Source organism: Micromonospora sp. SL4-19 (genome assembly GCF_047921475.1).
GTDB lineage: Bacteria > Actinomycetota > Actinomycetes > Mycobacteriales > Micromonosporaceae > Micromonospora.
This window is the reverse complement of the sequence record NZ_JBLROB010000001.1, coordinates 736,250-818,843: the sequence shown is the minus strand read 5'-3', so window position 1 is coordinate 818,843 and position 82,594 is coordinate 736,250. Positions and strand designations below refer to the sequence as shown.

80 protein-coding genes, 1 tRNA gene and 3 pseudogenes (1 of these 84 only partly in view) are annotated in these 82,594 nt (G+C 70.1%); 48 read left to right on the top strand and 36 right to left on the bottom strand.

The genetic code is table 11. From position 1 onward, the window contains the following. Positions 1-213: 213 nt before the first annotated feature. Positions 214-534, bottom strand: a complete 321-nt coding sequence (locus tag ACNAVT_RS03825) for a hypothetical protein (protein ID WP_416292794.1) — start codon at positions 532-534, stop codon at positions 214-216. A gap of 153 nt (positions 535-687) precedes the next feature. Here ACNAVT_RS03825 and ACNAVT_RS03820 point away from each other — a divergent pair, with 153 nt between their 5' ends. The 3 genes from ACNAVT_RS03820 to ACNAVT_RS03810 all read left to right on the top strand — a co-directional run bounded on the left by ACNAVT_RS03820 (position 688) and on the right by ACNAVT_RS03810 (position 2,894). Beyond that, positions 688-1,479, top strand: coding sequence for a GntR family transcriptional regulator (locus tag ACNAVT_RS03820; protein ID WP_416292792.1), 792 nt, complete (start codon positions 688-690; stop codon positions 1,477-1,479). After that, on the top strand, positions 1,476-2,231 hold the full coding sequence (locus ACNAVT_RS03815) for a glycosyltransferase family 2 protein (protein WP_416292790.1): 756 nt from the start codon (positions 1,476-1,478) through the stop codon (positions 2,229-2,231). Before ACNAVT_RS03820 ends, ACNAVT_RS03815 begins: the two co-directional genes overlap by 4 nt. A gap of 321 nt (positions 2,232-2,552) precedes the next feature. Next, on the top strand, positions 2,553-2,894 hold the full coding sequence (locus tag ACNAVT_RS03810) for a hypothetical protein (RefSeq protein ID WP_416292788.1): 342 nt from the start codon (positions 2,553-2,555) through the stop codon (positions 2,892-2,894). Positions 2,895-2,913: 19 nt separating this feature from the next. Here ACNAVT_RS03810 and ACNAVT_RS03805 read toward each other — a convergent pair whose 3' ends face one another. Next, a complete protein-coding gene (locus tag ACNAVT_RS03805; RefSeq protein WP_416292786.1) occupies positions 2,914-3,171 on the bottom strand; it encodes a hypothetical protein in 258 nt (85 codons plus the stop codon). 1,139 nt (positions 3,172-4,310) lie between these two features. Between ACNAVT_RS03805 and ACNAVT_RS03800 the strand changes: the two genes are divergently transcribed. Both ACNAVT_RS03800 and ACNAVT_RS03795 read left to right on the top strand, forming a co-directional pair. Then, entirely contained in the window at positions 4,311-4,853 is a 543-nt protein-coding gene (locus ACNAVT_RS03800; RefSeq protein ID WP_416292784.1) for a hypothetical protein, read from the top strand. Between the two features lie 340 nt (positions 4,854-5,193). Further along, positions 5,194-6,108: an Eco29kI family restriction endonuclease gene (locus ACNAVT_RS03795; protein ID WP_416292782.1), complete on the top strand. Its 915-nt coding sequence runs from the start codon at positions 5,194-5,196 to the stop codon at positions 6,106-6,108. A gap of 338 nt (positions 6,109-6,446) precedes the next feature. On the opposite strand, the gene ACNAVT_RS03790 is transcribed toward ACNAVT_RS03795, so the two are convergent. Further along, the gene (locus tag ACNAVT_RS03790; RefSeq protein ID WP_416292781.1) at positions 6,447-6,845 is read right to left on the bottom strand and encodes a very short patch repair endonuclease; all 399 of its coding nucleotides are present in this window, start codon (positions 6,843-6,845) and stop codon (positions 6,447-6,449) included. Positions 6,846-7,231: 386 nt separating this feature from the next. Continuing rightward, positions 7,232-8,485 (bottom strand): DNA cytosine methyltransferase, encoded by a 1,254-nt coding sequence (locus tag ACNAVT_RS03785; protein WP_416292779.1) that lies wholly within the window; start codon positions 8,483-8,485, stop codon positions 7,232-7,234. A 174-nt stretch (positions 8,486-8,659) separates the two neighbouring features. On the opposite strand from ACNAVT_RS03785, the gene ACNAVT_RS03780 reads away from it, so the two are divergent. The 10 genes and pseudogenes from ACNAVT_RS03780 to ACNAVT_RS03735 all read left to right on the top strand — a co-directional run bounded on the left by ACNAVT_RS03780 (position 8,660) and on the right by ACNAVT_RS03735 (position 19,211). Continuing rightward, positions 8,660-9,859: an MrcB family domain-containing protein gene (locus ACNAVT_RS03780; protein WP_416292777.1), complete on the top strand. Its 1,200-nt coding sequence runs from the start codon at positions 8,660-8,662 to the stop codon at positions 9,857-9,859. A gap of 104 nt (positions 9,860-9,963) precedes the next feature. Further along, positions 9,964-11,298, top strand: coding sequence for a hypothetical protein (locus tag ACNAVT_RS03775; protein WP_416292775.1), 1,335 nt, complete (start codon positions 9,964-9,966; stop codon positions 11,296-11,298). Positions 11,299-13,014: 1,716 nt separating this feature from the next. Beyond that, positions 13,015-13,704 (top strand): hypothetical protein, encoded by a 690-nt coding sequence (locus ACNAVT_RS03770; RefSeq protein WP_416292773.1) that lies wholly within the window; start codon positions 13,015-13,017, stop codon positions 13,702-13,704. Between the two features lie 163 nt (positions 13,705-13,867). Continuing rightward, positions 13,868-14,968, top strand: a complete 1,101-nt coding sequence (ssd, locus tag ACNAVT_RS03765; protein WP_416292771.1) for a septum site-determining protein Ssd — start codon at positions 13,868-13,870, stop codon at positions 14,966-14,968. Continuing rightward, positions 14,965-16,174: pseudogene (locus tag ACNAVT_RS03760) on the top strand (TadA family conjugal transfer-associated ATPase). The gene ssd and the pseudogene ACNAVT_RS03760 overlap by 4 nt, the downstream one beginning before the upstream one ends. Next, positions 16,171-17,355: a type II secretion system F family protein gene (locus tag ACNAVT_RS03755; RefSeq protein WP_416292769.1), complete on the top strand. Its 1,185-nt coding sequence runs from the start codon at positions 16,171-16,173 to the stop codon at positions 17,353-17,355. The pseudogene ACNAVT_RS03760 and the gene ACNAVT_RS03755 overlap by 4 nt, the downstream one beginning before the upstream one ends. After that, complete coding sequence (locus ACNAVT_RS03750; RefSeq protein ID WP_416292768.1) at positions 17,355-18,092, top strand: type II secretion system F family protein; 738 nt, start codon at positions 17,355-17,357, stop codon at positions 18,090-18,092. Before ACNAVT_RS03755 ends, ACNAVT_RS03750 begins: the two co-directional genes overlap by 1 nt. 23 nt (positions 18,093-18,115) lie before the next feature. Then, positions 18,116-18,283 carry a DUF4244 domain-containing protein gene (locus ACNAVT_RS03745; protein WP_076470820.1) on the top strand — a complete coding sequence of 56 codons (168 nt, stop codon included), beginning with the start codon at positions 18,116-18,118 and terminating at the stop codon, positions 18,281-18,283. A 68-nt stretch (positions 18,284-18,351) separates the two neighbouring features. After that, the gene (locus tag ACNAVT_RS03740) at positions 18,352-18,795 is read left to right on the top strand and encodes a TadE family type IV pilus minor pilin (RefSeq protein WP_416292765.1); all 444 of its coding nucleotides are present in this window, start codon (positions 18,352-18,354) and stop codon (positions 18,793-18,795) included. Continuing rightward, positions 18,792-19,211 carry an Rv3654c family TadE-like protein gene (locus ACNAVT_RS03735; RefSeq protein WP_416292763.1) on the top strand — a complete coding sequence of 140 codons (420 nt, stop codon included), beginning with the start codon at positions 18,792-18,794 and terminating at the stop codon, positions 19,209-19,211. Before ACNAVT_RS03740 ends, ACNAVT_RS03735 begins: the two co-directional genes overlap by 4 nt. A gap of 90 nt (positions 19,212-19,301) precedes the next feature. Here the strand turns inward: ACNAVT_RS03735 and ACNAVT_RS03730 are convergent, their stop codons facing one another. After that, complete coding sequence (locus ACNAVT_RS03730) at positions 19,302-19,880, bottom strand: hypothetical protein (protein WP_416292761.1); 579 nt, start codon at positions 19,878-19,880, stop codon at positions 19,302-19,304. 136 nt (positions 19,881-20,016) lie between these two features. Then, complete coding sequence (locus ACNAVT_RS03725; RefSeq protein WP_416292869.1) at positions 20,017-22,434, bottom strand: DEAD/DEAH box helicase; 2,418 nt, start codon at positions 22,432-22,434, stop codon at positions 20,017-20,019. A 208-nt stretch (positions 22,435-22,642) separates the two neighbouring features. Here ACNAVT_RS03725 and ACNAVT_RS03720 point away from each other — a divergent pair, with 208 nt between their 5' ends. From ACNAVT_RS03720 to topA, 6 genes are all read left to right on the top strand, one after another. Further along, positions 22,643-22,999, top strand: coding sequence for an STAS domain-containing protein (locus ACNAVT_RS03720; protein ID WP_089011584.1), 357 nt, complete (start codon positions 22,643-22,645; stop codon positions 22,997-22,999). Then, the gene (locus tag ACNAVT_RS03715; RefSeq protein ID WP_416292759.1) at positions 22,999-23,433 is read left to right on the top strand and encodes an ATP-binding protein; all 435 of its coding nucleotides are present in this window, start codon (positions 22,999-23,001) and stop codon (positions 23,431-23,433) included. The genes ACNAVT_RS03720 and ACNAVT_RS03715 overlap by 1 nt, the downstream gene beginning before the upstream one ends. A gap of 320 nt (positions 23,434-23,753) precedes the next feature. After that, positions 23,754-26,114 carry a sodium-translocating pyrophosphatase gene (locus ACNAVT_RS03710; RefSeq protein WP_416292757.1) on the top strand — a complete coding sequence of 787 codons (2,361 nt, stop codon included), beginning with the start codon at positions 23,754-23,756 and terminating at the stop codon, positions 26,112-26,114. 123 nt (positions 26,115-26,237) lie between these two features. Beyond that, a complete protein-coding gene (locus tag ACNAVT_RS03705; RefSeq protein WP_416292755.1) occupies positions 26,238-26,777 on the top strand; it encodes a hypothetical protein in 540 nt (179 codons plus the stop codon). After that, on the top strand, positions 26,768-27,376 hold the full coding sequence (locus ACNAVT_RS03700; protein ID WP_416292753.1) for a hypothetical protein: 609 nt from the start codon (positions 26,768-26,770) through the stop codon (positions 27,374-27,376). Before ACNAVT_RS03705 ends, ACNAVT_RS03700 begins: the two co-directional genes overlap by 10 nt. 321 nt (positions 27,377-27,697) lie before the next feature. Beyond that, positions 27,698-30,502: a type I DNA topoisomerase gene (gene topA / locus ACNAVT_RS03695; RefSeq protein WP_416292751.1), complete on the top strand. Its 2,805-nt coding sequence runs from the start codon at positions 27,698-27,700 to the stop codon at positions 30,500-30,502. A 79-nt stretch (positions 30,503-30,581) separates the two neighbouring features. Here the strand turns inward: topA and ACNAVT_RS03690 are convergent, their stop codons facing one another. Then, positions 30,582-31,889 carry a D-arabinono-1,4-lactone oxidase gene (locus ACNAVT_RS03690; protein WP_416292749.1) on the bottom strand — a complete coding sequence of 436 codons (1,308 nt, stop codon included), beginning with the start codon at positions 31,887-31,889 and terminating at the stop codon, positions 30,582-30,584. A gap of 225 nt (positions 31,890-32,114) precedes the next feature. On the opposite strand from ACNAVT_RS03690, the gene ACNAVT_RS03685 reads away from it, so the two are divergent. After that, complete coding sequence (locus ACNAVT_RS03685; RefSeq protein ID WP_416292867.1) at positions 32,115-32,690, top strand: TetR family transcriptional regulator; 576 nt, start codon at positions 32,115-32,117, stop codon at positions 32,688-32,690. A gap of 122 nt (positions 32,691-32,812) precedes the next feature. Here the strand turns inward: ACNAVT_RS03685 and ACNAVT_RS03680 are convergent, their stop codons facing one another. Next, positions 32,813-34,021 carry an amino acid deaminase/aldolase gene (locus tag ACNAVT_RS03680; RefSeq protein WP_416292747.1) on the bottom strand — a complete coding sequence of 403 codons (1,209 nt, stop codon included), beginning with the start codon at positions 34,019-34,021 and terminating at the stop codon, positions 32,813-32,815. A 312-nt stretch (positions 34,022-34,333) separates the two neighbouring features. On the opposite strand from ACNAVT_RS03680, the gene tmk reads away from it, so the two are divergent. From tmk to ACNAVT_RS03650, 6 genes are all read left to right on the top strand, one after another. Further along, on the top strand, positions 34,334-36,397 hold the full coding sequence (tmk, locus tag ACNAVT_RS03675; RefSeq protein ID WP_416292866.1) for a dTMP kinase: 2,064 nt from the start codon (positions 34,334-34,336) through the stop codon (positions 36,395-36,397). Continuing rightward, positions 36,397-37,779: a DNA polymerase III subunit delta' gene (locus tag ACNAVT_RS03670; RefSeq protein ID WP_416292745.1), complete on the top strand. Its 1,383-nt coding sequence runs from the start codon at positions 36,397-36,399 to the stop codon at positions 37,777-37,779. The genes tmk and ACNAVT_RS03670 overlap by 1 nt, the downstream gene beginning before the upstream one ends. A 144-nt stretch (positions 37,780-37,923) precedes the next feature. Further along, positions 37,924-38,253 (top strand): YbaB/EbfC family nucleoid-associated protein, encoded by a 330-nt coding sequence (locus ACNAVT_RS03665; protein WP_416292743.1) that lies wholly within the window; start codon positions 37,924-37,926, stop codon positions 38,251-38,253. 1 nt (position 38,254) lies between these two features. Continuing rightward, positions 38,255-38,560, top strand: a complete 306-nt coding sequence (locus ACNAVT_RS03660; RefSeq protein ID WP_416292741.1) for a hypothetical protein — start codon at positions 38,255-38,257, stop codon at positions 38,558-38,560. Further along, positions 38,560-39,225: a hypothetical protein gene (locus ACNAVT_RS03655; RefSeq protein ID WP_416292739.1), complete on the top strand. Its 666-nt coding sequence runs from the start codon at positions 38,560-38,562 to the stop codon at positions 39,223-39,225. The genes ACNAVT_RS03660 and ACNAVT_RS03655 overlap by 1 nt, the downstream gene beginning before the upstream one ends. A 290-nt stretch (positions 39,226-39,515) precedes the next feature. After that, on the top strand, positions 39,516-40,355 hold the full coding sequence (locus tag ACNAVT_RS03650; protein WP_416292738.1) for a PSP1 domain-containing protein: 840 nt from the start codon (positions 39,516-39,518) through the stop codon (positions 40,353-40,355). 43 nt (positions 40,356-40,398) lie between these two features. Here ACNAVT_RS03650 and ACNAVT_RS03645 read toward each other — a convergent pair whose 3' ends face one another. Next, positions 40,399-42,231 (bottom strand): metallophosphoesterase family protein, encoded by a 1,833-nt coding sequence (locus tag ACNAVT_RS03645; RefSeq protein ID WP_416292736.1) that lies wholly within the window; start codon positions 42,229-42,231, stop codon positions 40,399-40,401. 40 nt (positions 42,232-42,271) lie between these two features. On the opposite strand from ACNAVT_RS03645, the gene ACNAVT_RS03640 reads away from it, so the two are divergent. After that, a tRNA-Thr gene (locus tag ACNAVT_RS03640) sits at positions 42,272-42,345 on the top strand. A 17-nt stretch (positions 42,346-42,362) separates the two neighbouring features. Here the strand turns inward: ACNAVT_RS03640 and ACNAVT_RS03635 are convergent. Beyond that, positions 42,363-42,557: a hypothetical protein gene (locus tag ACNAVT_RS03635; protein ID WP_416292873.1), complete on the bottom strand. Its 195-nt coding sequence runs from the start codon at positions 42,555-42,557 to the stop codon at positions 42,363-42,365. Positions 42,558-42,560: 3 nt separating this feature from the next. Beyond that, a pseudogene (locus tag ACNAVT_RS03630) lies at positions 42,561-42,641 on the bottom strand (hypothetical protein); the annotation flags it as partial. 22 nt (positions 42,642-42,663) lie between these two features. Here ACNAVT_RS03630 and ACNAVT_RS03625 point away from each other — a divergent pair. Further along, complete coding sequence (locus ACNAVT_RS03625; protein WP_416292734.1) at positions 42,664-43,161, top strand: NUDIX hydrolase; 498 nt, start codon at positions 42,664-42,666, stop codon at positions 43,159-43,161. A gap of 908 nt (positions 43,162-44,069) precedes the next feature. Here ACNAVT_RS03625 and ACNAVT_RS03620 read toward each other — a convergent pair. The 7 genes and pseudogenes from ACNAVT_RS03620 to ACNAVT_RS03590 form a co-directional block, all read right to left on the bottom strand. Continuing rightward, complete coding sequence (locus tag ACNAVT_RS03620) at positions 44,070-44,327, bottom strand: hypothetical protein (protein ID WP_416292732.1); 258 nt, start codon at positions 44,325-44,327, stop codon at positions 44,070-44,072. A gap of 493 nt (positions 44,328-44,820) precedes the next feature. Continuing rightward, positions 44,821-45,249 (bottom strand): hypothetical protein, encoded by a 429-nt coding sequence (locus ACNAVT_RS03615; protein ID WP_416292731.1) that lies wholly within the window; start codon positions 45,247-45,249, stop codon positions 44,821-44,823. Between the two features lie 58 nt (positions 45,250-45,307). After that, entirely contained in the window at positions 45,308-45,898 is a 591-nt protein-coding gene (locus ACNAVT_RS03610) for a hypothetical protein (RefSeq protein WP_416292729.1), read from the bottom strand. A gap of 1,172 nt (positions 45,899-47,070) precedes the next feature. After that, entirely contained in the window at positions 47,071-48,138 is a 1,068-nt protein-coding gene (locus ACNAVT_RS03605) for a hypothetical protein (protein ID WP_416292727.1), read from the bottom strand. Beyond that, entirely contained in the window at positions 48,135-48,701 is a 567-nt protein-coding gene (locus ACNAVT_RS03600; RefSeq protein ID WP_416292725.1) for an RNA polymerase sigma factor, read from the bottom strand. Before ACNAVT_RS03600 ends, ACNAVT_RS03605 begins: the two co-directional genes overlap by 4 nt. A gap of 418 nt (positions 48,702-49,119) precedes the next feature. Continuing rightward, complete coding sequence (locus tag ACNAVT_RS03595) at positions 49,120-49,908, bottom strand: maleylpyruvate isomerase N-terminal domain-containing protein (protein ID WP_416292723.1); 789 nt, start codon at positions 49,906-49,908, stop codon at positions 49,120-49,122. A 783-nt stretch (positions 49,909-50,691) separates the two neighbouring features. Beyond that, a pseudogene (locus ACNAVT_RS03590) lies at positions 50,692-50,970 on the bottom strand (hypothetical protein). Between the two features lie 221 nt (positions 50,971-51,191). Between ACNAVT_RS03590 and ACNAVT_RS03585 the strand changes: the two are divergent. Further along, entirely contained in the window at positions 51,192-51,611 is a 420-nt protein-coding gene (locus tag ACNAVT_RS03585) for an ASCH domain-containing protein (RefSeq protein ID WP_416292722.1), read from the top strand. 428 nt (positions 51,612-52,039) lie between these two features. Here ACNAVT_RS03585 and ACNAVT_RS03580 read toward each other — a convergent pair whose 3' ends face one another. Both ACNAVT_RS03580 and ACNAVT_RS03575 read right to left on the bottom strand, forming a co-directional pair. Next, positions 52,040-53,167, bottom strand: a complete 1,128-nt coding sequence (locus ACNAVT_RS03580) for a hypothetical protein (RefSeq protein ID WP_416292721.1) — start codon at positions 53,165-53,167, stop codon at positions 52,040-52,042. Continuing rightward, positions 53,164-53,676 carry a SigE family RNA polymerase sigma factor gene (locus ACNAVT_RS03575; protein ID WP_416292720.1) on the bottom strand — a complete coding sequence of 171 codons (513 nt, stop codon included), beginning with the start codon at positions 53,674-53,676 and terminating at the stop codon, positions 53,164-53,166. Before ACNAVT_RS03575 ends, ACNAVT_RS03580 begins: the two co-directional genes overlap by 4 nt. A 387-nt stretch (positions 53,677-54,063) precedes the next feature. Here ACNAVT_RS03575 and ACNAVT_RS03570 point away from each other — a divergent pair, with 387 nt between their 5' ends. Continuing rightward, entirely contained in the window at positions 54,064-54,495 is a 432-nt protein-coding gene (locus tag ACNAVT_RS03570; protein WP_416292718.1) for a hypothetical protein, read from the top strand. Positions 54,496-54,504: 9 nt separating this feature from the next. Here the strand turns inward: ACNAVT_RS03570 and ACNAVT_RS03565 are convergent, their stop codons facing one another. The 3 genes from ACNAVT_RS03565 to ACNAVT_RS03555 form a co-directional block, all read right to left on the bottom strand. Beyond that, positions 54,505-55,080, bottom strand: a complete 576-nt coding sequence (locus tag ACNAVT_RS03565; RefSeq protein WP_416292716.1) for a hypothetical protein — start codon at positions 55,078-55,080, stop codon at positions 54,505-54,507. Between the two features lie 217 nt (positions 55,081-55,297). After that, positions 55,298-56,239, bottom strand: coding sequence for an inositol-3-phosphate synthase (locus ACNAVT_RS03560; protein WP_416292715.1), 942 nt, complete (start codon positions 56,237-56,239; stop codon positions 55,298-55,300). A 19-nt stretch (positions 56,240-56,258) separates the two neighbouring features. After that, positions 56,259-56,801 (bottom strand): hypothetical protein, encoded by a 543-nt coding sequence (locus ACNAVT_RS03555; protein ID WP_416292713.1) that lies wholly within the window; start codon positions 56,799-56,801, stop codon positions 56,259-56,261. 168 nt (positions 56,802-56,969) lie between these two features. Here ACNAVT_RS03555 and ACNAVT_RS03550 point away from each other — a divergent pair, with 168 nt between their 5' ends. Continuing rightward, positions 56,970-57,221 (top strand): hypothetical protein, encoded by a 252-nt coding sequence (locus ACNAVT_RS03550; protein ID WP_416292711.1) that lies wholly within the window; start codon positions 56,970-56,972, stop codon positions 57,219-57,221. Between the two features lie 28 nt (positions 57,222-57,249). Here the strand turns inward: ACNAVT_RS03550 and ACNAVT_RS03545 are convergent, their stop codons facing one another. After that, positions 57,250-57,867: a pyridoxamine 5'-phosphate oxidase family protein gene (locus ACNAVT_RS03545; protein WP_416292709.1), complete on the bottom strand. Its 618-nt coding sequence runs from the start codon at positions 57,865-57,867 to the stop codon at positions 57,250-57,252. A 165-nt stretch (positions 57,868-58,032) separates the two neighbouring features. Here ACNAVT_RS03545 and ACNAVT_RS03540 point away from each other — a divergent pair, with 165 nt between their 5' ends. Genes ACNAVT_RS03540 through ACNAVT_RS03530 form a run of 3 tightly spaced genes read left to right on the top strand, consistent with a single transcriptional unit; the run spans position 58,033 to position 60,261 of the window. Then, positions 58,033-58,539, top strand: a complete 507-nt coding sequence (locus ACNAVT_RS03540; RefSeq protein WP_416292707.1) for a DUF2231 domain-containing protein — start codon at positions 58,033-58,035, stop codon at positions 58,537-58,539. After that, complete coding sequence (locus ACNAVT_RS03535; RefSeq protein WP_416292705.1) at positions 58,536-59,084, top strand: Hsp20/alpha crystallin family protein; 549 nt, start codon at positions 58,536-58,538, stop codon at positions 59,082-59,084. The genes ACNAVT_RS03540 and ACNAVT_RS03535 overlap by 4 nt, the downstream gene beginning before the upstream one ends. 7 nt (positions 59,085-59,091) lie before the next feature. Beyond that, entirely contained in the window at positions 59,092-60,261 is a 1,170-nt protein-coding gene (locus ACNAVT_RS03530) for a glycosyltransferase family 9 protein (RefSeq protein ID WP_416292704.1), read from the top strand. Here ACNAVT_RS03530 and ACNAVT_RS03525 read toward each other — a convergent pair. Together ACNAVT_RS03525 and rfaE2 are read right to left on the bottom strand one after the other, a co-directional pair. Continuing rightward, entirely contained in the window at positions 60,224-61,108 is an 885-nt protein-coding gene (locus tag ACNAVT_RS03525; RefSeq protein WP_416292702.1) for a glycosyltransferase, read from the bottom strand. The two genes, ACNAVT_RS03530 and ACNAVT_RS03525, sit on opposite strands and share 38 nt — an antisense overlap. Next, entirely contained in the window at positions 61,105-62,958 is a 1,854-nt protein-coding gene (gene rfaE2 / locus ACNAVT_RS03520; RefSeq protein WP_416292700.1) for a D-glycero-beta-D-manno-heptose 1-phosphate adenylyltransferase, read from the bottom strand. The genes ACNAVT_RS03525 and rfaE2 overlap by 4 nt, the downstream gene beginning before the upstream one ends. A gap of 132 nt (positions 62,959-63,090) precedes the next feature. Between rfaE2 and ACNAVT_RS03515 the strand changes: the two genes are divergently transcribed. Further along, positions 63,091-64,764, top strand: coding sequence for an MDR family MFS transporter (locus ACNAVT_RS03515; protein WP_416292698.1), 1,674 nt, complete (start codon positions 63,091-63,093; stop codon positions 64,762-64,764). Positions 64,765-64,766: 2 nt separating this feature from the next. Here ACNAVT_RS03515 and ACNAVT_RS03510 read toward each other — a convergent pair whose 3' ends face one another. Next, entirely contained in the window at positions 64,767-65,258 is a 492-nt protein-coding gene (locus tag ACNAVT_RS03510) for an NUDIX domain-containing protein (protein WP_416292697.1), read from the bottom strand. An 83-nt stretch (positions 65,259-65,341) separates the two neighbouring features. On the opposite strand from ACNAVT_RS03510, the gene ACNAVT_RS03505 reads away from it, so the two are divergent. Continuing rightward, entirely contained in the window at positions 65,342-66,991 is a 1,650-nt protein-coding gene (locus tag ACNAVT_RS03505; RefSeq protein ID WP_416292695.1) for a fatty acid--CoA ligase, read from the top strand. Positions 66,992-67,178: 187 nt separating this feature from the next. On the opposite strand, the gene ACNAVT_RS03500 is transcribed toward ACNAVT_RS03505, so the two are convergent. From ACNAVT_RS03500 to ACNAVT_RS03485, 4 genes are all read right to left on the bottom strand, one after another. After that, positions 67,179-68,192, bottom strand: coding sequence for an NADPH:quinone reductase (locus tag ACNAVT_RS03500; protein ID WP_416292693.1), 1,014 nt, complete (start codon positions 68,190-68,192; stop codon positions 67,179-67,181). Positions 68,193-68,358: 166 nt separating this feature from the next. Next, the gene (locus ACNAVT_RS03495) at positions 68,359-69,012 is read right to left on the bottom strand and encodes an HAD family hydrolase (RefSeq protein WP_416292691.1); all 654 of its coding nucleotides are present in this window, start codon (positions 69,010-69,012) and stop codon (positions 68,359-68,361) included. Positions 69,013-69,057: 45 nt separating this feature from the next. Further along, complete coding sequence (locus ACNAVT_RS03490; protein WP_416292864.1) at positions 69,058-69,915, bottom strand: SCO6745 family protein; 858 nt, start codon at positions 69,913-69,915, stop codon at positions 69,058-69,060. Positions 69,916-70,054: 139 nt separating this feature from the next. Then, the gene (locus ACNAVT_RS03485; RefSeq protein ID WP_416292690.1) at positions 70,055-70,711 is read right to left on the bottom strand and encodes an FKBP-type peptidyl-prolyl cis-trans isomerase; all 657 of its coding nucleotides are present in this window, start codon (positions 70,709-70,711) and stop codon (positions 70,055-70,057) included. Between the two features lie 192 nt (positions 70,712-70,903). Between ACNAVT_RS03485 and ACNAVT_RS03480 the strand changes: the two genes are divergently transcribed. Together ACNAVT_RS03480 and ACNAVT_RS03475 are read left to right on the top strand one after the other, a co-directional pair. Then, positions 70,904-71,296: a PPOX class F420-dependent oxidoreductase gene (locus tag ACNAVT_RS03480; RefSeq protein ID WP_416292689.1), complete on the top strand. Its 393-nt coding sequence runs from the start codon at positions 70,904-70,906 to the stop codon at positions 71,294-71,296. A 167-nt stretch (positions 71,297-71,463) separates the two neighbouring features. Then, the gene (locus ACNAVT_RS03475) at positions 71,464-72,429 is read left to right on the top strand and encodes a zinc metalloprotease (protein WP_416292687.1); all 966 of its coding nucleotides are present in this window, start codon (positions 71,464-71,466) and stop codon (positions 72,427-72,429) included. Positions 72,430-72,489: 60 nt separating this feature from the next. On the opposite strand, the gene ACNAVT_RS03470 is transcribed toward ACNAVT_RS03475, so the two are convergent. Beyond that, a complete protein-coding gene (locus ACNAVT_RS03470; protein WP_416292685.1) occupies positions 72,490-73,512 on the bottom strand; it encodes a Ku protein in 1,023 nt (340 codons plus the stop codon). Between the two features lie 86 nt (positions 73,513-73,598). Here ACNAVT_RS03470 and ligD (ACNAVT_RS03465) point away from each other — a divergent pair, with 86 nt between their 5' ends. The 3 genes from ligD (ACNAVT_RS03465) (at position 73,599) to ACNAVT_RS03455 (ending at position 76,350) form a co-directional block, all read left to right on the top strand. Further along, complete coding sequence (gene ligD, locus ACNAVT_RS03465) at positions 73,599-74,540, top strand: non-homologous end-joining DNA ligase (RefSeq protein WP_416292683.1); 942 nt, start codon at positions 73,599-73,601, stop codon at positions 74,538-74,540. Beyond that, the gene (ligD, locus tag ACNAVT_RS03460; RefSeq protein WP_416292681.1) at positions 74,530-75,444 is read left to right on the top strand and encodes a non-homologous end-joining DNA ligase; all 915 of its coding nucleotides are present in this window, start codon (positions 74,530-74,532) and stop codon (positions 75,442-75,444) included. Before ligD (ACNAVT_RS03465) ends, ligD (ACNAVT_RS03460) begins: the two co-directional genes overlap by 11 nt. A 150-nt stretch (positions 75,445-75,594) precedes the next feature. Then, positions 75,595-76,350, top strand: coding sequence for a TIGR03089 family protein (locus ACNAVT_RS03455; RefSeq protein WP_416292679.1), 756 nt, complete (start codon positions 75,595-75,597; stop codon positions 76,348-76,350). A gap of 29 nt (positions 76,351-76,379) precedes the next feature. Here the strand turns inward: ACNAVT_RS03455 and ACNAVT_RS03450 are convergent, their stop codons facing one another. Next, positions 76,380-76,826 (bottom strand): DUF1801 domain-containing protein, encoded by a 447-nt coding sequence (locus ACNAVT_RS03450; RefSeq protein ID WP_416292678.1) that lies wholly within the window; start codon positions 76,824-76,826, stop codon positions 76,380-76,382. 178 nt (positions 76,827-77,004) lie between these two features. On the opposite strand from ACNAVT_RS03450, the gene ACNAVT_RS03445 reads away from it, so the two are divergent. The 3 genes from ACNAVT_RS03445 to ACNAVT_RS03435 all read left to right on the top strand — a co-directional run bounded on the left by ACNAVT_RS03445 (position 77,005) and on the right by ACNAVT_RS03435 (position 78,723). Continuing rightward, the gene (locus ACNAVT_RS03445; protein ID WP_416292676.1) at positions 77,005-77,202 is read left to right on the top strand and encodes a hypothetical protein; all 198 of its coding nucleotides are present in this window, start codon (positions 77,005-77,007) and stop codon (positions 77,200-77,202) included. After that, the gene (locus ACNAVT_RS03440) at positions 77,199-77,603 is read left to right on the top strand and encodes a type II toxin-antitoxin system VapC family toxin (protein ID WP_416292674.1); all 405 of its coding nucleotides are present in this window, start codon (positions 77,199-77,201) and stop codon (positions 77,601-77,603) included. Before ACNAVT_RS03445 ends, ACNAVT_RS03440 begins: the two co-directional genes overlap by 4 nt. 244 nt (positions 77,604-77,847) lie before the next feature. After that, positions 77,848-78,723 (top strand): GNAT family N-acetyltransferase, encoded by an 876-nt coding sequence (locus ACNAVT_RS03435; protein WP_416292672.1) that lies wholly within the window; start codon positions 77,848-77,850, stop codon positions 78,721-78,723. A 22-nt stretch (positions 78,724-78,745) separates the two neighbouring features. On the opposite strand, the gene ACNAVT_RS03430 is transcribed toward ACNAVT_RS03435, so the two are convergent. Beyond that, the gene (locus ACNAVT_RS03430) at positions 78,746-79,009 is read right to left on the bottom strand and encodes a hypothetical protein (RefSeq protein ID WP_416292671.1); all 264 of its coding nucleotides are present in this window, start codon (positions 79,007-79,009) and stop codon (positions 78,746-78,748) included. Beyond that, positions 79,006-79,284: a DivIVA domain-containing protein gene (locus ACNAVT_RS03425; protein WP_416292863.1), complete on the bottom strand. Its 279-nt coding sequence runs from the start codon at positions 79,282-79,284 to the stop codon at positions 79,006-79,008. The genes ACNAVT_RS03430 and ACNAVT_RS03425 overlap by 4 nt, the downstream gene beginning before the upstream one ends. Positions 79,285-79,669: 385 nt before the next feature. Here ACNAVT_RS03425 and ACNAVT_RS03420 point away from each other — a divergent pair, with 385 nt between their 5' ends. Both ACNAVT_RS03420 and ACNAVT_RS03415 read left to right on the top strand, forming a co-directional pair. Continuing rightward, positions 79,670-79,879 (top strand): winged helix-turn-helix domain-containing protein, encoded by a 210-nt coding sequence (locus tag ACNAVT_RS03420; RefSeq protein ID WP_416292861.1) that lies wholly within the window; start codon positions 79,670-79,672, stop codon positions 79,877-79,879. Positions 79,880-80,506: 627 nt separating this feature from the next. After that, positions 80,507-82,207: a hypothetical protein gene (locus ACNAVT_RS03415; RefSeq protein ID WP_416292669.1), complete on the top strand. Its 1,701-nt coding sequence runs from the start codon at positions 80,507-80,509 to the stop codon at positions 82,205-82,207. Positions 82,208-82,356: 149 nt separating this feature from the next. On the opposite strand, the gene ACNAVT_RS03410 is transcribed toward ACNAVT_RS03415, so the two are convergent. Next, positions 82,357-82,594, bottom strand: partial view of a carboxymuconolactone decarboxylase family protein gene (locus tag ACNAVT_RS03410; protein WP_416292668.1) — the 3' end only. The gene runs 248 nt beyond the window's last position; only the last 238 of its 486 coding nucleotides appear in the window; the start codon falls outside the window, past its right edge; the stop codon is at positions 82,357-82,359.

Genomic DNA, 82,594 nt, shown 5'->3' with positions numbered 1-82,594 from the left:
TGGATGAGTTGGAGGGCACGGGGTCGGCGATGTAGGAGTCGGACCGACCCCGCGCCAGCTCTACGGGGCGTGACCACCGGTCGTGGTCACCAGGCCGGGAGCGTAGGAGTCGGAACCACTCCCGGACTGCGTGTTCAGTTGGATGGGTCAGCGGACTTCAGCCGCTTCGGATGCTGTCGACACCAGTGACAGGCACAGCACTGCGAGCGGGACCTACTTGGCCGCCGACGTACCCGTCTTCGGCTTCAGCGAACTGGCACGGAACGCGACGCCGTTGCGCCCGTTGGTCGCCCACGGAATGGCCTCCAACTGCTCGACAGCGACGAGCTGACCCACCGTCACGTCCGGCTTCTCACCCGCCGTAGTGATGGTGATGATCTCGCCACCGGTGTTGTCGAGAACGAAGACCTGGGTTGACCACATGGGCCGGCCCGTTCCCTTCTCCGTCTTCTGATTGCCGTTCGGGTCGTTCTTCGGCGCCGGGTCCTTCGTCGCCTGGAGCTGCTTGCCCTCGGTGATCACGTACAGCTTCACGCCTGTCTCCTGTCATGTGGGGCACCGGACATCGGTGCACTCCGGTGTCTTCATGTCTTCATGAAGACATGCACACCGTAAGGTGACGCCGCGCGCTGCGTCAAGACTTCATGAAGACCTAAACTGGTGAGTGATGTGAGGGAGGGTTGAGACGTGGCCAAGTGGGAGCGGATCGCCGCAGACTGGCGAGGAAAGATCCACTCCGGGGAACTTCAGCCGGGCACCAAGCTGCCGAACGAGCAGGCGCTGAAGGCTGAGTACAACGTGAGCCTGCCGGTTGTCCGCCAAGCCCTGGACACCTTGGAAGCCGAAGGGTTGGTTGACCGCCTGCACGGGCGAGGCACGTTCGTTCGAGCGCCACGTCAGCCCGTACGACGCTCGCCCGATCGGTACCAGTGGGAGAAGGACCGCGCGCAGCTGCCAGAGTCCCAGCGGCGCCGAACCGGTGCGACGGAGCGCGACACCGGCCTGACCATGCAGGACTTGGAGTTCGAGGCGGAGTATCACACAGTGCCCGCGAGCGCCGAGCTGGCGCGGACCTTCGGTGTCCCGGTGGGCGCGAAGATGCTTCAGCGCATCTACCGGACCGGGTCGCGCCGGGAGAACGCCCCGCTCAGCCTCAACACCTCATACATGGTTTACGACGTGGTTGCGGAAAATCCCGCGTTGCTCGACGCCCACAACGAGCCCTGGCCGGGCGGAACTCAGCACCAACTATTCACCATCGGCATCGAACTGGACCGGATCGTCGACGAGATCACCGCCCGCCCTCCAGGACCAGAGGAAGCGGAGGCATTGAGCCTGCCACCCGGCGTGTCAGTGCTCATCCTTCGAAAGATCTCCATCGACACAAACGACCGCGTGGTCGAAGTATCGAACGTCGTGCTTCCCGGTGACCGAACCGAGTTCGTCTACACAACCAAGCTGGCTCGGTGGTCTGAGTGAGCGGCCTCATCTCAGTCATCACACCGGTGCACGCTCCCAGCATCCCGTACCTCGCGGACTCATACGAATCCCTGCGGTTGCAGGAGTTGCCGGACGGGTGGGACTGGCAATGGCTGGTCCAGGAAGACGGCCGCAGCGGTGCGGTGGAAGCTGCGCTACCCCGTGACCCGCGCGTGCTCGTCGGAACAGGAAAGCCGGGTGGTCCAGCCGTCGCCCGGAACATGGCTATGGCGCGTAGCAGCGGTTCACTACTACGCGTTCTCGACGCCGACGACCAGCTCACCCCCGGCGCGTTGGCCCGCGAGATCGAGGCGTTGACCAGCCAACCTGACATCGGATGGACGACGTCGAGCGTTCTCGACCTGATGCCCGACGGAACGACCGTCGGATGGCAGCACGCGGACCCGCCCGGCGGGACGCTGCGGCGAGACGATGTGCTGGGCTATTTCCAGCAGAACGGCTACCGGCTGTCCGTACATCCGGCGACCCTGTGTATTCGGCGTGAGCTGGCGCTTGCCCTCGGCGGCTGGATGGCGTTGCCCGGGGGCGAAGACACCGGGCTGTTGCTTGCGGCTTCAGTGATCACTGAGGGGTCCTTCATCGCCGAAGCGGGACTGCTGTACCGGAAGCACTCCGGCCAGATCACGGCACAAGCCGACTGGACAGCCACCGAGGAATGGCAGCTTCGCATGCACCTCATCGAATCCCGAGCGGTCGCGCTGCGGAATCTGTTCCACAAGCCAACCGTCTGAACGTGCGGGCTCATGCCCTCAGCAAGTCGGATAGGCCGCAGTCACATGTACCACCCGCCCGGATAGCCAAAGATCGACACAGGCCCTAAGTTGCGGGGCATGGGACCGGCGCAGGAGCTAGCTCTACCAGGACGCAGAACCGCGCCCGGAAGATCGCTGGTTCGGTCACCGCGCCACTGGCCGTGGGTCGTGCTCTCGGTTGTCGCTGTGCTGTGCGCCGGGATCGTGGCTGTGCCCGTGTCCTGGGCCGTCCGGAAGCAAGCTGAGGCAGAGCGAGGCGAGGCGACCCCAGACGCGGCCGTCACCGTCTACGTGCTCCAGATGAGCAGCGGTGTGGAGATCGGCCTGTCGCGGGTGCTGGCGGCCAGGCATCATGACGAGCTGCTGCGGCAGTGGCGCCAGTACCGCGGCGAGATGCAACGTGGCAAGGTTCCGTCGAAGCTGGAGACGGTCGGGCCGATTGACGTCGAGGACCAGGGCGACGACCGCGCTACGGTGACCGCCCAGGTGCACCCGATCTGGTGGAACGAACAGATCAACCTCAGTGGCACAGCCCACCCGTGGCGGTTCGAGACTCGGCGAGACGCCGGCGGCTGGCGGGTGTGGGCAGCCGACCTGCCGCCGTGGTGCGGTGTGCACGTCCGGCCGGACACCTGCGGTTGAACGCTACCCGCCTAGCTAGCTACTGAGTCTGCCGACGGTTGGACTCCTGCCGGACCGCCTCCGTGAGATCCCGCCAGGCACCGGCCGAGGTCTTCATCATGCGGTCGACCATCGATCGGGCGGATGCTTCGTCCGGGAAGTCGTACGACACCTCCTGCCCTTCATCGCCACCGATGCGGCCACGGACTCGCCAGAGCTGGCGGTCGGACAGCAGCCAGACGTCCCGCCGGGCCATGCGACCCCACGACCCGTTCCAGTAGCGACCGAGTACCTCCACCGACAGGAGCCTACTCGTACACGTGTTCGACCAGGCCGGCTGTCGGCGAAGTTGTTCAAAGTTTCTGTACGTCTTCAAGGCGGCCCTTGACGGGCCGCACGCGCCGCCGCCTGGGCGCGCGCCGGCCGCTGCCGCTGTCGCTCTGCGGCCGTCACGCCTGATGCCCGGCGGCTGGCGCGGAAAGCGGGAAAGCCCGGAGGGCCGCCGCAGTACGACAGACCGTTGGTCGATGGGGTGGTGGGCCGGCAGCAGGCCGGGCCTCGCGGCCACGAGCCCGCGCGGCGTAGGGGAACGCACGGCGGCCGCGTCGGCGACCTGGCGGCAGCCGCGGGGTTGCGGTTAGGGCGCCTCCGGCGGGGGCGCTCCGGCTCCAGGATGGCCGGGCTACGCCGGCGGGTCACGGTCCGTGGGTGGTTGCGGTGGGCCATCCCGCCTGCCATCGACCCGGGCGAGCCGAGCAGACCACAGCCCGACCCGCCAGCGTCCGTACGAGCCGTCAAGGTCCGCTTGACGTGGCGGGCCGGGCGGCGGCCCGCTCCCCAGGAGGGCGGGTCGATGGCAGACGGGATGACATGGAGCGACGTCGCGCTCGCCGGCAACCGATTTGTCATATATGGGATTTGGGCGATGATGGATATAGTGACCGCGACTCCGTAGTCGGTGAGGAGCGCCATGTCGAGTAGTTCAGTAGGGCTGCAGCTGACTGGAGACAACATCGTCGTACCACGCTCTGCCGTGCCGGAAGGTTCTGGAGTCGTTATCCCCGTCCGGGTCCTTTTGGACGGAGCGTATCCGCCCGCTCAAGCCGCCTTAGCAAAGGCCATCCAATCGTATGCCGAGAAATTGGCAATCGAGAGCGCCAATCAGGAAGCGTCAGAGCGTGCCCCCGGGGCTGCTAACACGGAAATCACCGAGTCTGCAGTCATACGCGCTCAAGAGGCCCTAGACAAGAAGGTAGCGCTACAGGTCAGAAGACGAAGCCCTTGGGAGCCGTACGCTCTGGCAGGTAGTTCGATCTTCTCGGGTGCAACCGGTGTAATGGGCGGCTATCTGCACAGCGTGATCCAGGTAGCTTCCTTTAGTGTAGTCGCCGCCCTGGCCGTCGCTTGCATCTTGTTTCTCGCGATGAGGAGGGTCAAGTGAGCAGTAGAGTCGTCCGCCTCACGGTCGTTGCCGCCGCAGTACTTTCTGTTGTGGCAGTTCCCTTGGTGGCGAATCTGGTGACGGATTCATGGAAGCTAAGCGGAACAGCATCTGCGCTTATCGGGGCTAGTATCGCGGCGGCAACCGTGACTCTGGCAGGCGCGATAATCAATCTCCTAAAGCACCCGGAATCGATCGCGTCAAGCGACAACAAAGAGCGAACGGCGTTCCGACTTATCCGCACTTTCGCATCTATGGAGCGAGCTGCGGAGGCAATCGAGGTGCGAGATTCGGTAGGCAAGCCGTATAAGATGCATCTATCTCTCCGTGATGTGTGGACTCTCATGTCGACCCTAGGAGTTTGGGATCGCGAGGAGCAAATTGGGTTCGACCTGGCCCTACGCGCAAGGAATGCCATCGTCCACGGTGATCTCGACGAGCTCGATGTTCTCGACCTGACCTATGCCACCGAAAAGGCCGAACGGCTTCTCGAGAAAATGTACTCCAATATCGATTCGAAAAAATCAGCGGAAATTTAGCTGCTCTCGACGCGAGCCCGCCTAACCAGCCGCTTAGTGTCTGGTCGTTAGCGACCACGCGCAGGAGGCCAGGACCAGCGGCAGCGGACGGCCCGGTCCGGCATCGCTGCCCGGGTGGCCCGGAGACCTGCTCCCAATCGAAGCGCCGCCACGGAAGCAGCGACCGATCGCCCACAGGGGACGCGTCACGACAGCAGGCAGTGCGGTTGCCGTGCTAGCGACACGGGGTAGCAACCGCTGGCAGCAGGCAACGCCGTGGCACCCTCAGCCTCATTGGGCAGTCGCCAGATTGCCGTTGCCGGGGAAGCGCCGATTGATCACCTGCCACTATCCTCCCCTCATGACGCGTAGGCGCCCGACGAGGCGTGATCAGGCTCGACAGGTCGAGGTGTTCGACCCGTTGGCGCTCAGGAACCTCCAGGAGGTGTTGCGCCTGCGCTTGGAGTGGACCACCGACCTGGACGACTTCCCTCCCCATGACTTCGTAGGCGCCGGCGTCTACGCCGTCTACTACTTCGGAGACTTCGATCTCTACGCGCCTCTCAAGACGACCGAGCGCAAGGTCCCGATCTACGTCGGTAAGGCCGAGGCCGGAAACTCCAGCTATGGAGAGCCCGCCAGTCCGGATGGCTTCCAACTCGTCAACCGGATCAAGAAGCATGCCGACTCCGTCGCGGAGGCAAGCCAAACACTGAACGTCACCGACTTCAAGGTCCGCTACCTACCGCTCGACGATGCTTGGATTGTCCTCGCCGAACGGGCGCTTCTCCGCGAGTACCGGCCGGTTCTCTGGAACACCGTAATGCCCGGGTTTGGTGCGAATGCCCCAGGCTCTGACCGCCAGAACGCCCGGTCCATCTGGGACACCATCCACCCAGGTCGACCTCGTGCCGGACGACTTTGCAATCGCCGGTTCACGCTAGAGGAGATGCGTGAGCGGGTCCGTCTAGCCGTCGCCGCATCGATCCTCGAAGAGGGAGAGGAGCGGACTGCGGCTATCGAAGCGCTGGAGGCATACCAGAGACGACCGATCTGGCGCCCCAAGAAGAGCCGCGAGCGTGGACCCAGGGTTGTGGTGCAGGACCAAGCTCGATTCCTCTCCGAGATGGCGCGGCTCGGCCTTGAGATCCCTGAGCACCGGGTAGTGGACAACGAACTCGATCCTGCGGAGGATCCAGAGGCGACTGCCGAGCGGAACACGCTGGTCGCTGAGCAGCTCGCTATGGAGTTGGATACCGATGGCCGGCTCATGTGACGGTGAACGGGACCGGCGCCTACTGATCTTCCCTGTTGTCTCACCCGTCTAGATCCTTGGTCGTCAGATTCTCGACGTTTGTGTCAAGTTTTTGAGCGGGCGTAACGTTGTGTTGCCCGCTCCACATTTTGCAGACATGGGTTCTGACCAGCCACTTTGGGTGGCACAACCGGTCGCCACGGCGGCCGGACATCGGCGCAGCGGGTGGCGGCGGCCGGCCAAGATCGGGCTGCGGGTCCCTGCGTGAGCTTGGCCCGGGGTTGGGCCACAAGCTGTTTGTCCACCTCAACTGGCCTGCTCGGCGGTCCGAGGCGGAGCCTCTCTGGTGCCCCGGCCCGCTATGCCGGGCCGGCGCGCACAGCCAGCACGGCTTGGGCGATGCGGCTGGCCGCTTGCTGCGTGTCATCGTGTTCCCATACCCGGATTACGGTCCAACCTGCGGCGGCGAGCTTCTCGTCCGTCTGCGCGTCTCGGTCGCGGTTGCCCTCGATCTTGCTCGACCAAAAGTCACTGTTGCGCCTGGATGGCCGGTAGTGCTGAGGGCAGCCGTGCCAGAAGCAGCCGTCGACGAAGACGGCGACGCGCGGGCCGGCGAAGACTAGATCGGCTTTTCGCCGCAGTCCGGCCAGCGGTTGGCGGTCGACCCGGTAGCGCAGCCCGAGCGCGTGCACGGCCGAGCGGAGGGCCATCTCGGGACGGGTATCCCGGGAGCGGTTCGCCCGCATGACGCTCCGCACAGCCGGGGACGAGGCCCAGGACTCCGCCGACTTCTTTGGTCGCTGTAGCGAAGCCAGTCCGACGCTGAGGGCTTGGCGCCATGCCTCTCGGAGATTGGCCTCCCGAGTATCGCAGCTGACCTGGCACACGTACCGCTCGCGCGTCTTCCGCCCTTCAGGCCAGCGCAGGTACGCGTACACGCGCCGAGACTTAGGCGGCAGCCGCAGATAGATGGAGGCTAAGACTGTTCGGCCGGACGTACCTGGCAGGAACCTGTTCGTTCGCCCGCCTGCTGCCTGGTCCTGCTCCTCGGCCCGTTCACTGGCTGACATGCCCTTGACCGGCTTCCACGCCGAGTCCGTCGGCGGGGCGTCCCGCCACTGAGTGGCCATAGAATGATTGTCGCCTATGCCTGCTCGTTGCTGACCCGCTGCAACGCCCTTGCCACCGAATCAGCCATCACCCGTCCGAGCTGCACCGGAACGGCGTTGCCGAGCTGGCGCATCTGCTCGCCGCGTGGGCCGTCAAGCCGCCAGTCGTCCCGGAAGGTCATCACCCGGGCGGTCTCCCGGACCGTCATGTAGCGGATCGACCCGTCATCGAGACGCATGACGCTCTCACCACCCGGCACGCCATGAACACCCGCCTTGACCGTCTTGGCCGGGCGGTCCAAGTCATTGGGAGTGTGGCCCGGGTACTGGCGAGCGCCCGGCCAGCCGACGTGGTGCAGCCAATCGGGGTGCTCCAGGTAGTCACCTACAGGCTCCGGAAGGCGCAGGGCGCGCGATTCAGGCGACGCCGGCCAGATCGCGTCTCGCAAGGTCCGCCAGCGCGGCTTGCCATCAGGCAGCGGCAGAACCTCCGGCAACAAATCCTCCCGCACCGAGACGCCGTGTTCCTCCCAGTAGTCGCCATTGTCCTGGGCGTGCTTCAGCGCAAGCTCTGAGTGCGTCGGCTCGGGGAACTCCCAATCAGCGAGCCCGAGATCCTTGCGGAAGGCCACGACAAACACTCGCCACCGCACTTGCGGAACGCCGTAGTCCGCCGCGTTGACCAGCTTGTACTTGACGTCGTACCGCTCGGTCAGGTCGGCGTCGTGAGCTCGGAGCGCTTTGACGAGGCGCTTGTCGTGGTCGCGCCAGTCCTCACCCTCGATTCGTTGCTCGAAGGGGGCCGACAGTTCCCGGATGATGTGGTCGTAGTACGGCTTGAACGACGGCCGCAGCAGACCCTTGACGTTCTCCGCCACAATCGCCCGCGGCCGGGTCTCCCGCACACACCGGAACAGCTCGGGCCACAGGTTGCGGGGATCATCGAAGCCCTTGTGAGCACCCCCGAGGCTCCACGGCTGACAGGGCACTCCACCGGCCACCACGTCGACCTCTCCGAGCCATCGGTCGAACTTCACTTCCCGCACATCGACCGGCCGCAGCGGCCAACGGTCACCCACCGACTTCGGGAGGGGGGATCCCTCTTCGTAGTCCACCGCGCCGTTCAGCCGTAGCGTGCCGCACGCCCGGCGCTCCAGCTCAACCGCTAGGAGGTGACGGAATCCAGCCTCATGCATCGCCAGGGCCAAGCCGCCACCGCCGGTGAACAGTTCGATGCTGGTACCCACACCCGGGTCGGCCTTGGCGGTGGGCTTCTTGCGGCTCGTCATGCGAGAACAATACCGCGGACTCTGATCAAGTACTCGATCGTATGTGCGTGTCATCGAAGAACGCCCCCGTCATGAGTCTGGCGGTCCCAGGCTGGGGACAGTGCCAGGCAGCCGGCGTGGTGCGCGAGGATCGTGGGATCCTGACCGCTGCGAAGGATCTCTATGCTCTCGGCCATGCCTCTCCCGCACGAACCTCTCGCCGGCTTGGAGCTGCGTGAGCATGAGCACCGCCTACGGCAGCTGCTCCTTGAGGTCTTGGATCTGGCCGACCGATACTCGCGCGACAGCTCGCCTGCGATGCGTGCCAGAGACGTCGCGACCAGGGAGATCGTTGATTGCCTCAAGGTCCTGGTCTCCTTGGCTACCGCTTCGCTTGATCTTGAGCATCTAGACCTGGACGTCGACGGCGGAGGCCGCCGCGGCAGTTACGGTCCCGTCCCCTGGGTGCGCATCTTCTCCAGGCGCTGGGCTCCAACTGCCCAGGAGGGCTTCTACCTGGTGTATCTGTTCGCGACTGACGGCTCGCGGGTCTACCTGTCTCTAATGCAGGGAACGAGTGAGTTTCGCGCCGGGAAGCGTCGGCCGGCTATGGATCGCCACTTGATCGCCTCACGTTCAGCGGAGGCGCGTACCTCACTGCGAAGCATGGCAGGTGCGTCAGTCGACGCGGCGAACATCGACATGGTTGATCTGGCCGCCGGCGAGTTGACGTCTGTCGGTTCGGAGAGTCGCAGACGAATCCACAATTACGAAGCAGGTACTGTCCTGGCTCGCTGCTACAACAGCCGGCAATTGCCGTCGGGTGAAGGCCTGTTCCAGGATCTCATCGAGATGCTGCCGCTGCTTGCCCACCTCTACCGCGAACCGGTCGCCCTGGACCTCTCGCGATTGGCGGACCCGGCTGAACGTGCTCCGCAAGATGTGGTCAACAGAGCGGGCCAAGGCGTTGCCCGCCTGCGGCAAGGCCGCCTACTCGACCCCGTGATCCGCAAGGCGATTGAGGTCCGCGCTGAGGACCTGGCCGAAGCCGACCTGCGCAAGTGGGGCTGGGAGGTCAACCGGGTCGGAGCCTACAACCGCGGCTACGACCTGGACTGCCGGCATCCAGATGGGCGGACGTTGCACGTCGAGGTAAAGGGCACCCAGTCACGCGGCGAGGAGGTGGTGCTCACCCCTAACGAGGTTCGTCACACGCAAGGTGTAACAAGGTGTCACGCAGAACACGCCCTGTACATCGCATCCGAGATCCGGATCAGGCACGACAACGGTGTGATCGCCTCGGAGGGCGTAGGCCGGTGGCTCAGGCCCTGGGTCATCCGGCCAGACGACCTAGTCCCCACCGAGTACGCCTACCGCCCCTCCGGGCCGAGCTAGCCGCAGGAGCTCGGTACCCAAACCAGCATCACCGACCTCGCGATGGATCGAGGTTGCGCGCACGGCAAGTCCGGTCAATGCTTCAATCTGACTGCGGGGAGACGATGCGGAAGACACTCCTAGACCGCGCTGCCGGACATGAGATCGACCTGATCCTCACGCATCCGAAGCATGAGTGGGCACGCCGAACACTGACCGACCTTATCGGGGACCTGCGCTCATGCCGGCACGACGATCTCTACGACTTTCAGCAGCGACTCTTCGAGATAGTCCTTGGAGTCGAGGAGCATCGTGCCCAAGTACGTCGGGTGATCACACGGCTGCGACGTGGACAGAAGATCCCGGCCGGCGCCCCAGAGCTAGGCATAGCTTCCGAGCCCCTCAACCCGGAATCATGGCTGCTGGAAGAGGAGGTGCTCGAGCGGGTCTGGCGGCAGCTCAAGTCAGTCGGCGACGCCCTCGCCTGGAGGGCCTTCTCGTTCGACCGGCGCATCATCGTCGCACTGTCCCGAGGCGAGCCGGCAGGCCCGATGTTCGGGAAGACCGGCCTCGACACGGAGCGCAGGTTTGTCGATGAGGCGTGGCGCGACCGGGGAGAGTTCGTGCTGCACCACGACCTGACCTCCGCACTTCGTATTGCCGACGTCAGCATCTTCCAGCGAGACGGCAGCGTTCTCCTCCAAGAGATCAAGACGAACCAACGCTACCGTGTCAGGAAGCAGGACAAACTGGTGATCGACACATCGCGAGCGCTGGCTGACGGAGGAGCGCTTCCTGGCGGCTACTTCCCCGTCTGCACCGAGGTCCCGTACAAGACAAATTTGACGGCCCTGCGTGAGGTCCTGTGGCTTGCTCACGAGCGCCAAGGCATTCAAGGCGCGCGGCTGCCGTACGGGAGGGCGCTCTTGGCCTGCAGCCTGTACACAGCACCGAACCGCTACAGCCCGGACAGCTTTAACCAAACGCTGGCACGACAGGTCGAGCGGTATCGGCGAAAAACCGGCATCCGTTCGGCGGATCACTCGCTTACGTTCTGTAGCCTGGACAGGGTTGCGCGAGCTCCGGCTTACCCGCCCTGGGCTATCTACCCAGTCACGCCCGACGTAGCGGCGAGCCTTACCGCCGACGCCATGTTCTTCTACGTGCTTCTGTCGCCGGACGCGATCCTCGGAGCGCTGTCGGACGTTGGAGTCGACGCGCAATGGCTGCAGCGCCTCGACGGCAGCGAAGACTTCTCGAAGCCGCTACTTCGGGTAGCGCGAAACGCAGGGCGTCAGATCAACTTCACAACGCTCAACCCCGATGCCTTCCTGCATTTGGCACTGGAGCTGATAGATATACCCTCCTGGGTCAGGCAGGTTGCGCTAACTCTGGACGGCGGCATAAGGGATGTGCGGCCTTGGCCTTGCTTCAAGGAAGAGCATCGGACCTGGGCGTGATACCGGTCCACCGGATCCTGATCTGATGCTCGAGAAGCGGCGCGGAGGCAGCGAGAGAATCAGCGCAGGGCGGTAGTGGACAATGCAAGGCGGTAGAAAGCCTTGCTCTCCGGCGCAGGCCGGCATCGATTGGCATCCAACGACGCCCCCTGCCCGCGTTCGGGACAAAGCGCTCTAGCTCGCCGAAACGCCGTCAGGCGCTGCCGGCTGATCCGCCCGCTCCTTCGCTAGGTCGTCAATGATCCATCGCAGCGCCGACACGGCGTTGGAGTACCGGAGGTACCGAGGATTCTGGTTGGATTTGGGTTCGCACTGCTCCCGCATCCGTCGGAGCTCCTCGATCATCCGCTGCAACCGGTCCTCGTGCGTCATGGCCGAGAGCCTGCCCGGTAACGATCTGGGCGGCAATAGCCAGGATGGCCTCGGCAAGACCATCTGGCACAAGGCGGGCACAAATGACTACGAGAAGGGCTGTCAACCGCTGTAAGGCAACGAGAGACGCCGCCCAGGTCAGCAGGCCGATCCGACCATTTGGACATGATCCACGGCCTACCAAGGGGGTACAGGGTTCAAGTCCCGATTCACCGCCTGGCGCTACGGCCGCTGGCTTGACGGCGGGTGGTGGGGACGCCGACCAGGGCCACAGGCTGCGGCACGATCCACGTCTGAGGCTGCTGCGGTGGGGGCGCGTCCGGTACTGGCGCAAGAACCGACGCGCCCACCAGGCCGCGCTGGAGCGGCTCGCCGTCCGGCAACGCGAGCGGGGATAGTTGGGCTAAGCAGAACCCTCATATCTGATTGATTTGTAGTATTGGCGTTTTTTTTGAAGGCGCAGTTTCTACAACCATTGTGATCCCCGCAGTCAGAACTGCAACGACGGCGGCAAGGACGAGTTGCATAGGTGTAGGCGGAGCGGTCAGGCCGGCAGCGAGTTTGGTCACCTCATTGGCCACGTTTGCCGCCACGCGTGAGGCCAAGGCCCGACGGGACGAGACAAATCTCGATGTACGTGTCGCGCTCGACTTCCGTCTCGTGTTCGTCCTCGGCATGGGAAACATCGTAAAAGAAGGGCGGCGAATCTGTCTACGGAACTGTTCGCCAGGCCTAGCAGGCTCTAATTCAATTGATTTATAACCGCAGCGGAAGAGGTGCACCGGGTACGTGCCGAGACAGTGCGGCTCGCTCCGGCACCAATCGACAGCGTAGATCTGCCACCCGGCGGGGTTGGCTTGGGTCGCCGGCGGAACGGCTGCCGACAGCGCATTAGCAACCGCGCCGAACGGCGACACACAGATGACGACTGGCATGGACGAGACTCGGAGCGTGCGGCCGTTCCCGGACGTGTGCGGACGCTGTGCACAGAGCTTGTAAGCGAGGCGCCAGGTGCGAGGCAGCAAGAAGGCAGCGCGAGCCTTGATGCGGGCCGGACCCGAACGTCAAGCGACGACGCCCGACACCTGCTCCTCGACGCGGGTCGACACCGGCTGGCAGTACCCGACAGATTGAAACCGCATCCCCCCGACGGGGGTCGTCCCCTTTGTGGGAGCGTGCCCCACCGCAAGCCACAGGTCCTCCTCGTCCTCAGCAAGAGCACCGCCCGCCGCGCTGGCGCGTCCTGACGCGGCTGAGCTATCGAGGGGAAGCTATCCTTGCGCGGTTCGAGGAGGCGGTGTGGCGACGGACAACCCCAGACGGCGGGTCGGAGCAGGGGTTGTGGTGCTCGGAGCGTTGCTCCTGGCGATCGTCGGCGCCACCGTCGGCTCGTGGATCGGCGGTCGCAACCCGGCCCCGCTGCCGAGCAACGCCGAGGCACTGGTCCTGGCGCAGGAGATCGTCCCTGGGGTCACTCCCGCCGGCGAAATGGACCGGCGCGACTATGAATACGGATCCCCCCTCGGCGACGAGAGCTACGGCCCCGGCTACGTGGAACTCCACTACGAGCCGTACCGTGACGACCCGATCGATCCGGTCTGGGACTGCGGGCCGGACCGACGCGCCAGCGCGGCGGCGCACGGTTGGCGGCAGTTTCGCGGCCTCACGGGACACCCGTGCGCCAGCTGGAGTGCCGAGCGCGCGAACCTGGTGGCGGACTACACCCACGACGGGACGGGTCCGGTGGTGACCTTCTACCGGGCCACGCCCGCCGGGGTCGCTGCCGGCACGCTGAGCGGTGCCCTCCTCGGCGCGCTGGTCGGCGCAGTCGCGTTCCACGCACTGAGCGGCCGGCACCGTCCGATGCTGCTGCACGTGGGGGCGCCGGCCGCGGTTGTCCTGTTTCCGGGCGCCGTGCTCGTCGTGTCATCGCTTGTGCTCGGCGGGTACGAGGGCCCGACCCCGCCGTTCTGGACCGTCTGGCCCAGCCTCGCCAGGCTCATTTTCCCGCTGTTCTTCCCGCCGCCCTCGTAGACCGGCAAGCTGCCCGTACGCCCATAGCAGATCACCTCGCTCGCGGTGGCCCATCCACAGTGCCCTTCGTCGTCCACAGGGGTGCGCCGGATGAGGGCCGTGACTCGGTCCACCCCGGCAGGCTTCCCGGCGGCACGTCCGAGTCCGACCGCTGGAGGTCGCCATGCCGCCCCGTACCCCGCTTCCGCCGCACCGCCGCCTTCCCCTGCTCGTCACCGCCGACGGCGAGCTCCTCGACGAGCTGCTCCGGCTCGCCGCGGCGGGCGGCACCGAGGTCGAGCTGGCCGCCGATCCGGCCGCCGCCCGCGCCCGCTGGGCGCCGGCCCCGCTGGTGCTCGTCGGCGCCGACCAGGCCCAGGCCTGCCTGCGGGCCCGGCTGCCGCGCCGACCCCGGACGGTGCTGGTCGGCCGTTCCGGAGACCTCGATCCGGGTACGGAGATCGCCGAGTTGATCGGCGCCGAGCACGTCGCGGCCCTGCCCGCCGCCGAGCCGTGGCTCGTCGACCGGTTCGGCGAATGCTCGGGTGACCAGTCCGGCGGCACGGCACGCGTCGTGGCGGTGCTCGGCGGGCGGGGCGGCGCGGGGGCGAGCGTGCTGGCCGGCGGGCTCGCCGTCACCGCGGCCCGGGCGCGGCTGCGTACCCTCCTGGTGGACGCCGATCCGCTCGGCGGCGGCCTCGACCTCGTGCTCGGCTGGGAGCAGCTGGAAGGGCTGCGCTGGCCGGGCCTGACCGACACCGACGGGCGGGTCGACCCGCCGTCGCTCGTCCGCGCCCTGCCCAGCCGGGGCGACCTGGTGGTCCTCTCCTGGGACCGGGGCGACCTGCAGCACCTGCCGGCCGCGGCGATGGCCGCCACCGTCGACGCCGCCCGCCGGGGCCGGGACGTGGTGGTCCTCGACCTGCCCCGATACCTGGACGACGCGGCCGTCGTCGCGTTGCAGGCCGCGGACCGGGCGCTGCTCGTCGTACCGGCCGAGCTGCGGGCCACCGCCGCCGCGGCTCGGGTCGTGGCGGTCGTCGCCCCGCACTGCGCCGACCTGGCGGTGATCGTGCGCGGGCCGGCCCCGGGTCGGCTCAAGGCCAGCGAGGTGGCCCGGGCGCTCGGGTTGCCGCTCGCCGGCACACTGCGCCCCGAGCCGGGGCTCTGCCGGGGCCTGGAGCGGGGCGAGGCGCCCGCCGCCGACGGCAAGGGCCCGCTCGCCGCGCTCTGCCAGCGGATCCTCGACGGGTTGACCGACGTGCCGGCCAGGGGTGCGGCGTGACCGGCCCGGCCGACTCGGGCGAACTGGCCGTCCGCATCCGGCAGCGCTTTGCCGAGGCGGCCGGCCCGGTCACCCCCGCCGCGATCGTCTCCGCCGTACGCGCCGAGCCGGGCGCCGTACTCGGGGACAACGCCCTGCTGCGGATCGCCGACCGGGTGCACGACGATCTCGTGGGCGCCGGGCCGCTCGCCCCGCTGCTGGCCGACCAGGAGGTCACCGACGTGCTGGTGAACGGCACCCGGGTCTGGGTCGACCGTGGACGCGGCCTGCACCAGGTGGCCGTGCCGCTCGGCACGGTCGACGACGTACGTCGATTGGCGCAGCGCCTCACCGCGGCCGCCGGGCGGCGGCTCGACGACGCGTCCCCGTACGCGGATGCCCGGCTGCCCGACGGCACCCGGCTGCACGCCGTGCTGCCGCCGGTCGCGACCGATGGGCCGTACCTTTCCCTGCGTACCTTCCGGCAGCGGCCGTTCACCCTCGACGAGCTGGTACGCCAGGGCACCGTGCCTCGGCCGGTGGCCCCCCCTGCTGGCCGCCGTCGTGGCGGCCCGGCTGGCGCACCTGGTCACCGGAGGCACCGGCTCCGGCAAGACCACCCTGCTCAACACGCTGCTCGGGCTGGTGCCCGGGACCGAACGGATCGTGCTCGTCGAGGACGCGGCCGAGCTCCGTCCCGTGCACCCGCACGTGATCGGCCTCCAAGCGCGAACATCCAATGTAGAGGGAATCGGGGCGGTCGGGCTGAGCGACCTGGTCCGGCAGGCGCTGCGGATGCGGCCGGACCGGCTGGTGGTGGGCGAGTGCCGGGGCGCCGAGGTGGTCGACCTGCTCGCCGCGCTGAACACCGGCCACGACGGTGGTGCCGGGACGCTGCACGCCAACGCCCCGGCGGACGTGCCGGCTCGGTTGGAGGCGCTCGGGCTGCTCGGCGGGCTGCCCCGGGCCGCCCTGCACGCGCAGGTCGCCGCGGCGCTCCAGGTCCTCCTGCAGATGCGGCGCACGGCCAAGGGCCGGGTGTTGGAGTCAGTCAGTCTGCTGATCCCCGACGGACCGGACCGTCTGGTCACCGTGGTCCCCGCCTGGGTACGCGGGCGCGGACTCGGCCTCGCCGCCCGGCCGCTCGGCGCGTTGCTGCGGGAGCGGGATGTGACCGTACCGCCCCTGCTCTGCGCGGCCTGGCCGGGCTCGGCGGGCCCGTCGTGACCGCCCAGGGCTGGCTGGTGGCCGTGTTGCTGGTCGCCGCCGCGACGGCGGTGGCCTGGCCGCTACGCGTCGGCCGGTCCCGGCAGAGTGCCGTCCTCGGGCCGTCGGTCCAGGGCTCGGCGGCGTCGGCGTCCCACGCAGCCGGTCGCGCCCACGGGCGTCGAGCGAACGGGGCGCGGACGGCGGCCCGGGCCGCACGACACGTCGCGCCGCCCGTCGCGGAGCGGCCGCTGCCGACCCGCCCGCCCGGGCGGCGCGATGCGACCCACCCGGACGTCGCGTCCGTACCGGTCGACGGACGCCGGCCCCGGGCCGCCCTATCGCTCAGCCCCGTCGCGGCCGGTGCCCCGGTGGCCCGGTCGGCCGGCCGCAATGTCGTTCCGCTGCTCGGCGCGCCCTCCGTCGACCCCGCCGCGGGGTCGGTCGGGCCGGTCGCCGGCGGTCCCGCCGTCGCGGCGGCCGCCGACCAGGTCCACGGCGGTCCCGTCGCCGCGCTGTTCCGGGTTCTCGGACTGCCGGATGCGTCGAAGCCGGCCGAGTCTCCGACCACCGGCATCGCCGTCCGAGGATCGCGGTCGGAGCGGGTGGGGGTGCGAGTCCCCCGACCTGACCTGCTGCTGGTGGTCCTGGTGGGCGGCGGGACGGGAGCCGTCCTGGGCGGGCCCGTGGCTGCGGTGGGGTTGGCCGCCTACGGCGTGCTCGCGGCCCGAGCGGCCCGGCGCCGGCGCGCCCGTCAGCTGGCCGAGCGGGCGCGCTGGCGCGATCTGGACCAGCTCTGCGCACTCGCTGCCGACCTGCGCGCCGGGTTGCCGGTCGCGCTCGGGGCCGTCGACGGGCCGCACCGGATCGCCCGGCTGGCCCGGGCGGCCGTGCGGCTGGCCGACCGTACCGGGGCTCCGCTGGCCGATCTGCTGGAACGCGTCGAGGCGGATGCCCGTGCCGCTGATCGCGGCCTCGCCGCGGCTGCCGCCCAGGCCGCCGGGGCGCGGGCGACCGCGTGGCTGCTCGCCGTCCTGCCGTTCGGCGGCATCGGCCTCGGCTACGCCATCGGCGTGGACCCGATCGCCGTGCTCCTGCACACGACCATCGGCGGTGGCTGCGCGCTGGCAGCCGTCGCGTTGCAGATCGGCGGGTTGCTCTGGGCGGAACGGCTCGGCGCGCCGCCGGGGCGGGACGACTGATGCCCCGGCAGGCGCTGGCCGCGGGCTGCCTCGCCGGGGCGGCGCTGGTCCTGTTGGTGACCGGCGGGTCGGTCGTCCGCCCGAGGCGGCGGCTTCGTCTGCTGACCCGACCGACGGTGGCGGAGCGGACCAGGCCATCGTGGTGGCCGGACCGGATCCGGCTGGGCGCGGGCCTGGCCGGGGTGGCCGTGCTGATCGTGGTCGGCGGCTGGGCCGGTCTGCTCGCCGGGGTGCTGTCCAGCCTGGCTGCGGACCGGCTGCTGCGGCGGATCGAGCCGCGGGCCGTCCGCGACCGGCGGCTCCGGGAGAGCGCCGATCTGCCACTCGCCGCCGACCTGCTGGCGGCCGCGCTCCGGGCGGGTGCGCCGGTTGACCGGTCGGTTCTGGCGGTCGCCGAAGCGCTCGGCGGACCGCTCGCCGAGCGGCTCGGCCGGGTGGGGCGGACGCTGCAACTCGGCGGTACGGCGGCGGAAGCGTGGGCTCACCTGCACCCGGTGGCGGGGGCGGAACGCCTGGTGACCGCCGCGGTCCGCTCGTCCAACAGCGGCACCGCGCTGGCCGGCGCGCTCACCCGCCTCGCCGACGAGCTGCGGTCCGACCGGGCCACCGCGGCCGAGGCCACGGCCCGGCGCGCGGGCGTCCTCATCGTGCTGCCGCTCGGGCTCTGCTTCCTGCCCGCCTTCATTCTCGCCGGCTTGGTGCCGGTGATCGTCGCCGTCCTCGGCGACGTGCTGTGAACCCACGAGAAAGGGAGTACGACATGCGCAAACTTCTCGCCCGCCTGAGGGGTGACGCCGGGATGAACACGGCCGAGTACGCCGTCGGCACCCTCGCCGCGGTGGCCTTCGCGGGCATCCTGCTGAAGGTGCTCACCTCCGGCAACGTGCAGTCCGCGCTCACCGCCGTCATCGACCGGGCGTTGAAGTGACCGGGCGCCGGTGGGCCGGCCGCCATCGGCACGGTCCGGGAACGCCGCATCGGGCCGAGGCACCCGACATGGCGCCGGGCCCGGCAACGGACTCCCTTCCGACCGCCGGCCCACGCGCTGCGGCGGCGACGGCCCCAGCCGCCCGGCCGGGACGGCCGTGGGGCGCCGGGGAGCGGGGCTCGTTCACCGCCGAGTTGGCGGCCGGCCTGCCGGCGCTCGTCCTGCTGCTACTCGCCGGGCTCACCGCGGTCGAGGCGGTGACGACGCGGGCCGGCTGTCTGGATGCGGCCCGGGAGGCGGCGCTCGCCGCCTCCCGGGGTGAGCCCGGCTCGGCTGTCGGAGCCCGGTACGCCCCCGCCGGCGCCGACATCTCGGTCACCGTGTCCGGCGACCGGGTCACCGCGACCGTCCGGGCACCGGTCCGCACGCTCGGCGCCCGGCTGCCTCGGATCACCGTGTCGGCCACTGCGGTGGCCGCCGTCGAGCCCGGTATTCCGGGACCACGACCGTGAGGAACGGCGAGCCACCGGTACGCACCGCGCGGCGGCGATCCCGACGGCCGCCCGGCGACCGGGATCGTCGGGCGGCGGACCGGGGCGGGGCGACTGTCTGCCTGCTCGCGGTCGGCCTGGTGTTCGTGCTGATCGGGTTCTTCGGCGCCGCGTTGGGCGCGGCCCGGACGGCGCGACAGCAGGCCCGGAACGCGGCGGACTTCGGGGCTCTGGCAGGCGCCGGCCGGGCACTCGAGGCCGACGGCGCCGCGTGCGGACGGGCCGACGAACTGGCTCGGGCCAACGGCGCTCGGCTGGTGGCCTGCCGGCTTGACGGGCTCGATGTCGTGGTCACCGCGGAGGTCAGGGTCGCGCCGCTGCCCGGGCTGGTCCGCACCGCGACCGCGACGTCCCGGGCTGGCCCGGTCCGCGGCTGACCGCGCCGGCCGCGCGCCGGCGTGACCGCCCCGACGTGACCGCCCCGACGTGACCGCCTCGTCGGACCGCACCGGACCGAGGTGGCCGCCTCAGCGGCCCTGCAGCGCGTCGAGGCCGACCGCCATGGCGATGACCAGCCGCCGGTCGATCTGCGGGTGCTGAATCTCGACGACGTACCGGTCGCGCAGGCCCCACTTCTTGACGACCGAGAACACCGGCTGGCCGCCGGCCACGAAGTCGAAGTGGTACGGCAGCCAGGAGAGCGACTCGACGAACCGGCGCAGCAGCGCCACCGGGAGGCTGCGTTCCTGCCCGGTGATCTGCGGCAGGCCGGCCTGCTCGACGTGCCAGGTGGAGCGCAGCAGCGACTGGGCGAAGTCCTTGCGGAACAGGCCGATCGGGTTGCCGGCCTGGTCGGTCACGTCGTACGTGGCGCCGAGGTCGAGCCGCTGGCGGGCCTTGAAGCCGAGGAGCGGGTGCTGCTTGGAGTCGTCGGTGTAGATGGTCACCTGCTCCTTGAACGCGAGCCGCTTCTGCTGCGCGAACGCCAGCAGTGCGCCCTCGGAGCCGTCCGGCGCCACCGCGTGGACCTCGTACTGGTTGACCATCATCCGGATCCGCTGGCGGATGTGGAACTGGTGCTGGTTCTGGAGAAAGTCGAGCTGCATGTGGTCTCCTTCGATGAATGGACGCCGGAGTCTCGCACAGTTCGGCCCCCAACACCCACCCGCCCAGCGCCACCCGGCGGCCCCCGGCCGACGTCGGCCTCCACTGTCGATGGTTGCCGTCCTCGCCGGGGAGAGATCAGGCGGTCTCCGGTGTCGCGCCCTCGGTGACCGGGCGCTCCGACGACCGCTCGTCCTGCCGGGGCACGGCCGCACCGCGCTCGCCGTGGGAGCCGCCGGCCGCCGCAAGGTTGGCGAGGACCACGTCGAGGACCGTGACCGCGTCCGGCTTGGAGAGCGGATTGTTGCCGTTGCCGCACTTCGGGGACTGGACGCAGGACGGGCAGCCCGACTCGCAGGCACATTCGGCGATCGCGTCGCGGGTGGCACGCAGCCAGGCCGCCGCCGTCCCGTACGCCCGCTCGGCGAAGCCCGCCCCGCCGGGGTGGCCGTCGTAGACGAAGACGGTGGGCGCCTCGGTGTCCGGGTGCAGGGCGGTTGACAGGCCGCCGATGTCCCAGCGGTCGCAGGTCGCCATCAGCGGCAGCAGGCCGATCGCGGCGTGTTCGGCGGCGTGCAGCGCGCCCGGGACGTCGGCGGGCTCCACGCCGGCAAGAGCCAGCGACTGCGGCGAGAGGGTGAACCAGACGGCGACGGTACGCAGCTCGCGGGCGGGCAGGTCCAGCGGCCGGGTGTCGATCACCTCGCCGGTGGCGATCCGTCGCCGCTGGTACGACACCACCTGGCTGGTCACGTCCACCTCACCGAGGAAGAGCCCGACCGGCCCGGCGTCCACGTACGACCGGACCGACGCCACGGACAGCGAGGTGACGTCGCGGGCGTGGGTGGACCAGTCCGGCTCCTCGGCGTGCACCAGCGCGCACCCGTCCGCCAGGTCCAGGGAGTCGACCACGTACGAGACGCCCTGGTGCAGGTAGACCGCGCCGGAGTGGAGGAGGAAGTGCGAGGACCCGCCGTCGACGGTGCCGAGCAGTTGCCCGGTGGCCGCCTCCACCACGCAGACCGGTGCGCCGTCCTCGCCGCGCAGGTCGACCTCGGGGCGTTCCCGGTGCCGCCAGTACCAGCCGGTGGGTCGCTGCCGCAGGGCCCCGGCCTCGACCAATGAGTCGACCGCCTCCTTCGCCCCCTCCCCGAAGAGCTCCAGGTCGGCCGGCGTGAGCGGGGCCTCGGAGGCGGCGCAGGCGAGCTGCGGGGCGAGCACGTAGGGGTTGGCCGGGTCGAGCACGGTCGCCTCGACGGGCCGCCCGAACAGCGCCTCCGGGTGGTGCACCAGATAGGTGTCGAGCGGGTCGTCCCGGGCCACCAGCACCGCGAGGGCCTCGTCGCCGGAGCGGCCGGCCCGGCCGGCCTGCTGCCAGAGCGACGCCCGGGTGCCCGGCCAGCCGCAGATCAGCACGGCGTCCAGCCCGACCAGGTCGACGCCGAGTTCGAGGGCGTTGGTGGAGGCGAGCCCGAGCAGGTCCCCGTGCAGCAGCGCGCGTTCCAGTTCGCGCCGCTCCTCGCGCAGGTAGCCGGCCCGGTAGGCGGCCACCCGGTCGCCCAGCCCGGGCACCGCCTCGTCCAGTGACCGCCGGGCGTTCGCGGCGACCACCTCGGCGCCCCGCCGGGACCGGACGAAGGCGAGGGTGCGTACCCCCTCGACGACGCTGTCGGCGAGCAGGTCGGCGGTCTCGCGCAGCGCGGAACGGCGGACCGGGGCGAGGTCCGAGACCTCTCCGGAGACCGGATCGGGCAGCAGCGGCGGCTCCCAGAGCGCGAAGGTCACCCCGCCCCGGGGCGAGGTGTCCTCGGTGACGGCCGTGACCGGCAGGCCGGTGAGCCGCCCGGCGGTCGTCGCCGGGTCACCCGACGTCGCCGAGGCCAGCACGAAGATCGGGGTACGTCCGTAGCGCGCACACTGCCGCCGCAGCCGGCGCAGCACGTGCGCCACGTGCGAGCCGAACACGCCCCGGTAGGTGTGGCACTCGTCGATCACCACGTACGCCAGCCGGCGCAGGAAGCCCGACCAGTGCGCGTGTCCGGGCAGGATGCCGTGGTGCAGCATGTCCGGGTTGGTCAGCACGAACCGGGAGTGCCGCCGGATCCACTCCCGTTCGGCGCGCGGGGTGTCCCCGTCGTAGCAGGCGGGGCGTACCCCCTCCAGCTCCAAGCCGGCGACGGCGCGCAACTGATCGGCGGCGAGGGCCTTGGTCGGGGCCAGGTAGAGCACGGTGGCGCGGGGGTCGGCGAGCAGCGTGCCCAACGCCGGGAGCTGGTAGGCCAGCGACTTGCCGGACGCTGTGCCGGTGGCCACCACCACGTGCTGCCCGGCGTGCGCCAGCTCGGCGGCCTCGGCCTGGTGCCGCCACGGGGCGACCACGCCGCGCCGCGCGAACGCCGCCCGCAGCTCCGCGGGCGCCCACGCCGGCCACGGCGCCGCCACTCCAGCGCGGGCCGGCACCCGCTCGACATGGGTGACCGGGTCGGCCCGGTGTCGGGCGCGCAGCCGACGCAGCAGCTCACCGGGCGGCCGCCCGGGGCCGCTGTTCGCGGACATGGTGGCTGCGGACGACGGCTTCAGATCGGGGCGCGGCGGTCGACTCGCCGAGCTGAAGCTGTCGTGGGTCACGTCCTGCACCTTCGGGACTCGGTCGGGGAGATGAAACGCGGGGGCGCTGGGTAAGGGTGGGAGCCTCGGCCGGTGACCACGGGCGTTTCGGCGGAGAATGGTTAGATGCCCATGAGAGCTTACCGAGGAGGGACCGATGGAGCTGTCGCTGGCGACCCGCACCGTGGGGGAGCACACGGTGCTCGAGGTCGGCGGTGAGGTGGACGTCTACACCGCGCCACGCCTACGGGAGCGGCTCCTCGAACTGATCGACGGTGGCGCCCGCCGGGTCGTGGTCGACCTGGGTCGGGTGGACTTCCTCGACTCGACCGGCCTGGGCGTGCTGGTCGGCGCCCTGAAGCGGCTCCGTTCGGCCGGCGGCTCCTTCGCCCTGGTCTGCGACAAGGAACCGCTGCTCAAGATCTTCCGGATCACCGCGCTGGACCAGGTCTTCCCGCTGCACCCCACGGTCGACGCGGCGATCAGCGCCGACCCGACCGGCGCCGGCGCGTGATGGCGACGGTCAAGCTCTCCTTCTCGCCGGCGCCGGTGCACGTCCGCACCGCCCGCCTGGTCGGCGTCGCGGTGGCCCGGCGGGCCGGCGTACGCGAGGACCTGCTCGACGAGGTGCGCCTGGCGATCGGTGAGGCGTGCACCCGAGCGGTCGCCCTGCACCGGCAGTACGGGCTGCCTGACCCGGTGCTGATGGAGATGTCGGACAGCGGGGCGTACACGGTCCGGGTGGTGGACCGCGCTCCGATCGAGGCGGGCATCGGACTCGCCGCCCTGCCCCCCGACGAGCTGGCCAAGGAGTCGCTCAGCGAGGACGCGCTGACCACCGGCGTCGGGTTCGCCCTGCTCGCCGGCTTCGTCGAGGACCTTCAGGTACGCCCGGTCGAGGAGGGCGTCGGCACCGAGGTCCGAATGGTGTGGCCGGTCGGCCGCTGACCTGAACCCCGCCCATCGCAGGCCGCGTTCCCGCCCGGGGAGCGCGGCCTCGTCGTGCTGCCCCGCCCATATATCAGAAATTCTCACATAGCACAGCGACGAAGATCATCAGGACACGTGCCCCCTCGGTGTGACCCTCAGCACGCCAGAGGGCTACAGTACGCGGGTTGTCAGCAAGTGATCCGTCCCCGCAGCCAGCGGGAATGGGTGTTCATCGCTGGTCCGCCGGGGTGGGTTGGCGCGCGCTTGCGAGTCCGCATCCAGGCGTCGGTCCGTGCGTCTCCACGGACCGACGCGTTGTTCGGTACAGGAGGACATAGATGTCCGGGACCTTGGCCGCCGACGGCGGCGCACTGTCCTTCACCGGAGCCAACGTGACGTACGTCGTCATCGCCGCGGTCATCGCGCTGGTGGCGCTCGTCTTTGCCGCCGCCCTGACCAGGGCGGTACTGGCAGCCGGTAAGGGCACCACCAACATGCAGGAGATCTCCGGGGCCGTGCAGGAGGGCGCCTCCGCGTACCTGCTGCGACAGTTCCGCACCCTGGCGATCTTCGTGGTCATCGCCGTCGTGCTGCTGTTCCTGCTGCCGGTGCACGACACCGACGGCAGCGAGACCTGGGTGAAGATCGGCCGGTCGCTCTTCTTCGTGGTGGGCGCCGGGTTCAGCGCGTTCATCGGCGGCGCCGGCATGTGGCTGGCCACCCGCGCCAACCTGCGCGTCGCCGCGGCCGCCCGGGAGCGCGAAGGCGGGCGCGAGGGCGCCATGAAGATCGCCTTCCGGACCGGTGGCGTGGTCGGCTTCCTCACCGTCGGCCTCGGCCTGTTCGGTGCCGCGCTGGTCGTCCTGATCTTCAAGGGTGACGCCCCGACCGTGCTGGAGGGCTTCGGCTTCGGTGCCGCGCTGCTCGCCATGTTCATGCGGGTCGGCGGCGGCATCTTCACCAAGGCCGCCGACGTCGGCGCCGACCTGGTCGGCAAGGTCGAGCAGGGCATCCCGGAGGACGACCCGCGCAACGCCGCCACCATCGCCGACAACGTGGGCGACAACGTCGGCGACTGCGCCGGCATGGCCGCCGACCTCTTCGAGTCGTACGCGGTCACCCTGGTCGCCGCGCTGATCCTCGGCCGCGCCGCGTTCGGCGAGACCGGGCTGGTCTTCCCGCTGATCATCTCCACCATCGGGGTGCTCGTCGCGATCGTCGGCGTCTTCATCACCCGGCTGCGCAGCTCCGACCGCAACGGCCTGACCGCGATCAACCGGGCCTTCTACCTCTCCGCGCTGATCGCTGCGGTGCTGGTGGCGATCGCCGCCTTCGCGTACCTGCCGGCGACCTTCGGCGAGCTGGAGGGTGGGCTGGCCGACGTCGACCGCAACCCGCGGCTGGTGGCCATCGGCGCGGTGATCATCGGCATCGTGCTGGCCGCCGCGATCCAGGCGCTCACCGGGTACTTCACCGAGACCAACCGGCGCCCGGTGCAGGACATCGGCAAGAGCTCGCAGACCGGCCCGGCCACCGTCATCCTCGCCGGCATCAGCATCGGCCTGGAGTCGGCGGTCTACTCGGCGCTGCTGATCGGCGCCGGCGTCTTCGGCGCGTTCCTGCTCGGCGGCAGCTCCATCACCCTGTCGCTGTTCGCGGTCGCACTGGCCGGCACGGGCCTGCTCACCACCGTCGGCGTCATCGTCGCGATGGACACCTTCGGCCCGATCTCCGACAACGCCCAGGGCGTCGCGGAGATGTCCGGCGACATCGACGAGGACGGCGCGCGGACGCTGACCGAGCTGGACGCCGTCGGCAACACCACCAAGGCGATCACCAAGGGCATCGCGATCGCCACCGCGGTCCTCGCGGCGACCGCGCTGTTCGGCTCGTACACCGACACGCTGCGCTCCTCGTACGCGGACGCGGGCGTCGGCGACGTCGGCGCCGAGATCCTCAACGCGCTCAACGTGGCCAACCCGCGCAACCTGGTCGGCCTGATCGTCGGCGCGGCGGTGGTCTTCCTCTTCTCCGGCCTGGCCATCAACGCGGTCTCCCGCTCGGCCGGCGCCGTGGTGATGGAGGTCCGCCGGCAGTTCCGCGAGCTGCCCGGGATCATGAACCGCACCCAGCGCCCCGAGTACGGCAAGGTCGTCGACATCTGCACCCGGGACGCGCAGCGCGAGCTGATGACCCCCGGCCTGCTGGCCATCATGGCGCCGATCGCGGTCGGTTTCGGCCTCGGCCCCGGCGCGCTGGCGTCGTACCTGGCCGGCGCGATCGGGGCGGGCACCCTGATGGCGGTCTTCCTGGCCAACTCCGGCGGCGCCTGGGACAACGCCAAGAAGCTTGTCGAGGACGGCGCGTACGGCGGCAAGGGCTCCGAGTCGCACGCCGCGACCGTCATCGGCGACACCGTCGGCGACCCGTTCAAGGACACCGCGGGTCCGGCGATCAACCCGCTGATCAAGGTGATGAACCTGGTCTCGCTGCTGATCGCGCCAGCCGTGGTGGCCTGGAGCGTGGGTGCGGACAAGAACAACGCCCTGCGGATCGTGATCGCCCTGGTGGCCGCGCTGGTCATCGTGGCGGCCGTGGTGTTCAGCAAGCGCAAGGGGGTCGCCATGGGCGATTCCGACAGCGGCGGCGACGCCGGCGCGGGCAGCTCGGAGGAGCGGGCCGAGCCGGTCAACGCCTGAGCCCGACGCGACGGTGACGGTTCCCGGGCGGCGTTGCGCCGGCCGGGAACCGCGCCGCCCGGGGGTCCCATGGACGAAACCTGACCGCTGGAACTTCCGCCGGCAGGCCGTACGCTGCTTCGCATGCGTACGCGCCGGGCGGCAACCGCCGGAAAGTTCACGGTGGTCCTGGCCCTGCTCGGTCTGGTCGTCGCGGGCTGCGGCGGCCCCAGCCCCCGGGCCTGGGCCGCATCGGTCTGCCAGGCGCTCACCCCGTGGCGCGCCGAGATCACCAAGTTGACCAGCAGCACTCAGCAGCAGATGACCGCGCAGACCACCCCGGCGCAGGCCAAGGAGAACCTGGTCCGGCTCTTCGCCGGGGCCGAGCAGGCCAGCGAGACCGCCCGGCAGAAGGTCGAGGAGGCCGGCGTGCCGGAGACCGACCACGGCGAGGAGATCTCCGCCGGCTTCCGAGCGTCGCTCGGCAAGATGCGGGACGCGTACGGCCGGGCCCGGGACACCATCGACGGGCTGGACACCGCCCAGGCCGGCCGCTTCTACGACGGCGTGCGGGCCGCGGTGGACACCCTCAACAAGGATTACAGCGCGAGCGCGCTGGACACCAGCAACCTCGACTCACCAGAGCTCAAGAAGGCCTTCGACGAGGTCCCGGAGTGTCGCTGACGCCCCCTTCCCCGAACCCGATCCGCCAGCCCTCGCTGTTCTCCACCGAGGCGGCCGACCCGGCCCTGGCGGACCTGGCCGGCCTGCTCGCCGGGCCGGGGGAGGTGGTCCGGATGGGCGGCACGGCCCGGATCGCCGTGGTGGTGGACGGCGCCTGGCGGGTGCACGTGCTGGTGGCCGAGCTGGCTGCCCGGGGGGTGGCGGCGAGCTGGGAGCCGACCGGGGGTGGGCGGCACCTGGTGCGCACCGCGTACGCCACCACGCTGGCCCCGCTCGCCACGGCCTGGCTGCGTGGCACGGCGAAGCGGCCCCCGGCCGGCTTCCACCTCAACGGTCGCCGGCTGCGGCTCTGGCTGGCCGCCGCCGGTGCCGCCGACCCGGCCGGCGTCCAGCTCCGCCTCGGCCCGGCCGACGAGGAGTGCTGGCCGCGGATACGCGCCGCGCTGGCCGCGGTGGGGCTGCCGGCGGCGTTCGTGGAGCCGGACGGGGGCGGGCCCGCGTACCGGATCACCGGGCGGCGGGTGGCCCGGCTGGCCGAGCTGGTGGGCGAGCGCCCACGGGCCGCGCCGGCGGCCGAGTGGCCGGGCAGCCCCGGCTGACTGCGTAACCCCGACCGGCTGTCCGATCCTGGACACCTCCGGGCGGCGGTTCGGCCAGGAAAACGGACCGGTGTCTCCTCGCCCGTCGGTGCGTGATCGTCACAGTGACCCGCCTGGTGCCCTACCCACGGTGTACGGTGGCGCCGTCCGGCGGGTGCCGCCGCCGCGAGCCGCCCGGTGGTCGCCGAACCAGATCGTTTGCCGCCCACGAAACCCGGAGCGCGGACGGCGCGTTACGTTGGACATCCGGACCGCCGGTGGTCCGGCCGGTGCAACACGGCCCGAAACGGGCATGAAGTAAGAGTGAGGTCGGAGAGAGACGTGCCGAGCAACGCTGGAACCACCCGTCTGGTCATCGTCGAGTCACCGGCGAAGGCCAAGACGATCTCGGGCTACCTCGGCCCGGGGTACGTCGTGGAGGCCAGCTTCGGCCACGTCCGGGACCTGCCCCGAAACGCGGCCGACGTGCCGGCCAAGTACAAGGGCGAGCCGTGGGCGCGGCTCGGGGTGGACGTCGACAACGGCTTCCACGCCCTCTACGTGGTCTCGCCGGACCGTAAGCAGCAGATCAGCAAGCTGACCAAGCTGGCCAAGGAGGTCGACGAGATCTTCCTGGCCACGGACGAGGACCGCGAGGGCGAGGCGATCGCCTGGCACCTGGTGGAGACGCTCAAGCCCAAGGTGCCGGTCCGGCGGATGGTCTTCCACGAGATCACCAAGCCGGCGATCCAGGCCGCGGTGGCCAACCCGCGCGAGATCGACCGGGACCTGGTCGACGCGCAGGAGGCCCGGCGCATCCTCGACCGGCTGTACGGCTACGAGGTCTCCCCGGTGCTGTGGAAGAAGGTCATGCCGAAGCTCTCGGCGGGCCGGGTGCAGTCCGTGGCGACCCGGATCGTGGTCGAGCGGGAGCGGCAGCGGATGGCCTTCCGCACCGCCGAATACTGGGACATCCTGGCCAGCCTCGCGGTGACGAACGCCGGCGAGGGGCCGCGCGCCTTCAACGCCACGCTGATCGCGCTGAACGGCGACCGGATCGCCACCGGCAAGGACTTCGAGCCGACCACCGGCCGAGTGCGGGCCGGTGCGGGCGTGGTGCACCTCGACGAGAGTGGCGCCCGCGGGCTCGCCGCGCGCCTGGAGGGGCGGCCGTTCACGGTCACCCGGGTCGAGGAGAAGCCCTACCGCCGCCGCCCGTACGCGCCGTTCATCACGTCCACGCTCCAGCAGGAGGCGGCCCGCAAGCTGCGGTTCTCGTCGCAGCAGACAATGCGCACCGCGCAGCGGCTGTACGAGAACGGCTACATCACCTATATGCGTACCGACTCGGTGAACCTGTCGGAGACCGCCATCGCGGCGGCCCGCCGGCAGATCGTCGAGCTGTACGGCGAACGCAGCGTGCCGCCGGAGCCGCGCCGCTACACCGGCAAGGTGAAGAACGCGCAGGAGGCACACGAGGCGATCCGCCCGGCGGGGGACAACTTCCGCACCCCGGGCGACGTGGCCAAGGAGCTGTCGGCCGAGGAGTTCAAGCTCTACGAGCTGATCTGGCGGCGCACCATCGCCTCGCAGATGACCGACGCGGTCGGCTCCAGTGTCTCGGTGCGTATCCGCGCGCTCTCCTCCGCGCAGGAGGAGGCCGACTTCGGCGCGACCGGCAAGACCATCACCGACCCGGGCTTCCTGCGCGCGTACGTCGAGTCGAGCGACGACGAGAACGCCGAGGCCGAGGACGCCGAGCGGCGGCTGCCCACCCTGGTCAAGGACCAGCCGCTGACCGCCGAGGAGCTGGCCGCGCAGGGCCACCACACCCAGCCGCCCGCTCGCTACACCGAGGCGTCGCTGGTCAAGGCTCTTGAGGAGCTGGGCATCGGCCGCCCGTCGACGTACGCGTCGATCATGCAGACGATCCAGGACCGCGGCTACGTCTCCAAGCGTGGCCAGGCGATGATCCCGTCGTTCCTGGCGTTCGCGGTGATCGGGCTGATGGAGCGGCACTACCCGCGGCTGATCGACTACGACTTCACCGCCAGCATGGAGAACGAGCTGGACGAGATCGCCGGTGGTGACCACGCGGCGGTCGACTTCCTCACCTCGTTCTACTTCGGCGGCGTCAACGGCACCGGCGACCAGGCGATCGCCCACGCCGGTGGCCTCAAGAAGCTGGTGACGGAGAACCTCAGCGACATCGACGCGCGCAGCGTCAACTCGATCCCGCTCTTCACCGAAGACGACGGGCGCGAGGTCGTCGTCCGGGTCGGCCGGTACGGGCCGTACCTCCAGCGGGCCCTGCCGGGCGAGCAGCCCGCGCCCGCCGGGGAGGGCGAGGAGGGCGGCGCCCAGGGCGACCGGGCGCCGATCCCGGAGGGGCTGGCGCCCGACGAGCTGACCCCGGAGAAGGTGCACGAGCTGTTCCTCGGCGGCGGGGGCGAGCGCAAGCTCGGCGACGACCCGGCCACCGGCGAGCCGATCGTGCTCAAGTCCGGCCGGTTCGGCCCGTACGTGGCCAGCGGGGAGCGCAAGTCCTCGCTGCTGCGCTCGCAGTCGCCGGACTCGCTCACCTTCGACGAGGCGCTGAAGCTGCTCAGCCTGCCTCGGCTGGTCGGCGCCGACCCCGAGGGCAACGAGGTCTTCGCCAACAACGGCCGCTACGGGCCGTACGTCAAGCGCGGTGACGAGTTCCGCTCGCTGGACTCGGAAGACAAGATGTTCACCGTCTCGCTGGACGAGGCGCTCGCCCTGCTGGCCGCCCCGAAGACCCGCCAGCGCCGGGCCGCCGCGCCGCCGCTGCGGGAGATGGGCGCCGACCCGCTGACCGAGAAGGCGCTGGTCATCAAGGACGGCCGGTTCGGGCCGTACGTCACCGACGGGGAGACCAACGCGTCGTTGCGGCGCGGGCAGACGCCGGAGGCGTTGACCCTGGAGGAGGCCTCCGAGATGCTCGCCGAGAAGCGGGCGAAGGGCCCGGCGCCGAAGAAGAAGGCGGCGGCGAAGAAGGCGGCCCCGGCCAAGAAGACGGCGGCCAAGAAGACCGCCGCCGCCAAGTCGACGGCCGCCAAGAAGACCGCCACGGCCAAGGCCACCCCCAAGAAGGCAGCGGCCAAGAAAGCCACCTCCCCCGAGTAACGCCGGAATCCGACGAGATCTTGGATGGAAACGGCCCCTCCAGGGGCCGTTTCCATCCAAGGTCCGCCCTGTGGGGCGGTCAGCTGCCGAGGACCTGGTTCAGGTAGGCGTTGGTGAGGACGCGGTGGGGGTCCAGGCGGTCGCGGACGGTGAGGAAGTCGGAGAACTTCGGGTACGCCGGGGCGAGCGACGCCGCGTCCCGGTAGTGCAGCTTGCCCCAGTGCGGCCGGCCGTCCAGTTCCGTCGCCACCTCCTCGAATGCCCGGAAGTAGGACTCGAAGGGCGCTCCCACGTACTGATGGACGGCGATGTACGCCGAGTCCCGCCCGTACCCGTGGGAGAGCCAGATGTCGTCGGCGGCGGTGAACCGCACCTCGACCGGGAAGAGCACCTTGAACGGCAGCCGGTCGACGATCCGGCGCAGCTCGTCGAGGGCCGCCGGCAGGGCGGCGCGCGGTAGGCCGTACTCCATCTCCACGAAGCGGACCCGGCGCGGGGTGCAGAAGACCCGGTCGGAGCGGCCGGTGTACGTGCGCTCGGTGAGCGCCCGCGCGGAGATGGCGCTGATTCCCGGGGCGAGCGCCGGCACGGCCCGACCCAGCCGGCACGCCCCCTCGAACACGGTGTTGGCCAGGAACTCGTCGTCGAGCCAGCCGCGCCAGCGGGGCAGCGGGCGGTCGTCGACGGGCACCCGGTCGTTGGTCTTGACCTGCACCCGCGCGGTGTACGGGAACCAGTAGAACTCGACGTGGTCGTGTTGCTCGACCAGCCCGGGCAGGTCGGCGAGCACCGAGGACAGCGGCGCGGGGCGTTCGTGCGCCCGGAGCACGAAGGCGTCGACGCAGCGCAGGGTGACCTCGACGAGCACCCCGACCGCGCCGATTCCGACCCGGGCCGCGGCGAAGACGTCGCGGTGCGCGTCCGCGGAGCAGCGCAACACCTCGCCGGTGCCGGTGACCAGGGTCAACGCGGTGACGAAGGTGGACAGGCAGCCGAGCTTCGCGCCGGTGCCGTGGGTGCCGGTGGAGAGCGCTCCGGCCACGGTCTGTGTGTCGATGTCGCCGAGATTGGGCAGGGCCAGGCCGTGGGTGGCGAGCAGTTCGTTGAGGGTGTGCAGGGTCATTCCGGCCGGTACGGTGACCAGCCGGCGGGCGGTGTCGACGGTGACGCCGGTGTCCAGGTCGGCCAGGTCGAGCCGGTGCCCGTCGGTCACGGCCGCCCCGGTGAACGAGTGTCCACTGCCCACCGCCCGGATCGTCCGCCCGGCGTCGGCGGCGGTCCGGACCGCCTCGACGACACCGCCGATGTCCCGGGGTCGCGCCACGAGGGCGGCGGTGCTGCGCTGGTTGCCGGCCCAGTTGGACCAGGCGGTCGGCGTACCGGACATGGACGCTCCTCGACATGAATATGAACTGACTTCATATCAGGAACGTTGTACCTGGTAAATACCGCAATCGGGGCACGCTCGTTGTACCGGTAGTCACAGTCTGGTGACTTGCAGATAAGTTCATCCGTCGAAGGGGGGTGGCGCCGAGTGTCCACACCAGCCGCCACGACCGGGCCGCTGCGCCGGGTACCGGTGCAGGGTCGAAGTGTCGCGCGGGTCCAGCGGATGCTGGACGCCTGCGCCGAGCTCGTCGACGAGGTGGGGTACGAGGGGTTGACCACGACCCTGCTCGCCGAGCGTGCCGAGGTGGCGATCGGGTCGGTCTACCAGTTCTTTCCGGACAAGCGGGCGATCGTGCAGGCGTTGACTCTGCGCACGATGGAGTCCTACCTGCAGCGGCTCGATGAGCGGTTCGCCTCCGACGACCTGACCCACTGGTGGGACGGCGTCGACGCGGCGATCGACGAATACATCACGATGCACCGTACCACTCCGGGATTTCGTACCCTGCACTTCGGCGACGTGGTCGACCTGCACCTGCTCGACGAGCAGCGGGACAACAACGGCGTGATCGCCGATCAGCTCGCCCGGGTGCTCACCGAGCGATTCGGCGTGGCCGACCTACCCGACCTCCGGTTCCACCTGGAGATCGGGGTGGAGGCGGCCGACGCCCTGATCAAGCTGGCGTTCCGCTGGAAGCCCGAGGGCGACGAGCGGGTGCTGGTCGAGGCGAAGGCACTGATCCAGGAGTACCTGCACCGGCAGGTCGACGCCCCTGCGGAGGTGGCGCGGGCGAGCTGAGGCGGGCCTCGCCGGCAGGGTGCGGCCGGCGAGACACGGTGCGACGCCCGGGGTGCGACCGGGCAGGACGACAGCGGCGGGTTCCCGAGGTGCGCCGGGACCCGCCGTCATCCTGTCCGGGCCTAGAGGAACGCGTGGCCCTCGCCCCGGTAGGTGGGCACGGTGGCGACCACCTCGTCGCCGTCGATCAGGTGCAGCTCGTTGACCCGTTCGCAGAGCTCGCCGGCCTTGGCGTGGCGGAACCAGACCCGGTCGCCGATCCGCAGGGTCGCCGCGCCCGCGCCCGCGAGCGGGGTCTGCACCTCGCCGGCGCCCTCGGCCCCGAGCAGTTTGAGGCCCGCCGGGAGCCAGGGGCGGGGGAGCCGACTCGCCCCGGCCGAGCCCGAGGCGATCCAGCCGCCGCCGAGCACGGTGGCCAGCTCGGGCGTGGGCCGGCGGACCACCGCGCAGGCGAAGAACGCCGCCGGGGTGGGGCGCCAGGCGCGGTACGCGTCGAAGAGCGCCGGCCCGTACAGCCCCGAGCCCGCGGTGACCTCGGTGACCGCGGGATCGGCGCTGGTGGCGGCCACGCTGCCGGTGCCGCCGCCGTTGACGAACTCCAGGTCGGTGTGCTCACGTACCGCGGCGACCGCCGCCGCTCGCCGGGCCAGCAACTCCTGGTACGACCGGCGCTGGGTGACCCGGATCGCGGTGCCGAGCACCGCCTGCCCGGGGGGCGCGTCGCCGAGCCCGGCGATCTGCGCCTCGTACGACATCAGGCCGACCAGTTGGAAGCCCGGCCGGTCGGCGACGGCGGCGGCGAACGCGCCGGCCGCCTGGGCGCTGTGCACCGGGGAGCGGCGGACGCCCATGTGCACCCGTCCGCCCAGCGGTCGCCAGGAGGCGTCCAGGTCGAGGCAGACCCGCACCGCCGGCCGCCGGCCGGGCGGGCACACCTCGTCGACCAGGTCGAGCTGGCCGGTGTCGTCGACCATCAGTGTCACCGCGGCGGCGAGCGCCGGATCGGCGGCCAGTTGGGCGAGCGAGCCCCGATCGGCCGTGGGATACGCCACCAGCACGTCGTCGCTGACGCCGCCGCGGGCCAGCCAGATCGCCTCGGGGAGGGTGAACGCCATCACTCCCCGCCAGCCGGGACGCGCCAGCACCCGGCTCAGCAGGTCGCGGGCCCGGACCGACTTGCTGGCGACCCGGATCGGCTTGCCGGCGGCCCGGCTGACCAGCGCGTCCGCGTTGGCCTCGAAGGCAGCAAGATCGACCACGGCGTACGGCGGGTCGAGGTGGGCGGTCGCCCGATCGAGACGATCACGGAGTTTGTCACGGTCGATGGCCATGTCTGCACACGCTAACTGTCCGGGCGGCTATGCGAAATACCCTCGCGTATGTCCGGGCTGCGGGCGATGGCACCGGCGGCCTAGGCTTCGGCGAGCAGGCGAATGTCGCGTATTGGGGCCGCTTCTCGCCGCGACTAGAGTGTTCCACCGGGGATGCCCAGCTCTGGGCCGGCACGTGGAGGTACGGCCATCGAAAGCCAGAAGAACGGGGAGTCGTCCGGCGTGTCGTCGCCCGGGGCACAGGCCGACCGCTCCGGAGCCGCCGCCATCCGGTCGGTGCTGCGCATCCGGCCGTTCCGCCGGCTGTGGATCGTGCTCGGCGCGGCCTCCTTCGGCGACTGGCTCGGCCTGCTCGCCACCTCCGTCTTCGCCGCCGCCCAGGTCTCCGGCGACACCGCCAAGGGCGCGGCGTTCGGCACGCTCATCGCGATCCGGCTGCTGCCCGCGCTGCTGCTCGGTCCGGTGGCCGGCGTCTTCGCCGACCGCTTCGACCGGCGGTGGACGATGGTCATCTGCGACGTCCTGCGCTTCGTGCTCTTCGCCTCCATCCCGCTGTACGCGCTCACCGGCGCCAGCGGCGGGCTGGTGGTGACCTGGGCGGCGATCGCGACGTTCCTGATCGAGACGATCACCCTGATGTGGATCCCGGCCAAGGAGGCCGCGGTCCCCAACCTGATCCCGCGCGCCCGGCTGGAGACCGCCAACCAGCTCACCCTCATCACCACGTACGGCCTCACCCCGATCGCCGCCGCCCTCGTCCTGGCGGGGCTGGACCGCAGCGTCCGGGGGGTGACCGGTGGCCAGATGCCGTCCTGGGCCGAGCCGGCGCAGCTGGCGCTCTGGTTCAACTCCCTCTCCCGGCTGGCCACCGCCATCGTGGTGGCCGTCGGGATCAAGGAGATCAGCCGGGCGCGCAGCGACGAGCGGGACGGCCCCGAGCAGAGCATGATGCGCCAGTTCTCCGAGGGCTGGCGATACATCGGCCAGACCCCGCTGGTCCGTGGCCTGGTGCTCGGCATCTTCGGCGCGTTCGCCGGCGGCGGCATCGTGGTCGGCACGGCCAAGTTCTTCGCCGCCTCGCTCGGCGCCGGCGACGCCGCGTTCTTCCTGCTCTTCGGGGCGATCTTCATCGGCCTGGCGATCGGCATCGGAGCCGGCCCGATGATCGTCCGGGACATGTCCCGGCGACGCTGGTTCGGCATGAGCATCGTGCTGGCCAGCGCCTCGGTGCTGGTGCTCGCCTTCGCGATCCACCTCTCCATGGCGATGCTCGGCGCGATCCTGGTCGGCGCGGGCGCCGGCATGGCCTTCCTGGCCGGCACCACCCTGCTCGGCGGCGAGGTCGCCGACGAGGTACGCGGCCGGGTCTTCGCGGTGGTGCAGATCGGCACCCGACTGGTGCTGATCCTGGCCATCGCGCTGAGCAGCCTCCTGGTCGGTGTCGGCGGGTCGCGCAAGCTGACCATCGCCGACCTGGGCATCTCGGTCTCCTCGACCCGCCTGCTGCTGCTCGTCGCGGGCGTCGCCGGCATCTTCGCCGGGATCAGCGCGTTCGGCCAGATGGACGACAAGAAGGGCGTACCGGTCCTCGCCGACCTCTGGGGTTCGATCCGGGGCCGCCCGCTGATGCCGGCCGAGCACTTCGTCTCCAACGGTCTCTTCGTGGTCTTCGAGGGCGGGGAGGGCGCGGGCAAGTCCACCCAGCTCGCCGCGCTCGCCGACCGGCTGCGGGACCAGGGGCGGGACATCGTGGTCACCCGCGAGCCCGGGGCCACCGCCGTCGGTGAGCGGATCCGCGCGCTGGTGCTGGAGACCGACGGCGCCGAGGCCCCGTCGCCGCGCGCCGAGGCGCTGCTCTACGCCGCCGACCGGGCGCACCACGTCGCCACCGTGGTCCGCCCGGCGCTGGTCCGAGGCGCGGTGGTGATCGGCGACCGGTACGTGGACTCGTCCCTGGCCTACCAGGGGGCCGGCCGTACGCTGCCGGCGCAGGAGGTCTCCTGGCTCTCCTCGTGGGCCACCGGCGGGCTCAAGCCCGACCTGGTGGTGCTCCTCGACGTCGACCCGCGCACCGGCCTGTCCCGGATCGAGTCCCGCAGCCAGGGCGCCGACCGGCTGGAGGCCGAGTCGATCGCGTTCCACGAGCGGGTCCGGTACGCCTTCCTCGACCTGGCCGCCGCCGACCCCGGGCGCTACCTGGTGCTCGACGCCTCCCGCCCGGCCGAGGAGATCGCCGAGGCGGTCGCCCGGCGGGTGGACGAACTCCTGGTCGACCCGGCCGGCATCGCGCACCCGCGCCCGGCCCACGGCCCGGACACCACGGTCCAACCGGAGTTATCCGAGGCGGAGCTGGTGACCATGGAGCGCCCCACCTGATGGCGGACGTCTTCGCCGACCTGGTCGGCCAGGACGAGGCGGTGGCGACGCTGCGCCGGGCCGCCGCCTCGGCCGCCGCCCTGCTGCGCGCCTCCGCCGCGACCGCGGCCCGCGTCGCCGTCGGGCCGACGACCGGGCGCGACGTACCGGACGTGACCGACACCTACGACGAGCTCGACGCGCTGGCCGAGGAGATCGACGCGGTGCCCGCGGGGCCGGTGGACGCCGCCACGGCACCGCCGGAGCCGATCGCAACCGAGCCCGGTGCGGCACAGCCGGCCCCGGCCGGTGACCCCGGGGCGGGGATGACCCACGCCTGGATCTTCACCGGGCCGCCCGGCTCCGGCCGGTCCGTGGCCGCGCGGGCGTTCGCCGCCGCGTTGCAGTGCGCGCACGGCACCGGCTGCGGCACGTGCCCCGGCTGCCACACCACGATGACCGGCACCCACGCCGACGTGCGGCTGGTGGTGCCCGAGGGGCTCTCCATCGGCGTCGGCGAGATGCGCGCGCTGGTGCTCCGCGCGGCCAGCACACCGTCCGGCGGGCGCTGGCAGATCGTGATCATCGAGGACGCCGACCGGCTCACCGAGGCGGCCGGCAACGCGCTGCTCAAGGCGATCGAAGAGCCGCCGCCGCGTACCGTCTTCCTGCTCTGCGCCCCGTCCACCCACCCGGACGACATCTCGGTGACCATCCGATCGCGCTGCCGGGTCGTACCGCTGCGGCAGCCGCCGGCCGGCGCGGTCGCCGAGGTCCTCGCACGCCGGGACGGCGTCGCGCCGGACGTGGCCGAGTGGGCCGCGGCCGCCGCCCAGGGGCATGTGGGACGGGCCCGGCGGTTGGCCCGCGACCCGGAGGCCCGGCAGCGCCGGGACGCGGTGCTCGCCGTGCCGCGCCGGCTGACCGGGGTGGGCGCGGCGTTCGACGCCGCCTCCGCGCTGATCGAGGCGGCCGAGGCGGAGGCCGCGGCCTCGGTCGCCGAGATCGACGAGGCGGAGCGGGCCGCGTTGCAGACCGCGCTCGGCGCGGGGGGCACCGGCCGGGGCGCGGCCGGGGCGATGCGCGGCGCCGCCGGGCAGCTCAAGGACCTGGAGAAGCGGCAGAAGTCGCGGGCCACCCGGGCCCAGCGGGACGCCCTCGACCGGGCGCTGGTCGACCTCGCCGGCTTCTACCGGGACGCGCTGACCATGGCCCTGCGGGCGCCGGTCGCCCCGGTGCACACCGACACTGCGGCGGTGGCCGAGGCCGGCGCACAGAAGTGGGACGCCGAGGGGGCGCTGCGCCGGCTGGAGGCCGTGCTCGAGTGCCGGGCGGCGATCGAGGCGAACGTCAAGCCGCGGATCGCGGTGGAGGCGATGATGCTCGCCCTCTGGCGGGGTTGATTCGCCTGTAGGGCGGCGCTAGGCCCCCGCTTCCGGCGCTGTCCACAGGGCATCGACACGCGCGATTGACGTGCGGTACGGTCCGGTGTGCCGTGGTGACGGTGACGGCACACTCAGTGATGGCCAGCCGGGAGGAGTCCGCCGATGCCGCGGGGGGAGATCGACGAGGCCTGGATCGAAGAGGCGGTCCGGCGCTACCGGCGCATCGAGACCCTCCAGGCCGAGTTCGACCAGGCGGTCGCGACGGTCGAGGTCACGGTGCGCTCGCCGGACGGGCTCGTCGAGGTGGTGGTGACCGCCAGCGGACGGATCACCAATGTCCGCTTTCTCGGCCCGCTGCATCAGCGCAACCCTCGCGATGTCGCCGGTTCGGTGCAGGCCGCGGTCACGGCCGCCGCGGACGCCGCACAGTGGGCCCGGGAGAAGCTGCACAACGAGACGTTCGCGGTGTACCGGCCGCTGGCGGGAGCCTGACATGGAGACGCTGCGCGACCTGGCGGCCCGCCTCGACGAGGCCGGCGCCACCCTCGCCACGCTGGCCCGCACGGTGACCGCCACCGACCCGCCGCACCCCGCCTTCGGCGCCCACGCCGAGGGCCGGCCCGGCGAGATCGGCCGCGCCCTGCACCGCCAGTGGACCGCCGCCACCGGGGACCGGGCCCGGGAGGCCGACGCCGCCGCGGCCCGGCTGGCCGCTGCCGCGGCCGCGCTGCGCGCTGCCGCCGACCGATTCGTGGCCACCGACGACTTCGCCCGCCGCCGGCTCGCCCGGGAGGCCTGATGGACGCGCTGGACCGGCTCGCCGAACCGGGCCTCGACCTGCTGGCCCGGGTCGACGCGCTGCTCGCCGCTGGCGCGCCCGAGGGGCACCGGCTCTGGCCCCTGCTGCGCCGGATGCGGGTGCTCCCCGGCGCGGCCGTGCGCGAGTTCCTCGAGCTGCATCCGGCACCGCTGGCCGATGCCGGTCGCGCGGTGCGCCAGCTGGTCCGGGGGTACGACGACGCCTGCGCCATGCTCGCCGATCCCGTCGCCTGGTCCGGGCCGGCCGCCTCGGCGTACGACGAGGCCCGCACCGCCCTGCTCCGCCACTTCGACGAGGGGTCGGAGAGCCTGGTCGGGCGGCTGGAGTCGACCGCCGGGTACGCCGACGCGCTGGCCGACTGGGTGGAGGGGAGCCGGCTCGCCCTGGCCCGGTCGCTGGCCGACGCGCTGCGCTCGGCCGAGGCGGTCACCGTGCACGCCGCCAGCCGGCCCGGCGGCGACGAGCGGGCGGGGGCGCTCGCGGCGGCGGAGATCGCGACACGGGTGCTCGGCGTGCTCGGTGTGGCGTACGACGGCGCGGAGACACTGCTGCGCCAGTGGGCGCCGAGCCTGGCGGAGACGACCTGGCAGGAGCGGGTGACCGGTGCACCCGGCCTCGGGGGTGTCACCAGCATCGGCCACTGATGCCGGCCGTCATGCCGGCCACGGCGTCGCGCGCCGAGCCGGCCGTGGCCGGCCTCCGGCGGCGACGCCGTGGCCTTCCCCTGCACCCCCCGCAGGTCTGCCTCCACTCAACGCGGTCGACCGCCGTTTGTCGTCCGGCTGGGTCAGGTTTCAACCGTCCGGGCGAGGATGATCGACACGACGGGTTGGGGCCGTTCGGTCGAGCCGACGATCGTGGATCGCTGCGCCGGGTGACCGGACGACGACGGCCGGCCGGGCCGGAGCCGGCCCAAGGTCGTAGGGTGAAGGGCATGGGCATGCTCTGCGCGGTCAGTTTCAACCGGTACGGGCGCCTCTACTACCTCGACCCCGGCGAGCTGCGCCCGCAGGTGGGCGACCGGGTGCTGGTGCCCACCGACGACGGGCCCGAGGTGGCCGAATGCGTCTGGGCCGCGCAGTGGGTGGACGAGGACACCGCCGGGTTCCCGAAGCTGGCCGGGCTGGCCCAGGAGGGCGACCTCCGCCGCGACGAGATGCTGCGTCGACGCAAGGCCGACGCCAAGGTCGCCGCCAAGCGGCTGATCCGCGAGCACGGGCTGCCGATGAAGGTGGTGGCGGTCGACCACGTGTTCGGCACGCCGGAGGCCGGCAGCGAACGCACCACGATCTACTTCACCGCGCCGCACCGGGTCGATTTCCGCTCACTGGTCCGCGACCTCGGCGCGACGCTGCACTGCCGGGTCGAGCTGCGGCAGCTCTCCGCCCGCGACTCGGCGCGCGTCCAGGGCGGGATCGGCTCCTGCGGACGGGACCTGTGCTGCGCCACCTTCCTCAACGACTTCGAGCCGGTGACCATCCGGATGGCCAAGGACCAGGACCTGCCGCTCAACCCGCTGCGCATCTCCGGCGCGTGCGGCCGGCTGATGTGCTGTCTCAAATATGAGCATCCGCTGTATCAACGATTTCAGGATTCCGCCCCGGCCGTCGGCAGCCGGGTCTCCACTCCGGAGGGGGACGGCAGGGTCGTCGGTCACAGCGTTCCGAGGGATTCGGTCACCGTCCGCCTGGATGCCGACGGCTCCCGCTGCTCGTGCAGCCGCGCCTCCGTCTGCGCCCCCCGCCAAGCCCACGACCAGCACTACTCCTCCTGATCGCCGGTCCCGCCCGTCGCCCGGGCGGGGTCGGGCCGCGTGGTCAGCGGAGGACGATGGGGGGCTCGGCCAGTCGGGGCTGCAGGGGTTCCCTGGGGAGCAGCCAGGAGGCCGTGGGGGACTGGTCGGGGTTCAGCTCCCAGGCGTGCGAGACCTTGTCCACGGCGATCGGGTAGATGGTCAGCGTGCCGTCCGGGTCGATCCGGAACCGCAGGAACGCCTTCGAGTCCTCGATGCCCTGCCCGGCGAAGAGTTCGTTGACGTTCACCCCGAACGAACCCGCCACCAGCAAATAGAGCGCCACCAGCTGGCTGGCCACCAGCCCGATCACCGGCCCGTACAGGACGGCCGCCGCGATCGCCGGCAACGGCCACGGCCAGTCGAGGAAGGGCAGCTTCAACCAGAGCCAGGTGCCGGCGGCGGCCAGCGCGATCTGGGCCAGCCCGTGCGAGACTCCGAGGATCCAGTGCCGGGCGTGCCGTTTGCCGTCGGCGCTCGGTGGTTTCGCGAAGAACGCCGCTCCCAGCATGGTCACCACCAGCATGATCACCAGCGGGACACTCAACAGTCGCTGTTCGGTGGCGCCCACGTGCTTCGCCGCCACCCCGGCCATGGACAGCATCAGCAGGGTGTGCAGGATGCCCAGCAGGGTGGTGAAACCCGGGTTGCGGAACGGCAGCCGGGCGAAGATGCCCCAGCCGTAGCGCCGCGAGCGGGGCTTGTCCGGGTAGCGCGCCGCCAGGTCGTACTCGCGGGTGCGGCTGGCGCGGCGGGACAGCGTGTCGCGCGGCGGCACCTCCAGCCGCTCCGGCAGGTGGTGCGTGGGGTAGAGGTAGGCACCGCCGCTGCCGCAGGTGATGAGCTGCCGGTCCGGGCCGGCGTAGCGGGCGTAGTGGTGCAGGTCGCCGGAGATCAGCAGCCGTACCTGCGCCCCGGTGGGGGCGACGATCGTACGGATGAAGTAGTCGATCGAGTCGTACGCCGTGGGATGGTCGGCGGCCTTGACCCAGGTCGGTGCCGGCACCGCCAGGATCACCTTCGAGCGCGGGGTGAGCTTGCGGGCGACCTCGTCGAAGTAGGTGAGCTGCGGGTCGTCCAGGTATGACCCGGACTGGTCGTCGAGGCCGAGCAGCCACCAGTCGGCGGGCAGTTCCACGGCGAAGTACGACCGGGACTGGCCGGTGCCCCAGCCGGCGAAGTGCCGGTCCCGGGACCGGACGAACAGCCGCAGGAAGGCGGTCAGGCCGTCGTACCAGTCGTGGTTGCCGGGGACCGCGAACAGCGTCGGCCGTTCGGGCGGCGCCACCGGCAGCGCGACCTGGTACGGCCCCTTGCACCGGTCCTCGTACGCCTCGTAGGCCGCCGACGGGTAGACCTGGTCGCCCCCCATCACCAGGGTCTGGGCCCGGGGCAGCCGGTGCCCGTCGACCTCCAGCTCCGGCTGGGCGAGCAGGTACGCCACCGAGTACGTCGCGTCGAAGCCGTCGCCCAGGTCGGCCACGTAGTCCAGCCAGAGCCCGCCGTCCGGCCCGACCTGCCGGAACGTCCCGTCGCCGAACGCGTTCTGCAGCTCCCGCTTGTCCAGGTACGCCCCGAACAGCATCGCCAGCAGGGTACGCAGGCCGGTGCTGATCAGCAGCAGCGGCGCCAGCCAGGGGACCGGCTTGCGCGGAGTGAACCCCAGTTCCAGCGGGTCGAGGCTGCGCGGCCGGCGGGTGGCCCGCTCGCCGGGGTGCGCCTCGGGGATCGGCTGCTGCGGCGGTACGTGATCGTCGCTCACCCGCCGCAGGGTAGTCCTGCCCGAAGGCGGGCGCTCTCCGGCGAACGTACCGAACCTGCCTCGATGTCCGGATCCAGAGTGACGGGGGGATCCCATTCGGCTTCGGGCGGCGTGTGCCGTACACTTGATGATCGTTGCCGCCTTAGCTCAGTCGGCTAGAGCGACGCACTCGTAATGCGTAGGTCGACGGTTCGATTCCGTCAGGCGGCTCGGTGCAGAAGCCCAGGTCAACGGCCTGGGCTTCGCCGTTTCCCCAGGTCGACCACGTCGCCGCGGACAGGTCGAGTCCTTGAATAGTCCTTGTCCCGTGCGGCGACCGCCTCGTCCAGCCGGTTGGCGACCGCGTCCGGGTCATCGCCAAACAGCCCCGCGTACACGTCCAAGGTCATCGACGCCGAGGCGTGCCCGAGCATCCGCTGCACTGCCTTGACGTTCGCGCCCGCCGCCAAGGCCAGGCTTGCCGCTGTGTGCCTCAGGTCGTGCGGAGTCAGCCCGGCGCACCGCATGGCTCACCGATTGGATGGCCGCATGAGGATTCCGCCGTTCGCGTTCAAGCTGCTCTACCGCATCCGTAGGGTGTACTGGCGGATCGCCAAGCCGACCACCTACGGCATGAAAGCGCTGATCATGCACCCGGTCGACGCCGACCGAGTGCTCCTCGTCCAACATAGCTACGGCGACCGATCCCTGTGGAGCCTGCCGGGAGGCGGATACAAGCCAGCCCGGGAGACCCCAGAGCAGGCGGCCAGGCGTGAGTGCATCGAGGAACTGGGCATTGAGCTGGACTCGCTCGCCCTTGTACTGGAGGAACACCTGACCACCAGCGGGGGCAAACAGGGGTACCTGAAGATTGTCCGCCTGCACGCGACCTCAGACGAGATCTGCCCAAATGGGGAGATCTCCGAAGCTCGGTGGGCAGGCGTCGACCTTACGGACCTACCTGACAACCCGGCAGTCTCCAAGTGGGTGTACTCGGCTTTAGAAGCGCATGGACGCCGAGCCGCTGGAAACCGAGACGCGCCTTGAGGATCAAGAACCGATCAAGAACCGAAGACGTTGCCGGATTGCCCTCTTAAGGATCAAGGCGGCCCGCAAAGCGGGCCGCGCCGGCCCGGCCCCGGCCTGCTGGCGACCTCCGGCCGGCATCGGCCGGGCCGGCCGGCCACGCTTGGGGACGACCAGGTCTACGAAGACCTCGGGGCTCTGCCCCGAACCCCGACCCTCCTCAGAGATCGGCCGGGGGCGGATCACCTCGCCGGGCACCACAAGGGCTACCAGCCTCCCCGGACGGGGCCAAGGTCGTTCGTCCGGTAGGGCGCTCCACCTTGTCCCCGTCCGGGGAGGCTGGACGGTCTACGACTGCCCGACGAGGAGATCCGCCTTCAGCGCATCCTTGTAAGCCGGAGGTACCCGGCGGTGCCAAAGATCTGCCACACCCTGAAAACGCTGCCGGCAGGCTCAACAAGTAAAACCACTTCCGAACCAGGCGCGGCGTCGAACTGTAGGCGAGGGCTGCCCGTCCAATCGATCCGTGCTTGGACCCAATGCTTCCCGGCAGCGATGTCCACGCTGATCGTCTCACCTCGGAGGATCTGGCCGTGAGGGTAGCCATCCACCAGCACCTTGTATGACCGAAGAAGGTCTCGCGTGCCTTCACGAGGACGGCAAATGACGAGTCGCGCGGCTTCGTTCATGACGGCAGAGCGTGCCAGACCAGTGCCAGCTCTGCCAAGGCGCCGGTCGGAACCCGACTTGGCTGTACAGCCACCCGTACAGCCAAGCCCGCCCGCTTACGCCGACGCTGCCCGACAACGACGGACGGGCTGACCAGGAGTGCCATCACCTGGCCAGCCATCCGCGATCTTCTTCTAACCCCAAGGCCGCCGCCTGGCCGTCTGTCACGCTTCACCCAGCGGCCAACTGCTGGCGGTGTCCTACCGGCGAGCACGCCAGCGCTTGACATCCCAAGCGATGAGCATCAGCCCCAAAAAGATCATTGGAGGGCCGAGCCAACGCTTCCAGTCATCCGCCCTCGTCACGAACTCCACGCCTACGCCCGTCATGACCACGTTCTTGAAAAGCTCCCGGAGCACACCCGTCTTGGCGGGTGACTTCTGCTCTTCGGGGACGGGCACGAGGGGACGGTACAGACGGCTTACAGGAGCGGCAAGATCGACCTGGGCTTCGCCCAAGCCCGCCTCCGTGCGAGCCTGGCTGCCTCGGTCCTCATCCAGTCCAAACTGGCGTTCCGGGTCTAGCTCCAACTACGCCGAAAACTGCCGGTAGAGCGCGAGAAGTAGCAGAGTGATGCCGACTCCAGTCGTTGCCCAACCGGCGCGAATAGTTGCCGTTGGATGGCGAGGCCACCAGCCGCCCGGGACCCACGAAGGGAGGAGGGGTTCCTTACCTCGGGATCGACGCCACCGGTACACGTAGCCTTGGCCAACGGAGATGAGGCCGAGAACGATGGCCGGCAGCGCGAAGAGCGCCAGTTCGAGCGGCTGGGCATCGGCTCCCGCTGCAACGTCCACGCGTCGATCATGACTTGTCTCGTCAACCGTGCCATTAGCGTGCCATTGGGCGAGGACATCAGGGGCCAGCCGAGGCCACGCGAGACTGCCGAGACCAGGCCGCCAACCCGGTGGCCTGCCGGAGATCGACAATTCCCAAGCTGTCAGTTCGCTACTACTCCGCGAGCTCGGGGTGGTGCCCGCGGTCGAACGCTCGTCGCTCGGCCTTGAGAAGAAGCTCGTCTACCTCTGGTTCGTTGCGCTCTATGAAGTCGGCGAAGGCCCCCAGGGTGAAGATCATGGCGGCAGTCCTCTTGGAGGCGGGGATGTCGTCGATCGCGACGTCCTCACCGAGCATGAAGCAGATGAGGGCCTCTGTCTCCAGCGAAGGTAGTTCCGGGCCGAACGCGCGCCGCATGTCGGCGACGAAGAGGCTGATCTTTCTGAGGTCGGTATCGGGCTCGAACAGTCGAGCCACCGCGATCTCGAACGCAGCGATCATGACGTGGAGGGAGCCGAGCGAGCTGAACTCGGGGAACCTCGCCGAGAGCAGCTCACGCTCCGATGACTCGCGCAGCATGCTCGCGCGCAGGAAGCCGCCCATGAGCGTGCAGGGGATCGGGGACGGGCTTGGCGGCTCTACCGGCCTGGACTTGCGGTGCTTACGCCTGACCACGGCCATGTGTCTCCGCTTCCGTGGAGGTGCTCCCGCTCTGTGCCGGTGCGCCGGCACGCGGGGATGGCCGCCACGCTATGCCATCCCCCTTCCTGATCCTGCTCAGGTCCACCAGCGGGACGGGTTCAGGATGGTCCGTCTCGACGGAGGTGACCAACTCGTCGGCGGCGGCGACGAGGCCGTCCAGTTGTTCTTCTGTGAGCGCCAGTTCGTGGGCCAGCATGAACAGCAGCGAGTACATGATGTCTGCAGCGGTCTCGTCATCGACCAGGTCCGCGAGGTACTCCTCCCCGAGGTTGCTGCGCAGTACCGCTTCCGCCTCCCGTGGCGGCACCCGATGTTCCGGCGGGGCTATCGCGTTGTAGCGGGACACGAACTGGGTGACTTCGCGGAGGTCCTGCACACCTCGGAACCGCCGATGCATCAGCAGCACGAACGCCGCCGGCATCACCCCGAACCTGCCACCGGCCCGCCGGTTGCGATCAAGCAATCGCCGAAACTCGCGTTCGTCGCCAACCAGCTCGGCCCTCAGCAGTCGGGCCTGAAGGCTCAAGCCTCGCCCCTTCCAGAAGCGCACCCGTCATCCCGCCGATCACTCCGACCTCAGCCCGCCGATCAAGTCTGGCAGTCCGCATCCAGTCCGCAAGAGCACGACAGACGACGGGGGAGCGGTGCGAGATGTCGAGAGGCGTTTCCGCTGGTGGACCCTCAGGTGCCCAGGTCGGCGGGGCGGGCAACTTGATCTCGTAATGCGTAGGTCGACGGTTCGATTCCGTCAGGCGGCTCCATAGAAAGGCCCAGGTCACCGGCTTGATCGCCGATCATGACCTGGGCCTTTTGCTTGCGGTCGCGAGGCCGAGCAGCCAAGCGAGCTGTCCGTGCATCCGGCGGCCCCGTGTATTCGGCGTGAGCTGGCGCTTGCCCTCGGCGGCTGGATGGCGTTGCCGGGGGGCGAAGACACCGGGCTGTTGCTCGCGGCCACTGTGATCGCTGAGGGGTTCTTCATCTCTGAACCGGGCTTGCTGTACAGGAAGCATCCCGACCAGATCACGGCACAAGCCGACTGGACAGCCACCGAGGAGTGGCAGCTTCGCATGCGCCTCATCGAATCCCGAGCGGTCGCGCTGCGAGATCTTTTCCTCAGGTCAACCGCCTGGGCTGGTGGCCTCAGGCTCTCAGCAAATTGGACCGGCCGCAGTCACAGGTATCAGCCGCCGGTATGGCCAAAGATCGACCGAAGCCGTAGCTTGCGGGGGCATGGGACCGGGGCAGGAGCTAGCACTACGAGGCCATAGAACGGTGCCCAGAAGGTCTGCGGTTCGGTCACCGCGTCACTGGCCGTGGGTGGTGCTTTCGCTCGTAACCGTGCTGCGTACCGGGATCGTGGCTGTGCCGGTGTCGTGGGCCGTCCTCAAGCAGGTCGAGGCGAGGCCACGCCGACGCGGCCGTGACGGTGTACGTGCTCCAGATGAGCAGTGGAGAGGAGATCGGCTGGTCGCGGGTGCTGGCCGGCAGGCGCCATGACGAGCTGCTGCGGCAGTGGCGCCAGACGCCGGCGGCTGGCGGGTGTGGTCAGCCGACCTGCCAGCGTGGTGCGGGGTGCAGGTCCGGGCAGACGCTTGCCGTTAGGTATTCCGTTCGACCGAGATCGGACCGTCAGCTCCGGTCGGCGCCCATCCAGGCCAAAGGCCACCTCCCAGAAATGGGAGGTGGCCTTCCTGCTGCAGCTCAGGGGAGGGTGTTGGTTGCCTAGTCGCAGCCCAGCCCTTGGGCGTACGTGGCCCTTGGGTTTCCGGCGACGAATTCGTCGGCGATCTTCCAGAACACCTCCGGCCAGTCACCCTTCTCGTTCATCTGGTGCAGCACCCGCCACTGGTGGCTGCTGCGCAACGCCTCGGTGGCCCGTTGGAGCGCGGCGTCGTCGCCCGTTCGCTTTGCGCGTACCCATTCCGCGGCCCACGCGCAGCCGACGCGGCCAGTCACCGCGGTGCCGAACTGGTAGGGATCGTTGGCGCCGATGCCATCGAGGGTTGCGGTGTCGAACTTCGGCGGAAGCGGCACGTCGGCGAGCATCCTGGCCGCCTCCGCGGCCACCCGGCCCGGCGTGACGATCTCCGGCGGAAGCGCGGCCAGCCAGGTGCGTACGTCGACGCGCACCACGTCGGTGAGCACCTGGTCAAATGTGTCCCGGGTCCAGTTGCCTCCGGTCCGGAGCCCGACGAAGACACCGTCGCGGGGGCGAAGCAGGACCTCGAAGTCGCCGACGTTGTAGATGAAGAGGTCACCCGGAAAGCTGTCGACCGTTACCGGTTCCGGCTTGCTGACGGTGAGCCGGTCGGCATAGAAGCCGTCGTACGGGCCAGCTGGATACCAGTTCATCTCCAGCTCCTGCCTGCCGTTGCGGAACCTGATGGTGCCCTGCTGCTTGGCGAACCCGTAGACGGTTGTCACCTTCCAGCCGGGGCGGTTGATCAGCAGCCGCGGGTTGTCCTCGGCGGCCTTGAGTGCTGCGGCCGAGTACGCGATGGGGGTGCCCGTGGGGGCGGCCAGGCTGTCGTCCTGATGCTCGGGGAGCACGGCGGGCAAGGCGAGGACACCGGCGAGAATTGCGGCTGCGGCCAGCGCGCCGGCAGTGCGGCGGACCATGCTGCGGGGCGCTGGGGGGCGCGCTTGCGGCGGTTCGAGGACGCGATGGAGGGTTGGCACGGACATGATCTCCTCCAGGAGGGCCTGCTGCGCCCCGTCGAGGTGTCCGATGACATCGGGTCGGTAGGGGTCCGCGTCCCGGACCATCTGGTCGAGGTGCTTGTCGGTCATTGGCCCTCCCTGGGGGCGGGTGCGGTCAGGATGTCGAGTACATGGCCGGGCGGGGCGAGGTCGTCACCGATGAGGTCGCGCAGTCTCGCCCGCGCGCGCGACAGGCGGGTTCGGACCACGGCCGGGCTCACCCGAAGGACGGCGGCCACGTCGCGCGGCTCCAGGCCCTCCCAGATGGTGAGCGTCAGCACCTCCCGGTCGAACTCGCCTAGACGGGCCAATGCGGCCTGGACTGCGAGTCGTTCGGGCACCTCGCTGCCGGGGTCAGCGGCGACGATGTCCCACATTCGTTGCCTGAGCCGCTCACCCAGGCGCTCGCGGCGCACGCCGGTGCGGTGGTGGTTGGCGAGCACGCGTCGGGCGACGCCGTACAGCCACAGTCGGACTTCGGCGTCGGCCGGCAGCTCGTGGCAGCGGCGCCACGCGACAAGGAAGGTTTCGGCGACGACGTCGGCCGCGTCCTCGGGCTGCATGGCGCGCCGCAGGGCATACGCCAGCAGCGGCTGGAAGTTGCTGGCGTAGACGCGTCGGAAGCGGTCCTCGTAGTCGGTTCCGGAACTCACATTCCCCCATGTCCGGTCAGGCGCCAATCGTGACAGGGGCGAGCAGGAGCAGGCGATTCTCGCCGCGCACTCTAGACACGTGTACGGCCCGGCCGGCTGTCGGCGACCTGCTGTCGGCGATGTCGGGCTCCACTTGATGCGTTACGGATTGCGTTCAGTTGATCCGTTACGCCTCCGGCTAGACGATCACGGCACCGTGCGCACGATCGTCCTGTGAGTTCAGGCTTGGATGCGGCTGCGGATGTCCCGGGGGGCTGCCTGGCTGTCGTCGTCGACCCGTAGGACGCCGTTCTCAGCCATCACCGCGTGGAACTGCGGCGACTTCACGCCTGCCCCGGCCGCTCTGGCGCGTTTGCACGGGGATGGGCAGGACAGCGTCGCTGTGAACCTGCACGGGAGCGTGCCAGCTGGGATGCCGTTACACGGACGGGTCCCAGGCTACGAGCTGATCGAAGATACGACGGTCGCCTTCGAACTTCAGGGAATCCAACGGTATGCGGCCGTAGAAGAACAGGACCAGGTCACTGGCCGTGCCCCGGGCGGAGGCGTCGGCCGTGTCCGAGTCCTCGCCGGCAGCGGGAGCGCCGAGGCGGGCGACCTGTGCGCCGTCGTGGGACAGCCGAAGGCGCCAGAAGCGGCCCTCGGTGGCGTGGTAATCGACGACGGCGGGCTCGTGTGGCCAGGCGACCGTCGTCGCGCAGAGGGTGAACTGGCAGTCGTCGAAACCGTCGAGGGCGATCTCCTCCGGTATCGGCTGCGGGGCACCCCCGGTGAGCTGGACGTCGTAGGTGTGCACCGCGATCTCGTGGAGCTGGCGCCGCGCCCAGGCCCCGGAAGTCTGCGGTGACGGCGAGTCCCACCACCATGTCCAGCAACCGCGATCCGGGCCCGCCTCGCGCAGCACGCTCGCCAGGTGCTCGACTGACTCGACCCACCAGGCCAGGAGAGCCTCGCGCTCCCGAGGTGCACCCGTGCCGCCTCCCCATGCGGACTCCTCCGGCGGAGCGTCCGCGGGCCCTGCGGTGACGATGGCGGCTGCCTTGCGGCGACCCATGCCCACGTGTTGCACGTGATCGAACAGCGTCCGCTCGGGATGGGTCGGCATCTGAACGTCGAGGCTGGGTGCCGCGGCGACCGCGGCGCGAAAGGCGGTCGACCGTTCGTCAATGAGCCGCAGCTGATCAGGGAACGTCAAAGTCTGTTGCACTCCGGCTTTCTAGCACTGTGCTCCGATAATCGGACAGCGATTTCCACAGCCGACGCGGCGGGCGCAAACGCCCAGACGAAGCAAGGCCCTCCGCTCACCCGACGCGCCTACTGCTCAAAGTCGAACGCGACCTTCGCTGGCTGGTTTCCCATGCGAGGGGGGTGTCGCGCATCAAGTGAAGCCACGACCTAACGCATCAAGCGGAGTACGACAACCTGCTGTCGGCGATGTGGACGCTCCTATTTCCGTCAAGTGGGTCGGGTTGTCCGGCCTCCCCGGGCGACTGCCAGGCGTGGGTGACGCGGCCTTGGGAGAAGTCGTGCCCGTTGAAGTCGTCTTCGGGGATGGAGTCGAAGTAGGGCCAGAAGTCGAAGGGGGTTCCTGGTCCGGGCCCACTCTTGTGGGGTGGGGTCCCATCGTTGCCTTGTACTCGTCCTCAGTCAGTAGCGGTGGCACCAGGCAAGGATGCCTGGTCCAGAGGTGGCGACGCGAGCAGGTGGAAGGTTTCCCGTGCGATGTAGCGCTGAGGCATCGCATGATCTCGGTCTTGGTCTTGCCCTCTGCGGTTCGGCGGGGTGCCTCGCGGCGCATCCCGTCGGCCAGCCTGCTGAGTGACTAAGCGAATGGCGACCGCCAGGCGCAAGAGCAGCAGAGAGGCAGCGAATGCGACGGCAGCCGCTAACACCGGACGTCGCTAGATCCCGAATAACGTGCCCGGACCGACGGCCCCTGGCAGCCGATGACAGCCGTCGGTGCCCCGCATCCGCGTTCACACCGAAGAGGTCACTCGGCGAACGTGCCGTCCAGACTCATGATCTCGTCTCGCGCTAGCGGCACGAACGTCGACCAGCCCCCGTCATCCACGACCACCGCCATGCGGACACGCCCATCGCCATCATCAAGGGCGTGGCTGGCCACGCTGTATTGCTTGCCGTCCTCGCCGACGACCTGGCGAACGTCCTTGTCGTCGAGCATCGCGCGCCACTCGCCATAGACAACGCGTCGTCATTCAGCCAGACGTGCATCGGCAAGCCGCGCTGCTATCTCCTTAGTGAGCCCCACGCGCTCAGCCTCTCATCCGGATGGCGATCGGCCTTGATCGCGTGCGACCTGACATCAATCGTTGACATCAACGGTGGCGGCCGAGGCCGGACCAGCCCGGATGGATGTCGCCTCCGGCCCGAACCCGATGGACGTCAGCGGACGCTACGGCTCACGCCGGAAGCGCCTTGTGAGCGAGATATCGGTCAGTGGCGGCTCGCCGGTTCACTTACCCTTCCCGCATGAATCTCGATGATCTTCCCCTGGCGGAGTTCGCGTTCCCCGGGCCGCTGCGAGACAAGCTGGTGGCCGCCATCCTGTCCGGCGCGAAGTCCTCGACCTCCAGCCTTGTGCTCGGATACGAGTGTGCGAACGAGCCGCTGCCTCAGGTCGGCCAGCGATCGGCGGTGGTGGACTCGGAGGGCCGGCGCGTCGCGGTGATCGAGCTGACCGAGGTGCGTGTGGTCCGGCTCGCCGATGTCGATCTGCAACACGCCCTCGACGAGGGCGAGGGAGATGAGTCTGTGGCGCAGTGGCGGGCCGGGCACGAGGCGTTCTGGCATAGCGATGAAGTGCGCGCGGAGCTGGGCGATCCCGGCTTCACCGTCGACGACGACACCCTAGTGCTCGCCCAGCGTTTCCGGCTGGTGCACACCGTTTGATCCGACAGCCTCGCGGTCTTACGACTCATATCGGGGGAAGCCTCCGGGGCTCGCCGAGCAGCCATGCGAGCAGCCAAACCGGCGAACAACAGCGGACAATCACGGACCGGGGTATCGGGTCGAGTAGGAGGACCAGTCGGCGGACCAGCGCCCGGCTACCGACTCGTAATGCGTAGGCCGACGGTTCGATTCCGTCAGGCGGCTCGGTGAAGAAGCCCAGGTCAACGGCCTGGGCTTCGCCGCTCCCGAGATCGACAACGCCGCCGCCGGCCGTGGCAGTCCGCAGATGGTCCGCACCCGCGCCGCGACCGCCTCGTCCAGCCGGTTGGCGACCGCGTCCAGGTCGTCGCCACCTCTGGTAGCGGGCGTGCGACGGTGGACGCCCCGATGCGTCCACCGCCGCGCACGCGCTGGGCTATCGGCTCCGGTCATCTATCGCTGATAAACGGATCAATGGGCCACGTCGCTGGGTCCTGGCCGCCTGTCCAGTCGCACTCGGCGGCGATCCGGCGGACCAGCGCTGGGTCGTAGCGGCCGGAGGCGGTCAGCGACAGCACGGCGTCGCCCTGATCGACTGCCACCTCCATGATCTGGGCGCCGCCGTCTCCGCGGTGCTCCAGGACCCGGGCCGGCCGGCTGCCGATCTTTTCGTTGGTGTCTTCGATTCGGCGGGATTCGGTACTGAACAAGATATGGAACTTTCCGTCACTTACGCCCAGCATGCTGGTGGCCGTGGTGCCGCTGAACACCACTGAACAGCTCTCCGGCTTCATCCTGGCAGGCAGCGAACGCAGCCGATACGGCGCGACACACCGGTAGGTGCGATCCAGCCGGACGCTGGCCGCGACCGTCAACGCTTCGGTCTTGTCTCGCGCCCCCACAACCTGTAGCCAGAGCCCGTTAGCGGTCTGCCAGCGCAGCACGGTGGACCGGCTGTTGCCGATCTTTTCGAGGGCGAACGTGCCGGGCCGCCCTGCTACGCGGACGGCTTTGCGCTCACCGGCCAGCGGTTCGAAGTCCTTCGTGCCGGCCCCGACCCGTACAACAAGGTCTCGTTGCTGACCGTTGTTGTCGACACCGTAGATTCCGAGGCGTTCCTGTCGCTCGTCGATCAGCTGCTGGTATTGCACGTGGATGATCGGGAACGGCAATCGGGCCAGGCTGAGGTGCAGCAGCAGCGGTCGGCCGACTTCATTCGCCGAGTCAACCGCCGTAGCGGCGCCGGCAGCGACCGGCGGTGTCGGGAACGCTGTCATCGGTGGAGTGCTGCTCGACGGCGCGGACGGCGTCGGCGTCGGCGTTGCCGCGCTCGGCCTCGGCTCCGGCCCCGACCCCGGCCCCCGCCCGGCGCTCGGGCTTAGCGCCGCTGTCAGCGACAGCACCACCGCCGCAGCGCCGGCCGACAGACCCGCCGCGCCGGCGGCCATACCGAACCGCCGCCGGCGGCGGTAGCGGGTGCCCATCGTGCGGGCCCCGGCGAGGAGCCGCTCGACGTGCACGTCTTCATCGGCGACACGGGTCAACGTCTCATGCAGCGCGCGATCCAGGTCAGTCATCGCGTTCCCCCATTGCTATACAGCGCCACATCAGCACCCACCTTGCCCCGCAACGTGGCAAGCGCCCGTTTCACCTGCGTACGCACGGTCACTGTCGAACAGTCGAGCAACCCCGCTATCGACACATCGTCAAGATCCTCGTAGTAGCGGAGCACGACCGCTGCCCGTTGCTTGGCGGGCAACTGCCGGACGTGACGCCACAGGACGTCACGCTCAACAACCTCCGATTCAAGATCCACCCGGCTAGCGCGATCGCCGGTGTCACCCACGACGATCTCGCGGCTCGACAGTCGCCGCCAGCGCGTGATCGCAGCGTTGACCAGCATCCGGCGCAGGTACGCCTCTGTGTTCACGGCCGAGATGTGGTTCCAGCGCGCGAACGCCCGCGCCAACACCTCCTGGGCCAGATCCTCACCGCGATGCCGGTCGCCGGTTAACAGTCGCGCCAGCCGCACCAGCGCTGCACCTCGCGTCCGTACATAGTCGTCGAACTCCAAAACCTCGGCCACCCTCCCCGCCAAGCCGCATACCCACACCCGGATATACGATCCCGGCACCAGCCTCTGTTGCACGGCACAGCACCCCAATCTGAGCGTTGGAACGATCGGCGACTGGCCGACGATCTGATGCAGCCGATGGTCGTGGTGCTGGCCCGTGGAGCGATCAGGACGAGACCGCAGAAGCCCCGCCACGGTGGGGAGAAGCGGGGTCCCGGACGCATGGCCGGGATGCCATCGACGCTGCGGAGACGGCGTCGCCCATCAGTCGACGGAGGACATGCGGCCGGCCCCCGGCCTGCTGGCGACCTCCGGCCGGCATCGGCCGGGCCGGCCGGCAACCGCCTGCCCTGTAACCTGCGCTCCTTCTGGCAAGAGAGCTGACGGCGTGGAGGAAGCGTGGGATACGACCTGCACGTCAGCCGAGCCGAGGAGTACTGCGACAGCGAAGAGCACCCCATCGCCCTGGACGAGTGGCTGTCCTACGCGGAGAGAAACTCCGCGCTCAGGGTAGGTGGATGGCTCGGCTGGGACGAGGCTCGCCAGCCCATCTACGAGTACACCTGCGCCGACGGTAGCGTTGTCTCGTTGACCTGGTTCGAAGGTGCCATCGAGATCAAGGGCCATTTCGACGGCGACGCCTATCGGGAGTTCGGAGCCGTCGCCGAGGACTTGCAGGCCAATCTCCAAGGCGACCACGGCGAGCGGTACACGGCCAGCGGCGTATTTCCCCCACCCGATAGACGTGGGGCTCCGCCCCACACCCCGGCCTGCCCTCGGACGAATTGGGCGTGCCGGGACATCTCTTTGCCCTGTTTTCAGGACGTGTAGAGCTAGGGGCTAGCTGGTGGCGGTCGCGTCGGACGCCGGGCAGTCCGGGGTCGTCGTGTCGGACCTGTCGCACAGGAGGATCTCCCAGTCCACGAAGAGTGAGTGTTCGCGGCCGGCCGAGGTGTACCAGATCACGATGCCCTGGTTGCCTGCCGTCTGGGTGCTGGGCCTGGCGTACTGCAGGAGGAGCGAGTAGTGACGCGTGGTCGGGGGATCGGCGGGCTTGTCCGGGTCGGGGCACTGGCCGATCAGGACCAATGGTTTGGTGACGTCGCCGCCGAGCTCGGTGATGGCTTTGTGGCCCTCGCCGAATCCGGATGCGCGGGCCTCCCGCGTCGGCATGGCTGCGAACTGCTCAAGCTTGAGACCACCGAACGCCTCGCGCGACTCGATGCGGGTTACCTCGACCTTCCCGGGCCGGTCGACGCATACGACAAGGTCGCTGACCGTGGTCGACTGGTTCGGCACGACGTCGCGATAGATCACCCCGGCCCGGACGTCGTCGCCGGCGTAGAGCCGGGGGTAGTCGGTTGCGGCCACGCCGATGAACGCAGACAGGGCCACACCGGTGAGACCGGCGACCATCCAGCGCGCGAAGCCTCGCTTCATCTCCCTGGTCTCCTTGCCTGGATTCCGGATGCTCGACGTTGCCGACTTGACCTCTCAATGTTCAGGGCGGCCCGCAAGTGGGCCGCGCCGGCCAGCCACGCTGGAGCGGGCTGAGACTTCTCTGCCACGGGAGCAGCTCAGACGACGAGGCGCCCACCAGGCGCCACTTCCGCCAGCGACGGCTCACCGATCATCAGATCGCCGTCCCAGGCGGAGACTTCAGCAGCGGTGCCGCCTCGGTCGGATAGCCGCCACACCCCGACCGCAGTGCGGTGGCCGCGATGCGAATCAGGTCGATGTTGACGCCGGCGGCGCCACTGGGGTCGTGCACCTTCAGCCGCACGTCCAGGCTCACCGCGGTTTCACCCCAGCCCTGCGCCTCGATGTTGAGGTGGGCGATCTTTTGGGATCCCAGGTGCGGGAGGTACCCGAGGGGAGCCACCTGAACCTTGTCCGTCCCCAGGGCGTTCAGTTTGGACTGCATCTTGGTATTCGAGTTCTCGACCAAGTTGCGGAAGTCTTCGGTGCCCCCAAGATTGACCTGGTAGGAACTGACCAGGGTGAGGCCGCGCTCTTCGAGCAACCGCAGCAGGGCGTGATGTACCACGGAGGTGCCGAACTGGCTGGCCAGGTCATCGCCGAGCAGCGGCAGGCCGGCGTCCTCAAAACGCTTGAGCCATAACGGTTCGCGGGCAATCGAGTCCGACGTGGTGTTGATGAACGCAACGCCCGCCATCACGGCTGCCTCGGCGTATGCCTGAGCTGTTTCGGGCCTGCCGCTGGGCGCGGAGTAGAGCAGCACCTCGGCGCCCCTTATTGTGTGTGCCACCCGCTCGATCTCCGTCGAGTCCACGAGACCACGCTGCACCGTCACGCCGGAAGGTGGCAGCCCCGCGTCGAGACGGGGAAAGTTGTTGGGCGACACGAAAATCGCCTCGTGGAGGTCCTTGCCCACCTTGACGTCGGAGAGGGCGAACGCAGCGACGACGTCGATGTCGCCGACGCACAGTCCCGCTATCTCCGGCCGGTGGATGCCCACGAGGCTGCCCGTGCTGCGATAGAAGGCGATTCCCTGCACCAGCGCTGACGTGTTGTTGCCGACCCCGACGACTGCGACCTTCACGTTTTTGATCACGGCACGAGGGTACGGGGGCTCAGGCGAAGTCTCGGTGCTTCAACTTGGCCCTCCGGCCGTCTGGATGGTGCCAGACGATGCCCTCGTACTGGGGGTGCGCCAGCAGCCAGTGGCGCAGGCCGTCCAGGTCGCGCGGCACGTCCAGCTTCTCGGCGTCGTCGTGTGGTACGAGCTCGTGGCCCCGCACGGCCTCGGGGTTTCCGTTGATCTTCGGGCCGATGAGCTCGTAGGTGCCGGGCAATCGCCGTTCGTGTGAGTTGGTGAGGGCCTCGGCGTGGTACCTCGCATACGGCGACTGCCCGATGGGTTCCCAGCCCACGGTCTTGCCCGTGATCTCGTCGGTCATCACGGGCCGGTACCCAGGCGGCCGCATCCGTCCTGGCCGGACCTCACGCCGTGCCCACCAGGTGCCGTCCTCGTCGAGCATCACGCAGGTGCCGTCGTACTTCCGCGTCGGCGTTCCCTCGCCGTCGAGGACCCACTGGCAGGTGGGGTTGGCCTCGGGCAGGACGCGCTTCCGGTCGTCCGGGTCGCGGCGGAACACCGTGGGGATCTTGTTCACGCGGGCATCGTCCCACCGGCACAAAACGGATTTCTGCTTGGTGCCTCTCAGGCCGTCAGTCCGCCAACCCCCCGTCGAGGGCAAGCCGGACGCCGAGGTGAGCGGCCACCGCCGGCGAGTACGATGGCGACCCTCATCGCGCGCCTAGCGGATCGGAACACGGCCATCATGACAGGGAACCTGCACCCCGCGCTGGCACCGATCCTCGTCCTGCTCGTGGTGCTTGCCCTCGACGTGTGGGTCTACACGGACGCCAGGCAGCGACTGAGGCAGGGGGACCCGGTCTCCGTCTCGCTCGGCTCGTTCCGCATGCGGACTCCGGAGGCGTGGTTCCTGGGCTGCCTGATCCTGTGGGTGGTGTTCTTCCCGCTCTACCTGTCGGCGTCCGGGCGGAACCCCTTCGCCCGCCGGAGCGGTTGAATGCGACAGGTCCCAGCGGGCATCGGGATCAGGTGTAGATCGTCGTGACGTAGCCCGGGCCGTAGTGGCGTTCGAGGTCGGCAAGGTTCTCCGTGGGGGCCTCCACCTCCTTGACCAGCCGGGCCCGCGACGGCAGGACGTCCGGCTGCCAGGTCTCGGGCTGCCACAGCTGCGAGCGGAGGAACGCCTTCGCGCAGTGGTAGAAGATCTGCTCGATCTCCACCTCGACCGCCAGGATCGGGCGGTGCCCCTTGACCACCATGTCGGCGAAGTACGGGGCGTCGCGGACCAGCCGGGCCCGGCCGTTGATGCGCAGCGAGTCGGTGCGTCCGGGGATCAGGTAGATCAGCCCGACGTGCGGGTTGGCGAGGATGTTGCGGTAGCCGTCGGCCCGCCGGTTGCCGGGCCGCTCCGGAATGGCGATGGTCGTCTCGTCCAGCACCAGCGTGAAGCCGGGCGGGTCGCCCTTCGGCGAGACGTCGCAGCTGCCGTCCACGCCGGCCGTGGCGACCAGGCAGAACGGTGAGGCGGCCAGCCACTCCCGGTCCCGCGCGTGCAGCACCGTGCGCTCCTTGTCGCGGGCTCGCGGCGTCGGGGTGCCCAGCAGCTCGCGTAGTTCCTCCGCGGTGGTGATCTCCCTCGTCATGTGGTCCTCCCCCGTCCGTTGACGTTGCTGGCGTTTCCGACCCGTAACCGGCCCGGTTCCGCCATCGTCAGCCTAGGTGAGTGCGCCGAACGCGAGGTTTGCCCCCGGAACCGGTGGGTACCGCCTAACTCGCAGCGGCGCTTGGACGCGACCGACGGAGGCCGGATGGAGAGCCGACTGAAGGTGCTGGGGCATCCCCTGCATCCGATGCTGGTGATGTTCCCGGTGGCCCTCCTGGTCATCGCGTTGATCTTCGATGTGGTCGACGCCGCCGGCGGGCCGGACTACCTGGCCGAGGCCGCGTACTGGAACATCGCGGCCGGCCTGATCGGCGGCGTGCTGGCCGCGGCGGCCGGGTCCGTCGACCTGTTCGCCCTGCCCGCCGGCACCCGCGCCAAGCAGGTCGGGTTGACCCACGCGGTCGCCAACCTCGCGGTGATCCTGCTCTTCGCCGCGGTCTGGGTGGTCCGGCTCAACGCCGACTCCAGGGCCGCCGGTGGCGCGCTGATCGCTATCGAGGTGGTCGCGGTCGCCATCCTCGGCATCAGCGCCTGGCTCGGCGGCGAACTGGTCGACCGGCTCGGCGTCGGCGTCGACCGGGAGGCAGACCTCAACGCGCCCAGCTCGCTGCGACCCCCCTCGACGACACAGCGGATCGGAGACATGCGATGACGGAACAGTCTGGCGGTGGCGGCTTCGGCCGGGGTTGGCGGGGACGCCAGCAGGGCTGGGACCCGATGGGTGAACTGCATTCGCTGCGCTCCGAGCTGAGCCGCCTGGTCGGCCTCCGCGCCGGCCCGCCCGAGGTCGAACTGAACGAGGTCGCCGACGGCTGGGAGGCGGTCGTCCGGCTGCCCGGCGTGGCGCCCGAGGAGGTGGCCGTCGAGCTGGACGACACGGAACTCTGCGTCCGGGCCCGCTCGGAGGCCGAGGTGAACGCCGACCAGGGCATCCCGGGTGGCTTCGAGACGCGCGGCTTCGAGTACCGGGTGGACCTGCCGTCCCGGGTGGACCGGGACGGGATCGACGCGGTGATGGACCACGGCCTGCTCCGGGTACGGCTGCCCCGGGCGGCCCGGCCCGCGCCACGCACCATCACCGTCGGCCGCACCGGGCCCCGCGCTGCCACCCCGGGTACGCGGACGCTGGCCGACCCGGCCGCCGACCGGGAGATGCATCACCCGGACATCACGGTCGACGAGATCGACCGGCCGTAGGGGTCGCGTGGTCACCGCGTCCGTGCTCGGCCCGGTCGGCGAGCGGGTACCCGACGTCGGGCGGATCGCCGTGCTGCGGGCGAACGCGCTCGGCGACTTCGTCTTCACCCTGCCCGCACTGGCGGCGCTGCGGGCCGCGTACCCCGGGGCGGAGATCGTGTTGCTCGGCGCGCCGTGGCACGCGGAGCTCTGGCGCGAGCGCCCCGGCCCGGTGGACCGGGTGCTGGTGGTCCCGCCGGCGCCCGGCATCCGCGATGCCGGGCCGGGCGAGCCGCCGGCGGAGATGGCGGCCTTCCTGGCCGCGGCCCGCAAGGAACGCTTCGACCTGGCGGTGCAGCTGCACGGCGGTGGGGCCAACTCCAATCCGGTGGTGGCCGACCTGGGCGCGCGGGTCACCGCCGGCCTGCGGGCCGAGAACGCCCCACCGCTCGACCGCTGGATCCGGTACGTCTACTACCAGCCCGAGGTGATCCGCTACCTGGAGGTGGTGGCCCTGCTCGGGGCACCGGCCACCACGATCATCCCGGCTCTCGCGGTGACCGACGCCGACCGGGCCGAAGCCCGCGAGGTGCTCGGTGAGCCGGTGCGTCCCCGGGTGGCGCTGCATCCCGGGGCGACCGACACCCGGCGGCGCTGGCCGCCGGAGCGCTTCGGCGAGGTCGCCCGGGCGTTGGCCGGCGACGGGTACGAGGTGCTGGTGACCGGCACCCCGGCCGAGCGGGAGGCGGTCGACGCGGTGGTCGCGGCGGCCGGCGTACCGGTGCGCCCGCAGGTCGGCACACTCAGCCTCGGCGGACTGGTCGGCTGCTACGCCGGCTGCGCGCTGGTGATGTCCAACGACACCGGGCCGCTGCACCTGGCCGCCGCGCTCGGTACGTCGACGGTGGGCGTCTACTGGATCGGCAACCTGATCAACGGGGCGACTCCGCTGCGCGGCCGGCACCGCCCCATCGCCTCCTGGACCACCCACTGCCCGGTGTGCGGCGTCGACTGCACCCCGGGGATCTATCCGCACCGTCCCGGCGACGGCGACTGCCCGCACCGGGACTCCTTCGTCGCCGACGTGCCCGTGATCGAGGTGATCGAGGCCGCCCGCGAACTGCTGACAGGAGAAGGAAGATTTCCTGCCGACACCCCGCTCACGCCGGCTGCGCGGCGTCGGACGGCTGCTCGGTGAGGACGACCTCCCACGCCTCCACGTCCCGTTCGGTCACCGTGGTCGGCGACTCCAGGTGGTAGGCGCCGCTGGGCAGTACCCCCGCGCCGCCGTGCCGCTCCAGCACCGCGAGCTGGGCGGCGACGTCCTCGCCCTGGTGGTTCTCGTGCAGCCTGCGCCAGAACTCGAAGCCGCCGGAGTCGACCAGCTTCGCCCGGTCGTAGAGGACGCACCCGCCGATCCAGGAGACCTTGTACGCCCGCCAGGCGCCCGCCGGCAGCTGCAGCTTCTCGGTGACGTGCAGCAGGTTCGCGGCCGGGTGGATGGTCGCGCGCTCCCATTCCGGGGTGCCGGGGCGGATCCGCTCGGGGACGGGCCGGCCGGGCCACTCCTCGTAGTGGACGTGGGTCTCCGGGCGGACGTCGTCGGCGTAGGAGAGGCCGTGCACGGCGTTGCCGACGAATCCGCAGCCCAGCTCCCGGATCGCGGTGACCAGCCGGGACAGCGTGCCCGGTTCCAGCCAGACGTCGTCGTCGAGGCAGAGCACGTACCGGGCCGCCGACTGGGCCAGCAGGTACGCCCGGTGCTCGGCCAGCCCGCGCCGGGGCAGTCGCCGGGTCAGCAGCACCGGGTGGCCCTGGTGGCGCAGCATCCGGACCATGGTGGCCGTTGCCGGGTGCCCGTACGCCGGCCCGCCGTCGGACTGGTCGCTCACCACCACCCCGAAGTCGCCCACGCCCTCCTGGGCGGCCAACCCGGAGAGGGTGACCGCCAGTTCGGCCGGGCGGTTGCGGGTGGGGATCAGCACGTCGAGCTGCCGGGTGTCGCGGAACCGCTCCGACGTGCCGAGGTCGAGCGGTCGGTTCACGTCGGCCTGCCCGTGCCCTCGCCGACGGTGGGCGTGGCCGCCTGCGCCCGGATCCGGTCGATGATGGCCGAGGTGGAGCGGTCCGGGACGTACCCGAGGGTGCGGACCTGCCCGCCGAGCCGGCGGACCAGCGGGGCCTCGGGCACCATCTCCGGCGGGTAGTCACCGCCCTTGACGTAGACGTCCGGGCGGACCGCTTCGATCAGCTTCGCGGGCGAGTCCTCCTCGAAGACCACTACATGGTCGACGCACTCCAGTGCGGCGAGCAGGGCGGTTCGGTCCTCGGCCGGGTTGACCGGCCGGTCCGGCCCCTTGAGCCGTCGTACGCTGCCGTCGGAGTTGACCGCCACGACCAGCAGGTCGCCGAGCGCGCGGGCCTGGGTCAGGTAGCGGATGTGCCCCGGGTGCAGCACGTCGAAGCAGCCGTTGGTGAAGACGATCGACCGGCCGGCCCGGCGGTGCTCCGTGACGATCGCGGCCAGTTCCTGCGCACCGACCAGCGTCGGGTGGCCGGTCTCGTCCACCCCGGTGCCCAGCGCGTCGAGCAGATCCTCCCGCCGGCACACGCAGGTGCCGGTGTCCGAGACGGTGATGGTCGCGGCGAGTTGGGCGAGCTGGGCGGCGGTCGGCAGGGTCGCCTCCGCCGCCAGCGCCAGGGTCATCGCCGCCAGGTACGCGTCCCCCGCGCCGACCGCGTGGCTCGCCGGGACCGGGGTGCTGTGGCTGCGCCGGGGCTCGCCGTCGGCGCCGCCGACCACCGCGCCCTCGGTGTCCAGGGTCACCGCCACCACGTCCGCGCCGATGTGTGCGCGCAGCTCGGCCAGGCGCGACTCGGCCAGCACCGCCCGATCGACGCCCTCGCCGGCCACCGCGTTCACGGTGACCCCGGTGCCGGTGACGCTGAGACCGTCCCCGGTCAGGGCGACCCGCTCCTCGCCGGGGGTCGGCTCCCCGGTCGGCCCGAGGGGCGCGCCGGGATGGTCGGCCGACGGCACGCCGGAGGTCGGATGGGGGGCGCCGTGGGCCCGCTCGCCGGCTCCGCCGGGCGCCGCGCCGACGACCAGCTCGGACGGGCCGTCGGCCGGTTCAGTCGGGTGGTCCAGGTGCAGGTCACCGGCGGTGGCGCCGCGCGACGCGGTACGGCTCCCGCCGCCGAAGCCGGCCGCCGCGCGGGCCAGCAGCCGGGCCGCCTCGGCGAAGCTCGGGGTCACCACGGTGGGGTTGAGGCCGCGCCAGTCGGCCAGGTCGTGTGCGTCGAGGGCCACGGTGGCGTAGCGGTCCCGGTTGGCGACCAGCCAGGCGCGGACCGCCCTGGGCAACGCGCCCAGGCCGTAGTCGCAGACGACCAGGGTGAGCGGCCGCCCACCGGAGGCGGCGCGCAGCTCCTCCGTCGCGCAGTGCAGCGCGGTGAGCAGGCGGGCCACCCCGTCGTCGTCGAGCGCGTCGTCCGGGTCGCCGGAGTCCTCGCGCAGCAGGATCTGGTTACCGGCGAGCATCCGCCGCTTCACCGGGGTCGCTCGGCCGGGCTGGTTGACCGTACGGTCCCAGACGCCGGCGCGGTCGAGGCAGTCGTGCAGTTCGTCGCCGGCCGCGTCGGCCCCGACCGGGGACACCAGCACGGCCCGCCCGCCGAGGGCGGAGACGTTGACCGCGGTGTTCGCCGCGCCGCCGGCCGCGGAGATCCGCCGGCGCAGGGTGAGGACCGGGGCGGGGGCCTCCCGGCAGAGCCGCTCGGACTCTGCGAACCGCCACTCGTCCAGCATGCCGTCGCCGACGACCAGCACGGGACGCTCCTGCCAGCTCTCCACGACAGTGGCGAGCCGGCGCTCTTCCGCTGCTGCTCCTGCCATGCTTCCTCGGGTCCCCCGAGGCGCTCCGGTCAAACCTGAACAGGGGGGCGCCGACCACTGGAGGACGTCGTCCTGTCGGCGGGTTTTGCGCCGCCGCCGGCATGATCCGCTCCCACCGGGAAAGAAGGCGGGATGACTGCCCAGGCCCATCGTCCCGTGCTGCACGCCCGCCAGATCCGCCTGCTGATGTTCGGTCTGATGACCGGGATGCTGCTGGCGGCGCTGGACCAGACCATCGTCGGTACGGCGCTGCCCACCATCGTCGGCCAGCTGGGCGGGATCAACCACTACTCGTGGGTGGTCACCTCGTACCTGCTCGCCTCCACCGCCTCGACCCCGCTGTACGGCAAGATGGCCGACCTGAGAGGGCGTCGCCCGGTCTTTCTCTTCTCGATCGGCACGTTCCTGGTCGGCTCGCTGCTGGCCGGCCTGTCGCAGAACATGACCCAGCTGATCATCACCCGTGGGGTGCAGGGGCTCGGCGCCGGCGGTCTGATGACGCTGGCCTTCACCATCATCTCGGATGTGGTCTCCCCCCGGGAACGTGGCCGCTACCAGGGGCTCTTCGGGGCGGTCTTCGGCCTGTCCTCGGTGGCCGGCCCGCTGGTCGGCGGCTACTTCGCGCAGACCAACTGGCGCTGGATCTTCTACATCAACGTGCCACTGGGGATCCTCGCCATCGTGGTGTGCTACCACGTCATGCGGTTGGTCCCGTTCCAGCGGCGGAAGCACGCCATCGACTGGCTCGGAGCGCTGCTGCTGGTGGCCGGGGTGAGCTCGCTGCTGCTGGCGCTGAGCTGGGGCGGCACCCAGTACGCCTGGGGCTCCGGCGTGATCATCGGGCTCTTCGCGACCGGCGGGGTGCTGGGCGTGCTGTTCGTGCTCCAGGAGGCCCGGGTACGCGAGCCGATCCTGCCGCTGCGGCTGTTCCGCAGCGGCACCTTCGCGCTGGCCAACTCGGCGGGCTTCGTGCTCGGCCTGGTGATGTTCGGGTCGATCATCTTCATCCCGCTCTACCTCCAGATCGTCAAGGGCGCCTCGCCGACCCGCAGCGGTCTGCTGATGCTGCCGATGATGGCCGGCATCATCGTCACCTCGGTGCTGACCGGCCGGGCGATGAGCCGGATCGGGCGTTACAAGTGGTTCCCGGTGGCCGGCTCGGCGGTGCTGGTCGCCGGCATGCTGCTCTTCCGGCAGCTGCAGGTGGCCACCTCGATCTGGGCGGCCTTCGGCTACATGGTGGTGATCGGCGTCGGGCTGGGCCTGTGCATGCAGTCGCTGATCCTGGCAGTGCAGAACGCGGTGGACCCGCGGGACCTGGGGGCGGGCACGTCGTCGGCGACGTTCTTCCGCTCGCTGGGCGGTTCGTTCGGGGTCGCCATCCTCGGTGCGGTGCTCTCGTCGCAGCTCAGCCGGCAGCTCGCCGACCGGCTGCCGGCCGCGATCGCGCAGCTGCCACCCGCCGAGCGGGCCATCGTGGCGGGCCACGGTGGGGCGAACATCTCGATCAACGAACCGGGGACCATTCTCGCCCTGCCCGGGCCGGTCCGCGCCGCGATCCAGGCGTCGTTCGTCGAGTCGCTGCACCTGGTCTTCCTGACCACCGGACTGATCGCCATCATCGCGGTGCTGGTCACCCTGGCCCTGCCGAACCATCAGCTGCGCGGCACCGGCCCGCAGGGTGCCGTCGGCGGCGCCGACCCGCTCGGTGGGAAGGCCGCCGCTCCCGGCGGCAAGGCGCTGCCCAAGGAGTCGAAGGAGGAAGCCGCCGCCGACATGGAGTCCAAGTCCCAGACGATGCTCTGACCCTACTTGAGGATGAGGCGGTTGGTCTGTTCGAAGACGTCCAGGTCCGCGAGGGTCTCGAGGACGCTGACGGAGAGCGGGGTGGGGAGCTCCTCCGGGTGGAAGAAGCCCGCGTCGGTGGTCTCGTCGGTCATCCGCGCCATCTCCCCGTCCCACTCGTCGACCCGGAACGCGGTGGTGAAGATCTGGTACGTGTGGCCGTACATGTTGGTGTGGGTGCGGTCGGGGCCGGTGTAGAGGGCGAACGCGCTGACCCGCAGGGCGCGCAGGCCGGCCTCCTCGCGTACCTCCCGGACGGCGCAGTCGGCGATCGACTCGCCCAGCTCCATCGCGCCGGCCGGCAAAGCCCACTGTCCGTTGTCCGAGCGCTGGATCAGCAGCACCCGGGCGGCGTTGTCCCGGACCACGGCGCGGGCCCCGACGAACATCAGGGTTCGGTCACCGGCCAGGGCGCGTAGCTGCCCCACGTACGAGTCGGCCCACGAGATGCTCATCCGGACAATTTACGCAGCTTCCCCGGCCGGGTGGGCCGTTCCGGGGGTTCCTTGGTGTGACCGGCGCCACTAACTTGTTACCCATGCGTAGCACGATGATGGACGTCCCCCTCCAGGTCGCCCGGATCCTCGAACACGGCTCAGGTGTGCACGGCACGGCCGAGGTCGTCACCTGGACCGGCGCCGAGCCCCGCCGGATGTCGTACGCCGAGGTCGGGCGGACCGCAGCCCGGCTGGCCCACGCGCTGCGCGACGAGTGCGGGGTGACCGGTGACGAGCGGGTCGCCACGTTCATGTGGAACAACAACGAGCACCTGGTGGCGTACCTCGCCGTGCCGAGCATGGGCGCGGTGCTGCACACCCTCAACCTCCGGCTCTTCCCGGACCAGGTCGCCTACATCGCCAACCACGCCGAGGACCACGTGGTCCTGGTGGACAGCACGCTGATCCCGCTGCTCGCCCGCGTGATCGGGCAGATGAGCACGGTGCGGCACGTGGTGGTGGTCGGCGGCGGCGACCCGGCCCCGCTGGTGGCGGCGGCCGGCGACCGGATCGCCGTACACCACTGGGACGCCCTGCTGGCCGACCGGCCGGAGGTGTACGACTGGCCGGACGTGGACGAGCGCGATGCCGCCGCTCTCTGCTACACCTCCGGGACCACCGGCAACCCCAAGGGGGTCGCCTACTCGCACCGCTCCATCTACCTGCACTCGCTGCAGGTCTGCATGCCGGAGGGGTTCGGCCTCGGCCCGAAGGACCGGGAGTTGGCCATCGTGCCGATGTTCCACGCGATGTCCTGGGGGCTGCCGTACGCGGCGTTCCTCTCCGGCGCGTCACTGATCATGCCGGACCGGTTCCTCCAGGCCGAGCCGATCGCCGCGATGATCGCCGCCGAGCGCCCCACCCTGGCCGGCGCCGTGCCGACCATCTGGACCGACCTGCTGGCCTATCTGGACAGCCACGACGTGGACACCTCATCGCTGACGGAGGTGATCGTCGGCGGCTCGGCCTGCCCGCCGGCGCTGATGCACGCCTTCCATGAGCGGCACGGGATCGAGGTCATCCACGCCTGGGGCATGACCGAGATGTCGCCGCTGGGCTCGGTCTCCCGGGCACCGGCCGGCGCGGCCGGCGAGACGGCGTGGCGCTACCGCTACACCCAGGGCCGCATCCCCGCCGGCGTAGACGCGCGCATCGTCGGCCCGCTGGCCGAGCCGCTGCCCGCCGACGGGGTCTCCGTCGGTGAGCTGGAGGTCCGCGGGCCGTGGGTGACCGCCCGGTACGTCGGGGACGAGGCCGCGGACGACGAGAAGTTCCGCGACGGCTGGCTGCGCACCGGGGACGTCGGCACGCTCTCGCCGGACGGCTACATCACCCTCACCGACCGGGCCAAGGACGTGATCAAGTCGGGCGGGGAGTGGATCTCCTCGGTCGAGCTGGAGAACGCCCTGATGGCGCACCCGGCCGTGCTGGAGGCGTGCGTGGTGGGCGTGCCGGACGAGCGCTGGGACGAGCGGCCGCTGGCCACCGTGGTCATCCGGGAGGGCGCCTCGGTCACCGCCGAGGAACTGCGTGACTTCCTGGCGAAGTCGGTGGCCCGCTGGCAGTTGCCCGAGCGCTGGGCGTTCATCGACGCGGTGCCGAAGACCAGCGTCGGCAAGTTCGACAAGAAGGTGGTGCGCTCGCGGTACGCGGAAGGCGGGCTCGAGGTGTGCGAACTGACCGCGCCGTAACAATTTCCGGCGTACCGTCGCCTGCACGGGTAGGGACAGGTTCCTTGAAGGACTTCCCTCCCCTGAGGGCGGCCCCGGCGTTCGCACCGCGCCGGGGCCGCCCGTCCATGCGGGGCGACCCGCACGGTCATTCTCGCGAAAATTGTTCGCCTCTGTCCTGATGTCGGGGAAATCCGTTTCGCGAGGGTCAGGTCTCGCTCGTGGTGATGAGCACCTTGCCGACCACCGAGTTCTCCACCGCCTCGTGCGCCGCCTGGGCCGCCGACATCGGATGGTGGTGCAGCGGCAGCCCCGCCTCCACACCCACCCGGATCGCGCCCTGGGCCACCGCCGCACTCACATCGGTCACCGCCTGCGCCTTGACCGCCTTCGGCGCCGTGTAGATCAGCACGAACTGCCAGCGGGCGTTCGGCACCATCAGTGGGCGGATCGGCAGGGTCACCTCGCTGCCGCCGTCGTCGGCGTACACGCAGACCGCGCCTCCGGATCGCAGGATCTGCACGTCGGCGGCGGCGTTGCGGGCCGCGCAGACCTCGACGATGGTGTGCACCCCGTCGGGCGCGATCTTGCGAACCTCCTCGACCACGTCCTGCTCACGGTAGTTGATCACATAGTTGGCCCCGGCCGCCGCCGCGAGCTGCGCCTTGTCCGGGCTGCTGACCGTGGTGATCACGCAGGCGTCGGCCCATCTGGCGAGCTGGATCGCGGCGTTGCCCACCGCGCCCGCCCCGCCCTGCACCAGCACCACGTGGTCGCTCAGCGCCCCCGCGTGCAGCTTGTCCGGCATGAACTCGCCGGCGGTCAGGCAGCGGTGCGCGGTCATGAACGGGATGCCGAGGCAGGCGCCCAGGTCGAACGAGGCCGAACCGAGGCGGACCGTGTGCCGGACCGGCACCACCGTGTATTCGGCGGCGGTGCCCCAGGGCCGTTGCCAGGCGGCCTCCCAGACCCACACCCGCGCACCGATCAGGATCTGGTCGACGCCCTCGCCGACCGCCTCGATCACCCCGGCGCCGTCCTGACCGGGGATCTGCCAGCCGGCCGGGAGCGGCCACTGGCGGCGGGCCTTCCAGTCGGTCGGGTTCACCCCCGAGACGGCCATCCGCACCAGCACCTCGCCCGGGGCGGGCTCGGGCACCGGCCGGTCGACCAGCTCCAGCACCGACGGGTCGCCGGTGCGCTCGTACACGATCGCCTTCATCCCCGTCTCCTCACCGCCGACCCGTGCGCTACCGGCTGCGCTACCCGGACGCCGCCCGATCATTCCGATCCGGCGCGTCCCGAGAAACGTACAACGAGGCTATCCGAGGCACGAGAGGTGTGATGCGGGACATAACGGCGGTTAAGGCGGCTGCGGGGGAGGCGGTTCAGCCGAGCCGGTCGACCAGCTCCGGGGTGAGCGCGTCGATCGAGGGCAGCAGCGCCGCCGCCAGCGCCTCGGCGTCCGGATCCAGCGGGTACGACCCGTGCGGCACCGCCACCACCCGCATCCCGGCGGCGGCCGCGGAGCGGACCCCGTTCGACGAGTCCTCGATCGCCACGCACCGGCCCGGGTCCACGCCGAGCCGCGCCGCCACCGCCAGCCACACGTCCGGCGCCGGCTTGCCCCGGGCGGTCTCCTCCGTCGACAGCGTCGCGCCGAAGGCGTCGCCCAGGCCCGTCGCGTCCAGCGTCGCCGCGATCAGCCGGGTGGGGGAGGAGCTGGCCAGCCCCAGCGGCCATCGCGCGGCGATCCGGCGCACCACCGCGTCGGCGTCGTCGATCAGCGGTACGTGCTGCGCGTACCGCCGGGTCATCTCGGCGATGACCTCAGCGGCGACCTGCTCGGGCCCGCGGTCGACGCCCAGCTCCCCGCTGAGGTACGCGGCCCACTCGCCGGTGCTCATCCCCATCAGCCGGCGCTGGCTGTCCGGCTGCCAGGTGCCACCGTGCGCGGCCACGTACGCCCGCCGGACCTCCTCCCAGACCGGCTCGGAGTCCACGATCACGCCGTCCAGGTCGAAGAGCACCGCGTCCACCACGTACCCATCCTGCACCGACGGCCCGGGCGGGCGCCGGCCGGCGGGTCAGCGGGCCGGATCGGGCGCGCCCTCGGTCGGGACGCGCTGCGCGGGCAGGCCGATCGGGCTCTGTGGCGGGATGATCGTGCGGCAGCGGGTGGCGATCGGTTCGAGCAGCTCGCGCAGCCGCGTCGTACGCTGCGCGCCCAGCGCCCGCCACGGGCCGAGGGCGGCCCGGTCCGTGGCCTCCTCGACCGCCCGGAACGTCTTGATGCCGTGGTCGGTCGGCGCCCGGTCGGCGGTCAGCCAGCCCTTCTCGACCAGCCGCTCCTCGGCGGCGGCCCACTCGTCGTCGGTCCAGCCCCGGGCCATCTGGTGGAACTCACGGGACTGGTCGACCCGGCACCGCCAGGCCACCACCTCGACCGGGTCCAGCCCGGTGGTGACCAGCGCCGCGACGTGCCCGTCGCCCCGGTGCTCGCGCAGCGTGGTGGCGGCTTGCCAGAGCCGGGCCAGCGGGTATTCCCCCCGGGGCAGGGCGGCGTTGACCGCACCGAGCACCCGGCCGGCCGTCTCGACCCGCCGGGCCGCCTCCTCCGCCAGGTCCGCCGCCTCCACGAGGTGCGCCTCGGGCAGCTCGTAGGTGAACTCGGCGAGCGCCTGCACGGCACCGGTGAGCCGGGCGCGCAGCGCCTCCTCAGGGTTGGCCAGTCGCCACACCGAGGGCAGGGCCCGGGCCACCATCGACGGCGCGAAACTGAAGAACGCCCCGACCACCATCGGCGCGTCGACCGGCCCGAGCGGGGCGGCCCGGCCGGCGAAGTAACCCCGCCAGTAGCCGCGCAGCCCGACCGCCTCGTACGCGGCCCGGGCCCGGGGGTGGAAGTAGGTCACCGCGTGGACCGGCTCGAAGTGGATCCACATCAGCCGGGCCAGCCCGGCGTCGTCCAGCGCCGCCACGTGCACCTCCGCGTCGTTGGGCAGGTCGCCGTGGGCGGACGAACCGCCCACGGTGACCTTGAACCTACTGCCGCTGGGTGACTGGAAGGAAGCCTGCTGTGACCTACTGCGCGGCGAGCACGTCAACGACGAAGCGCAGCGGCCCGGAGACCTGACCGGTGTCGCCGTACGCCAGGTCGGCCGGAATGTCGAGCTGCACCCGGCTGCCCACCGGCACGCCGACCAGGCCCTGGTCCCAGCCCTTGATGACCTGGCCGACCCCGATCGGGAAGGTGGCCGGCTGGCCCCGGTCCCAGGAGGAGTCGAACTGCTGGCCGTCCTTGAAGAGCACCCCGACGTAGTTGGTGGTGATCGCCTGGCCGGCCTTGACCTCCGGGCCGGTGCCCTTGATCAGCGTGGTCACGGTGAGCTTCTTCAGCTCGCCCTTGCCCGCGCCGACCTCCGGCTTCTTCCCCAGCGCCGGGTCGGCGCCCTCGGGGAGCTGAGGGGCGGGGGCGGCGGCGGGGGGCTCGGCCGGGGCGGTGGCGTTGGCCGACGGGGTGCTGGCGGTGGCCTGCTTGTCGTCGTCCCCGCTGTTCAGCCAGACGATGCCGCCGACCAGGGCCACCACGGCGATGACACCGACAGCGGCACCCAGGATCGACTGGCGGCGGCGCTTCGCCTCGGCGGCCTTCTTCGCCGCCAGCTGGGCGGCCAGCCGCCGCTCCGCCTTGGTGCCCGGGCCTTGGCCCGCCGACCGGTCCTGCACACGCTCGCTCACGTCGACTCCCCTGCTGGGTGGGTGGGTGCGACCCCGGCGGCCGCTGCCGAGGCCAGCGCACACGGTACCTGGCCGGACGCCGCCAGTGCTCCTACGGCCGGTCGGTTCCGGGCAGCGCAGCCCTCCTGCGGCACCTTCCGGAAAGTCGGTGACGAACGGCGACACGGCTCCCAGCGGGGTACGTTCACGACCATGGCGATCCTCACCGAACCAGATCTGGCCCTGCTCGCCGAGCCGCAGCTCGCCCACGTGGCGACCGTCGAGGCCGACGGCTCCCCGCACGTCACCCCGGTCTGGGTGGACACCGACGGCGAGCACATCCTGTTCAACACCGCCAAGGGCCGGCAGAAGTACGTCAACATCGCCCGCAACCCGAACGTCGCGATCTCGATCGTCGACAAGGCCGACGATTTCCGCACGCTCTGGGTGAAGGGCGCCGCCGAGCTGGTCACCGAGGGTGCCGACGAGCACATCGACCGGTTGGCGAAGAAGTACCTGGGGCAGGACACCTACCCCTTCCGCCGGCCCGGCGAGGAGCGCGTGATCGTCCGGGTCACGCCGACCGAGAAGCTCGGGCGGGGCTGACCGGAAGGAGCGCGCGAGATCGGGACCTGGGACGCGTTCCGTCGCCTGGGGGCTGTTGTTAACGCCCATCGACGTGTTCTTATACCGAAACGACGGCGGTGACCTCGTAGCGGCGACCCTCGTCCATCCCGCTCGGCCTCCATTCCCCATGCGTGAGAGGTGCAACGATGCACAGGAGATCGACTTTCCAACTGGCAGTCCTGACCGCCACCGCCGCGACATTCCTGGCGGCTGGTGGCGCCTCGGCGGCGGCGGTCACGGCAGCGCCCGGGACCGCCTCCGCCGGTGTTGCGGCGTGCGAGCCGGGTGCCGCGAACCACAGCGCGGCGCGGGTGAAGGAGGGCGCCACCGCGCAGGAGCCGGAGCTGTACTCGAAGAGCGAGGCGAACGCCTACGGCGTGATCAAGGATTCACCGCGCCTGCCCAACGGCAGCGTCACCGTGCCCACGGTTTTCCACATGATCTCCGACCACCCCCTCAGCGCGGCCGAGACGAACCGGTGGAACACCATGATCGCGGCCCAGATCACGGTGCTCAACGACTCGTTCGCCGGCCGCACGGCGGCGGACGCCTCCGACACGCCGTTCCGGTTCTCGCTGGTCGACACGACGTGGACGGTGAACAGCAACTGGTACACGGTTGTACCGGGCAAGAACGAGCGGGACATGAAGCACGCGCTCTACACCGGCGACGCTCGCACCCTGAACGTGTACGCGGCGAACATCGGCGGCGGGCTCCTCGGCTGGGCGTACTTCCCGAAGGGCTACAACAACGGCCGCGGCTACATCGACGGCGTGGTGATGCTGGACGAGTCGATGCCGGGCGGAACGGCGGGCAAGTACGCCCTGGGTGACACGCTGACGCACGAGGTCGGGCACTGGCTGATGCTGGAGCACACCTTCGCGCACGGGTGCGCCGCTTCCGGTGACTTCGTGGCGGACACTCCGCGGGAGGCGATGCCGCAGTTCAACTGCCCGGTGGGCGCGGACACCTGCACCGCACCCGGGCTGGACCCGATCCACAACTTCATGGACTACACGCAGGACTCCTGCATGAACATGTTCACTCCGGGGCAGGCGGAGCGCATGAGCGACGCCTGGGTGGCGTTCCGGGCCGGTGGCGGCAAGCAGTAAGCAGGCATTGGTGTCGGGGTTGACGGGCCGCGACCAGCGGCTCGTCAACCCCGTTCGCCGTCAGGCGGTCTTGCGGGGGGCGGCCTTCTTGGCGGCCGCCTTCTTCGCGGGGGCCTTGGCCGTCTTCTTCTCCGCGGTCTTCGTGGCCGCCGCCTTCTTCGCCGGCTCGGCCTTCTTGGCAGCGGCCTTCTTCGCCGGGGCCTTCTTGGCGGCCGCCTTCTTCGCCGGCGCCTTCGCCGCCTTCTGCGCCGACCGCGCCGCCGAGATCGGGGTCGGCTCGCCCGCCCCGCCGGACGGCGCCTCGCCCCGGGCGGCCCGGGCCCGCTCGACCGACGCCTTCAGGGCGGCCATCAGGTCCACCGCGGCGGCCGGCGCGGCCTCTTCCTCCTCCGGCTGGACCACCTCACGGCCCTCGATCTTCGCGTCGATCACCTCCTGCAACGCCGCCCGGTAGTCGTCGGTGAAGGCGTCCGGCTGGAAGTCGCCGGCCATCGAGTCGACCAGCGAGCTGGCCATCGCCAGCTCCGGGGGGCGGACCTTCAGGTCCTCGTCCAGGAAACCGAAGTCCGGGGTACGCACCTCGTCCGGCCAGAGCATCGTGTTGAGCAGCAGCACGCCCTCGCGGACCCGCAGGGTGGCGAGCTGTTCCCGCTGGCGCAGGGCCACCTTGACGATCGCCACCCGCTCCGAGTCGGTGAGCGCCTCGCGCAGCAGCACGTACGGCTTGGTGGCCGAGCTCTCCGGCTCCAGGAAGTACGCCTTGTTGTAGAGGATCGGGTCGACCTGCTCGGCGGGGACGAACTCCAGCACGTCGATCGCGTGCGAGGTGGTCAGCGGCAGGTCGGCGAAGTCCTCGTCGGTGAGGATGACCATCTCACCGCCGCCGATGTCGTACCCCTTGGCGATGTCGTCGTAGGTGACCTCCTCGCCGCAGGTCTGGCAGGTGCGCTTGTAGCGGATCCGGCCGCCGTCCTCGCGGTGCACCTGGTGGAAGCGGATGTCCTTCTCCTCGGTGGCCGAGTAGACCTTCACCCCGATCGACACCAGGCCGAACGACACCGCTCCCTTCCAGATGGCTCGCATCCCCGCGCTCCTCTCCCCGGTTCTGACCAGAATTGCAAACGATCGAACGGCACGCACGTGCTTCCGCGTGCAATTACAGTCAGGAGGTGCCCGGCGCGCCGTTGAAGCCGATGCTCGCGATGACCGGGCAGCTCCCGGCCGGTGCCGGCTGGGCGTACGAGTTCAAGTGGGACGGGGTCCGCGCGCTCGCCGACATCTCCCACGGCGACCACCACCTGTACGCCCGCTCCGGCGTGGAGATCACCACCGCGTACCCCGAATTGATCACGCTGGCCGAGCAGGTCGACGACGCGCTGCTGGACGGCGAGGTGGTGCTCTTCAACGAGCTCGGGCAGCCCTCCTTCACCGCGCTGGCCGAGCGGATGCACGTCCGGAACCCCGCCAAGGCGGCCCGGCTGGCCGCGGCGGCGCCGGTGACGTACATGATCTTCGACCTGCTCCGGCTGCGCGGCGAGGACCTGACCGGCCGCCCCTACCGGGAGCGGCGCGCGACGTTGGAGTCTCTCGGGCTCGGTGCCGCCCGGTGGGCGGTGCCGCCCGCCTTCGCCGACGGCCTGGCCACCTACGAGGCGGCCAGCGAGAACGGGCTGGAGGGGGTGATGGCCAAGCGCGTCGACGCGGCCTACCGGCCCGGGGTGCGCTCGCCGGACTGGGTGAAGGTCAAACTCGAGGTGACCGGCGACTTCGTGGTCGGCGGCTGGCGGCCCGGCGCCCGCAAGATCGGCGGCCTGCTGGTCGGCGTGCCCCGGCCCGACGGGCGGCTCACCTACCGGGGCCGGGTCGGCGGCGGGATCGGCGCGGCTCTTGAGCGGGACCTGCTGCGCGAGTTGGAACCGCTGCGCACCGGCGCGTCGTCCTTCGCCGGGGACGTGCCACGCGAGGATGCCCGGGGCGCGATCTGGGTAACGCCACAGGTCGTGGTGGAGGTGAAGTACGGCCAGCGCACGCCCGACGGGCGGCTGCGCTTCCCCCGGATCCTGCGCCTGCGCCCCGACAAGCCGGCCGAGGAGGTCGACGATGCCAGCTGACCGGTTGAAGGTGGACGTCGAGGGGCGCTCGCTGGACCTCTCCAACCTCGACAAGGTCCTCTACCCGAAGGCCGGCTTCACCAAGGGCGAGGTCATCGACTACTACACCCGGATCGCCCCGGCGCTGCTGCCGCACCTGCAGGACCGCGCGCTGACCCGGATCCGCTTCCCCAACGGCGTCGAGGGCGGCTCGTTCTTCGAGAAGAACGCCCCGGCCGCCACCCCCGCCTGGGTACGCACCGAGACCCTGCCCGCCCCCGGGTCGAGCAAGGGGCGGGAGACCATCGACTACGTGGTCTCCGACGACCTGCCCACCCTGGTCTGGCTGGCCAACCTCGCCGCCCTGGAGCTGCACACACCGCAGTGGAAGGTCGGCGAGCACCCGGACATGATGGTGGTCGACCTGGACCCGGGTGCCCCGGCGGCGCTCCAACAGTGCTGCCAGGTGGCGCTGCTGATGCGGGACCGCCTCGCTCTTGACGGCATCGACAGCTACCCCAAGACCTCGGGGAAGAAGGGCATGCAGCTCTGCTGCCCGATCGCCGGCACCCAGGACGCCGACGAGGTGTCCGCCTACGCCCGGCGGATCGCCCAGGAGCTGGAGAAGGCGCACCCGAAGCAGATCGTGTCGAAGATGGCGAAGAACCTGCGCCCCGGCAAGGTCTTCATCGACTGGAGCCAGAACAACGCGGCCAAGACGACGGTGGCGCCGTATTCGCTGCGCGCCCAGGCGGTGCCGTCGGTGTCCACCCCGCTGACCTGGGACGAGGTTTCCGCAGGGGCGGCGGGCAAACGGCCGGCGACCAGGCCGTACACGGCGGGCGAGGTGCTCAAGCGGGTGGAGAAGTCGGGCGATCTGCTCGCCCCGCTGCTCGACGGCGGACCGGAACTGCCCCTGCGCTGACCGAATTTCGTCACGGCCTTCCCGATTCGGCTGCGGTTTCCTCACAACCCCTACCTGTCCGGCAAGGTCCCCACTGTTTCACCGCCGCCGGGTTGCCGGTCGGCGGCGGGCGGGTCGTTAGGGTGGGCTGACGGCAGGGAGGATTCCCCGATGGCTGACCGCACACCCGTCGCCCTCGCGGCCGATGCGCCGAGTAAGGGCGGGTCTCCGCTGCTCACCTACTACGACGACGCGTCCGGGGAGCGGACCGAGCTGACCGCGCAGCAGGTCGGCCACTGGGCGGCACGCAGCGCGAGCCTGCTGCGCGACGGCTGCGGACTGCGCCCGGGCAGCCGGGTCGCGGTGCTGCTGCCCCCGCACTGGCGTACCGCCGCGGTGCTGCTCGGCGCCTGGTCGGTCGGGATGGCGGTGTCGTTCCGGCCGCGCGCCACCGCCGGGCTGCCGGTCCTCGAACCGGGCGCCGACCAGCCGTACGACGCGGTGTTCGTGACCCCGGAACGCCTCGACGACTGGCTGGAGGATGTGCCCGAGGGGGTGCACCGCTATGTCGTCGGCACCGGGCCCGGCCCGTTGGCCGAGGTGCCCGTGGGCTGGCTCGACTGGTCCACCGCGGTGCTTCGGCACACCGACGCCCCACCCGACTACGCCGCCATCCGCCCGTCCGACCCGGCCAGCCCGGACGGCACCAGCTATGACGAGTGGGGCGCGGTGGCGAGGGCGATGGCCGAGCAGCTCGACCTGCGGGCCGGTGACCGGCTCCTGGTCGACGCCGCCGAGCACGAGCAGCCGCTCAAGTGGCTGCTCGCGCCGCTCGGCGCCGGCGCATCGGTGGTGCTCTGCGCCAACCTGGACCGGTCCAAGCTCGACGCCCGGATCGCCACCGAGCAGGTCACCCGGGTCCTGTGACACGTCCGGCGGGGAGTAGAGCGCCCGGCCTATGGTCGGCGCTCGCTGGCCCGGTCGACGCCCTTGTGCACCCGGACCGTGCGGTCGATGAGCTCGCGTAGCGCGCTCTCGTCGACGTCGTCGAGTCGTTTCAGGTAGAGGCATCCCTTACCGGTCTTGTGCGGGCCGAGCCGGGCGAGCACCGACGCATGCCGCTCCCCGAACCCACCCACCAGGTAGACGACGAGCTGCTGCTTGCGCGGAGAGAAGCCCGCCAGCGGCCAGTCGCCCGTGCGCCCGCTCTGGTAGGTGTAGCGGTAGCTGCCGAAGCCCACGATGCTCGGGCCCCACATCACCGGGGCCTCGCCCGTGACCTCGCGCAGCATCGTGCAGAGGCGCTCCGCGTCGGCCCGCCGACGTTGGTCGGGGACTGCCGCCAGGAAATCATCGACGCTGGCGTCGGTGGGAACGGTCACCGGCTGCTTCGCTGTCGCCATGGGCTGATCCTCCCAAACGGGTACGACACACAGCCAGGAGTGCTGAGCCCCGCTTGGACCCGCGGGCTGGTCGGCCGGGCGGGGACGCTTGGTCGCGACGTGCCGGCTCGCTGTGCGCAGGAGGCGGTTTGCCGGCCCTGCCCGTGCGAGAATGAGAGCCGGATGGAGGGGAGCCGTGATGTCGAGCAACGCCGAGCGGATGCCCGTGTGGCCCACCGTCGAGCACATGCCGGCGGAGGAACTGGCTCGTCGGCAGGGTGTTCGACCGGTTGCCTCCGTCGACGACCTCGCCCGGCCAGACCTGTTCGAGTCGGACGAGGAGTTGGACGACTTTCTCGCTGACCTATACGCCTCCCGGCGGGCTGGCGTCGCGTGAGCCTGGTCGTTCTGGACACCGACGTCGCGTCGGCGATTCTGCGCGGACGGCTGCCTGACCGACTTCGCGCCCGTCTGGCCGGTAAGACCCTCTGCATCACGTTCGTGACGCTCGGGGAGCTGACCAAGTGGACCGCGTTACGGAGTTGGGGGCCGCGCAAGCTGGCTGACCTCGCGCAATGGCGGTCCGGGATAGTACTACTGCCCTTCGACGAGGTGGTGGCGACGACATGGGGGCAGCTCCAGGCGCGGGCCCAGCATCGTGGCCGCCCCCGCCCGGCGAACGATTCGTGGATCGCCGCCTGCTGCCTGGTCGACCGGCTGCCTCTGGCGACCTTCAACGGCAAGGACTACGCCGACTTCGCCGAGTACGACGGGCTGCGCCTGTTCGACGTCTCGTAGGTGCCGCCATCGCTGGCCGCAGCCTGCACCTGAACCGGGAGCAGGCTGGCCGACCGGATCGGCGCCGAACGGTGACCTGCGTGCGTCTAAAGACCTGCTCACGCCGCCCCTGCCCGGCTGAAATCCGTTGACAGCGGTCCGGGCACGGGTGCCTACTTGCCCACTGGGCGCGTCGCGCCGGCCCGGCATCAGCCGCGACGGCTGGCCGTCGCGTGATCGGCGGCAGACGAAAGGGCAAACGATCATGTCGGAGCTGGGCGGGGACGCACCGACCTGGAAAGAGTTCGGCGAGGGGCACCTCGTGGAGCTGACCGAGCTGGCCGAGGCGTGCCTGGCCGCCGACGGTGGGCTGCCGCTGTTCGCCCGTACCCCGCTGTTGCGGGCGCGGCTGCTGCAGACCCGTACCCTCGGTGCCTGGCATGACGGCGGCCTGGTTGCGGCCGTGGGCGTCGGCACCGGCGGGCAGTCGGCCACCAGCACCGGCCTGGTGCACCCGGACTGGCGGGGGCGGGGCCTCGGCAGCCGGCTGTTGAGCTGGGCGGGCGAGCAGGCCGGCGACGCGGATCTGTTGCTGACCACCGAATCCTGGAACCTGGGCGCCGATGCCCTCTTCACGGCGCGCGGCTTCGAGCGGACCTTCACCGAGTGGGTGCTGCGGCACGACCTCACCGCCCTGCCGGAGGTCGCGCGCCCCGACGGCGTGCGCACCGAGCCGGTGACCTGGGAGATCGGCCCCGAACTCTTCGAGGCCTACTACGCGTCCTTCGCCGACCGGCCCGGCTTCGGCGCGCCGACCGCCGAGGAATGGCTGGGTGACCTGCGCGAGGACGACGACTACCGGCCGGACCTGTCGCTGATCGCCCGTGGTCCCGATGGCACGGCCGTCGGCTTCCTCAACGTCATCGACAACTGGATCGACCAGGTGGGCGTCGTACCGGAATGGCGGGGCCGACGGGTCGGGGCGTACCTGGTGGCGACCGCACTGCGGGCGCTGGCCGGGGACGGCGCCCGGGAGGCGTGGCTCTGCGTCAACGACAACAACCCGGCCGCCGCGCTGTACCGGCGGCTCGGCTTCCACGACGCCGGCCGCCGCGCCCGCTACCTGCGCCGCCGGGGTTGAAAGGCGCCTCGCCCGGTCGTCTTCACCGGTTGAGCCACGGCGCGCGCCGCGAGCAGGGCGAGGTGTGGTCCACCGGCAGCGCGCACCGGCCGCCGCCGGGCAGCAGCCGGTCGCAGAAGACCCAGTGGCGTACGCACTGCTGATCCTCGGCCGAGACGGTCACCCCGCCCGGCTCGACGCGGGCGCTGAGGTGGGCCAGCACCCGGGCGGCGGTACGAGCGAAGATCCGGGCGCGGTGCAGGTCGGGCGCGGTGACCGGCAGGTGGATCACCCAGCGGTCGGTCATCGGTAGCGGTTGTTCGCCGACTGGGCGCTCTGCCACGCACGCAGGGCGTTCTTGATCCGTACGTTCTCCTCCTGCACGGCGACCAGGGCGGTCTGCGCGACGGCCAGTTCGTCGGCCACCCGGTGCAGGAAGGCGCGGATCTCGATCGGGTCGAGGCCCCGCCGGCGGACGTTGAAGCACCGCTCGCGGATCTGCCAGGGCCGTAGGGGAAGCCGAGCCTGGGGTGGGCCGGCGTTTGGTGTCGGACGTAATTCCTCGCGTTGTCGGCCCGCCAGCCGACGGATCAGGTTGCGCACGGAGTGACCGCCCTTCGTCGGATCGCGTCGAAGTGGAGGGGGCGGCCTCCGCCGGTTGCGGTCGGCGGAGGCCGCCCCGCCCTGCCGCCTTGTCTGAGGTACCGCAGGGCCGCGCCGGGGGAGCGCGGAGGGTGAGGTCTCGACGGCGATGCGAGACCGGTACGAGAGGCGCCAACCGACCGCAGCAGCACCGCATCACCGGGAGTGACGGTATTGCCACCGAGTCACCTATGTCAAGCATGTCTCTGAGTCAGCGAGTCACCTATGCCACCCGTGCTACGTGCGTTGCCTGTGGCGTGATCGTTGATCGATACTGGGCGGGCCAACCGACTGCAAGGGGCCTGACGTGCCTATTCCGCCCACGATGGACGAGCTACTCGACGATCTCCAGAGCAAGATCAAGGACGGGACGTACCCACCTGGCTCTCAGCTCCCCTCTGGGCGGGCTCTGGCAGACACCTATGACGTCTCGCAGTCCACAATCAGCCGGGCGGTGGCGAGGCTGCGGGAGCAGGGTGTGCTCGTCGGTCGCCCGGGCCGCGGCGTCTTCGTCGCTGAAACCATCCGGCTCTGACAAGCTCGCACCCTTGGAGGGTCCAGTTCGCCTTTCGCTGGCCTGGGTTATGTGGACTCTAGCGGCCGCCCGCCCTCCTCTGGCGTCAGAGCACTCGCATGTACTTAAATGGAACTGAGTGCCTGTAGCGACCTCGAATCTGTCATATCGGGACCGTGAAGATTCAGGCTAAACTCCACATGCGATCAGGGGGATCATGGCCGGGTCATTCTCTCAGAAGAATCTTGATGGATTTCGCGATGCAGCCCAGTCGCTAAAGTTGTACCGACGGGCGGAGTTGGGAGATGCATCGGGGTCGGATAATCTAATAGAAAACCTTTACGTCGATCCATTGCCCAATGATCACGTGTTGAACACCATGCTAAAGCCAAATACGACCTTTGTTGTAGGTCGAAAGGGAACAGGTAAGTCTACGATCTTCCAGTGGGCGCAGCACGAACTCCGGAAGAGGTCAGACGTTACATCGGCGTACATTGACATTAAGACGGTATACGAAGCCTCCCAGGTCGATCCCGTGATGTCGGCTCAATTGACGCAGATTGACGGTGCACTGCCGCCGGGTGCCCTCGAACGGCTTTTGCTGCACAAGGCCTTCTTGTCCTCCATGATCGAATCTATCCGCGATAGTTGCGAAGGAGGATAGAACCAACGCTATGGAAGAAGCTTCGCCGTGCGCTTGGCGGAACCTTAGACGAGCTTTTTGAAGGTCTAGATGATATCCTGGCCGATGCGGATCGCGTGCGATTCGAGAATGTTCTTGGTGCTTATTTGCGCCAGGGCTCGACAACTAAAAGCCTTGAGCATGGTGAGGCGTCGGCGAAGTCGGCCAAAGCGAGTATTTCTGGCCAGTCATCGGTGGGAGTGGGAGTCGAATCCACTTCGAGCTACACCGAGACCACGGCCGATGAGGCGGCATATGCTGACGTGCTCATGCGAACGTTTGATGTTAAGAAGTTTATCCTTCAGTTGAAAGTATTGCTGGACCGCTTCAAAATCCGCCACCTCTATATTTTCGTGGATGACTTCTCGGAGCTTCCGTTGGAGGCGATGAAGGTCGTCGTGGATGCCCTTCTAGGGCCGCTTAACAACTGGTCTGATGAGCTGGTCAAGTTTAAGGTCGCGGCTTACCCCGGGCGGATTTACTTCGGGCAAATAGATAAGTCCAAGATCGACGAGATCAACCTTGACCTCTTTTCTCTCTATGGCACGAGTGACATTGTCGCCATGGAAGATAAGGCAGTAGATTTCACTCGGCGTCTCATTCAGCGCCGCTTGGGTCACTTCACGGCAGATCCGCAGGGAGTGAACTACTTTGCCTCCAGAAGGGAGGAAGACCTCTGGCGCCAGCTCTTCTACGCCACTATGGCGAATCCCCGGAGCCTGGGCTATTTGCTCTTCTTCGCCTACGAGACATCCTTAATTTATGGGCGCGAAATCAGCGCTAGAGATGTCAGAATGGCCGCACGCCGCTACTGCGAAGAAAAGCTGAATGCCTATTTTGAGATGAACCGATTTCTGCAGGAGAGCTTCGATGAACGGTCGTCCATATTCAGCTTGAAGGAGTTGCTTGACAAAATTATCGACAGAGCTAAGGTGCTTAGAAGCTCAACCTCATCTGTGATTCGTGATCAGCAGGGTCGCGCTCCTACTAGTCATTTCCACGTCCCACTGGAGTTTGAGTCGCTTCTCGCTACCCTCGAGCTCAATTTCTTCGTGACCAAGTACTATGTGATGACTGATCGCGACGGTCGAAAGGTGGTTGTGTATGCCTTGAATTATGGGTTATGCCAACATAACAAGATCGAGTTCGGCCGGCCGGTGGGATCGCGAGAGCAGCGCTATCGACAATATTATGCCGAGAGGGTGTTCGACTACTCTCCGATTCTGCGGGATTATCTCGCCTCGAACCAAGAAATTGTCTGCTCGGCGTGTGAAGTCAGGCACGACTATTCAGATCTCGAAATGCTGCGACGCTACGGAATGCTGTGCCCTGCATGCCGAGAGGGAACGTGCAACGTAATAAATCTATCGCGCAAGTATGAGGACACTCTTCGTTCTGTGGATGAGAGTCTCCTGCTCCCGCGTGTGGAGTTGGGCATACTGCACACCCTCAAGAGCGAGGACCGCCCTCTATTCGCGCAGGAGGTTGCTGGCGATCTAGACTGCTCGTATCAGCTGATTGGAAAGCGAGCCAAGGCTCTCTCCGAGCGAGGGCTGGTCCACAGGGGAGAGAATGGGCAGGGGAGGCGACAGTACACGCCGACCTCTCTTGCAATACGCGTCTACTTCGCTGGCCTAGGCGGTGCCGTGGAGAGCGGCGACACGTGACACCCCCGCAATCTCCAGATACAACGTGACTTGGTCGACGTAAGGCATCCTGGCGCCCACGCCCCGGCGAACACGGGCCCGCGCTCGGACATGCGCGGGCCCGGCCCGGGATCGAGTGATCCCGAGGCCGAGCCAGCGTTGTCGGAGAGTCAGTCGAACGCGGTGGCGAACATGCCGGGCTGGTAGGAACCTCCCTGCTGGTGCACAATCACGGCGAGCCGGTTGGCTGCGTTGATCAGGGCGACCAGGGAGACCAGCGCGGCGACCTGGTCGTCGTCGTAGTGCTTGCGCACCTGGTCCCAGGTCTCGTCGGACACGCCCTGGTGAGCGTCGGCGAGCCGGGTACCCTCCTCGGCGAGCGCCAGCGCGGCCTGCTCGGCCGCGGTG

What these genes read in the sequence shown, in the direction of transcription:
- ACNAVT_RS03645 (WP_416292736.1), bottom strand. Translation starts at nt 42,231, where the DNA reads ATGGGATCCCCCCGTCACTCTGGATCCGGACATCGAGGCAGGTTCGGT.
- ACNAVT_RS03505 (WP_416292695.1), top strand. Translation starts at nt 65,342, where the DNA reads ATGCGTAGCACGATGATGGACGTCCCCCTCCAGGTCGCCCGGATCCTC.
- ACNAVT_RS03480 (WP_416292689.1), top strand. Translation starts at nt 70,904, where the DNA reads ATGGCGATCCTCACCGAACCAGATCTGGCCCTGCTCGCCGAGCCGCAG.
- ACNAVT_RS03660 (WP_416292741.1), top strand. Translation starts at nt 38,255, where the DNA reads ATGGAGACGCTGCGCGACCTGGCGGCCCGCCTCGACGAGGCCGGCGCC.
- ACNAVT_RS03500 (WP_416292693.1), bottom strand. Translation starts at nt 68,192, where the DNA reads ATGAAGGCGATCGTGTACGAGCGCACCGGCGACCCGTCGGTGCTGGAG.
- ACNAVT_RS03785 (WP_416292779.1), bottom strand. Translation starts at nt 8,485, where the DNA reads ATGACGAGCCGCAAGAAGCCCACCGCCAAGGCCGACCCGGGTGTGGGT.
- ssd (WP_416292771.1), top strand. Translation starts at nt 13,868, where the DNA reads ATGCCGCCCCGTACCCCGCTTCCGCCGCACCGCCGCCTTCCCCTGCTC.
- ACNAVT_RS03450 (WP_416292678.1), bottom strand. Translation starts at nt 76,826, where the DNA reads ATGGCGACAGCGAAGCAGCCGGTGACCGTTCCCACCGACGCCAGCGTC.
- ACNAVT_RS03730 (WP_416292761.1), bottom strand. Translation starts at nt 19,880, where the DNA reads ATGCAGCTCGACTTTCTCCAGAACCAGCACCAGTTCCACATCCGCCAG.
- ACNAVT_RS03685 (WP_416292867.1), top strand. Translation starts at nt 32,115, where the DNA reads ATGCTGGACGCCTGCGCCGAGCTCGTCGACGAGGTGGGGTACGAGGGG.
- ACNAVT_RS03690 (WP_416292749.1), bottom strand. Translation starts at nt 31,889, where the DNA reads ATGTCCGGTACGCCGACCGCCTGGTCCAACTGGGCCGGCAACCAGCGC.
- ACNAVT_RS03810 (WP_416292788.1), top strand. Translation starts at nt 2,553, where the DNA reads ATGAGCAGCGGTGTGGAGATCGGCCTGTCGCGGGTGCTGGCGGCCAGG.
- ACNAVT_RS03615 (WP_416292731.1), bottom strand. Translation starts at nt 45,249, where the DNA reads ATGGGCGGCTTCCTGCGCGCGAGCATGCTGCGCGAGTCATCGGAGCGT.
- ACNAVT_RS03745 (WP_076470820.1), top strand. Translation starts at nt 18,116, where the DNA reads ATGCGCAAACTTCTCGCCCGCCTGAGGGGTGACGCCGGGATGAACACG.
- ACNAVT_RS03515 (WP_416292698.1), top strand. Translation starts at nt 63,091, where the DNA reads ATGACTGCCCAGGCCCATCGTCCCGTGCTGCACGCCCGCCAGATCCGC.
- ACNAVT_RS03680 (WP_416292747.1), bottom strand. Translation starts at nt 34,021, where the DNA reads ATGGCCATCGACCGTGACAAACTCCGTGATCGTCTCGATCGGGCGACC.
- ACNAVT_RS03545 (WP_416292709.1), bottom strand. Translation starts at nt 57,867, where the DNA reads ATGACGAGGGAGATCACCACCGCGGAGGAACTACGCGAGCTGCTGGGC.
- ACNAVT_RS03665 (WP_416292743.1), top strand. Translation starts at nt 37,924, where the DNA reads ATGCCGCGGGGGGAGATCGACGAGGCCTGGATCGAAGAGGCGGTCCGG.
- ACNAVT_RS03585 (WP_416292722.1), top strand. Translation starts at nt 51,192, where the DNA reads ATGAATCTCGATGATCTTCCCCTGGCGGAGTTCGCGTTCCCCGGGCCG.
- ACNAVT_RS03420 (WP_416292861.1), top strand. Translation starts at nt 79,670, where the DNA reads ATGGACGAGCTACTCGACGATCTCCAGAGCAAGATCAAGGACGGGACG.
- ACNAVT_RS03670 (WP_416292745.1), top strand. Translation starts at nt 36,397, where the DNA reads ATGGCGGACGTCTTCGCCGACCTGGTCGGCCAGGACGAGGCGGTGGCG.
- ACNAVT_RS03655 (WP_416292739.1), top strand. Translation starts at nt 38,560, where the DNA reads ATGGACGCGCTGGACCGGCTCGCCGAACCGGGCCTCGACCTGCTGGCC.
- ACNAVT_RS03550 (WP_416292711.1), top strand. Translation starts at nt 56,970, where the DNA reads ATGACAGGGAACCTGCACCCCGCGCTGGCACCGATCCTCGTCCTGCTC.
- ACNAVT_RS03435 (WP_416292672.1), top strand. Translation starts at nt 77,848, where the DNA reads ATGTCGGAGCTGGGCGGGGACGCACCGACCTGGAAAGAGTTCGGCGAG.
- ACNAVT_RS03650 (WP_416292738.1), top strand. Translation starts at nt 39,516, where the DNA reads ATGGGCATGCTCTGCGCGGTCAGTTTCAACCGGTACGGGCGCCTCTAC.
- rfaE2 (WP_416292700.1), bottom strand. Translation starts at nt 62,958, where the DNA reads ATGGCAGGAGCAGCAGCGGAAGAGCGCCGGCTCGCCACTGTCGTGGAG.
- ACNAVT_RS03605 (WP_416292727.1), bottom strand. Translation starts at nt 48,138, where the DNA reads ATGACCGACAAGCACCTCGACCAGATGGTCCGGGACGCGGACCCCTAC.
- ACNAVT_RS03470 (WP_416292685.1), bottom strand. Translation starts at nt 73,512, where the DNA reads ATGCGAGCCATCTGGAAGGGAGCGGTGTCGTTCGGCCTGGTGTCGATC.
- ACNAVT_RS03720 (WP_089011584.1), top strand. Translation starts at nt 22,643, where the DNA reads ATGGAGCTGTCGCTGGCGACCCGCACCGTGGGGGAGCACACGGTGCTC.
- ACNAVT_RS03775 (WP_416292775.1), top strand. Translation starts at nt 9,964, where the DNA reads ATGCGGAAGACACTCCTAGACCGCGCTGCCGGACATGAGATCGACCTG.
- ACNAVT_RS03535 (WP_416292705.1), top strand. Translation starts at nt 58,536, where the DNA reads ATGACGGAACAGTCTGGCGGTGGCGGCTTCGGCCGGGGTTGGCGGGGA.
- ACNAVT_RS03710 (WP_416292757.1), top strand. Translation starts at nt 23,754, where the DNA reads ATGTCCGGGACCTTGGCCGCCGACGGCGGCGCACTGTCCTTCACCGGA.
- ACNAVT_RS03705 (WP_416292755.1), top strand. Translation starts at nt 26,238, where the DNA reads ATGCGTACGCGCCGGGCGGCAACCGCCGGAAAGTTCACGGTGGTCCTG.
- ACNAVT_RS03430 (WP_416292671.1), bottom strand. Translation starts at nt 79,009, where the DNA reads ATGACCGACCGCTGGGTGATCCACCTGCCGGTCACCGCGCCCGACCTG.
- ACNAVT_RS03725 (WP_416292869.1), bottom strand. Translation starts at nt 22,434, where the DNA reads ATGTCCGCGAACAGCGGCCCCGGGCGGCCGCCCGGTGAGCTGCTGCGT.
- ACNAVT_RS03540 (WP_416292707.1), top strand. Translation starts at nt 58,033, where the DNA reads ATGGAGAGCCGACTGAAGGTGCTGGGGCATCCCCTGCATCCGATGCTG.
- ACNAVT_RS03715 (WP_416292759.1), top strand. Translation starts at nt 22,999, where the DNA reads ATGGCGACGGTCAAGCTCTCCTTCTCGCCGGCGCCGGTGCACGTCCGC.
- ACNAVT_RS03455 (WP_416292679.1), top strand. Translation starts at nt 75,595, where the DNA reads ATGGCTGACCGCACACCCGTCGCCCTCGCGGCCGATGCGCCGAGTAAG.
- ACNAVT_RS03740 (WP_416292765.1), top strand. Translation starts at nt 18,352, where the DNA reads ATGGCGCCGGGCCCGGCAACGGACTCCCTTCCGACCGCCGGCCCACGC.
- ACNAVT_RS03780 (WP_416292777.1), top strand. Translation starts at nt 8,660, where the DNA reads ATGCCTCTCCCGCACGAACCTCTCGCCGGCTTGGAGCTGCGTGAGCAT.
- ACNAVT_RS03750 (WP_416292768.1), top strand. Translation starts at nt 17,355, where the DNA reads ATGCCCCGGCAGGCGCTGGCCGCGGGCTGCCTCGCCGGGGCGGCGCTG.
- ligD (WP_416292681.1), top strand. Translation starts at nt 74,530, where the DNA reads ATGCCAGCTGACCGGTTGAAGGTGGACGTCGAGGGGCGCTCGCTGGAC.
- ACNAVT_RS03565 (WP_416292716.1), bottom strand. Translation starts at nt 55,080, where the DNA reads ATGGTCGCCGGTCTCACCGGTGTGGCCCTGTCTGCGTTCATCGGCGTG.
- ACNAVT_RS03510 (WP_416292697.1), bottom strand. Translation starts at nt 65,258, where the DNA reads ATGAGCATCTCGTGGGCCGACTCGTACGTGGGGCAGCTACGCGCCCTG.
- ACNAVT_RS03795 (WP_416292782.1), top strand. Translation starts at nt 5,194, where the DNA reads ATGACGCGTAGGCGCCCGACGAGGCGTGATCAGGCTCGACAGGTCGAG.
- ACNAVT_RS03580 (WP_416292721.1), bottom strand. Translation starts at nt 53,167, where the DNA reads ATGACTGACCTGGATCGCGCGCTGCATGAGACGTTGACCCGTGTCGCC.
- ACNAVT_RS03445 (WP_416292676.1), top strand. Translation starts at nt 77,005, where the DNA reads ATGTCGAGCAACGCCGAGCGGATGCCCGTGTGGCCCACCGTCGAGCAC.
- ACNAVT_RS03490 (WP_416292864.1), bottom strand. Translation starts at nt 69,915, where the DNA reads ATGTGGATCCACTTCGAGCCGGTCCACGCGGTGACCTACTTCCACCCC.
- ACNAVT_RS03625 (WP_416292734.1), top strand. Translation starts at nt 42,664, where the DNA reads ATGAGGATTCCGCCGTTCGCGTTCAAGCTGCTCTACCGCATCCGTAGG.
- ACNAVT_RS03475 (WP_416292687.1), top strand. Translation starts at nt 71,464, where the DNA reads ATGCACAGGAGATCGACTTTCCAACTGGCAGTCCTGACCGCCACCGCC.